This window comes from Glaciecola sp. 1036 (assembly GCF_050306235.1).
Classification (GTDB): domain Bacteria; phylum Pseudomonadota; class Gammaproteobacteria; order Enterobacterales; family Alteromonadaceae; genus Glaciecola.
On sequence record NZ_JBLWFH010000005.1, the window covers coordinates 1 to 115343 of the forward strand.

A 115343-nucleotide genomic window follows, 5' to 3' on the forward strand; every position below is an offset into this window, starting at 1 on the left:
TAAGTTCCAAGGAGGTCGTGGCCTGCGCCACGATGACGATTCTTCGTAGTTAATTTCATTAGGACAGCAATTTGTCTCAATATGCCTCTGGCGCTTTGGGGCATAATGATTACTGATCAAACATGACGTCAAATGACTTGGCTAGTTTTCTTAACTTCTTGTCATTTGTCCAAAGTCGAGTACCCCTGTCCAATACAACGGAAGCAAGCAAAGCAAAATCAATAAACCCGCAACCTTTGCCATAAAGCTTATGTTCTTCAATGAAAGCTAACACTTCATCATGACTTGCAGTTTTTATAGGTTTCAGAAGAGATAAGTCGTACAATGTTTGCTTTCTTGGCTCTGGAGGCGTGCCGCAAGCAATTTCAGCAATTACAAACGGATGACATAAAACGTTGTCAGATTGGAGCAAGCCAATCAGCGTGTTATTTCCCATTTTAAAATGATTTACCCAAACAGAGGTGTCGACCAAAACCAAATTACTTAGTCCTTTCTTCTGGGAACGTCATCTATAGCTGGAGATTTTCCAGCGAGGCTTGCCAAACGTTTTGCTGCTTGCACCCTTACGAAGGTTTGCATAGCTTCCCTTATAATGCTTGCCTTATCGCTTGTGGGATCACAAAACTGAGCTGCTTTTTCAAAAAGCTCATCATCAATGCTTACGGTAGTTCTCATAACATCCTCTTATTATCATATCTGATGCATTAGGGTATCATGTTTGATGCAAAAGCGAGAGGTAAAATTTAAATTGCTAAAAGCTTTTGTCTGTAACAACTTTAATCAGGGGGGCAGCAGATCTGCTAATCAATCACAACGGCCATTGAATCGAATAAACGATAACGGCGGCAACTGGCACCGCCCCATAGCGTCAAGCGCATATTGAGACAAGATACGGACGGTCTGGCTTGCATTTTCATTTGTACCTAAGTGACACTACCGTTCCTTCACCTGCTGACGCGTTATGCATCAATATACCGAAGGGTCTTCGCCGTCCCACAAATTTAAATCTGTCAATATCTCAAAGGTTGCATAAGTAAAGTCATTCACACTCAGTGACACCGAATTACACATTCCAACAACAGACGTTTGGGTGTCTGGTCTTCGGATGTAACTGGTGTCTGTGCCGACCCAACCTCCGTTGTGGAAAAAATAACGACCATCGGTATTTTGCCCATTGGCGTAGTACCATTTTCCTTCGTCACTCTCTGGCACATTCACATTTGGCTTGTTCATTAGCGCCATTAGCGCCTCAGGATCTTTGCCCAACTTAGGAGCATAGAAGTGATTATCCCTTTGTGAGCTGGCATCCAAAGATTAAGTTTGTGACGCCTTGCATCTGGGTGCCCTTTGAATCCTTTTGAATACCAAGATCCAAGCTTTTATAGGATTTTTGATTACCATTTTTTAATTCAACCATTGTAGGTTCACCTCCAAAAGCAGCTCCACCCTTTGGATCAAGAATTACGTAGCGTAGCTCACGCTCTTCAGCTCCGGTGAAAAAAAACTCATATGAACCCATCCACAATTGTTTTCGTTCAGTTGGTTGCATTAACTTGTCATCCGGCAATTGTTCTAAAAGTATTACGTGATAGAAGTAAGCGTGGCAGGTATTGATAAATCGAGTAAAGTAAACTCTTCCTAAAACGCTTATATCAAATTGCCCGTCTAGTTCAGAGTTAGAGGCTAATTCACCCTCCTGCTGGAAGATATCAATAAGCCTTTTGAAATCTGGAGAAAAAAAGCTAACTACGGGAGAGCGGCTACCGTCGTCTTCGTTGAATACCGACGATCTACCTATCATCCCTACAAGCCGGGGTGAACCAAAAGTATTGGAGGTGACAAAACTGCCTTCCCGATTTTCCTCAGGGAATTGACAGTTTGCTTTTCCATAAAACTTATTGTTACCGACAACATCTACTTTGCATGCACTTTGCAGTTGCAATTGGTGATCATCAAAATTATCTTCGTCGGAATAATTACGGACAGTATAAAAATCCATAAATTTATTCAAGTTCTCAGTGGCAATACCTTTATCCATATTAAGTACAGGTACAAGTGGCAAGTCTTTGTCTTTTAAAGCCAATTTGTGACCTTGATGAAAATATAAAAATATAAATGGGTCTTTTAGAGACTGCGCATCATGCAATGGCTCTCCTTTTTTAACCGACTCTACGTAGGGCTTTAGATGTTTAGGAACTAAAACAGCGTTAGCAGCAGCGCTGTAAGCTGTTGCGGTCTTGTTAAAACCTAATTTAGTTTTGAATCCACCTGTATCAGAGCTTACCAAAAACAATTTGTTTGTTTGCTGTTTATCAGATTTCAAAAACAAACATTCTACAGGCGCTAACACCACGTTGGGACTAATCCATATACCTGTACATCGGGTTCGGTGGCTCTTAGTTAATCCTGCTTTAGTATTGAATGCTTCAATAAACACGGCGTTTTTTGTGAAAACATTTTTATTGGAGTAAACGGGTTCCGCTGCGAATAACCCATTGACTAAAGACCCAAAAACAATCAAAACGACGAACAACTTATACATCAATTACTCCCTACCTCGCTTACTCACATAAATGATACCACCAAAAATGCATAAAATTAATTGACGGGAAGCAGTTTGAAAAGACGGCTTTGGTGTTAAATGACCAAAATAGTACTGAGATTATTCACAAAACACCTGTAATATATTTATGCCATCATTTAAATTTTGTTTATAGGTTAATCCACATCATGAGAGTCGTCTTTTTATCCCTTCTCTTTCTTTTGTTTCAACAGATTGCCTTTGCCACTGAAGTGCGAGTTGCGGCTTTTAATGTCAGTATGGAGGCTACTAATTATCAGTCGCAAGAAACTGAGCAATCAATAGAGCCTAGCCAGCAACTTTTACAGCATCTAAAAACGGGTGAGCATCAACAAATTAAGAATATTGCAGAGATCATTCAGCGGGTGCGTCCGGATATAATATTACTGAATGAGTTTGATTATTATGCCGATGTTTCTCCTTCGGCATTGTCATTATTTGTCACCCATTACTTGCAAGTTAGTCAATCAGGGCAGGCCCCTATTGATTATCAGTATCAATACATTGCGCCGGTCAACACAGGTGAGCCGACGCCCTTTGATTTAGATAATGATGGCAAGGCAAGTGGTAATGGGGCTGATGCTTATGGTTACGGACTTTATCCTGGGCACTATGGCATGGCGTTGTTATCTCGTTACCCAATAAAGATGGAGGATATCCGCACTTTTCAATATTTTCGTTGGGTAGATATGCCAGGCGCATTAAAACCAGTGGATCCGTCGTCAGAACAGCCTTGGTATAATGACGAGGAATGGCAAGCAATGCGCTTAAGTTCAAAATCTCATTGGGATATTCCCATCGAGATTGATGGAAAAACTGTGCACGTGTTGGCCATGCATCCTACTCCTCCAGGTTTCGATGGACCAGAAGATCGCAACGGCAAACGCAACCATGATGAAATTCGCTTAATGGCAGATTATCTAACCGCAGATTCTTCTTCCTATATCTATGATGACAAAAAGGCTTTCGGCGGAATAAAAGGGCAACGATTTGTGCTGGTGGGTGATTTTAATGCAGCGGATATAGGCGATAAACATCGCCCCGGCGTTATCGAACAACTCACCGAGCATCCTTTGGTTGATGCTTCGCTTGTACCCACAAGCAAAGGTGGCGCAAATGCCAGTGAAGAAGAATTCAGCAATAGATACACTGCTTATTGGGGCGCGCGTGCCGATTACGTTTTGCCGTCTGCATTTGGATTCAAGGCGAAAGATGCTGGTGTATTTTGGCCAGAACAAAAATCTTCCTTATATCGACTAGTAAAAGATAGGAAAAGTAGCTCTGACCACAGATTAGTATGGATGGATTTAATCTTGAAAGATGATTAAACCTAACTTAGCTCATCAAATATATGCCACGGACCAGTAATTGCCACTGTCCTGGTGGGCGAATATAAATTCACAAACATAACGGAGCCATCAGGTGAAAAACATGCGCCTGCTGGTTCTGTTTGCCATCTTACCCTAGCAAAGTCAAACAGTTGACCCGAAGGCGTGACGAGTTTTAGGTTATTGTGAACTTCATCCAGATATTGATCTTCGCACACAATCAAATGCCCCGAAGGTGTAATGACCAAGTTGTCACCAAAGTTCAGGGATGAAGGCGAATCGCTCTCTACAAATAGTTGTAAGACTCCAGGATTGTCTTGTTCCTTGTCTGTACCTTCATCGGTTGATGGAAGATAGCGCATTATTTGACCGAGTTTTTTATTGCCGCCACTAGTGCAACAAAAATAGAGTTCTGACTTATCAGGATCATCTGAAAAGTAAATACCTTCTCCGCGAGCAAACAGCGCAGCCCCTTGCTCGTGACCTCTTAACCTAAGGTCATCTTCGGGACTTTTTACATTGTCTAAAGTAATCCATTCACAGGTATAATCTGTGTCGGGTTGCATTTGGACTTGTTCCCAGTTGCGGGTATCAAACTTGGCCTTTCCTTTTATTGCTAGTGCTTGTAGAGTTCCGCCTGCATGCAAATTGGTCTTTTCGTTTGGAATAAATCGATAAAGCAAACTATCCCAGCGGTCTTCGGTTAAGTAAACAATGCCTGTTTTGGGATCTATACAAGCAGCTTCATGATTGAATCTCCCCATGTCTACTATAGGCTTGGGTTCTACAAGTCCATTGGCTTGCGATGGTACTTCAAACACATACCCGTGTTCTTTGTTGATTAAATCAGAAGGTGTTGCAACCGACTCTTCACATGTGAGCCAAGCGTTCCAAGGTGTTTTTCCACCAGCACAGTTTCGAATGGTGCCAAGGAGTGACATGTATTCTTTTTCTACTTTCTGGGTTTTTAGATTATAAACAATATTCGATGTGCCACCGGGCAAAGGGCTCGCATCCGAATAATGATCATAGGCTTGAAGATTTGTTACGTCGATTTTTGCGCTTTCTACTTTAATTCCTTTATCGTGTTTTAATTCATGATTTCTAACCAATATTACCCGATCATCATCCAGCTTAAAGCAGCCCATTCCATCTGCACTATCAGGCACTGTAAAGCCATCGCTCATAGAATTACCCAACTGCGAAATGATTTGATAACTAAATCCTTCGGGTAAATCTAACATACCCTTTGGGTCGGGTATCAGATATTCAGCAGTGAATAACTTTGCAACCTTGGTATTAAGCACTTTCTTTTCAGCGCTTGTAAGATGGGTAGCAAGACCTGATAGCGCAATGGCTAACATGCCTTTATTAAAATTTCTTCGGGTGATTGTCATAGGTTTATCGCTAAATGTTGCGTTATAAAAATTTTTCGCCATTAATGACGTTATAAAGCAATAAAGCGACACAATGCAAGGAGGGTAATAAAAACTTAATATTATTACCCAAGTGAATTGATTGAATGAACGTGGACTTTACTCTATGCGACCAAAGCTCAGTCTAATGTCGCAATCTCAAGCTCTAGGTCTTGTTCAAAAGATTTTGTAATGGTTTTTATCTCACTGATGAGGTTGAGTTCAATTTTGGCAAAAATTCCAGGCATCGAAATAAGCTTAATAAACTCACCATTAACGCAAAGTTTTTCGAGTGAATCATTTAGCGTAAACGTCCTTTCATTCGCGTTGTATCCTATGTAGGGACTGTGTAAGGGCTGTATTTTAATAAGAACGTCGGAGTTGGATGAACTGTTGAGAACTATATCACTTGTAGTGGTCAAGTGTTTTTGGCCACGGGTTTATAGTAATTCCAATATCTCTTTTCTGATTCATTTGGCGTCAAACTACCATTGTATGAATGCGGTCTGCTCTCACTGTAATAGCCAATAATATAATCATTGATTTTACGCTTTGCTTCATCGAAGCTTTTGTATCCAACCGTCGGGATCCATTCCGATTTTAAACTCCTAAAAAATCGCTCCATAGGGCTATTATCCCAACAATTTCCTCGACGACTCATACTTTGCGTCAGCCTGTATCGCCATATTAATTGTCGGAATTGACGACTTGTATAGTGACAGCCCTGATCCGAGTGAAACATTACATTCTTAGGCTTTCCTCGACTTTCGTACGCCATAATTAATGCTTGGCATGTTAGATTACTGTCAGGCGAGTGGCTCATTGTACAGCCCACAGGTTTTCGTGAAAACAATAGACATTCTCTCTGAACAATTAACAATAACCTACTATACTTACCCAAAACAAACCAGCAGGAACGCTATTCCAATCAAAAGGACTTACATGCCCACCCCAAAACAAAAATCCATCGCTATATTCAAAGCCATCCTGTTCTGGGTGGTGTTTCTCAAATTTGACGAACTCACTTGGCGCGATTTGGGAATGGTACCTAACCGATATTCTTAGCTCAAATTCGTAGTTTCTCTGCTTATAGGTATTTTGTTTTTATGTGGTTTACTATCTATTAACGCCTATTACCATAATGCCTATTGAAGGAAAAAACGTCCTTACTTCTCTTATCCTGATTTTATTAGTTTTTATCGCGTAAGGCACCACAACTCTTCAACTTCTATTATTGGTGGATGGCGTGTTGCTGGTGGAATATTATTTACGTGTCGTTCGGCCTAAGCAAAACAACTGAAACCAGTCACTTACTTTGTAAATAACAAAAATGGAGTATAATGAAAATTATCATACCGAAAAACGAGCTTTATGAATAATCTATATTATATTGAAGAGTCTGCGTACGATGAATCTACCGACGTTAGCGAACCGCTGGTGGGCGAAAAAAGTAACCTTCAAGATGAAGTGAAAGAAAATTTTAGAGATAACGTATTTTCAGTGCTTCGCAATACATTTCCCAGCCGCGAGCGTGAATCTTTAGTTGAAAAGCAACAGGATCAAAATGCCCATGATATTGTTGCTAAAAATCTACAAGCGTATTTTTCAGAACTTTCTAATACTGAGCAATTCTCAAATAAAACAATCACATTATTTGAAAGCTTGGCCAATATAGAAAACTCTACTGACTACCGTGAATCATTAGAAAAAATAATGACAACACATGACCTCATTAGCAAAAGGCTCGATAACGCTGTTGAAGTAGATTTTAAAGCTTACTTGCCGAAAAAGGCGCCTATTTTATATAAAGACTGGAAGAAAAAGAACAAGGGTAAAACCGCGCTTGATTGCTTGCACGAGCTTTATGGTGATTACTTACAACTAGGAGTTTTGTTTCAAGATGATTTAGGGGGCAAAGAAGGACTAGATCCTAGTTTAAATGCCGCACTGAAAACCTATTGTGCAAAGCATCAGCTCGTCCTTTCGGACATACTTCCTCCGAAAAGTGCTCGAATTGAAAAACTTATAAACAAATTGGATATGAATAAAGCAATATTTATCAATAACTTATATAATAAATCCAGAAAATAACAAATTTAACCTTAAATTAGTTATTTACAAGTATTCAATTTTCCCCTACCGTAAAAGCGTAGCTAGAAATTAGCTGCGAGGTTTGTATTTGTTGCTGTAACAAATTTGACCCGTCTTAACGCAAAGGCTTCTCGAAGCTCACATAACTAACCAGAAACACACTGTTGTTTTAGGGAGATGTTAGATGTTGAAACTTACTTCCATTTTTATGGGTTTATTGGTCTTGATCGTGGGGTTGTTCTTTTATCTCGAAGACTCACCGTCAGAATTGCTACTCACCTTTTCAGCTGAAACTATTGCTGATATTCAAACCAAATCCAGTGAATTTCACAACCAAAGCGTTACTGTGCAAGGCGTCGTAGGAAAGCGCCTCGGTTTTCTTGGAAGTGGGATGTACTACTTAGATGATGGAACCGACAGTATTTTGATAATGACATCAAAAGCATTACCGGCTACCGGCAGCAAAGTCATCGTACAGGGCGTTGTAAACCAGACATTCTCGTTTGGGGACAATCAAGTGGTTGTCATTGTAGAAGCCACAAATTCAGATGATGTAGGGGAAATCTAATGAGACTAATCAATAAGTTTTTGTACAAAGTCGCAGGCATTGATCGCGATACTATCGAAAAATGCCCGACCACAGATAAAATCTATGCCCGCCATTTGGGTGTAGCCTTATGCTTTACCTTCATTTTGGTGTTTCTCATCAGTTTTTACTCTTTTTCTTATGTGGGAAAAGGTGCAATGGAATTTGATGTTGCGACCAACAGCATTGTTAACTCAAATCTATCCAATACTTGGGTGATGTTGGGGGCTTTCTTTATCGCATTTGTGGTTTCAACCGTAATTATTCTGTTCGACAGAACCTTGTTTATGTCGGATTGGTTCACAAAAAAGCCTTACGGTATCAACACCGGATTCTTCGCTTCTCTGTTCAATAAAATCACCATCTTGTTTCGTATTAGTATCCGCATTGCGATTTCCCTAACTGTGGCATATGCCCTCTCGATTTTTCTTGAGCTTAAGGTGTATGAGTCTGAAATTGTGAGAAAAATGTCAGATGAGCATTTAACCGAAAACCAAGCCGCTTACGACTATTTAGCCGGTTATCACAGCGACTTGTTTAATAACTTGGATCAGAAGAAAGAACGGCTACAGCTTTTACAGGACGAATATACCCGCTTAATAAAATCTAAGTCGGGTAACACCTTACCCACTCAACGTATTGAAGATATCAACACAGAAATTAGCCGGTTGACGTCTGAATCAAAAGCAGAATTGGAACAAACTCATGCCAATTATGCGGCTATGTTGGCACCTTTGTACGACGAACAAAAGTCTCTGAAAGCGCGGATGATCGAAGTGAATCAAAATATTCTGGCGGCGAAAAAGCGCAAAGCATCTGAGGCAACAGGTAAAAACCCTGAGGGCTTTAATAATGTGAGTGGTGTAAAGGGCACCGGTGATGGCTACACCTACTGGGATCAAGACATTAAAAGTAATAAAGCGTTTTTAAATGAACTTGGACTGATATTGAACCCCATTGAAAGCAGAATTGAAGAGCTGGAAATAGAGAAAAAAACCATCATCGATGCGGTGCTACACAATACTGCGATGGCTGTAGATTCTCTAGTCGCTCAGAAAAACCAAATCTACCAGGCCTTTCAGAACAAAGACGAAGCTGATGATGAACAATATAAGCGTGTGCTTACGTCTTATGACGAGAACCTTAAGGCATTACAAACTGAAATCAACGCCGAGGAAGTTTTGTTAGATGCCAAATATCAAAAGGAGAAGAATCGCATATTTTCCGAGCCGACTTTCAAACCATTAATTGATGGCCCTCTAAGTCGATTGACAGCTTTGAATCAACTAAAAAATCCTGAGAATGGTGTAGTAACCACAGAAAGCAAGACCATCGACAGGTTCTCTTTGCTTTTAAAGTCCATCGTGGTGTTTTTAGAGATTGCGCCTGTCATTTCTAAACTTATTTTCTCCCCACCCACCGCGTATTCATACAAAACCCAAGGTTTGGTTATACGGGATGTTATGGAAGAAAAGTGGCAGCGGGAGCATTCTGTGAATGTAGCGGATAAAGAGTCTGAACGAGATGTAAAGAAACGCATTATCGAAATTGAGTCAGAAATTGCCATGCTCAAATATAGGCAAAAGTTTAACAATGCCTTTGAGCAAGTTTCAGATGAAGAAATTGCTAAAGCCGTGAATCAATAGTAAGCGCTATTTATAAACTAAGTTTTTTAATGCAATACAACGTGAAAAGAGGAAATCGATATGGGATTTTTTGACAACAAAACTACGACTAAATCTGTTGATACAAAAAGCACAGATAACCTGGCCTCGCCTTACGAAGCCGGCGCAAGCTCAATATCGCATGAAATGATTAAGGAAAAAGAGAGTGTATTGACTTTTATGGCGAAAATTAGACATAGGAACCTGAAAAGTCAGCAAGTCGAAGCGCAGTTACGTGAGTTAACATCGAATGTACTCAAGGCGCAAAACGATCATATAAGACATCAACTTGAGTTGGGCTTAGACAAAAAAAAGAAAGAAGAATATTTAAAGTACCAAGCGGACATAGCGGTTATTGATAAAGAAATTGTTGAACTTTCCCATAGTATGGCAAAGTCATTGGTCGAACTTTCTTTTGATTCTGCTGAAGAGAGCTTTACCTTGGAAAATTCATCTTTCGAACGATTTCAATTAATGTATGATAATGGAAAGATTACTAAACAGCAGTTTGAGCTTCAAAAACAAAAAATAATGTCCTGTACTAACGCCCTGCAAAATAGATTGGAAAGTATGGTGTCGACTATTTTGGACAACGGCATGAAGACCTTTGAACATACCGTACAACTATTTTGTGAAACTAAAATAGATAAGATGTAGGATCATCTTTGTTTTCACAGCTCCAATTTTGAAAAGTACTTGTAATCTAGCAAGTACTTTTTTGTTTTCCACCTAAACGAATTAAATGAATAATTGGCAATCTATAAGATGAAAAGCTCCGAGATTGAAAAGTCATTTGGCTCAACGTTTGACCATTGGTATTTTCCCCTTCAAGCAAGTTTTCCTCAATTTCTCAACGAGTATTTAGATTCCTTTATTGGGACCAACCCTCACTTTGACATGGTACAAAGAGAGGCGTTCGTGGAATCAGTTTTTCATTCATTTTCGTTGAGTATTTCGGAGAAAAAACGAGTGCTTCGTGAATACAGCAATTTGTCCCAATTTCAATTGGATGAATTGTTAAAAGTATTTATTGAAGAGACCAAAAAGTTTCAGCAATTAGAAGTTGAGCACCCGCACGATGTCTCTAAACTAAAACTAAATCGAGGATTGGATTGGATATTCATTTTAGAAAATATTGATTATTCAGTCGCCGTATTAGATTTAGCCTACAAAGCTGATTTAACTTTTGTTGCTACCTATTGTTTACAGAAACTAGAACAACAAGATTTGACCAAAGAATACATACTAGTTTTTGAATCTGTCAAAGACGCTGTTAAGCTTTCTACTTTTCAGTGGAATTATTACCTGCATTGCTTATCAGAGCAAAACGCTTTAGAAACACTTAAATACGTTACCATTCCCGAAGCTAAAAAAACGCCGTTTCTAGATGCGGTACGCGGTTCCTACGTATTGAAAAAATTCAATTTCCGGAAATTTCCAGAGAAGCTATTAACTCCCGTCTTCAACCTAATTAAGAGTAAAGAGACAGATTTAGTTAAAAATCAATTTTTAGATGATTTGAAATTCTATTATTTGTTTAAAACCAGAAACTTAAATAAGTTTTTTATCCGTTCTATAAAACTGTTTTTATCAAGCTATAAAAAAAGTATCTTTGATGTGAAAAGAGATTTCACCTGGTTTCAAAAGAGTTTTATGTATATTTTTCCTATATACGTTCACCTTAGTCCAGGCGACCTGAGGTACATTTTACATTTTTTACATCAAGCATTGGTTAGACAGCTAGACGCAGCGGAACATAAAATGGGAGACGTAGCGTTAAGGTCATTTTACGATGAAAACGCTGACTATATTTTGTCACTGGCGACGACTTTACTGTTAACGCCTAACAATCAACACCAATACTTTGAAATTATCAATAAACACCCAAGACTCAAAGAATCATCCGAAGTGTTCGCCAATATTCTTCTGCAAACAAATCAGATGCTTGATCCAGCATTTTTAGAATATAGCATCGACTATTATATTAACGATAAAAAAGACAATATTCGCAACCAGTATTATTTGTATCAGTCTCTTTTAGTTGTAGATAAACCATCGGCAGCAAGCTATGTGTTAGGCAAAATAAGAACGAACAAATACGCCTATGAATTACCTGAGACTCTAGCAGCACTAAATACCAATACTTTTACTAGCACTGTAGATTACGGGATCTACTCAAAATGCATCGGCAACCTAAAAGCCGAAATTGAGACGTGTAAAAAAAAGACATGCTTGGATTTAAGTTTTCAGGAGTACTTGGCGAAGGCTGAGGAAAATGGTGACGATCACCGAAGTGAATAAATCACTCCGGTGAATTATCAAACTATTTACCCACCATATCTGCACTTTGTGCCAATCTAAACCCTAAGGTTTGCGACACGGTTTTGCGATCAAAGTTATATCTAAAATCGATATGCATTTTATCGGCTTTATCTAAATAATCTCCGCCTCTCACCGCATGCGCTTTGCATCGTTGCGTTTGACAAGCACTGCCATCTTGAGGTAGGTCCGACAAATCACGGGTGGAACAATCTGCCATCATTTCTTCTACATTACCGCGCATATCGTAAATACCAAACCCATTGGGTCGATAGCTAGCAACTTCTTTCAATTGACCAGCGCAGGCTTTGTTATACGCATAAAACTGGTAGTTTGCTTGCTTACATCCGGTTTTTCGATCCCACAAAATGTTAGGCTCGTTGCTATTTGTAGTTTCCCCTTTAAGAATTAATAAATGTGTGTGTAATTTTTAACCAATTATCAGCTGCGGTTTAGTGCTGTCTTCAAGGGACTGAACCTATGCTATTTGCACAAAAGAAGCCTGCACTATATTTCTTAACCGCCTCACTGTTTGGTTTGATTGTTTTATTTGGACCAGTTTCTTACAATGATGAGCATAGGGTGCTGATAGGGTTTATCAGTGAGACTGTAAAGTTAGTCCTTGCCAATTATCTTCCATACATAGTTGTTTTCCTTTGTGTTCTCTCATCTGTTGGTGCTTTGTTCTACCGATTTTTTCCTAAACAGACTTTAGCGTTTAGTGCTCTCTCCAATATTTTCAAAATGAATTATCTTTGGTTGCTGTTGAATTGTGGAGGAACAAGTTTAGCGGTATTGGTTTTATTTCAGATTGGACCGGTCTGGTTATGGGGCGATAATACTGGAGGATTAGTCTTATATGATCTTCTAGTAAGTATTTTGGTTGCCGTTGCTTTGGGTTGCATTGTTTTACCCTTACTCACAGACTTTGGACTTATGGAGTTTGTAGGCGTTCATGCGGATAAATGGTTTAGGCGACTATTTACCTTACCTGGGAGAAGTGCTGTAGATGCATTCGCATCATGGTTTGGAGGTAGCACTATCGGGCTGATTGTAACATCGAATCAAATGAAGGCTGGGTTTTATACACAACGTGAAGCTGTTGTAATTGCTACTAACTTTTCCATTGTTTCCATTACCTTTACCCTAGTCATTTTAGATACACTACATCTTGCCAGCCACTTTTATCTTTTCTTTATAACTATGATTATTTCTGGTGGCGTCTGCGCCTTAACTTTGCCGCGAATTCCTCCGCTTTCTAGAATATCTAATGCTTACCTTAAACAACATCAACAAAAAGATAATAAACCTAGCGGCAGTAGCTTGCATAAAAGAGCATGGATAGCGGCGTTAGAAAGGGCAAGTCATACCCCAGATTCAAAACAATTAATCAATAGAATAATGGCGAACATATTGGAAGTTTGGTTTGGGGTGCTACCAGTCGCAATGTTTATCACCACTTTGGGATTATGTATAACCGAGTACACGCAGATATTTACATGGTTAGCGACACCAATAACCTACTTACTTAATATCTTGCAAATACAGCAAGCAGACGCTGCGGCACCAGCTTTTTTAATAGGCTTTATTGATATGTTTCTACCGGCACTGGTCGGCGCAAATATTGAATCTGAAAGCACCAGATTCATCATTGCAGTGATAGCTGTTGGTCAGTTAATTTTTGCATCTGAAACCGCAATAATGATGCTTAAACTAGGATTGCCTATCAAAATTCTAGAGTTGGTCGTGGTATTTGTACTGCGCACCGTCATAATTCTTCCGATCGCAAAATTAAGTGCGCTTTTCTTTTTATAGTCTTTTCAACGAAGCTTTTTCTAACCAACATTCAGTTCAATCATATCTGAGAATGTTGATTGTTTTTGCAATCTAAATAATGAGGTATATTTTTCAGTTGGCCAATAAACAATAAAGTTACAAGTGATATTGGTCTAGTCAGGCGTGTAGTTTTTATATAATTTCATTAAGTAAGGTGAACTGTCAGAACCTAGTTTGAAGGCTTTTACACTTGCACTTTCTGCGTTCATCGGTATGCTTAAACAACACTACAAAGACTCACCGTTATTTCTTACTTTCAGATGTCATTTCAACAATTTATAGCAGGTTTTTTGGGCGCTGGCGCAATTGAAATTTTGGCGTCAATCTCGGGATTTTTATGTATTTACCTGTTGATCAAACGAAGCATCTGGAGTTGGTTTTTCGGGTTCATTCAGGTCAGCCTCTACACCTATATTTTTTATATAGCTAAGCTGTATTCAGACACGGGTTTGCACATTATTTACATGTTTTTACAAGTGTATGGTTGGTGGAATTGGAAGCATAACAAAAGTGAAGGCAATGACCTCGTTATCGAAAATGGATCTTTGTTCTCGTTTTTAATTTGTTGGGGTGTTGTATTGCTTGCTACTGTTGTACTCGGTTTCACCATGGATGAGTATACGGATGCAAGTTTTGCTTATCCAGATGCATTCACTACAACGGCTTCTCTTGTTGCTCAGTTTTTACTGAGTAAGAGATACTGGTTTAACTGGATTTTCTGGATAATTGTCGATGTTGTTGCAGTTTATATTTATCTTCAAAAAGGCCTATACCCAACAGCAGCCTTGTACTTTACCCTACTTATCATGTGTTTTTTTGGGCTCTATGCTTGGTTAACACAATCCAAAACGCAAAATTTAGAATCTGCAAAAGCATAGGACCCCTTATTCCACATGAAAAATGTTAAACGCGTTGTATTCTTAGGAGCGCCCAGCACGGGTAAAACGACCATTGCTGAACTAGTAGCTGAACGCTATGAAACGGAATTTGTGGCAGAATACGGTCGCGAGTATTGGCTTAAGCATCAGCAAAACCGATTACTTACACAGGAACAGTTGCTGCACATTGCCGAAGAACAAATTCGCCAAGAAGACGACGCTATCAAACGAGCGAACAAGTTTCTTATCGTAGACACTAACGCCTTAACTACTTGGCATTTTGCCATAGATTATTATGGTAGTGCTCATCCTAAACTGGAAAAACTGGCAGATGAGAGCAAAGCGCGATTCGATGTGGTTTTTTTGTGCAAAGACGATATCCCCTTTGAAGACACTTGGGAACGTAGCGGCCAAGTAAAACGCAGGGAGTTTCAAGATTTTATCACCCAGCAATTGAAGCAAAGGGACATCAGGTATACAGAACTATCAGGAAGTTTAGAGAATAGATTCCAACAAGTCGCTCAGGTGCTAAGTGAATTAGCCTGAATAACCCAGTAAACCACCTTATTAATAATTTATTTTATTTTTTCAATTTTAATTGGAATAAATTATTTGTATGATGGAATAGAACACTACCTAATTACTATATCCAGACACTTAGGCAAAAAAAGCAAACTAGGCTTGCAGGGGACAGTCATGTTAAATCGCAGAAACTTCATTCGATCTTTGGTCGCCAGTTTAGTGGTAGCGCCATCTTTGAGCCGAGCGGGCGATAACAAAGCATCTTTGCCCAAGCTTTTACCGAAAAGGCTTTCTACTGGAAGTAAAGTAGCCATAGTGACACCCGCAAGCGCCGTGTTTGATCCTATGGATTTGCAAATTGCCAAAGAATCTTTCGAAGCCATAGGGCTGGAAGTTGTAGTGGGCAAACATGCACTTGACCGATTTGGATATCTAGCTGGCACAGATGAAAATCGTGCCGCGGATGTCAACGCAGCTTTTGCGGATCCATCCGTGGATGGTATCATTGCGTTGCGAGGCGGCTGGGGTTGTAACCGGATCCTTCCGTTGCTCGATTATGCGTCTATAGCGGCTAATCCCAAAATTCTGTTGGGATATAGTGATATTACCTCTTTGTTGAACGCAATCTATGCCAAAACTGGCATGGTGTCTTTCCATGGACCTGTGGGTATTTCGTATTGGTCGGATTTTCAAGTTGAACAATTGAAACAGCAGCTTTTCGATGCTCAAGCCACTGTTATGCGAAATTATCAAAAAGACACAAAACCTGTGGCTATGCGAGAGAATAGAACCCGTACAATTACCGGTGGTAAAGCAAAAGGTATTTTAGTGGGCGGTAATCTTACGGTCATGACCACTATGGTAGGTAGCCCATATATGCCAGATATGCGCGGTAAAATTCTCATGCTAGAAGATGTTGGTGAAAGTATCTATCGAATCGATCGATACTTATCTACGCTTAAATTGGCAGGGATACTCGATCAGCTTGCTGGCATAGTCTTCGGGCATTGCAACGACTGCGGACCGCAAAGAGGCGGTTATGGAAGCTTTACTTTACCAGAAATATTTGAACAGTATTTTGCGCCACTAAAGATTCCCACCTATACAGGTGCTCAATTTGGGCATATTCGTGACAATCATATTTTAGCAGTAGGGGCAGAAGTAGAAATAGATGCGGATGCCGGCACTCTTAAAATGCTTTCACCCTCGGTCAAAAAAAATCATTGAGGGCTAAGTTAAAAAAACTAGCCCTTCCTCGTTTTGCTAAAAATAAGTTAAATCCTGCCGACATCTTAAGTAATCCTTAATCCTTGTGGTGGATTATGGTGATCTGAACAATTTGTATTGTGCTGCACCCTTAGGCGTTTTTGTTGGCGTATAGGGTTTCGAGCACAATATAAAACACCTATTTACGTGTTTGTATTGTTAATTTTTAGCAAAAGTGTCAATAACCCTTTTCAGTTGTTCATAGGGACTTCAATAGAAATTGATTCAAGGCACTTGAACACTCGACGGGTGAATGGATATGAATACAACAGACAAGTTTTACACTTTGGCGAAAGCGTTATTGTGGCTTCTCGGTATATCGCTTAGTTTGAATCTTATGGCCAAGGTCAAAACAGAAGATTGGCAGCAGGTTAAAAGCGAGAATAATATTGTTATTTCTGTGGCCGCCGCTTCTTCGGGATATTCTTGGATTAAAGCTAAAACTAGACTGTCTGGAGAGCCAACAGATTTGGTAAGCTTATTGAATAACACAGCAGTAGCCGAGCAGTGGATAGACAATTGTAAAAAAGTAGAAATCTTGGAGACTTCCTCCCCCAATGAAGTTGTAGTGCGCACTGTTTTCAACGCGCCTTGGCCGGTTAAAGACAGAGAAATGCTGACTCGTTCCATACTTACAATTGATCCTGAGACCGGCAGAATTACAATTAAGATTGAGGACGCTTCATCTTACTTGCCTTCGCCCAGCAAACTAGTGCGAATGCAGCATATTTCTGGAGAATGGCAACTGCAGCCAGTAGAAGACGGACATTATGAAGTGATCTATATTGGTTATGGGGAGCCCGCGGGCAATATGCCTGCGTGGATAGCAAATGAAATGCTGGTTAGTTCAATGATGACCACATTTAAAAATATGCAAAAACAGTTGCAGCCAATATAAAGCTACTTAAGTTTTCTGTTTAACAATGTTAAGAATTAGGGCAAAACATTTGCCCTAATAAACTTGTTGTAGAGACTGGCAGTGTTGAAAATAGCAAACTCAAAACCTGTGTTTTGTTTATTCGATTAACACTCTTTTAGTGGGTCAATATTGTTGAATTGTCCGTCCAATACATCAACATAACTTGTACTGCTGATATCAAACTACCGTAATCTCTAGGTTTAGTCATATAAGTATTACAACCAAGGCTGTAACATTCTTTTACGTCGATATCTGCATCAGAGGTTGAGAACATAATGACCGGAATATGACGGAATCTTGTATCGCTGCGAAGTGAGGTCAACACTTCACGACCACCCATTTTGGGCATGTTAAGATCCAAAATAATAATGGATGGTAGTACTTTTTCATTACTTAGTTGCTCAATGAAATCAGTACCATCCACTGCCAATTTTATTTGCGAATTTGAGAGCTGATTTTCAATCAATGCATCTGTTAATAGCTCGCGATCATCTTCGTCGTCATCAACAATAAAGACGCAACTTAGCTCTCTCAATTTTTTTTGATTAATTTTCAACATTTCCATAATTTACCAAAAACCTCAAAACTCCAGATAGAAAGAATTTTCTACTGGTGACAATTTTCGCGAGTGCGTGTAGTTTGCTTTGAAATTAGCGCTTTTTCAATAAAATCAGATACACTAGTATACAGATTTTTTAGTGGGGAGTTGTATGTAGAAACTACTTCCTTGATTTTCCGAGGCTTCTGCCCATATTGCTCCGTTATGCCTTTCTATTATTTTTTTGCAGATAGCTAACCCCATTCCAGTTCCATCATATTCACTTTTTCCGTGTAATCGCTCAAACAGATTGAATATACGGTCTGAATATTGTTCATCAAAACCAATACCATTGTCTTTGAACACCAGTGTAACATTGGATGTGTCCTGATTCACTTGCAATATTTCGATAATAGGATCGCGGTCTGGTGAAATAAACTTAAGTGAGTTTTGCATTAGATTCTGAAACACGCGAGATATTTGTCCTTGGTCAGCGTAAATCTCTCCTGATACTTTTACTTGGATCTGCGCGTTCTTTTCCTGAATCAACACTGAAATATCATCGATTACTGTTTGAATCAGTTGGTTGGTATCGACCATCGCCATGTCCATTTCATCATTGCTAATACGGGAAAAACTCAGGGTATTTTTAATTAATGTTTGCATCCTGAGTGCTGCACTGCGCATTCTTGAAATGTACGACAGGTTTTTTTCAGAAAACACTTCGCCAGACCGTTGCAAGCGGTCACCAAAGGTTTGAATTTTTCGCAACGGCTCTTGCAAGTCGTGGGACGCTACAAAAGCGAATCTTTCCAATTCCCGGTTAGATGTTTCTGATTTTTCTAACGCAACTTTAAGATTGATTTCTGCTTCTTCTCGTTGTTTGATTTCTTCATTTAACGCGGCTGTTCGTTGTTCAACCAGCTCTTCTAAGAGGCTGTTCATTTTGAACACTTTCTCAGATTCGATGATAATTTTACTTTGAATAATGCTACGCAGCTTTAACGCTATATCGAGCTCGGAATCGCGCCAAGGGGCTGACTTTTTATAAACATTTTGTTTCCATAGCTCAAAGGAACTTCTTGGCATTAATCTGTGGCTGCCATCGTCGGTAAACTCTATTACTTTTTCAGGTTTACCTCCCCAATTCTTGGCTTGAATAATCTCTTCTCTAAACCAGATAATATAGTCACTTTTGTCCGATGTCAGTGCAATGAAGAGTATACCGCTAGCGATTTCAGCGAAGTCGGCAAACTCAGGATTCTCAATTCCTATTTGATGAGTCGCATAATATTCCTCATCTTCATCTAATTGCTCATCGATCCATTGATAAAGGCGTAAGATGAAATCGTCATCAGGCACTAAACCACAACTCATCAATTCTTCGTCAATACACCAAGCAACGCCTGATGCCTCAACTAGCTCCTGCAATACCTGTTTTTCTTGCACTATGCCAACGCTAAAATCATCTTGATTGGATAGGGCGTTTGAAATGGTATCTAAGGCCGCAATGTGTCTGGCGTTTCTTTGTGTTTCCTCTTCGTGGATTCGAACCGATATCAACTGAGACAACATTACACTGGTATATTGGGCTATTTCTCGAATCTCAAAGGCGATAAAGTTTGGCGAATAATGATGGCAAGCAATCAAGCCCCACAATTTCCCCTGAATAATGATGCTAATTGACATGGATGCACTTACACCCATGTTGCGCAAATACTGACAATGGATAGGAGAAACGCTGCGTAATGTACAATTGCCTAAATCAACATGGGGTCTTCTTGGGTACAAAGGAGAGACCTGAGCATCAACATCACAAAGCAAGCGAATAGGGTTTTTTATATAGAGTTCGCGGGCCTGTTTTGGAATATCCGATTCTGGAAAATGTTGCCTAAGAAAGGCGTTTAAATGAGGTTCTTTTGCTTCTGCAATGACCTCACCGTTATATTCATGATCAAATTGATACAGCATGACCCGATCAAAGCCAGAAAAGCGTTTAACTTCTTCCACCACATTTTGAAAAAGCGAATCCAATTTGTGGACACTCATCAAGGATTGCACCGAGTCCTTTAACATGCGCAAAACAGACTCGTAGGCGCGATCACTGACTTGTGATACTGGTTCTAATGCAATTAATATGACTTCACCGTTAAATGTAACAATGGCAGACATTTTTTCACTGCTACCATTATTGTGCCGAATGTCTATCGCGGTAGGATTGAAAGCTTGTAAATCATCTGTATGCCAATGCTGTTCTATGATTCGAAAATATTCAACGTCGACTAAATCTTTAAGGTCTATACCAATACAGTTTTCAAAATTCCCGCCTAATATTTCTGTCACATTTTCACTGACACAAGATAATTGCATGGTTTTAGGATCTACCACTAATAAATATCCGTGGGGTTGAATTGAGCCCGGAATGTGGATGGGTTCCTCGTGACAATTGTCTATGGTGACTTTGAAGCTATCAGGCATGACAAATATCCTTTAATAACATATACATATTAGAAAAGCTGGCCTTTGCACCCTTGATGATTTCTTCGCTAGCACTAGGGGTGAAATGAGCAAATGCCCTTAATTCAGTTTGAAATCTGCGCCATCTAGCTGGGGTGTTTTTTCCATAACTCGCAAAAAACCTAAGCCCTTGGTCTTGTGGAAAGTAGCCATGTACTCGTAATTTAGGAATAATATGCATGCCTCCAAGGGTGGCACCCTCGAACACATAAATAAACCCCATAGCCTCTGCCGGAGTTTGTGGCAATAAGGTAATGCAACTAATATCAAGCGTTGGGGTGGTTTGCCTCACTTCGTAATTATTCTGCACATAGGCTAAATCAGCGTCTAGCCATTTAGTTTTTTCGCTGTTATTGACCATTTGCAGCATGGTAGGAAATTGACTAACCTGGGATTCAACAGCGGCATAGTAGTCGCGTTTTATTTGTAGCATATTGAAATAGTCTGTGAGCTTGAAATGCTTAGAAAATAAAAAAGTGCTCATCAGAGATTCAATTTTATTATGTTCGGCAGAGGTATCTTGACGCAAACGAAGACAAATATCGTCGCTAGGTTCGATTCCATTCTTGTTAGAAGATAACAGTTCTGCCATGACTTTCCTTTGTGTTTTCTTTACCTGAACCTGCTAATGTCCAATTCAAATATGGTAAGGTGTAAGATAAAAATTATTTAGTATTGTAACTATATGATGAGCGAACATTATCTTTAACGATCTGTTATTTGCAATAATTATCCAATTATCCCGCAACAGTAGTTCTCGGGCGGTAATAACAAACATCGATATTGCCACTGCCCTTAAAATGATAAAAGGGATTGGACAATTCTCTTGCATTTTTTAAGCGATTCTGAAATTTTTCACTGCTATCACTGTTTCGTACAAATGTTAGTTGCTGGTCAGCTTTAACCTTGTCTCCCATAACTGCTCTTACTATTTTGGACCGGTTTTCCGGAGTGTCTATTACACCGCCTTGGTCAGGCTTTCCTCGTTTCATTGATTGAAGAGATGACATACCATAAACCACTTGACCGAATACTGACATATTGCGGTCTAGATGCCGGGGCGCATGACCTATGACTGCATAAAAATGGTTGGTGGCTGAATCCTTTCCTTCACTTCTGGCCATGGCAACAGCGCCGGGACAATGCAACAGCCATTCAATGTTTGCAGTATAGTCTCTACCTGCTGGAAAGCCATTAATAAAGCCAGTTTCTTGGGCTAAAAACTCGGGCTTTTGTACCGATATAAAGCTAGAGGTTTCAGCAATAGGCCGGCTAAATTCAGCACTTAATGTAGCGCCGAATTCAGTTGGCTTTTGTTCACTTAGATCACCGCCTTGAGCAACAAAACCATCAATAACTCGATAAAAATCTAAGCCATCATAATAGCCATCATTTATCAAAGCCTTAAAACGTTCTACATGTTTAGGCGCCATGAATTCAGCCAATTCAATGACGACTAAGCCTTCATCGGTAAAAAAATAGGCTAGATTGCTTTGCTCTAAGGTTACGCTTAAACTTGCTTCGGTATTTTGTGCTGCCCCTGTTTTACTAATAACCGTAAAAACTAGCAGGGCTAGGCACAAGGATTTTATAGAGTAAAGCATGATCAATCATCCATATTGAGCTTAATTTATCACTACTTTACTGTATTAATTGCTCAGTTAACAGACTAAATCAGTTTGAGATTTATTAAGTCTTTCTAAGTGACTTCTGCAGGGGAATGTAGCTAATTTAGGTATATTATAATTATGTATTGAGAAACTTGTGATAAGGCTGGAGTTTAGTTGTGAATGACTTAATACAAATTATTATACTTACCCTAATCGCGGGGCTCGCGATGCCCATTGGGGCTTCGGTTGCTGCGATTGAAAATATTCGTCCACGTTGGCTAGAAAAAGAGGTTCGCCACAGCGTTATTGCTTTTGGTGGAGGGGCATTATTAGCCGCAGTAGCATTAGTGCTGGTGCCAGAAGGGATAAAGGAACTATCTTTAATGACTACTGCCATTTGTTTTGCAGCGGGTGGCATAAGTTTTATGTTGTTGGATATGCAACTGGCAAAAAACAATACCTCGTTAAGCCAGTTAGTCGCGATGTTATCGGATTTTATTCCCGAAGCACTCGCCCTTGGCGCTACCTTCGCAGTTTCTAGCAGTGCCGGTATATTGTTAGCGGGGATCATAGCATTACAGAATTTACCCGAGGGCTTTAACGCATTCAGAGAGATAAGAGCATCAACACATTACAGTAAGCTATTAATTGTGGGTGCACTAGCAGCCATGGCCCTATTAGGACCAGTTTCCGGCTTGTTAGGCTATTTTTTCCTTACAGATTTCCCACAAATAAAAGCTGGCATTATGCTTTTTGCGGCTGGTGGGATTTTGTATATCATTTTCCAAGATATAGCACCTCAGGTAAAATTAAAGCAACATTGGGCGCCGCCTCTGGGCGCCCTAGCCGGGTTTTTATTAGGAATTGTTGGTAAAGTGGTAGTAGGTGAGTAAACACAAACGGCTTTTGAGTGTCTAGTTTAATACCTATTGATTTGAAAGTATGCCTATAGCTACTTGGAATAGACTAAAGTTACAAAAGTAGCTTTTTATTCGATTTGTCAGTACATTAGGTAATCCAAAGTAAAACTTTTATCATTGTTATTCTGCAAGTTTTAGGATTGCTGTCTTACTTATTTTTTGACCCATGGGAAAATGTATTGAGCGATTTTGATCCCAAGCAGTTTTTTCATCAAATGCCCGTTAGCTTGTTATGCAAACAGCTGGATAAAGATGAAACCTATGCTAACCCAGCATGTCTGGCGCTTTTTAGTGCATCACAGGCTCCCGATGAGTTTCTGCAAAGCATCGACTTCTTCGATGCTTTAACACATATTCCCCTTGCTGGCGCTTCCCATCCGTTTTATGCCTGCGACAGTGAGAATGTCGTCACCTTGTATGTAAGAGTAAAGAGTAAGACTCGCAACATCAGTTGCACAGTTGAAGGTAAACGATTTTCAAGTCCAAATTCCCAGTGGGTAGTTTTACATGTTTCAAGTGCCCAAGAAAACGATGTTACTGAACTACAACCAGGTAGCTCCCCTCTTGCTAATCACTTAGCCTTTAGCCATTTATTGTCTAGTATTTCTTCTCAGTTGATCAACGTTAGTACAGAAAACCTTGATTACTTGATAGAAAAAAGCCTAGGCGCTTTTGGCGACTTTTGCGGAGTCGATAGATGCTATTTATTCAAATTTTCAAAAGATAAAAGCGCTATGGATAACACCCATGAATGGGTGGCTGCAGGTATAGAGCCTTATAAAGATGAATTGCAAAATGTAAGTCTGGCAGATTTGCCTTATTTTGAAAAAATCATTAAACAAGAGTATGTGTTTAAAGTCGATGATGTTGAGACGCTGCCTGAGGCTGCAATTCTTGAAAAAGAAGAATTCGAACGGGAGGGTATTCAATCGGTATTATGCGTTGCCGTGCATTTAAATGATGATCTTTTTGGATTTGTTGGCTGTGACATCGTGGGTAGCGCTTATACTTGGCGTGAGCATGACATCAGATATTTAAAATTAATCGGTGAAATATTAAGTAATTCTCTAGAAAGCGTGGCAAATCGTTTGTCACTGCAAAAAGTTACCCGAGCGTTAGAAAAGGCCAACAAGAAACTAGCTTATTTGGCTAATTCAGATGGGTTAACCGGTATTGCGAATCGACGACAATTTGATGATAGCCTAGAGAAATCGATTCAGCGAGGTATGAGAGAACGTAAACCTATTAGTCTGCTGATGGTCGATGTTGATCATTTTAAATTATTCAACGATACCTTTGGTCATGCAGTTGGCGACGAGGCCATACAAAGAGTGGCGAAAGCCTTAGATGCATGTTGTAAACGCAGTGATGATTTGGCCGCACGATATGGGGGAGAAGAATTTGCAGTCATACTCCCAGACACAGGCTGTTCGCAGGCAAAATTAGTTGCCGAACAAATCATGCAGGCAGTGGAAGATTTGAATATTAGCTTTGAGAACTCCCCAACCAAGGGTCGGCTAACAGTGAGTATAGGGATCATTAGTGAAACCTGTACTCAATCGCTAAGTAGCAATGCTTTGGTGACTATGGCTGACAAGGCACTTTATAAAGCCAAAGAAAATGGTCGAAACCAAGTAGTTTGCAAATCTTAAGACGCAGTAAACAAAGTTGTTAACGTTTCAAAAATTCATTAAGGGCATCTAGACCTTCTTTATCGCTGGTTATTCCTCGAATAACTCTATCCCGCGTCAGTTGTTCCATAGCAGCATCACTAAGCGTACAAGGGATTAATCCGTGATAGGTGTCAAAACTCGCTTCTTTGCATGCTTTGTATTCGTTAACAAAAAATCCTTTTGATAGAACGAAAAATATCTCGCCCAGTTGTTGAATAGATTGTGTCATGCATTCGGCAACTTCACAGTATTCAGTTTCCGCTTCTAATAAAGCAAGCGCTAACTCAGGACAAGGTGTCTTAGTTTGGTAAAGTACGGCGATAAGTTTTGAACGGAATACGTGATTTAAATCTTCGGCACCTTGCTTTTCGCCCCAGTCTGGCACGATAGAGGATTCAAAGGTTGGATCATTTGGATCATATGATGCAATCCATTGTCGAAGATAAGTAGCTTCATCCATAAATTATAGTCTGTTGATAAGGTTTCAGATCTAGGTTCTGAATAAGGTCAGCATTATTCAATTTTAAATGCGTTTGCAATAACAACGAACAGTTCCCGTCAAGTGCTGATATCTACAATACTATTGTTTTTTGCATCTTAAAAGAAATAAACAAGCAAAACTAATTGGTATTGCAAACAGAGTAGACTAAATAGGAACGGGTTTTGCAAATTCTCGTGAAACTACTCAATTGCACCAAAATATTGACCAAAACGGTACCGATTGTCGGCTATATTCAATTGTTAGCGGCATGATTTTGCCAATATTAACTATATTCGAGATGGGAATTAACAATATGTCCTTACATGCATTAACTACGTCAAATTCAGCGCACGCGTTAGATCACAGTTTCCTTACTGGCGCATTGGCTAAAGGGGCTTTGTTTGAAGCCAACCAGCGCCCCAATGACGCCATTGCAATCTATCAGCAAATTTTGGCGAAGATGCCAACGGTAGAAGAGCCGATTAATCGAATTGCACAAATTTTTATTCGTCATAAAGAATATGCTAACGCAATCAAAGCCTTACAATATCAGTTATCTATATCTCAAGAAAAAGGTAAGGTTTTGTTTACATTGGGTATTGTAAACGAACTTATGGATAATCAGACCGCAGCCTTTGATTATTTGAAGCGTTCAGTCCAAGAAGATCCTAGAGCAGTTGATCCTTACTTTTCCTTATTTACAGTGGCCAAGGTCACCCATAAAGTTGATCAAATTAAAGACTTTATTAAAGCTCAACTAGAGCACCAAGATCATGCTGGTACCAAGCACTACATTTTAGGTAAGTTAGCTGAGGAAGAAAAAGCCTTAGAGCTGGCACATACGCACTTTAGTGAAGCCGAGCAAACAGGTCTCTATGAGCGGCAATTACCTTATTTTTATCGAGATTTTGCTTTTTTAAAACACAAACTAAAAGACTACCCAAGCGCTTTCAATTATCACCGTAAGGCTCAATCACTGTTCGGTAGCAAGCCAGAAGTTAAGCAAGTTGATACCGAAAAATTTAAACGATTTACCCAGAAATCTCTGCAATGGTTTAGTTCAGAACGGGTTAAAGACTGGCAACCTTTAGCGTTAGAAAACGAAAAATCCCCCATATTCGTGGTAGGTTTCCCGCGTTCAGGAACTACTTTAATTGAGCAAATGTTGCATGCTCATCCCAATTTAGTTGTTACAGATGAAGCGCCAGTTTTAAAACGGTCAGTAACCAATTTAAGCAAAATTTTGAATAAAAAAATCGAATATCCGAGCGGCTACAAAAACCTTAAAACAGCAGATATCAAAAAGTGGCGAGAGCATTATTTTAAAGAAATAAAAGCGGGCTTGCAGGAACAAGAAAAGTCACTTCGCATTGTGGATAAACATCCAATGTCACTTCGCCATTTAGGCACAATTAAGCGGTTTTTTCCGGATGCTCCTATCATTGTAATGTTGCGCGATCCTAGAGATGTTTGTTTATCGAATTTCTTTCAAACCTTTAGAACCAACGCGTTTTCTGCGCAATGTTTTGATCTTGAATCTACGTTTAAACTTTACGCCAATACTATGTCGTTGTATTTGCACTTTAAACAACACCTTGGTCTAAATATTTTGGAAATAAAATACGAGGACATGTGTTGCGACACTGAAAATAAAATGCGCGAAGTAGCAGCTCACATTGGTGAAGATTTTAGCGATAACATGCTTAATTATTATGATGATAATTTTAAACGTGTCGTATCTACGCCAAGTTTCGAGGGAGTTGCAAAACCGATTTATCATAGCGCTATGCAAAAGTGGAAAAATTACGAGACCTTTGTAAAACCTTATCAACCAATAGTCGCTAGATTCATTGAAACCTTTGGTTATGAACTTTAACTGAACAAAGATAAACAGCCGCTAGTTTTAAACCTATTTAATTTTGGTAAAGTAATAATTAATACACATAAAATGGAGCCTGTGTTGATATGAAATTATTATTGCTTTGTTTAATCCCACTAGCATTGGTTGCTTGTACAAATTTACCCTCTCCAACGCAAACGGCAGAGGCTGATTATGGCGCCTATCCTGAGGATTATGAGGCAATTGCGAAAGCTTATTTAATGGAAGAATTAAGAGATCCAGATTCGATAGTTATTGAAAGCATTTCGGAACCTCAAAAACAATGGATTGGTGACAAGGTAACAGGCATCGATTATGGGTATTTAGTATGCGCCAAAGTAAATTCTAAAAACCTGTTCGGCAATATGACCGGCTTTCGTTCAGATGCCGTTCTTATTCGCAACGGCGAAGTAGTTGAATATGCAAAAGACGGTAAATTACTTAGTGGTATGAAGCTTTGTGATTAATATGTGGAGCGCGTGGATGGCATATCCACGCTTTTCCAAAGTTATTTCTGCGTAATTAAGTTCCAAATCAATGCAAATGCGCAATGCTTTTGGTGCGACTTTGATCATTAGCTTGTTTAACCGCATCTAACATGGCATCCAGCGTACTACGCTCATATAAACGACCATTACTGATAACAGCTTCAATGTTACGGGTATTTCGAATGTCTTGTAACGGATTAGCGGTCAATAATACTAAATCAGCTTGATATCCTTGTTTAATTTTACCGCTCTTGATTCCCATTATTGTTGCGGGATTTTCGGTTGCGGTTCTTATTATGTCAGCTTGGCTCATACCAGTTTTAAGCATTGATTCGAATTCTTCATGTAGCGAAAAACCAGGAACCATTACTGGTACATTCGCGTCAGTGCCAGCAAGTATAGTAACTTGATGCTTCACTAATGCCTGAAGAACTAATCTATGCGCTTGAGCATAGGCTTTCCAATAACGTTGATTCCCGGCTATTTTATCTTGTGGGTAATTTTCAGGAAGGCGATAAATATTGACGTCTGGTAACCATCCCATTACGCGAATAGAAGGAAATGTAGACTCTGCGATTCCAGGGTTGACATAGGCTAGTTCTACTTCTGAAAGACTTTGATGTAAGGCTATTTTTTGCTTTGCAAAGCTCTCAGATAAAGTCAGAGTTGTTACCACCGAAACATTATTTTCTGCCAGTTCCTTGGCTACTGCGTCACTTCGCTCTTGCACGTAGTCAAGATGCTCTTGTGTATTATCGCGTGTCATCCCACCAAATTCCCAATCGAGTGCTTTTACAATTTCTTCAATGTGGGCGAGGTCTCTTAAATTGGATTTGGCAATATCTTCGAGCTTCATACTGTAAGGAATATGACCTAATAACTTAATATTGTGTTGGCTTGCGACTCTGTTGAATTCAGCAAAATGCTCAGGCGTTAAATGGGTGTATACCTTAACTGCATCAAACCCTTGTTTATCAAGAGCTAACAAATCTTGTTCTATGGATTCTGAGCTACTGACATTGTTCATTTTTGCGGTCCAACGATTGAACAATCCAGCAATGACATTATTTGAATTATGGCGCCTACTTGCGACAAAAATATCTGGACCAGCGCGGCCAGTTAAGACTTCTTGCTTCCATTGCAAATGTTCTTCACTCCCATTGAGCTCTCTTATATGGGTGACGCCGTTGGCAAGATACAACAACAGGTCATTTGGACTTTGCCAGAGATGAACATGAGCATCTACCAGCCCAGGTATTAAAAATTGATCTTTACCGTCGATAATCTTTGCATCTTCAGGAATGTCAAAGTCTGTTCCTATGGCTACGATAACGCCTGAATCAATAAAAACATTTTGATTAGGAATCATGGTTTCGCCACCTTCTGACAGCATGCTTACATTTGATATAACAATTTTTTGTTGTTTTTGCTTAAATCTATCAGGGGATACTTTTTGCGTATGTTCTCCCCAATATTGATTAATTTCATAATTTAATCCAAGGGCAAAACACCCTGTTAAAACCACCAAGATAATCAATGTCCAGAGGATGATTTTTTTTAACATTAAGGTTTTCCTTTTCATCATAAGAATTTACCAATAATGCTAGATACTAAAGGCGTTACCGTCTGGTCGATTATTAAAAAAAGCTGGTCGATTCTTTGTTTTTCGCAGATAAATCGATGCCCAGTTTCTGAAAAGGAAGTTTGGGTTTATTCTAACTACTTTAAAAAATGTTAGTAAAGCGTTCTGTATTGTGATGGTGTCATACCCGTATGTTTTTTAAATGCACGGTTAAAAGGCGGTAAGGAATTAAACCCATGATCCAGCGCCAAAGTCAAAATCGGTAAGTGCTCTTTTTCTGGATCCTTTAATGCCCGTTGAACAGCTTGAATACGAAATGTATTTAGGTAACTACTGAAATTTGTGCATTGAGAATGTTGTTGTATAAAGTTACGTAAGCGACTGTCACTCACTGCCAAGCGTTTAGCTAAAGCATCAATCGTGAGTTTGGAATCCAAATAAGCTTTTTGCTCAGTCATAATTTCCTGTAACTGGTCAAACAGCTGTTGATCTTTTACTGACATTTCCTTGATTTCGGGTACTGGTTCGGCAAACGCAAATGACTGAGGATTAATGTGAAATATCCAAAGTGCCATACAAAGTATTGCTGGCCATAAACTCAGGATGCTCACCGAATCTTGATATTCATGTAGTACTATAGAACCCAGTACAATAGTTAATGTGGCACATAAACAAATCACTAAAGTTACGTACAGACGAGATTGTCGACGCTTTTCCAATAGATCATCGTGGCGACCTAAAACTATGGTCGCTAACATGTGCGCGACCATCAAAAGCGATATTAGATTAACCAGTACAGCCCAAAAATCTGGAAGATCTTGCAGCCAACCTAAGAACACAAAACGTTCGGCCAACATTGCCAAACTAAGGGTTAAATAGGCGGTAATATGCCAATAAGTGATGCGGAAATCTTTTTGAAATAGCGAAAGCAATAGGAGCCATACGCTAGGTAGCATGAGGATATTGCCTAATCGCAGCAAACTGCCTATGTCAGTAGGTAAAGCAATAGGTGCTGGAGCAGTTGCTAAAAAATGAAACACCAGGCTAGTATTGGTAAGTAGGAGTAAGGCTAGCCTACGAGACCAGCTCAGATCTCGTATTGCTAAAATAACAATCAGGACTAATAAACCTATTCCAGTAAAGCGGAAAAAGGCGTCGATAAAAAGCATAAATAATCAAACAACTGCTAAACAATTTACCTAATCTATCACAGCTATTTGAAGAACAAAATTTCGCACCTTTACTCTTCATTTTATTTTAGGAAGGCAACTACCCAATGTACTTAGATTTCAATGATCAGTAATAAAGTGGCCGCGGTTAAGGCTCCCATTATTAGATTGAAGATACGTTGGCGTCTTGGATTGTTTAACAACACTCTCAATTTAGCGCCAGTACCAGCCCAAATAGAAATGGAAGGAAAACCAATTACTGCGAACGCTAGCATTATCATAGCACCTGAGAATGCATACTCTTTGCCTGGCAAACTAAAGGTACTCACACTGCCTAACGCCATCATCCAAGCTTTAGGGTTTACAAATTGAAACAGTGCAGCCTGCCACCATGTGAGAGGATGGCTATTCTCTTGTGCATCGTTTTGAATGGCGGATACTGGTCCGGTGGCAATTTTAAAGGCTAACCATAATAAATAGATGCCACCTGCCACGTTCAAAATAGAATACATCATAGGGTACAAACTAAAGATTACGCCTAAACCCAAAAGTACACTCAACAGCAGCATGGCGACACCAAAAACAATGCCGAACATGTGGGGTAAAGTACGTGCAAAGCCAAATTGAGCGCCAGACGCTAACAACATCATATTATTGGGGCCAGGCGTGACTGACGTAATAAACGCGAAGGTCGCGATACCAAAAAGTAATGATGTTTCCATGCTCTGCTCCAAATGTAATAGAAGAATTGGCGAATCTGTTTAAGGTAGAGAATGATGCCCTGAATATCTGTATTGAAAAATGCACAAATTGAAATAGGTTTAACCATACAGATATGATGAATTGATTACTGTATGGTAGAAATCACCCTTATCTGTATGGTTTATGATATAAAACTGCTGGTATATTATAATTTGTATGGTTTTGGTGAGCATCCAATGAGTAAATATTTACACTTAGCAAGTAGATTACGTGAGCACATCCAGATGGGGTATTACGGACAAAGTGACAAATTACCCTCTGTCCGCCAGTTAGCGGCTGAACATGAAGTGAGTATTTCGACGGTTCAGGAGGCTTATAGGCGTTTAGAGCAAGATGGCCTAGTTGAAGCGAAAGCAAAGTCGGGGTATTTCGTGGCGCAAGGGAAGCAGCCAATAGCCTTACCGAAAGAATCAAAACCTCCTCAACGTCCTATGGATGTTTCCCAATGGGAAGATGTTCTTGCTATGTTAATGGGTCATAGCGGTGAATCAGTCTGTGAATTTCAACACGCTATGCCAGATATGACGTCAAACACCCTAAAACCTCTTATTAAAACCTTGTATGAGCTGAATCGTCATCGACCGCAAGATGGTATGTCGTACGGTCATGTTCAAGGTGAGTTAGGACTAAGAGAGCAACTTTCCCGGTTAACAGCAACTGCCGGATGCCAGCTAGAAGCTGAAGATTTTGTTGTTACTTCCGGTTGTCAGGAGGCCTTGTCAGTCTGTTTAAGGGCAGTGGCTGAAAGTGGTAATGTAATAGCCGTTGAATCGCCCGGATTTTATGGCGCCATGCAAGCGATCAAAGCCGCGAATTTGAAAGCCTTGGAAATTCCCACTGATTCTCGCGATGGCATCAGTATTGAAGCGCTAAAACTCGCTATGGACCAGTGGCCAATCAAAGCCATTTTAGTCACACCCACGGTTAATAATCCTCAAGGATATGTGATGCCGTTGCAGAAGAAACAGGCGCTTTATCAATTAGCGCGGGAATATGACATCGCGATTATCGAAGATGACATATACGGTGATATTGCATTTGAATATCCACGTCCTAAAACCATTAAATCCTTTGATCAGGATGGGCGTGTTTTATTGTGTTCTTCTTTTTCTAAAACGCTCGCGCCAGGTTTTCGGGTTGGATGGATAGCGCCTGGACGTTATCGAGATAAGGTGACCCACATTAAATATGTCAGCAGTTCTATGTGTCCTACCTTGCCACAATTGGCAATCGGCAGTTTTATTCGTCAAGGAGGTTATGATCGTCATTTGCGCGCCATGCGCCAATCTTATCGCAAATCAAGAGATGTCATGCTCAAAGGCATTGAACAACACTTTCCACAAGGCACAAGGGTCAGTTTTCCTGAAGGAGGATTTATACTTTGGGTCGAATTGCCAGATAGTTATGACGCGGCAAAATTGGCCGAACTTGCCAAAAATCAAGGTATTATTCTGGCGCCGGGTCAAATGTTTTCAGCTACTGGAAAATATCGAAATTGTTTGAGGTTCAACTATATAGATAAAGAATTGTCTGTTAGGCGAAAAGCCCTTAACACTTTGCAGCAAATCTTTACAGAGTTAGCTGATAAACAAGCATTGGAAAACTCGATATAGTGGTCAACTTAAAACGGCATAAGGTGACCACTAAGAAGGAAGATTAAAAATCGCGTGCAGCAATACCTTGAATGCCTTGGGCTGCGGGAAGACCAGTTTCAACTTCAATTAAACTTAGTTCTCCAGTTGATGGATCTACTTCGAAGCTTGAAATTTCGCCAGTGCCTGCATCAAGGGTATAAAGGAAACTACCATCGTTTGCTAGAATCATATCTGTAGGAGCGCCACCAGGAGAAACTGTTGCAGCTGTAGCGTCAATTAACGATAATTCACCCGATCTTTCATAGCCATACAAACTTATTGTATCTGAAACAGTGTTACTTACATAAGCGTAGCCATTGTCGGTAACGACAATCCAACATGTAGCTGCTTGACCATTAGCAACAGACTCTACTGTTTGTACAAGAGGATGTCCTACAGGGCTTTCAAATACTGATACTGCACCACTACCTGCTTCAGTAACTAAAATGTTGCCGAATGGCGTAATGTCAAATGAAAAGGGCACTACACCTGTTGTAGGAGTTGAGGTTAATTCGTTCGAGGGAATGCCGTCATTGTCTAACGGAGTAGTAAGTAACTCTTGACCCTGTGCGTTCGCAACGATCAAGCGACGTGATAATGCGTCAACACCTACCTGTCCCGGTGCGAAGACATTGTTAAAAGGTACTTCAGTAGCGTTATTAAGACCAAGCTCTATAGCACTGATTTGGGTTAAATCACCGTTTTTATCAATTTCAAACGTACTAATTACACCAGTACCACCGGCATTTAACACATATAAAAGATCGCCACTTACCGCAACGCTAACAGGAATATTACCGCCTGATTCAACTAAAGCTGTTTGTTTAGGGCGAAGAAGTCTTGAACGAACGGCTCTGGCACCTACTGTACCTGCTTTAAATGCAAAAACAGTGTTGTCACCAGCATTCACGCCAAACAGCATATTATGATCTTCAGAATAAACCAATGAGCCTTGTGAACCTAAAGGATCAACAGGAGCATTGCTGGAAGCACCAATACCGCCTGTTCTTACGGTGGCATATGGCATCTTTGAAATTTCGCCTGATTTATCTCTCCAATAAACCATAACTTTATTCGCGGTATCGTCGTTGGTCATGACATAAACCAGGCCTCCACGATCTTCAGATTCTTTCTTTTTTGCGAAAAAAGGACGAGCTTCAGCTGGAGAAGTTACACTTGCTCCAGCAATAAAAGCAGCTAGAGCAATGCCCAGCGCTAATTTGGATTTTCTTTCAGAAAATTGTTTCATTTGGCGTGTAACCATTTTGTAGATTCCTTGAATTTTGAAAAAATTTGGTTAAGCGCTGCGCAGCGTATTAGTAGAACGGGCTATTTCAGAATTTATTACGAATAAGGTATAATAATTTTTAAAAAAGGTGGAAAACTAGACAAATAGAAGCGCTTAATATTGGGGAAATATTAGGCGCAGATTGGAGAGATTTTAGATCAATATCAGAACTTGTTTTTACGTCTTAAAATTAGTATTCCAGCCAGTAAAAGTAGCAGTATTGGAGGGCTCTGAACTGGTACAGAAGAGCGTTCGCTAATGAACATATCAACCTCAAAATCATATCCATTATTACTGTCTCTCAGCCCCCCTTCGAAACGATCACCAAATATCTGAAAATTAATGATGCGTTCATCAAGAATTTCAGTGCCGATCCCATCTTCTACGAAAAAATCGAGCGAGTTTGATATTGAATCTGAAAGACTAAATAGAGGCAATAGTGGAAAGTCTGAATCATCAGCGCCAGAATAAGTCTGACCTAAAAAGTTAAATGATAACGCGGTTAAGGCTTCGATGTCAGAAAAGAAGCTGCCACTGAATCCTAGAAAAGTGATGCCAGTTAAAGGGACATCGGTATTTTCATAGCTAATGGACCCGAAACCACTTTGCCCAGCAAAGGTCCCTTCAACAACGACAGCTTCAAAATTTAATGTAATGATCTCGGCTTTTGTCTGTACTGAACAAACGACAATGACAGCTGCGAGTATTAAATGATGCAATCTCATAAATACTTCCTAGCGTGATAAGTGTGAATGCTAAGTATAGACACAAAAATCTCTCCTTGCTGAGCTAGTATCAAATACTTTTTATTTATCTATCTTTTTGTTGAGCAAATGTATGAATTGAGCAACCTGTTCTGCAATCTCTTTATGTGTATTATGACCGAATTGGGATGAACGAACATGAATTACTTCTTTTGATTTTGCAACCAATGCTTGATGCAATGACAACCATTGCTGTTTTCCCTGTTTTGTTTCTTCAAAAAACATAGGTTCTTTGCGGATTTGGGTTGAAGTGAAGATAACGACAGGAAGATCTTCTGGTAGCGCGCGGGTATCAATTGAAGATTGGTCAAGTTGACGAACTAAAACGTCATATTGGGCCTTTAGAGGCTCCGGCAAAAATTGTTTAAGCAGTGCATCGTCATCACTGATTCTTTGACTATCGATGGCTTTAAAATGCTGCCGTTGGCTACGCACCGTGGGCTCGAGTAAGACAATGCCATCAACTAAATCTGGTACCTGCTGAGCCGCTTCGGTCACGATAAGACCACCGTAAGAATGTCCTACCAGAATAATCTTGTCATCAGACGTTTGTTTAATCTTGTTAATTAAAAAATTAACGTCTTGTTCAATAGTCGATGGGCCTGTTTCGGAATTTATGATACTTGGGCGAGTGTAGGTAACTATAGTGAATTCAGCATTCGCGGGGAATTGCTCAACTAAGCTTTTCCAAGTCGCCTTATCCTGACCAAAACCAGCTTCGAATATAAGCGTAGTTGCCAATATTGGTTTGCTGAACAGCACAACCAAAAGTAACGCTAAGAATTTAAGTAAAATTTTCATGATGGGCCCCAGTTAACTGATGAAGTACATTCATAATAATTTGGGAAGGGTAAAATGATGGTGAAAGGGGTGCGAAAAAAGTGAAACTGGATAACAATTCTAAAATGAAGTTTAAAACCATTTTCTTTTCTTTATTTCTATTTTTCTCCTTCGATAAGTGATTTTTTATTTAATAATGCATCAACTAAGAACTGCATTAGCAATTTTATTTTTGGTTGCTGGTGTAAATCTGGGTGAGTAAGCACCCAAATATCATATTTTAGCATTGGCGAACTGCCTTCAAGCCTCACTAAATTGGGATTGGTATCTCCCATAAAACAAGCCGCTCGTCCCATTCCTAAGCCTTTATCTATCGCATGGTAGCGAGATATAATGTCGTCAACGGCAATGCCTATCGGGACGTCTGGGAAAGGTGACTCAGCAAGCCATTCTGGCCATACTTCGTTTTCAAGAGGCGCTATCCATCGCCAATTGTTTTGAGGGACAGTATTACAGTACGCTTTATGCGCATAAAAACATAAGCCAAGCTTGCATACCCTTCTTCCAATGAGATGTTCAGGAAGTTTGTATGCACCACGAATCACCACGTCAGCTTCACCTTTATCAATGTTGGCAAATGCAGTAGAACTTTTTATGCGTAAATTTATATCAGGGTACAGTTGAGAAAATTTACCCAGTTCTTCAATGAGTAAAAATTGAGACATGGGTTCGCCTAGTGAGAGGGTAATTGGCCCTGATAGCTGGTCGCTACTAGAGCATTCAAAACGTTCAGACACCAGAATAACATCTTCTACTTTTTTTGCGGTAGCAACTAATTGCTCTCCAAACGGCGTAGCGCGATAGCCGCTAGGGATTTTTTCGAACACCTCGGTTTTGTGCTGCCTTTCGAGTATTGCTAGCCGCCGTGCCACAGTAGTATGGGTAATGCCCAATGAGATAGCAGCGCTGCGCAATGTACCTGTGCGGTGAAGTGCTAATATTAGTGCGTAATCATTCCAATCTTTCATGGAACGATAATGCACCAATATGAATTAAAATAAAACCGTGTTAGCTGAAATTGACCTTGGTAACATAGTACTAAATGAGCACTTACTAAAGGTGGTTATAAATGAAAAAAATAGAATGCTTTATGCTAGGTTATTGTTTTAAAGTGATTATTATGTTTTATGGGCTGTGCTGTGCGTCGCATATTTTAGCACAGGAAAAAAATGATGAACTCTTGGTGCATTATTATCCGGGGGCAGTGATGCAGCTCATCGCTCCGGTCACTGTTCCAGAAAAACGAGCACTGAGAGACCGCTATTTTGAGCAAAATGCAGACACAGCCCGTCAATTTGGTTATCAACAAAACGGTGTGCTTATGGTTGATAAGACATTACTGGGTAAATTTAAACCAAATGTATTCGTCATCAGTCAATGGTCTTCATTGAAAGCGCAGAAAGCATTTCAGTCTCTTGCCCAATTTACGGAAGTGAAATCCCTGAGGCGACAAGCGTGGGAGGCCCTAAGACTCTATGATCATGAATTAGAAGCACCGCTAACATTAAGTTTTAAAAAAGATAAAACTTACACATTGGCTTTCGCTTGGAACAACCCCGAGAAAGCAAATGAATATTTTAGATATACTGATATATTTCCTGCGCTATTGGATAAAGTTAAAGGGCGGATCATATATACAATAAACAATGCTGTATTAAGTGCGCATGATCCGAATGCGGCAGCTCCAAAGCAAATTATGATAGTGGAATGGGATTCAATGGATGACGTTGAGAAGCTGCTAGAGTTACCAGAAATGATAAACCTTGCTCAAAAGCTACACGATACTAATGTGAGTTTCGAACTACACGCAGCTAGTTTGAGGTAATTAACGTAGGCCTATGCAGCTAAATCACTGTGGTGATCAAACTGCATATGCGTCAGGTTTTATTTATTAAACTTGCTTAGGTCCTATCTCCACCTTCCATAAAAGATCAGTTATTTGTGAAACCTTTATTTCGATATCCAAAAACATCTTGATAATGTCGATATTGGTCAGTGTATGTAGGCTTGGCTTGGTGGTAGTGAAGCTTCCTTGTCCCGCTAATGCCATTGGGAGCAATAGCTGGTCCGCTAAATGTTCCTCAACGGTGGCTTGGGAATACAAGAATTTATTTACTCTACCAGCACAGCGTTTGGCGATATTTTCAGCCATAACGCCAATCTCGCCAACAACTTCAAACAGGCTGGCGTGAGTATCATGTATAACCTTTAATTGAAAGCTGTTCCCCGGTCCTGGAGTATCCGCTTCGGTAATTTTTTCATCAGCGTCTATCCAATTTAAAATGGCTTTTGCTTTTGATATTTCACGTTCCGCTATTGATACTGGCAACTTACTCACTAACGAGTGAAGTTGGTACTTACTTTTATTTAAATCGCTGTTGGGTTTGCAATCTAGCAAGCTAATTGGTTTAAACTTTCCAACTGGTTCAATAGTTATTTCCCACTTTCCTCCGCCGGCTGGATAAAACCCTAATGAGGTTTGTTTCACGTCAGTTTTAACGCCCATTAACGCCATCAACGGCAAAAAAGATTCTTCCAAAAAGCATAATGAAGGTGACATGCCATTATGAGTGCCACCTTCAAAGGTCACTTTAGAAATTCCTTTGGTAAGCGCCAATACGCAAAATATGGTTTGGCAAACTAGCACTGTACTTCCCGCGGTTCCAATGCAAAAGTGATAATTTCCTGCTTTTACATTTCCCGGTTTAAACCTTATCCGAGTAGAGCCAAGTTCAGCGCCTTCCACTGTAGCAGAGCTGATTTCTTTTGCCGCCAGCAAAGAGGTTAGATGTTGGCGCAATAATCCAGGTTTTCGCCGCCCAGCTCTTATATTCATGATTTCTAGAGGTTGTTGAGTCACTATAGACAGGCAAAGTGCTGTCCTTAGCACTTGCCCACCTCCTTCGCCCTTAGATCCATCTATGGTTATATACTTCATCTTCTATCCTTTCACACACACGATTTGCTTGAGGGTGTATACCACTTCCACTAAATCTTTCTGTGCTTCCATTACTTTATCTATGTCTTTATATGCGTGAGGAATTTCATCAATTACCGCTGCATCTTTACGACATTCCACACCCTTAGTAGCTTCAATCTGATCCGCTATGGTATAAACCTTTTTCGCTTTGGTTCTGGACATTACGCGTCCAGCACCATGGCTACAGCTGTTGAAGCTATCTGGGTTACCCAGTCCTCGTACAATGTACGAACGCGCGCCCATGCTACCTGGAATTATGCCCATTTCACCTTTTTGGGCACGCACTGCGCCTTTTCTTGTGACAAAGCAATCTTTACCAAAGTGATGTTCACGAGAAATGTAATTGTGATGACAATTTACCGCTAACTCCGCCGTTGAAAACTCAACGGGTAGTTGGCTTTTTAATGCACGAATCGCGTTGAACATCATAATTTCTCGGTTTTTGGCTGCGTAATCCTGGGCCCATTCAACCGCTTCAACATAGTCATCAAAATACTGACTACCCTCTTGCAAATAGGCTAAATCTACGTCTGGCAAATTTATTTGATGCTGTTGCATTTCTTTCTTTGCTAGCTCTATAAAATAGGTACCAATACGATTACCAACGCCTCGACTACCTGAATGCAACATAATCCAAACGGCGTCATTTTCATCTAAGCACAACTCTAAAAAGTGATTGCCAGTGCCCATGGTTCCCAAATGGTTCACATGGTTACTTTTGGCTATTGCTGGATGTTTTGCGCAGATCTTTTCAAATCTTGCTTCAAGCTTTTTCCACTCAGCAGCAACCACTTCAGGTATGTTGTGCCATGCACCTCTATCGTTTCTGCCTCTTTTCCCACCGGTTCTACCGTGAGGTACAGCAGATTCAAATGCATGGCGAATTGCACTTAGATTATCAGGTAACTGACTCGCCTTTAGAGTGGTTTTGGTAGCGACCATACCGCAACCAATATCCACACCAACTGCTGCAGGTATCACCGCGTTCACAGAGGGGATCACGCTACCAATGGTGGCACCCATTCCCATATGTACGTCTGGCATCACTGCAATATGTGAGTGCACCATTGCCATGCTGGCAATATTATCTAATTGCTGACGCGCTTGATCTTCAAAAGGAACCCCATTGGTCCAGGCTTTTATATCTGCTCGCCCCTCACCTTGAATAAGGTTGTAGTTTTTACACATGATTTACTCCAACAAATCCATTTTTTATTAGGATTCAAAAATTTCTAAATGCTGAATCGCTTTATCTATATTTGTTCTTTTATCAATCCTTGTGCCATAAAAATCCATCATGAAAATTTAATCTTAACCTATTGAAATTATTTAAATAATTTTTATTACTAAATTTCTTATACAAGAATCGGGATTGACAAGTATGAAATAAAATATACTAATAGATACTAAATATATCCATATGGATAGTAAGAATTGAAGAGAACCATTGCAGTTAGTTTAATCGGCACACAGTTAGATGTAGGCGCCAAAGTTGATCGCTGGGCCAGATGGAGGCCTAATGTAAGCTTGTGCAGCCAAGATAATCTAGTTATTCATCAGTTACATCTTCTGCACGATAACCATGGTACTAAGTTGGCCAATACTATCAGTGGGGATATCGAATCTGTAAGCCCTGAAACCCAAGTGCAACTGCATAAGGTCAACTTCAAAAACCCTTGGGATTTTGAAGAGGTATACGCCAAGCTATATGACTGGTGTCATCAACAAATGTTTGATACTGAGGCCAATGACTATCTGTTTCATATCACAACAGGTACTCATGTTGTGCAAATATGTAGTTTCTTGTTGGCTGAAAGCGGACACTTTCCTGGCAAGTTAATTCAGACCTCACCTGATAAAAGCAACAAAAATAAATCCGTGGGTACTGTACAAATTATTGATTTGGATTTGTCAAAGTACGATCAATTAGCCACCCGTTTTGATAAAGAACACCTTGAAGGTAAAGAGTTTCTAAAAGGTGGCATCAAAACCAAAAATAAGGCTTTTAACCGTCTTATTTCACAGATAGAAAAAGTGGCCATACGTTCTAAAGAGCCCATTATGTTAACTGGGCCAACAGGTGCAGGTAAGAGTCAATTAGCATCTAGGATTTATCAACTTAAAAAAAGGCGTTTAACTTTAGCGGGTGAGTTTGTTTCCGTTAATTGTGCAACATTGAAAGGTGAAAACGCTATGGCAGCTTTGTTCGGGCACACCAAGGGCGCTTTTACCGGTGCGCAAAAAGAACGAAGTGGTTATCTGTTAACTGCAAATAAAGGTGTGTTGTTTTTGGACGAAATAGGCGAGTTAGGTCTAGAAGAACAAGCCATGTTATTGCACGCAATTGAAAATAAGACCTTCCATCCTGTCGGCAGTGATCGAACTGTATCCAGTGATTTTCAGATAATTGCCGGTACTAATAAAGATCTCAAGCAGGCCGTTTTACAGGGCAAATTCAGAGAAGATTTGTTGGCGCGCATTAACCTTTGGAATTATGCTCTGCCTGGATTAAAAGATCGAAAAGAAGATATTTCAGCCAATATTGATTTTGAGCTAGAACGATTCGAACAAAAATCGGGACAGCGAGTGCGATTTAATAAAGAAGCTAGAAATAAATTTGAAAAATTTGCGGTATCTCAACAGGCCAGTTGGTTAGGCAATTTCCGCGATTTAAGTTCAGCGGTAACTCGTTTAAGTACACTGGCAGATTCATCTAGAATATCTACCCATGATGTAGAGGAAGAAATAACGCGATTACAACAAGCTTGGTTCTCACCTAAGGCTATTCAAGAAAGTCAGTTGGCACAATCCTACTTGTCGGCAGAAATCTTAGAAGACCTAGACAACTTTGAACTTGAACAATTGAACTATGTGCTAGGTGTTTGCCTGCGGCATTCCAGCATGGCGTCTGCAGGGCGAGAACTGTTTAACAAAAGCCGGACTAAAAAATCTAACATAAACGATTCTGCTCGTTTGCAAAAATACCTTAGAAAGTATCAGTTAAATTGGTCTGACCTTTTTTCTTAGAGGTTACTACGCTCTACCTTGTCATGACTTCACTCTTAGTCGCAACTAGTTTACTCTTAGTCGCTATTGCTGCCTCTTAGTCGCTATTGCTGCCTCTTAGTCGTCATTACTGCGGAGGCAGTAATCTGAGAGATTCCCTTTTTCAAGGGAATGACGGGGTGTTTCAAGGGAATGACGGGGTGTTTCAAGGGAATGACGGGGTGTTTCAAGGGAATGACGAGAGTGTTTCCAGGAAACAAAAAGAGCTAACGAGATTTTAAGGTCTCATCAGCCCATTCAAAAGGCTTTGGTCGCAGTCATTTTTCTCTGCTGGTTTCGCATCCATCAGTTTCGCAATAATGCAGTGAACATTAACATTCTCTATGCTTGGCCATTTAGACTGAGGATCTATGCCTTTACCTTTTACTAAAAGTGTTGCATGCATAATTTTGTTTTTCGGATCATATCCATGAGATGCAACATAGGTTGGATCAAATGGAATATGCCGTTGAGAAATTAACCAACCTGGTTCGGGCATAATCACAATGTCCGGTTGTCGAGTCGGATGCGCCAAGTGGGCATTGTCAGGTAAATTTGTTTTGTCGTACACCTGCCAGTGATCACTAAGGTTCTTCAACTGATTAATCAATTTATCGCTATCCACATTTTCGCCTAAAAACAGATAGGAGAAAATTTGGTTACCGCTTTCTTCGCTATAAAGTTGTGGAGAGAAAATATGATTAGGGTCAGATCTTTCCAATTTCATCGCATCGCCGATAACATCATCAATATAAATAATCTGATGCTCTGACAGGTCTGCCATGCCGTGGTCACCAACAATAACAAAGGCAGTATCTTCATACACTTTTCTTTGTTTTAGCCCGTCGATGAGCGCACCGACCAAACTATCAGCTTCTGTGGCAGCTTCTAACGCTTGTTTACTATCAATGCCATGTCCATGTTGCGCACTGTCTAAAATTGAAAAATACAATGAAATGAAAGTAGGAGAAGCCGTTTCTTTATCTATCCAATCCAATACTTGTTCCACTCGCTCCATGTTGGGTTTGTAATGATCATATTTGTACCAGTAAGTTGGAAGTTCATCGTTTACCGAGGCTTCTGATCCGACCCAAAACATAGAAGCAGTCACAAACCCTTGTCGCTCAAGTACATTCCAAATTGGGTCGCCTTGGAAGAAGTTGGGATCACCGCCATCTTTTTGCCTAAACAAACGATCCAATTCTTTATCATAAGTGTTATTCGCGACTACCCCATTGCCTTCTGGATACAAGCCAGTGGCCATAGCATAAAAGTTTGGGAAGGTTTTCGATGGGAACACCGGAATTAAAGATTCTGCTCTAGCTCCCTCATCCGCTAATTGTTTTAAGTGTTTCATATTCCAACGCTCAATAGCGTCATAGGACAAACCGTCGATACCAATCAGAATTACAGTCTGATTTGTATTTGCAGCTTGCAGGTTAAAACTGAGTAAACAAAAAACACAAAAAGAAAATAGCAATCGCTTCAAAATATTCGGCCTTGTTGGGGTTAGCAAATTGGGTTGGAACGTTACCTAGCTCATTAAATTAATCTTAATTTATTAGTTCTTAGCAAGGCAAATTAAAGATCTGTGAAATGGTAGAAATTTGCGCAACATTAGACTTTTGTGGATAAATTAGGCTAAGCTTTTAAACCAAAACTCTCAAAATCATCAAAATAAAATGGACTTTAAATGAAATACCTTTTGATACTTCTGGCCCTTTTGTATCCATGGCAAATAAATGCAGCAGCCACAAAATGGGTGGATTTTACTTTGCATAATGGTCACATATATATACCAGTGACCATAGAAGGTATTGAATCACATGCAATACTTGATTCAGGCGCACAATTACACGGAATAAATAAAGCTTTTGTCGGTAAAAATGAATTGGAATTATCCAAGGGGCCAAAAATAAGAGTTCAAGGGGTGCATGAAGTAATGAAACGCACCTCTTATAACCAGCTTAAAATAGAGCTTTTTGGCACGGAGTTTCTGTTAGATAAGGTGGTTGAGTCTAGTTTAGGACATCATTCTACAGGTCTTTTATTGGGTTCTGGTTTTTTTCAACCATTTATTGTACAACTTGATTATCCCAATAAAAAAATACGTATTCTCACCAGAGATACGGTAGATATGGATAAAGTATCTAATGTGAATTCAACCGCAGATCGGCAAAGAGGTATGCCGATTGCCGAAGTTCTTGTAAATGAAAAACCCTTTTGGTTTTTAGTAGATACCGGTAGCTCGGGTAGTATCTTGATGGAAAGACGTTATGCATCACAAGCTGGTTTGTTAGAAAATATTGAAGGTTCAACATCTTCAAGAGGGGTTAATGGATTTGGTACTCAAGATTTTGCAACAGCTGATGTCGTTGGTTTTGGTCCTTATGATATTAGGGATGTTAAGGTTCGTTTTCCATCAGAAGGTGAGAAAACCTATCTAGAAAGTCAATATAGCTCAACCAAGAGCCGTATTAAAGGTAAAAAGGTTGTAGGGATAATCGGGTATGATTTATTTCAACATTTTATTATTACCTTAGAATATAAAGAGGGTAGAGTGCATATAGCATTACCAAAAAAAGACTAAATTTTAGCGACCAGAAGGGAGGCTTGCCTTTCACTTACATGAGAATCCTTCTTGCGATTTATCAATGAAAGATGGTAAAGAAGTACCTGCTGGTGGTGCTGGAAGTCATTTCGATCCAGATGAAACCGGTTCTCACAGTTTTCCATGGTCGAGTGATGGCCATTTAGGCGACTTACCTGCAATCTATGTCGATGACAATGGAATGGCTACCATGCCAGTTCATGCGCCCCTTTTGACTATAGATGACTTACAAAACAAAGCGCTCATGTTGCATGAGGGCGGCGATAATTATTCAGATGACCCTAAAAAATTAGGCGGAGGCGGCAGTCGAGTCGCTTGTGGGGTAACCACACAATAAGAGGTTCTTACGCCTCGAGAGTGTAATAACGGTAAGTTATTACACTTCTCAAATTCTACCCCAAGATAATACAATTTCTTCAGCATAAAAAAGAAAATAATTGGTTTGTGAAAAACCGAATTTTGTAGTGTGTAGAAATTGTCGTATGCTGTGGGTCTGCGCACATTTTTTTCAATCCACTGAAAATCTTTACTTTCATTCAAGGAATACTATGCAACGTCGATCCGCCACTACGGTGATCTTTATTGGCTTTATGTTATTAGGGGTAGCTTTTATTCTTTGGGGGATTTTGTTGCCAGAACTCGCAGAGAGTTTGGCAATGACGGAAATTATCAGTGGCGCATTTTTCACTCTTATCTCTATTGGCGCTATTGTAGGTGCCTTTATTGGTGGAAAATACATTCATAAATTTGATTTTATGTCCTTGTTTTCCGGATTAACTAGCTTACTTGCAATTTTACTTACCATCTTATCCTTTGTGTATCATTGGGGATTCATGTTGGTTGGCGCCTTTTTAATGGGGTTAGTGTGTTCCAGTTTATTTACCATAGGCCACACCATGATAGCCCGATTGTATGTGACTCGTCGCTCAACCATGATGGGATTAATGGACTTCATGTTCAGTGTGGGGACTTTGGCTGCTCCCTTGTATATTTCAGCGCTTTATTTGTTGGAACAAAACTGGCGCTGGCCGCTTCGTTTACTTTCAATCGCATTAATAATGTTGTCAGCTTACGCATGGTATGTTGCTCATCAAGGTAAAAAGCTTAAGTTGCATGATGACAAACCCAAACCAAAACAAACCCATACTTATTCAAGTGTGATCAAACAGCCTATTTTCTTGTTTTTAGCACTTTCTGCGGTGGGCTATGGTGCTGTGGAGTTCGGCAATGGCAATTGGTTTGTCAGTTATGCCCAAAATGGTCGAGGATTTGATGGTGAAGATGCAAGGCTTATATTTGCATTTTTTACTGGTGGTATGGCAATCAGCCGATTGGGTTTTTCATTTCTTCTACGATGGGTTAGCCCTCATCGGCTAATGATTATTCTTGCTTCAGTTATGGCGTTGGGAACTTTCATTATAAAGCTTTCCTCAGATCCAATCATGATGTCATTTGGGAACCTACTCGTTGGTTTGGGACTTGGCGGCTTGTTTCCACTAATGCTTTCTTGCGCTATGGATGTGGATAGTGACAATGGCCCTCTTATTTCCGGGGTTTGTGTGATTGGCTCTGCTACTGGAGTGCAATTGGCATCTTTTGGCACTGGATTCTGGGCGAACTTTGCACCCCTTACCACAGCGTTTTGGGTGATTCCTATGAGCGGTGTCTGGTTACTTGCTATGGCTTGGGTATATAGTCGCCAGATAAAAACACATATCCAATCGCATACACCTCATGAAGAGATTGAAACATCTATACGTTAACCAAATTTGACATAACTCTGCATTGGGCAAGGTATTTTTAAGTGATAGTATAAAACACCTCGAGTTTTAACAGGGACGATGTAACAGTGAATTTTAATCAAGTAACCTTACCAGTTAAAAACATGCCCGAAGCAATAAAATTTTATCTGACTCTAGGTTTTACTCAGATTGTAGACACTCCTCACTATGCCAGATTTTCTTGTCCTCAAGGGGATGCTACTTTCTCGTTATCCTTGGAAGAGCAGAATTTTACCAATGGCGCAATTCTGTACTTTGAGTATGAAGCACTGGACGAATGGGTGGCTAGGCTTTTACAAAAAGGCGTAGAATTTATACAGCTCCCAACCGAGCAACGCTATTTATGGAAAGAAGCTGTTTTGAAAGATCCTTCGGGTAATAAAATAAAACTGTATTGGGCTGGTGAAAATCGTTTGCATCCGCCGTGGGAAGTCGAAATAAAGGATGATCAATGACTGAGATTGCTAATACACCTAAACCACCCTATTACGCAGTTATTTTTACCTCTGTTCGCACAGATATTGAAGATGGCTATGCTGAAACGGCAAATCGAATGTTGAATCTGGCGGCAGAACAACCTGGATTTTTGGGTTTTGAGTCAGCCAGAGAAGCGGTAGGAATCACAGTTTCATATTGGTCAGATTTACAAGCTATTAAAGGGTGGAAGCAGAACGTTGAACATATAGCCGCTCAAGAAAAGGGCAAGTCTGTATGGTATTCGGCGTTTACCACCAGAATTTGCAAAGTAGAGCGCGAATACTCAATGTAGTTTTCTCTCAAGCGTTTCAATTCACAGAAAGTACAAAAGGATGGTCAAAATGGAATACAAAATTGTATATGGCGAAACCATGCTCGCGTTGGAAAATGAGGTGAAAGACTACATTAAGCTAGGCTGGATACCTCAGGGCGGAGTAGCGATTCATTTGGGTGTGATGTACCAAGTGATGGTTAAGCAATAATAAAACTGGTATAGAGGTATAAATTGAATCAAGAGCAACGTAGTAACATAATTGCAGCTAGTTGGGAAATCCACAGCCTAGTGGAAACTAGTTATCGTCAGAATTGGGCTAAAAAAGGCGATCATGAATGGCTGGAAAAACAGCGTATGCTTCTGGCAGACATGGCGATTCATTTATTGCAAACAGCACTAAAGCCAGATGAGTTAAACCTTGAGAAACTCAAAAACAATATTCATGCTATTTTGACAATTTCAGATCAATTTTTACCACAAGCAGACTTAATAAAAGCCACTGAAAAACTCTACGCTGTTGAATAATTTCAAACTACGAAACGGGAGAGGCTGCCAGCTTCATAGCAGAAGCCGACAATCTCAATGGGGTAAGTGCACAAGCGTTGCTATGCGAGGGCTATTGCGATAGATAGCATCCAAGCGCCTGCGGCAATCATAATTAAGTTCTCTGAAAGTGATACAAATCCAAGGGGGACGTTACTGTCTCCTCCAACACATGCGCATTTCAATTCACGTTTGTCGATGTACACAGCTTTGATAACAGAAATTGCGCCTACGGCACCTATAAATAAAGAGACTGGGCCTACAACAAAACCACTTAATCCGGCTATCATTCCTATGCCTGCAAAGGCTTCTGCAAAGGGATAGACATAAGCATATCTAATGTTTCGCATAGCGATGAGATCGTACGTGATAAAACTATTGGTAAAACTGTATAGATCTTGTAGCTTTTGCACGGCAAGGATTACCATGGCATAGGCGACAAACATCAACGGTAGCTTTAAGGTCAATAAAGGTTGTGCTGTACCTGCTAGATGGGCAACAGCTAAAAGTAAACTAACGGAAAAAATAGCGATTACCGGTGTGTAAGTAGTGCCAGACTGTCCAGCTTGGTCTTTATGGAAGTATTCGCGTAAGTCATCGTAGCCACCGACCCGTTCACCTTCAATAAAGGTTTGCGGCGTGGTTTTAACACCTTGTTCGCGTTTAAATTTTTCTTGTTCTTCTCTAGTTGTTAACAGATGATCTTCGACTTCAAACCCTTCTCGCTCCAACAAATCTTTAGAGCGCAGTCCAAAGGGACAAATATGGTCATCAGTATGCATGCGATACAGTACTGCAGTAGTTGCCATTTTATTCTCCTTTTAGGGTGTAAAATTTTTATGTTAATAAGAATTTTTTTCTCATTTCGAGGGTGATTTACAAGGAAATTCAGCCTTTAAAGCAGATAGAGCATTTTTTGTGCCGAACTTCTTTTCACCTAAAAAATACTAAAGCCTTAAGGTTAACCTAAGGGACTGAGTTAAAAATACTTTCCATGTTTAATCTAGACCGCTACACTTTGAGCATTATTTCCCACCATGTTTAATTTTTACAAAGGCATTAGTTAGATGCGACTACTGTTAGTAGAAGACGATATACCCCTAGCCGAAGGACTCAAACAATCTCTCAAACGAGAAAACTACTCGGTGGACTGGGTCGACAATGGAAAATTTGCCTTAGCGGCTGCGCAAACTGGAGAGCCAGACCTCATCATTTTGGATTTAGGCTTACCTGATATGGATGGATTAGATGTTCTTCGTAGCCTGCAAGCAAAGAAAATTCAAATTCCAGTACTAGTTTTAACAGCCAGAGACGGCATAGAAAATAAAGTGCAAGGGCTTGATCTTGGGGCTCAAGACTATTTGGCGAAACCTTTTGATATCGCAGAATTATTAGCTAGGATCCGAGTGATAGAACGCCGTTTGGGCACGGGACAATCGAATAACATCGAAATTAAAGGTATCAGCTTGGATATCACAGCGCATATGCTCTATTACCAAGGAGAGCCCATCAGCTTGTCCAAAAAAGAGTACATGATAGTGAAATCTTTGATGGAAAATGCAGGTCGAATTATCTCTAAAAATCAATTAGAAACAAAATTGTACGAGTGGGGTGAAGAAGTCAGTAGCAATGCTATAGAAGTGCATGTACATAACATTCGCAAAAAGCTTCCTGTAGATTTAGTTCAGACGGTTCGTGGTGTTGGTTATATTGTGAGAAAATAAGTGTCGATAAAACGTCAGCTTGTTCTGTTAATAATATCCGCGGTAGTACTGGCCAGTTTTTTTGCTGGCTTACACGGATATCGCAATACCAAACAACAGATGGACGCAATTTTTACCAATGAACTAATTACAGTCGCCAATTTTATTCTCAGCACAGCACGTCAGAATGACGGTCTGCCCGCATCTGTAGAGGCTAAATATGCTTTTCAGGTCATCGCAAACAACCGAGTAATTAGCCGCAGTAATAACACCCCTGAAGAGCCTGTTCCTACAAATTTAGCGGGTTTCTCAGAACGTAGTTTTAGTAACCAGCGTTGGTATTTGTATACTTTGGTATCCCATGATTTAACCGTGGTGGTAGGGCAACCGGTAAATTCTAGGGTAAATGCCGCCGAATCCGTGTTAGTTGTGACTTTAACACCCATAGTATTTTCAGTGCCTATTATTGGGTTATTAATTTATTTTATTGTGGCTAAAAGTTTGAATCCGCTGTTGTTGTTATCATCTCAATTAACGAAAAAGGACAGTCGAGATTTAACCCCAGTCGACATAGGCACACCTCCCACAGAGCTAACACCTGTGGTCGAACGCTTGAACAACTTACTAAATAGGTTAGACAATGCCTTTGAGCGGGAAAAGCAATTGACCGCCAATGCAGCACATGAATTGCGCACCCCTGTGAGTGTTCTAACGCTAACCGCTCACAACATTGCAGCGGATTTTGCGGCAGGAAAATTATCCAAAGAAACCTTGCAGCAATTGGCCGCCAATGTTGACCGCATGGCCCATGTTATTGAACAAATGATAGCCTTGTTCCGCTTTACGCCTGAGCAGTTTAATGCAGAGAAAAAAGACACTGATCTAGAAGCGATTCTGCAAGAGGTAATTGCTAAAAATTATGATTCAGTGGAGCGAAATGAACAAAATATCAGTCTTGAATCCGAACATTTGAGCTTAGTGGCAGACAAGTTCGCTTTAATGACGCTGTTTCAAAACTTGATTGGTAATGCGATTAAATACAGCGGACCGAAAGCCACTATTGCCATTAGATTGCAATCTGAACAGCATTTGATAGAAATAGTAGTAGAAGATTCAGGAAAAGGCGTATCAGAAAATGAATATAAAGCCATTTTTGAACGTTTCTATAGAGTCAATCATAATCAAACCAGAGAAAAAGGTTCTGGATTGGGATTAACTATCGCTCATTATATTGTTGAACTTCATGACGGAGAAATTTTTGCGACTAAATCTCAACTGGGCGGCTTAGCCGTGCATGTGCGACTGCCAATGTCAGAACAATCACAGGAAAAAGTATATGGGTAGCATAAAACCTTTTTCCACTATTTATAGTTGTATAACTTTGCTGTTACTTACGGCATCTAGTCTTGCTTTGGCTGAACTGAAAGTCTTCACACTCACCCTCGAAAATCACGTATTTACGCCTCAAGAAATACAAATACCTGCGAATCAAAAAGTGAAGTTGGTGATTGAAAATAAAGATGATTTAGCAGAAGAATTTGATAGTTTCGATCTCAACCGAGAAAGAGTGATCTTTGCCAATAAAAAAGCCAGCATATATATAGGACCCCTTGAACCAGGACGCTACGAGTTTTTCGGTGAATTTAATCCTCATACCGCAAGAGGTTATGTCGTGGTTAAGGAGGAAAATAAAGATGACTAACATAGTGATTGTTTTCCTCAGAGATCTATTGCCAATTTTTATATTAATTTGTTATGCCACTGAAATACCACAGCATTTTGCTTATTCAAAAGGCAAGTGGATTACTATGGTAGTTATCGGCGTGCTGGGATCTGTTGTCATTTGGGGCAATGTAGAAATTTTTGTGGATTGGTTTGAAGGTGCAGGTATGGAAGTCGTCTATACCCTAATGATTATGCTGAGTTATCTTATGTTTGTGTTGGCTTGGCTGGCCTCACCTAAGAATGCAAAAGCCCTACTGTTTACTGGGGTTGCACTCTTTGTTTGCTATAAACTTACCGAATTTTTGATTTTCTTTGAAGTTGTGACTCAACAACAAGTTGGTTTTCTCAACGCTGGATTAGGGGTTATTTTTGGTATCGGCATTTGTAGCAGTTTTGCGGTTCTTTTTAAGTTTGCGTTAAGCCAAATAGGGCAAACTAAATACAGATACTTTATTATTCTGTGTTGGAGTATGTTCTTGGCGGGATTGTTGAGTCAAATATCTCCCTTACTGGCGCAAGTCGATTTTGTGAATACAGGGGTGTCCGTTTTTAATCTTTCAGATTATGTCAGCGACAGTTCTGAATATGGACATTTGCTTAACGCGCTAATCGGCTACGAATCTTCACCAGATGCTACTTATTTAGCCATCTATTCTATTGCGTTTCTGGTCTCTTTATTGGTTTATAAATTTAGGCGGGGACAGCAGCATGCTGTTATTAGTGGAGCCTTAAGTCATGAATAAGTTACTCACTTTGATTTTGCTCTTAATGTCATTTAATGCACTGGCAGATGGCATTGTGGTTGATCGTGTATATCATCCTTATGTTACCGTTAATGAGCGCGAATTCGAGTGGCGATTCATGTCTAGTCAAACCGACGATAAGAACATACTCAACCAGAAACTAGGTTATGGGCACGCTATTTTCGAAAAGGTTGCGGTAGAGTTTTACATTATTGGTGAACGTGACCAAAATGATAACTTTGCAGTCTCAGGATACGAACTAGAGTCTCGTATAATGCTCACGGAACAAGGACAATATTGGGCTGATTGGGGTGCTGTGATTGAACTTGAAAAGGCCAATGCAAATGAAAATTATGAAGCGTCCGTAGGTTTATTGTTTGAAAAAGAATTCACCAAAACCAGCTTAACGTTAAATTTATTTGGTATCTATGAATGGGGTAAAACCATTGAAAGTGAATGGGAAACTGAATTTAGATTAAAGTACCGTTATAGATACATGCCTGAAATACAACCTTCGATAGAACTCTATTCCGGAGAAGACTTTGTTGGTATTGGTCCGGGATTTATGGGGGTTCACCGTATTGAAGGTCAACGTCAGATAAAATGGGAAGCGGGTTTTATCACAGAAGTTGCACACTCTGGTAAAAACCATACCTTCCGCTTTGCCTTTGAATATGAGTTTTAAGGTTTCTTTGTTTATTTTACGTTATCTTAAGTAATCTTAAGGTTCACTTAAGGTTGCCCAGCTAATCTTGGTCTCAATACTCGTTATTGTAGCCAGATTATGCAAAAAACCTTTGTCTTTATTATTTTCCTGTCAATTAACATGGCATTGGCGTCTTTGAGTTTCGCCAATCAAGTAGCGCCGAATTTTACACTTGATGCTCAGACAAAACTTTCCGATTTAAAAGGTCAGGTGGTGTATGTGGATTTTTGGGCAAGTTGGTGTAAGCCTTGTCGAAAATCCTTTCCTTGGATGAATGATATGCACGCTAAATATCCACACCTAAAAGTTATCGCAATAAACCTAGATGAAGAGCGTGAAATGGCAGCAAAGTTTTTAGCACAAACTCCTGCCGATTTTCAGATTGTTTATGATCCTCAGGGCGAAATAGCCCAAGACTATGAACTGGTTGGTATGCCGAGCAGTTATCTGATCGACAAAAAGGGCAATATTAGATTTGCCCACCAAGGTTTTTTCCTCAGTAAACAAGCGCAATATGAACAGGAAATTCAGCTATTAATGTCTGAATTTGCTGATGATGCAAAATAGAAGGATAAGTGTCATGAAAAAAATAAACATTAAGAACAATCTGCAAAAAATCGTCTTTTTGCTTTGTATCGCTCAATTAGGCGGTTGTGCATCTCTAGGTGTAGAACCTTGGGAGCGTCAGTTTTTGGCTAAAGAAGAAATGGCGTTAGATGCTGAAGGTGTAGATTTAGGTTTAGATGACCATATTTATTTTAGTAAAGAAGCTACCAGTGGTGGTAGAGCCTTTGCTGGAGGCGGCTGCGGATGCAACTAATCAAAGATAAAAAAGTCGCAGCGACATTAGCCGCAGCTACTTGTGCCCTGTTAGGCACTCAACCAGCCCAAGCTAACGAACAAAAGGATGATGCTTGGCAATTTGATACAGCTATTTTGTACTATGGAGAAAGTGATCGTGTTCAGCTAGTAGAGGGTGTTTTTAACGCCAAAAAAGACTTTGGAGACGAACATATTTTCTCAGCCAAATTGGTCGTAGATACGCTAACAGGTGCAAGTGCATCAGGTGCAGTTGCTCAGCCTGGCGTGCAAACCTTTACGCGTCCTTCAGGCAATGGTTCATATCAAGTTAATGCAGGAGAAACTCCCTTAGATGATACTTTTAGAGATACCAGAGTTCAGTTAAGTGGTCAGTGGACACAACCAATTTTCGAAAATACTCGGGTAAGTACGGGTTTTAACTTCTCTAACGAGTACGATTATTTATCCATAGGCGCCAATGCTTCGTTAGCGCGAGATTTTAATCGCAAAAATACCACGCTTTCTTTTGGAGTTTCTTATCAGTTTGATAGCATAGATCCGGTAGGGTATGCACCTATTGGTCTAGCGCAAATGCAACTGGCCAGTGAATTTGATAGCGAAGAAGCCTTTAGAACTGCGTTTGATGCGACTCGTGATACAGAAGATAAAGACAAAGATACATTTGATGTATTATTAGGTTTAACACAAGTCATCAACAAGCGCATGCTAATGCAATTCAACTATGGATATTCGGTAGTTGACGGTTATTTAAACGACCCTTACAAGTTGGTGAGTGTGGTAAATGACACAGGTTTAACGCTACGAAATCTGCATGAGAATCGTCCAGACGAGCGAACCAAACACAATGTGTTTTGGCAAACCAAATATGCCTTAGATTCAGGTGTAATTGATGTGTCCTATCGATATTCAACGGACGACTGGGATATTGATTCTCACACTATCGACAGTAGATTTAGATGGAATATTTCTGAGACTTCTTATATTCAACCGCATTTTAGGTATTACACCCAAAGCGCAGCGAAGTTTTATGAGCCTTTCTTGGAAGAAAGTACCCCGTTGCCAATGTTTGCAAGTGCTGACTACCGCTTAGGCGAGATGGATGCCTACACCATAGGGTTAAAATATGGGCAAACACTCAGCAATGGCCATAAATGGGCAGTTCGAGCAGAGTATTATAGTCAACGTCCCACTTCTGATGGTACAGCAGCTATAGGTGTTCTAAACGATCTAGATCTTTACCCGTCTATCGACGCCTTTATTTTGCAATTTAACTACCATTTCTAACACCCCATCAGGCAATTGTGTATGATAGATCTGCATACACAATTGTCATCTAGTTTTCTCATGACGAAATTAACAGCCGAACTCGACTATCAATTAGAAACTAAAGAAGACTTTATCATTGGCAGATTCAATGCCATGGCGAGTCCATGTGAACTCTTGATCGATAGCAAAGATCTTTCTTTAGGCCAAAACTTAATGAGTGTGGCAGTAAACGAAACCCGCCGCATAGAAGCAAAATTTAGTCGCTATAAAAACGATAATCTAATGCATGCTATCAATAACAGCCGCGGTAACCCCGTGTTTATTGATCAGGAAACTTATCAGCTACTTCAATTTGCCGATACCTGTTACCAACTTAGCGAAGGCATGTTTGATATTACCTCCGGTGTTTTGAGAAAAATTTGGAAATTCGATGGCTCTGATAACATACCCACAGCGACTCAGGTACGCCAAATTTTACCCTTTATCGATTGGCAAAAGGTTGTATTTACGCCGACACAGATAATTTTGCCTAAGGGGTTTGAATTAGATTTAGGCGGCATCGGAAAAGAATATGCGGTAAGTCGGGTAAGTAATTTGATGCTCTCAATGGCACCGAATAACTCAGTGCTGGTCAATTTTGGTGGTGACATCCAAGTGAGCCAAGTGCGTAAGGATAAGAAAGCATGGCAGGTAGGTATCGAGAATCCAACAAACGCCAAAGGTCTGGCGGTTGTACAAATCAGAGAAGGCGGCTTAGCAACCTCTGGTGATGCCAATCGTTACCTGTTAAAAGACAACAAACGCTATTCTCATATACTCAACCCTAAAACAGGTTATTCGATAGAGAATGCGCCGAGATCCGTTACTGTTGCAGGGATAGATTGTATTCAATCAGGAATACTAGCTACCCTAGCGTTACTGCAAGGACAGCAAAGCGAAACGTTTTTGGAGGCTCAAGGCGTTACTTTTTGGTGTTACAGATAGCTACGTAATTTCCATTTTAGTTTTCTTTTACTATTAGGCATGGCCTTTGCTAATACAAGATAATTAATTGTGTTGAGTTATCACTATTTACATTGTGATAGCAGCCTATTTGAAAAAGGAAAACCTGAACATGTTAGCCGCTACTCAAAATCCTGTTGCTGAAGCTTTAGCTTTAGGGCAATCATTAGAGCAAAAGAATAAACCTAACGAGGCCATTCAAGTTTATCAAAACCTGTTAGGAAGAGTACCTAACAATGAAGAGGCTATCATTCGGATAACCCAAATATTTTTACGCCACAAAGAATATGCAAACGCGGTCAAAAGCTTAAACTACTATTTAAAAATAACGAAAAACAAAGAGTTAGCTCATTACAATTTGGGGATCGCGTACCAAAAATTACGTAAAAATGAAGAAGCAATTAATGCCTTTATTGCAGCAATTAAAGCAAACGCAGGCTATCCATTGAGTTACGCACCTCTGTATTCTTTACTAGAACGTTTTGGTCGCCTGAGCGAAATGAGAGAGTTAATTGCCAAAGTTCATAAGAAACATGAAAAAGTAGGCGAGATAGCTTGGATGCAAGCTAAACTATTAGTGGCCGAAAAAGCATTTGTTGAAGCTGCTGATATCTTTGCTAAAGCAGAGAAACTAGGCATCTGTAAGGAAATGAAGTCGATATTTTTCTCCGACTATGCTCATTTGCTAGCTAAATGCGGCCGTTATGACGATGCAATGGAAGTGCACAAAAAAGCGCAAAAACTACTGTCACTAACTCCCGATGCCAAAGCTGTAGATGAAACCTTTAGCGAAAATGTGATCAAGTTTTCTTACCAAGGATTTGCCGAAGAAGAGGTAAAACAGTGGCAAACAACTGCCGTTTCCGACAAAAATGATCCCATTTTTGTCATTGGTTTTCCGCGCTCTGGCACAACGCTAATGGAGCAAATTCTATCTGCCCATCCAAATTTGATTGTGACTGATGAATTACAAGTGCTACGTAAACGAGTGGCTAATTTAAATCAGCTGCTGGGAAGAACCATCAACTATCCCAAAGGTTTAAATACCTTATCTAAAAAAGAACTGAATACGATTCGAGAAGCCTATTTTAAAGGCATGTCAGAGGAATTACCTGAATATGACAAGCATTTACGTATTGTCGATAAAGTGCCTATGTCGATTAAATTCTTAGGCTTTATTAAAAGATTGTTTCCTGAGTCACCTATTTTAATGATGATTCGGGATCCAAGGGATGTGTGCTTAAGCTGTTTTTTCCAGCACTTTGCATCGAATGAAAGTACAGTTAACTTTTTTTCTTTAAAGCAAACTTTTGAATATTACGCTAAAACCATGGAACTCTATTTGTTCTTCAAAGAGCGTTTAGGGGCGAATATTATGGAAGTAAAATACGAAACTATGTGTGAAGATTTTGAACCTTACGCGCGTCGTATAATGGAACATGTAGGTGAAAATTGGCAAGATTCGTTATTGGATTTTTATAAGCCTCAGCATAGCCGTTTTATTGCCACACCAAGTTTTGATGCAGTATCACAACCGGTTAATAAGAAAGCTGTGGGAAATTGGCAAAATTACACTAAGCACATTGAACCTCTAGAACCGATTATTGCACCTTATTTAGATAAATTTGGATATGCTCGGATATCTGAATTGAAATAAAATAATAAACATTGGGCGCAAAGATGGCGCCCAATGAACAGTTTCCCTAACTTATTCAATGAAATCATCGGCCAGGATTAACTGTGGTCCATCACCTGGCATATCACCATCGACTGCTAATGCGGTGTAAATTTTTGCAGCTTCGAGCATCAGGACACCGGTTTCGATAGCTTCAGTTTTTGTTCCAGTTGGGGTAACAGTGACCACATAATCGCCGGGAGCGAGTTGCACATATCCAGTATTTGTAAGCATGTCAGTGCTGTATTCTACATTTGTAAAAGTAGGTTCAACACTATCAATTTCGCCATCAGCGGTTACGTATATATCTACACCGCCCGTTGCTTGAGAAGCATGAAAAATTCTAACTTGCGCAGCAGTTGCTAATGGACGAGCGTCATCAACAGCAAAATCCAGATCAGCATTAGTAAGGGTATTATTTGCAATTGCCGTGTAGCGCACGCCAGCAGATACGGCGGCAGTGACATCATTTATAGCAACTATAGAATTATCTGCATCTGCGACCACATCCAAGAGGTATTCACCTTCTTCTACTTCGATATAGGTAGTTACGCCTTTAAATGGTGCTCCATCAAATAACAGAATGTCGTCCCCATTGGCTACATCTACTAGCACATCAACCGCTGGCGCATCTGCGATACCATGGATAGCTCTTACTTCTGCAGGTGTGTTCGCATCAAGTAAAAGGCTGCCCCCTTCTGTAGTTGCAACTAAAAGCGATACTGGTGACATCCCTGCATCAACATTTTTAGTTGCCGCCACTATTAAATCAGCTCCTGCAGCGAGTGAGACAGTGCCAGAATCAAATACAGCAGTTGTTTCGCCTGCAGCAGTAATTCTAATTTGATAATCGCCTTCAGGGACTTCAACTTGCTCGGTATATTCTTTAAACGCTAAGGTGTCTAGGGGCTGTTCCGCTGTCAGATCAGCTCCTGGTGCAGTGACGTAAATATCGACTGTTGGTGCGTTTGGCGCAGCATGTACTACCTGTACTCGAAGATTACCCGCACCAATGTCGGCATCTTGATTTGCAATGATTAATGGCTCTAGACCAGCAACATTATCGACAGCTAAGATAGTATAATCTGTAGCTTCTTCAAGGGTTGCTTGGGCATCGATGACAGTAGAGGTCGTATCGCTTGGCAACAAAGCATCGACTGTAATTTGATAGGTCCCTGGATCAACCGAAAATACACTGGTGGCCCCTTGATAGTCTAGATTTTGTGCAACCTCGATTGGATTTCCGTCGGCATTCACGTTGACCATAGGTGCGTCAGGAGATGCATGTAATATGCGTATGTCTGAGGGGACGGGCGCTGGCATTTCAGGTACTTCAATCGGCACATGATCATCATCAGAATCGTCATCTAAACAAGCTGATAACATAAAGAGAGTACAAAGAATTAAAGTCAGTTTTGTTGTGCTTTTCATCATGGTATTGCTTCCGTGGTTGTTGTTGAGCTTCTACATACTGATGAAATTTTTGCTGAGTTTATTCAAATTGTGCCTAGCAAAATTAAAAAAATGTAACTTTATGCTAACTATTTATTTACATAAAAAATTTAGAAAATAATTAATGGTCTTACCAATTAAATTTTTTTAATTTTCAATCATTTTATTAAATATTGATTGATCGTTGGCACTGGGATACCGTAAATAATTAGCAAATTAGTAGGCGTGTGGTGATATGGATTCAGTAACACAAGTAGTGCTTGGTGGCGCTGTTGGCTATGCCGTTTTGGGTAATAAAGTCGGCCGAAAAGCAGCTATTTATGGCGCTATCTTAGGTACTTTGCCTGATTTGGATGTTTTTCTGGATTATGGCGGACCTGTCGAAAACTTTACTTTCCATCGTAGCTTTAGCCATAGTTTTTTAGTCCAAGCCCTTATTAGTCCATTACTTGCGTGGCTGGCTGTGCGAATTCATCCTTCAAGCAAACAGCATTTTCGCGCTTGGTTGTTGATGATCTTCTTAACCCTTTCAACTCATGCCATTCTTGACAGTTTTACCGTTTATGGGACTCAACTCTTATGGCCATTAACGGATTATCCCTTTGGGATATCGAGCATCTTTATCATAGATCCCTTATATACCCTTTCTCTGTTAATCGCCATGGTAATAATGTGTTTCCCAAAAGTATCACCACAGCGATTAACCAGAGTGAATACTTTGGCGCTCGCAATAAGTAGTTTGTATTTACTTTGGACCCTTGGCGCCAAATGGATGATCGATAATAAAATTGAATCCGCATTGGCAGAGCGTGATATAGGTAATGGAAATTATGTTAGCACACCGGCACCTTTTACTACTTTGCTTTGGCGCGCTGTGTTGGTGAAAGAAGATCAATATTATGAAATATATGCTTCAGTCTTTGATAAACCAGAAGAGGTCACTATCGATTCTTACCAAACCTCGCCAGAGTTATTGAATACTTTACAAGAAGAATGGGTAGTAACTCGATTACAATGGTTTACCAAAGGCTTATATTCAGTCAAAGAACAAGAATCAAATATTGTCATTAGTGACTTACGCATGGGCGTAGAAGGGAGTTACGTTTTTAACTTTAAGGTCGCCGAATTGAGCGAAAACGCAATTTCAGCTGCAAAAGTAGAACAGATAAGTGTTCGACCCGCCGTATCTGAAATGAAGGCGATATGGCAGAGGATCTGGGATCCCAATGTGGACATGACACCGGAAGGACGCAAGAAATACTCTAGCCAATAGCTAAGCAACATTTGATATTTCTACCCAAGCGTATTCTATTGGCTATTAAATATTGGAGATCAGAGTTAACTTCTAGACGCGGCATAAGCCTCATAGTCAGGCACTCGATATTCATATTCATCATGAATTAACGGCGACGATAGCAAATAGTCGGCACTACTAGGGTTACAGGCCACAGGAATATTCCAAACCGCTGCAATTCGTAATAGCGCTTTTACATCTGGATCGTGAGGCATAGACGCTAGTGGATCCCAGAAGAAAATTAACATATCAAGCGTTTGCTCAGCTATTTTAGAACCAATTTGCTGATCACCACCCATAGGACCAGAAAGAAGCGAGTGAATCTCCAGATGGGTAGCTTGATGTATTGTATGAGCAGTTGTACCAGTAGCATAAAGTTCTTGTTTACTTAACGTGCCTTTATGCTTTTCACACCATTGTGCTAATGAGTCCTTCATATGGTCATGAGCAACTAATGCAATGCGCTTTTGTGAGGGGGCTTTCTTTTGTCTATATTCCATAGCTATCCAACAGTTTTCTTATGTTAGTAACGAGATATACAAAAGCGCGAAATCGTAACTAACTATATTAGATAATCCGATATGTCACGCTTAGCAAAGAATGCAGTTTTTGAAAAAAACTGACGGGGGCTAAAATAACACTATTTATATGATAAATGCCATTACCTTAACGCATTTCTACTGTACCTGAATTTGTTTCCGGCCAGTACTTTTTCACCGTGTTACGCAACATCAATGCAGCTAACAATGTTGCACAAGCATAATAGATCCATTGTGTAGATGAATGCTCATGGTTATCAAAGTGAAATGGTGCAGCAAACATTTGAAGGTAGTCGTATAAATAATTTAACCCATAGCCCAAAAAGATGGCAGAACTGATCACTCCGAATAAATAAAGCCACAGGGTTCTAGCGCCCATTTCTTTTCCGATCATTCCCATGGTGGATATGTTAGTCGCAGGGCCGGCAAGTAAAAACACCAACACAGCGCCTGGCGATAAACCCGCGATCAAGAATCCTACAGCAATTGGCGTTGACGCAGTTGCGCAAATGTACATTGGGATTCCAATCACTGCCATTAGTAGCATAGCGACTATACCGTCACCCCATTGAGTTAAAAAATCCACTGGCACGAAGGTTTTAATGACCGCCGCCATGGCCAAACCAATGAGCAACCACAAGGTAATATCAATAAGTAACTTGCCTGATGCGAACTGTAAGACTTCTATAGTTTTAGTGCTCCAGCTAGGCGTTTTGGCAACAGGTTGTTCAGCACTGCAACAACTGGTTTCCTCTACTTTTTCGTTACTACTACAGCAGCTTGTAGTTACTTCCACTTGTTCTGATTTAGAGCCACAACAGCTTTGGGGTTCAGGCTCTTTTTTGCTACTACAACAACTCTTAACTTCGGTGCTTTTGTTGAATTTAGCATCTGAATTGAGCGCTGAAGATTCTTGTCCAAACAACTTTACTAAAACCCCGGTATAGATAGCGCTAAGTATCGCCGCTATTGGTCGAAAAACAGCAAAAATGGGCCCTAGTAATGCATAAGATACACTGACAGAATCCACACCCGTTTCCGGCGTCGCCACTAAAAATGAAACTGTCGAGGATTTACTCGCACCACTTCTTCGTAGGCCAAGAGCTGCGGGTATCACGCCACAAGAGCACAAAGGTAAAGGAGCACCTATCACAGCCGCTTTGCCAATGGCGCTATAACTATTGCTGCCCATGTGTTTCTTTAGAAAATCAATCGGCACTAGTTCATGCATTATACCGGCCACTAGAAGCCCTAAAATTAACCATGGCGCCGACTCAACAAATAAGTCGACAAAGTTAGTGAGCAGGTCAATTAAGGTATTCATATTGATTTCTCCGCATTCAGAATTTGTAAAATAGTGCAGTTTTCCGCTGTTTCAGCGCCACCACAACAGGCGGAATGCATTGTTTTTAACGAAGCTTGAATTTCTTGTAGCTGATCAATTTTTTGCTGAATTTGATCTATTTTATTCGCTGTATACTGCTTTACTTCACCGCAAGAATGTTCATCAGGATGCAGGCGTAGTTCAAGGAGTTCGCTAATTTCATCCAATGAAAACCCAACCGCCTTGGCTCTTTTAATAAACAGCAGCTTTTCCAAATCTGCATTGGAAAATAACCTATATCCCCCTTCTGAGCGGCTACTAGAATTTATCAGGTGTTTACTTTCATAAAACCTAATGGCTTCCACAGTCATATCAGTCAATTTGGCTAACTGACCTATTTTAAATAAGGATTCTTTTTTCATGTTGCTTAGTATAAACCCTAAAGTAGACTATAGAGTCAATACTTTATAATTTTATTTCATTGGTTGGCGGATAACTGTTCTATATTTATCAGGTGTGACGCGCCTGATATCGCTTAAATAGATTTCGTGGTGCTTTCCAGCTAGGTGGCCGCCAGATTGTGCTATGGCGTTATGAACTTTTTGTATTACAGGGCCTTCTTCTGAAAAAGGTCCAAGATGTAAAATTTGCGCGCACTTTCCTTCATTAATGGTTTCAAAGGTTACTTTGTTTAAGGCTTTTGGCGCATCTTTTTTATTGGCAATTGTATTGATAACAGAGGCTACTGTGTCAGCACTGACTGATTCTGGCTGCATAATCATCATGGTCCATTGCCATTCATCTCGGTTGTTATTTTCAAAATCAGAAAAATCGTCAGCCCACCATAAACCTTCTAACGGCGGAACCACATAATCGAAATTCTTATGTTGTTTCATCCAGAATTTAGTTTTGTAAGCTACCGGATATAGGGCATGTAAGGCTAGTTGATATTCCTCGCCTTCTGGTTTACCTTTTCCGGTAACCGTAATGTAATTTAGTGTAGGGATTTCAATAAATTCAACTTGCTTGGCACTGGGCTTATATAGATGCTTAAGCGATTTTTTATAGTCGATTTTTTGCATGTTTTAATCCTTTAAGCACCGAGTAAAGGTTTATGAAACGAGTGGATTTGCAGTAATTTGGGAACCAAGAACCCCCTCCAGCCCAACTCTTCACCTAGGGCTCCTGTAATTGCAGTTCCCAAAACACCTAAAGTTGCACTGGCTCCCACGATAAATAATATGGCTTTTGCTTCGGTCATATTGGGCATTACCGTTATTAATTCGGCTACATATTCACTGTTAGGAAAGTTATTAAATATTAACCAAACTATTAGGTAAACCGGCAATAAATAAACAAGAGGAATCAAATAGCCGACGGCCAAAAATTTTGCACGACCTAAACCAATAGCGAAGGTACTTAAGGGTTCTTTGAATACAAGTTTAGTTAAAATTGCAGCTAACCCTGGACAAATCATGTAAAGGATAATTAGTTCAATTTTACCCAAGTAATGTAAGAGGGAAAAAGCTAAAGCACTAAAAAATAACGTAATAAGCAAAAAAACAAAAACTTGCTTGTGTAGATACCGGCTGTCTTCCATGTCTGACTAATCCTTAGCAATAAAACGCTTTTTGATAATTGAAGACTGGGAAGATAGAGTCACTAAGACTTTTGTAAAAAGTTGTAAAGTAAAACTTTAAGCTTAACTGCCAAAAATGCTTATTTTGGGACAAGCGTATTCAATTTTATATATTTAACAATCCAAGTTCTTTATCAGAAAGCTGTTTGCCTTCTAGGATATAGATGCTTTCTTGTTCCGGCATAACATTGTTTAGTATTAAAAATTCAGTGGATCTTTCGTTGACTGAATCGGCCGGAAAAACGTAAAGATTGAATTTAGAGGAAAGCTTATTCAGTTTGCTTGCCATTGTTTGTTCAGACTGCCCTTTGCCCAAAACCAAGGCTAAATTGAATTTGCTGTCATCCACGTCTGCAATTAAGAAATCTGAATAGCGTTGCCAAGGCAATCGGGTAGGGCTGTTATTCACTATACTTTGAATACGCTGTTCATTCGTTTGCGATAACTTAAGTTGGGTAACCCAAACTTTGCGATCAGCATACCAGTATTGCGGCACAGAGTTTGGTTTGTATTCATCGGTGATTTCTTTATTTACAGCCCATAAATCTTGATTGAACTCGTTATCGCATTTTATTTGTTTGCGCTGCATAACAGAATTGATTACAGCCTCACCCATTGGCTCATCGCAATGAAAGAAATTTTCCACTTGTCGAGCACTGGTGTTGCCTAAAATAGGTGCCCAAAAAACGTAAACGTTATAGTTATCCAAGGTTTCTTTTTCTTTAAAAGCTTTAATGCAGTACGGACATCTTGGATCTTTGAAAGCAATCAAGTCTGGCTTATTTGCATCATAGGGATTTAGCAGAAAAGCGGCATGCTTTTCGGGATCAGGAGAAAGCTTAGGTTCGGCGTATGCTACCTGATTAACAACTGTGACGAGAATCAATACACACAACAACCTAAGCATTTCATTTATCCTTTTGAATTCTTCATATCTGCAAGTGCTTTTTGTAACACTAATTGGTCATATTTTGCCATTAGCGTTCGCATTTCTTGCTTTATCTGGTCTCGTCTAGATGGATCAGATATGTTCCTATCGTATCTGGCCATCAATACATCCATTTCTTCTTGAACTTTAATAATCTCTTCAGAGCGCTGTTCTTCAGTAAGAGAATTGAAAACTTGCTCTTTTTCAGCCACCTTGTCGAGAATATCGTCCCCTTGCGCAATTTTGTCTGCAGTTGAATGAGAGCTTTGTGTAGATTCTATTTCTAATACTTCATTACTTTCAGACTGAGTTGTCCACCAATACGCAAGACCAGCAAAAACCAGAACAATGATTGAAGCTATAATAACTTTCATACTCTTAATCTCCGGTTGTGAAATAGCGATCCCCGAAATAAGGGTTATTGTTAGCATAATCGAAAATACGAGATCTTATGTCAACCCTATATCGAATATTTGCATCTAAGTCGGTTGCTGGCGTAAAGGTCAAAGTCGTACCATTGACTTGGATACTGCCTTCTACCTGAGTACTTCCGTTGAAAACAGCGATGTTAGAGTGTGACGAAATGGGCTCGTTAAACTCAAGTACAATCGTGGTATCTCTAGCTACATCCGTTTCATTTTGCGCAGGAGTAATAGTTAAAAACGCTGGAGCAACAGTATCAGGAACGTCAGAAACTGAAGTTGAGAAACTCATTATTGTGGAATTCAACGAGCTACCCGTATAGTTGCACAATCCAAAGGCTACTAAATTAAAACTACTAGCAGTCGGCAATATTGCCGTTGGTGTTAGCGTAATTACCGTCCCATTTGAACTGAGCACATTATTAGTGTCTATTGTATTTAGTCCATTGCGTAGACTAATGTTATCTACACAATTAGGTGAGATAGGTTCGTCAAAAGTCACGACGAGTCTAGTGTTTACCGGCAAATCAGTTGAACCGTCTGGTACGCTAGTATTAACGACCACTGGTGGTGTATTATCGAACTGGTCACTAGTAGTAAAACGCAAACTTCTACTATTGGACAGTCTATTACCTGCGACATCGTAGAGATAAGGGCTGTAGTTGACGTAGAGGTCATATTGTTTGTTTTCACCCAGTAAAGCGTCTGGTACAAAAGTTATTGTTTGACCATCAGAAGACACCTGTCCTTGGCCAGCTGGATAAGTTCCATTTGTGCGGTTATACAGATATATACTTCCGCCAGCGGAGTAGGTAACTACAGTGGTTGAATCAATTCTATCTGACACTTTAACACTTATAATCGCATTGCGAGGCACGTTAACAGCATTGTGCAAAATGCTGTAATTCACCACGTCATCGCGAGTGAAATCAACGGTATTAGTGGTAGTGAAATCTAGTACTAAATCGTCGTCAATCAGGTTTCCAGCGATATCTACCACATTACTTAATGTTAATTGATAAGCCGTATCTGTTGACAGTAAGTTAACCGGTCTGACTACGATGAATGAGCGCGATTCTCCGAAGCTTACATTTATAGCTGCAGCATTCCCAAACTCATCGATTAGAGTCACATCGTCCAAACTGCTTGGATCCAACGCACCGTCAAACTCTAAACGAAGAACAGTGTTCACTGGAACAATGTCATCCGCATTAATGTTGGCGTCGACTAACACTGGCGATTGGTTATCCTCGTCTGCGCCCAGTGTGAAGGTGGTGTATCGAGTATTGGACAACGTATTACCACTAAAATCTCTCACACTACCTACATAGATTTGATAACGTCCATTGGCTTCAGGCGCTTCTACAGGTTGTATTGAAACAGATTGATAGCTGCTATCAATAGACACAGTGAAGGCTTCGTAATTGCCAGATTGATAATCATAGAGTCTGAAATTAGAACCCACTAAAGTTGTAGGATCAATCTGCTCTGAGAAATAGACCTTAAAGTTATAGTTAGTGGGTATTTGCGACTCATTGTTAAGAATAGACGTCGATACCAAACTAGGTCTAACTAGGTCAGGTCCGGAAGCTGTTGTGAAGCTCACCGATTGAGCGGCCATTGTGTTACTTGCATAGTCAGAAATCTCAGGAAGATTTTCCGTAATACTCGTTTCTGCATCAAAGGCAGTTAGTCGCTCATAGGTCAAATAGGTATCGTTTTCTGAGAGCATTAGGTTAATACGACGATCAGTGCCTGTTTCGGTCGGTAAAGACAGCAGATTTACAGGTTCATCATAGAGTACACCAAATCTCGGATTGACGCCTACCTCGGTGCTGCCATCTACTGGGCTAGCACTTACTATTACTGGTTGTCTTTCGTCAGCTTCAGCTACTTCTCCTGTGGTGAAGTATAAATAGTTATTATAATTTAACGAATCCCCATCTGTATCCAGTAATAAATAACTAATGAACAAATAGTACCTAGTATCAGCTAGCAATAAGTCATCAGGAACCACACTAAGAATGTTGTTGGTATCGTTCAACATTGCGGTAACACTTAATTGTTGACCAGTATCTTGGTTATATAGCTGCACAGTTGATGTAGAGATTGAGTTGGAATCCATGGGTTCATTAAATTGAACCATCAACTCTACGTTTGTCGGAATATTGCCAGCGTTATTGAAGGGTGCATTTGCTGTAATATAGGGTCTGGTTCCATCTAAATCGCTTTCTTCTGGTGCTGTTCGGAAATAACCGTTGTAGTAGTTAACAGCATTTCCTTGAACATCAGTAGCATCGCTCTCTAAAATAACGCCGATTCTAGCGTTTTGGGCAAACGGCGTATCTTTAATAAACTTGATGGTTTGGTTATCAGCCAGCACTTCTATGACGCCCTGATCATCAATCAGCATGCCGTCTTCGGTGACCCGTAACGCTGATTCAAGAGAAGCAGGATCCATAGGTTCACTTAGATACAATAGCACTTCATTCACGTCCACCCAATTTGAAGAACCATTGGTAGGTAATTGTCTTACCACTGAAGGACGACTGTTATCAGTGTAATTGGTACCTGTGACATAGGTGCTAATAAATGGGGTAATTGGATTACCTGCGAGGTCTGTAACCTCATCAGTAATAACTACACTCACTAGGCTACCCGCTGGTTTACCCACACTAAGAGTTACTTGTTCACCAGAAGCTGAGCGTGAAACAGAAGGTCGATATACTTCGCCATTTATGTATAGCGCGATGTTGTTATTGTTCAGCGTGCTAGCATTCATCGGCTCACTAAACGTAAGTACCACATTGCTATCCGGGTTAACATCAACTGTATCGGTCGCCGGAGAAATCGCAGTAACCGCAGGCGCTACATTATCAACCAAAGATTCTGTATTGAAATAGTAGTTACCACTGCTTCTTACGTTTCCTGCAAAATCAAATACTTGTGAATAGATATAAACGCGATATCTAGTGTCACCACGTAATGGGTCCGTTGGTGTAAAGGTGATTCTATTACCTTCAACAGTGATATTACCCTCAACAATATAGTTTGCATCGTAATCATATAGCTGGAAGCTACTGTCATTGGCAATATTTTCGTCGAACTCTAATATGATTGCCTGATTAACACTTACATCAGTGGCGTTCGATTCAGGAATTCGAGTCTGTAATGTTGGAGCAATTGTGTCTGCAACTTCAGCACTAGTGATGAAATTCAATGTTGTTGGAGATATTAGGTTTCCGCTGTAATCACACAAACCCTCAACATTCAACTGATAAGCTGTATTCGCCATTAATTCTTGACTAGCAATTACATTTAACCAGCGGTTACCACTTTCAATTGATACTGAAATGGGTACCTCACCGCTACCATCAGTTAGGGTGACATCTCCCACACATAAGCTACTAACCCTTTCGTCCAGTAATACCCGTATTCTAGCATTTACTGGAATATTTAATGATCCTTCCGGAATATTGCTATCAGTAACTGTTGGCGCTGTGTTATCCGAGGAATCACCGGTAGTAAAATAAATACTTCTATTTGGGGTCAGACGATTTCCAGCATAATCTTGAAGGTATGGACTATAGCCTGCATACAAATAATATCTACGTAGCGGCTCAAGTTCTGCATCGGGCGTGAAGGTTACACTCATAGCATCTTCGGACAAGGTACGAGAGCCTGAAATTCTTCTGCCTGTGACTGAATCGTACAAATAGAAAGTATCTTCAAAAATACTGGTTGAATCTATAGGCTCACCGTAGCTGAAGGTAATTTCAGGGTTTAATGCCACATCAGAGCTATTAGTAGGCATGTTTGTGCCTAAGAATGCTCCCTCTCGAATATCTACCTGATCTTTGGTCGTGAAATTAATTTCTATTGGACTATCAATTTCATTATTGGATAGATCTTTAATGCCATCAACGGTAAGCGTGATATCAGTCAATTCAGGTAATAAGGTCTTAGGTGTTACAACTAGAACAGTGTTACCTCTTTCATATCGAGTATTAAATGGAATTGCTTGTCCACCCATATCAACCAAGGAAATTGTTGGTTGTTCGTTGGTATCAATAGTTTCATCAAATACCAATTTAATTCGCGTGTTTGTAGGTAGACCAATTTGACCATCTTCTACCGACTGGTCTAACAATACTGGTGCAGTCACATCTGCGTTAAAACCTGTAGTAAACGACTGATACACACCACTTACAGAATTTCCGCTTAAATCGTATAAGTCGTAGAAGTAAGTATCGTATTGAACGCCGACCTCTAATGGTTCTTGCGGTATCATATTGACGGTTTTGCCGTCAGTATCTAGTTCAAGTTGCATGGCTAAGTAAGTACCAGTGCTTCTTTCGTATAGATAAGAATTCGACGTCATAGCTCTTGTAGGGTCTATGCTCTCATCATAGCTTGCTGATATCTTCGTATTAACAGGGATATCAATAGCATTCACCGGAATGTTTCGAGTAATAAACTGCGGACGTAAAATATCCGAACCATTACCTGTATTGAAAGTAGTTTGAGTATCTACACTTGCGTTACCAGCATCATCTACAAAAGACGGCGCTTCTTCGGTTATGGCTGAATTTGCCGCCAAACTGCCTAATCTCGTGTAAGTAACCAGGGTGTTATTGTCACTAAATTGAATGTTGATGCGTCGGTCTGTCCCACTTTCAAACGGAAGACTGAGTGGGTTAACTCCTTCATCATAGCGCACTGCATATTGAGCATTGGTACCCACATTTTCAGCTCCCATAAACGGACTCTGACTAATTACCTGTGGAGGTCTCTCATCTATGACAGCGTCACTTGAGGTGTTGAAGTAATTATTATAATAGTAAACTAAGCTATCACCGTCAGTATCGAAGATTTGAGCGCCATTTATTTCAAGATAGTAGGTGCTGCTTACTTCAAGAGACTCAGCTGGTGTAATTCTTAGCTGACGTGATTGCTCGTCATAAGCGAAATTCAATGGTATCGCATCACCTATCTCTGCGTTACCGATTTCTGCGCTTGCAACATCGATTGGACAGTCGTCATCTATACAAGGTTCGTCTATACCACCGTCATCCTGAGAACTTAATACTAATCGTATAGTTTGATCAGTGAAGGTTGTATCATCCATTGGTTCATTGAACTGTAGTATCAACAGCGGGTTCAATGGAAGATTTGATTGATTATAATTTGGGTAGTAACTTTGTAGTTGAGGTCGCACACCTACTAAATCAGACTCAGACGGCGCTGTGTTGAAATAACCACTGTAGAAGTTTGCAGGGTTACCCTCAAGGTCGGTTGCGTTAGTTTCTAAGAATATATTGATTCGAGCATTTTCACTGAAAGGCGTATCTTTAACGAATCTAACTGTCTGGTTATCTTCTAATACTTCAACTTGCCCTAAATCATCTATCAAAATACCATTTTCAGAGACGCGAACTGCTGCTTCTAATGACGCCGCATCCATAGGCTCGTTCAAGTATAAGAGAACCTCATTAATATCGCGCCAGTTGTTAGATCCATTTGCAGGTAATTGGCGAGATACCGAAGGACGGCTATTATCGCTATTACTACTACCTGTAGTAAAGGAGCTAATGAAAGGTGCTATCGGATTACCAGATAGGTCAGTTACGTCATCGGTAATCACTACGCTTACTAGGCTAGAGGCTGGTTTGGTCATGCTTAAGGTAACTTGTTCGCCTGTTGCCGAAGCTGATACAGAAGGCTTCTGTACAACACCATCAATATAGAAGGCAATATTATTATTGTTGATAGTACTGGTATTCATTGGTTCGCTGAATGTTAGTACAACGGTCGATGTGGGGCTTACGTCGATAGCATCTTCTACAGGAGATATTGCAACTACTGATGGGGCCATTCCATCAGCTAAAGCTTCTGTGTAGAAATAATAGTTGCCACTACTTCTTACATTCCCAGCAAAGTCATAAACTTGAGAATAAATGTAAACTCGGTATCTAGTGTTTCCGCGTAATGGAGAATCAGGTGTAAAGGTAATCGAATTGCCGTCTACCGTAATCTCACCTTCAACTAGTAAGTTTGCATCATAGTCATACAACTGGAATGTGCTGTCATTCGCTAGAGGTTCATTAAATTCTAAACGCACACTTTGGTTAACACTTACATCAGTTTCGTTAGTGGCAGGTGAACGTGTCTGCAGTGTAGGTGCGACATTATCTACAAGGTCGCTTCCTGTTGTGAAACTAATAAAGGTCGGCGCAATTTCATTGCCACTGTAATCACATAAGCCTTCAATATTAAGTTGATAATCAGTATTGGCGGCTAAGGTTTCGTTAGCAGTAACAGTGACCCAGCGATTGCCGTTGTCTACCGATATTGAAACTGGGACGTTATTAGTGCCGTCTGTAAGAGTAATCTCAGCTAAGCATAGGCTACTGACGCGCTCATCTAGGAGGATTCGAAGTCGTGCATTTACAGGTATGTCTGAAGCACCAGATGAAATACTAGTTGTAGTAACTTCAGGTGCAATATCATCGGAAGCATCGCCTGTGTAGAAATTAATACTGCGATTGGCACGTAGGATGTTACCTGCTATGTCTTGAAAATAAGGGCTGTAACCTGCGTACATGTAATAACGTCTAGATGGTAGTAACTCTTCATTGGCTGTGAAAATAGCCTGAGTGCCATCTTCAGATAATGTGATTGCGCCTGGAACTCGTTTTCCATTACCCGAATCGTACAGATAGTAGGTATCAGGTGTTAAAGTCGTTGGATCAATAGCTTCACTGTAGCTGAAAACAATCTCTGGATTTAGTGATACACCAGATGAGTTAGAAGGGATATTGCTGCCTAAATACTCACCTGTTTGTGTATCTGACTCGGTGCCAGAAGTAAAGCCCACTACAACTTGGCTGGTATTTAAGTTGCCACCTAAATCCTGAATTTCATTAATGACTAATTGATAACTGGTGCTCGCATTTAACACAGACGTAGGTGTTAACGTAACCAAAGTTCTGTCTGTGGAGAGAGTTCTAGTAGTCTGAATTTCATTGAAATTCGTATCTGTTAGTTTGACGCCTTTAATTGTTAGTGGATTGATGGGTTCGTTAAATCTAACGTTGAATCTAGCATTTAGAGGAACCTCTGATTGCCCCTCTTCTACAGACATACTCGTAATTTCTGGGCCCATGAAATCGTCGTCAAAGCCAATTCTAAAACTAGCATTGGTGCTGTACATTTGATTACCGAAAAAGTCTCGGATGTTAGTAGTTAGTACCAACAAGTAGTTACCACCAACAGTTAAGGGAGCGTTAGGAACGAAAATGATGCCGTCGTTTGATTCATTCATCGACAGAACACCTTCAACATTACCACCAGTTGTGTAGTCGTAGACATATGCAGAGGTAGCTGTAACTGTTGCTGGATCTACTGGTTCAGACAAGAGTGCACTAATTACTGTATTAGTAGGTACGTCTTGTGCTCCGTTTACTGGATTAGAGTAGAGCAGTGAAGGTCTAACGGTATCCACAAAATTACCAGTAGTATAGGCAAACACATAATCGTCCATCATGTTGCCGGCTTCGTCTCGCGCGCCAGCTACAATGACTTGATAAGTAGTAAAGTCACCTAATAAATCATTTGGTACAAAAGTAACCTGAGTGTTTGCTTGGGACAGTGTAACTGAACCCGCAATTACAGGTGCTCCGTCTACTAATTCAGATACAGTAACTGTTGTATTTGAAATAGATTTAGCATCTAACGCCTCGTTGAATACAATAACGATTGGATTTGCTTCGGGAATATCCACAGCATCAATTTCTGGATCCGTGCTTGAAACCACGGGTTTAATTGTGTCTGGGTTAGTTGGGCTAGTGCCATTATCAACTTCGTCGCCATCTTCAATGCCATCGCCATCTGAATCTGTAGATAAAGGATTAGAACCGATTTGAACTTCATAGCCATCAGTCAATCTATCGCCATCAGTATCAGGGTTATTCAGATCCGTAAGGTAGGTATTGGCTTCTTCGTCGTCACCTAAGCCATCACCGTCAGTGTCGGGTTGGATTTCAATATTGATGGTTTCACTTGTGGTTTCGTTGCCACCTAAGTCAACCGCTATTGCATCAATATTTAGGCCTGAGTCGCTAAACGGGACAGTTAAAACCATTGAGTAAGGAGCTGAAGTATCAACAAAGACCACTGAACCATCGATTCTAAATTGAACTTGATCAACGGCTACGTCGTCTTGAGCGTCAGCGACTATAGTCAATCGTTCACCTTCTACAACTACTTCACCTTGTCCAGGGCTTGAAATGCTAACCGTAGGCGCAACACCGTTGTTATCATTGATATCACGGTATTGTGCGATAAAGAGTTTGGTATCGCCACTTACGCCATAATCGCGGCTTACAACATAACGTTCCTCCGTTATGTAAGCATAGCTTGCATCGAGCGCTATCCCTGTTCCTGCATAATCGCCCAAGCTAGATAAATCTATGGTGCCTTGGAATATAGGATCAAGTGGGTCAAAAATATTAACAAAAGCGACTACATTCGGGAACAACTGCTCTGCATAGAAGGCAAAGTTGCGAGTTAGTGCTACATCACGAGGTACTATGCTTCTGTCACCGCCAACTATAGTAGGTGACATAGGTTGTCTAACGTCCACAACGCGATAACCTTGGGAGTAAGCTGCAACATGCGCAAAGCCATTGTCTATTACCACGTCTTGGACAGTACCAATATTTAGACTAGCAAGACTAATTGGGCTAGAAACATCACTAATATCTACGGTGACCAAGGCTGAACCAGCGACTGCAACTAGTAAGTCTTGCTCAATAGCAACACCGCGTACGGTTCCGTTTAATCCCAGTGTAGAACGTGAAATCAGTTGTTCTGAGTTAGAAATATCAAAAATTTCTATGCCTTGGTTACCATCTGCGACTACTAAGACATCTAGCATAATCGCCAAGTCTTGAGCGACGCCAGCGGTGTCGGCGACACTAATCAATTGTGGGTTTGTAACATCAGAGACATCTACTACAACAACGCCATTTTCACCATCAGCAATATAAGCTGTATTGCCGACAACTTTAATGTCTATGGCGACACCAGCTGTATCTAGGGTTGAAACTATAGATGGAGATGTTCTGTCTGCAACATCTACAATGGTTAAGCCTTCGGCTCCAGACGCAACAAAGGCGTAGTCGCCACTAATATCAACATTATTCGCATATCCAGGAATCGCTATAGCTGATTGCGCGCTGGCTTCGAATTGACGGACAGAAACATTAATGTCTACAGACTTACCAGAGTTGGAGACGGTAACAACTGCGTTGCCAGCTTGGCCACCAAATATCTCTCCAGGCACAGAACCAAAACTAGCTACAGTGAGATCAGATGATGTGTAGGAAGTATTAGCGTTGCTGGTAAGATCTAAAACCGTTCCATCTATCAGTAAGCCTGAGATGGTTACTTGAGTACTGACTTCGGTATCTATGCCGTTAAAGGTCATTACCACATTTTCAGGAGTGGATGTTAAACCCACTAAAGCAGCTTCAAAGTTGGTGTCTGAAGCATCTGTTGGATCACTGCCAACGATGATTTCGATGCCGTCACTTAGTCCGTCATTATCGGTATCTGCGGATAATGGATTGGTTTCAAAGCCATCTTCTCCAGCGTTTACTTCTTCGCCGTCTAAAATACCGTCTCCATCAGTATCAGAGAGGAAAAAGTCTGTGCCTAAATTGAACTCTTCAACGGTTGATAGGCCATCACCATCCAGATCTTCAAATGCATCCACAGGGTCATTCGGATCTAACCCGTAAGCTGTTTCTATATCGTCGGGAATGCCATCGTTATCGGCATCGCCTAAACTGAAAATGTTTATCGGTAGTACCTTAGAAACACCATCTTTGCGAATGGTAACAAGGGCAAAGCCAAGACTTCTTGACGTGATCAAACCATCTGATGATACGGTGACAATAGCGTTATTTGAAGACGTGTAGTTGGTGCCTTGACTTGCTAAAGTAACATCTTGAACTGAGTCATCGCTGTAAGTGGCCGTAACCGTCAATTGAGACGTTTCATCAATGGCAAATAAGTTGAGAGGCTCTGCAATACCATTAAGTGATAGAGACACAGGGGTTGGTGGTTGTTCGTCTATATAAAACTCACCAACATTTACACTTTGATTTTCTCTTACAGTAAAGTATTCAGTTTGACCTGAGACAACACCATCGTCTCTTGCACAGGTCGCTCGTGCTCTAATTGCACCCATGTTGGACGGCACATTGGGTAGCGCGAAACTTCCATCTTCTTCGGCAAAGACTGTACGGTTCAACACATTGATGACACAAGTATCATCCAATTCTAATACGTCAGCCGCAAATAATGATACGGGTGAAAATAACAAGCCGACGGTTATGCACTTAAATAGACAGTTATTCATGATGTCTTACCTTATGCTATTGTCCTGCCACATATTGTTTAACATGCTAGTATCTAACATCGCCAACTCGTTCAATCTGTGGATTTATATATATTAATGTCTTAATAACTTTTTGCATGGGAACATCCAAGTAATGCGGTACTTGATGGGATGTGCCCTGCTTATCAATCAAAAAAAACTCTTGCATCATTGTATCTTGTGCTCGACGCACAGTTCTTATCTTAACTATTTGATTAACAGGTAATTCATAATCCTGATAATCAGTAAAAAACACTTTAATACGTTTTTCATTTATGCAAATTTTAAGCTTTCGCTTTTTGGTCAAACTTGGAATTACAGCAATCAAAATTATCAATAAACTCATTCCAGCCGTGGCCGCGTATATGTATGTGTAATAACCTTCAAATGCGCCCTTGACCAAATAATCAGTAAAAAACCAAATTGAGACCGGAAACATCAAACTAATAAAAAGCATTTTCACACCTTTATTAATCGAGTCATTCGAGAACTCAAAAAGCTCTTTTTCCATGCTTAATTGGTAACCTTCTGCTTATAAAGCTGTGCTATTGGTGAAGTTGTTAATACCTCTCCAACAGCAGTGCCGTATTGGCTCCAATCAAGCAGGGTTTTATTGCCCTGTTTAACAAATGGCAAAGCAATCAAATATTCATTTTGTCCTTCTAGTTTCACAACTACAAACTCGTGCTCAGAATTTTTGATCCGACTAACTTCAACTAACCTAGTAGCGTCAGCAATAAGAGAAGCAAAGACCCATGAGGTCATCATTTCACGCTTGCCATTTGCTAATGTAACTGCTGGTATAGCTGAATTAATGTTCATATTGACTGAACACTGCTCTACAAACATTTCAGCTTCTTCTTGGGTAATGGGGCCACGAGTTTCGTCCGTAGAACGACCTTTGAAAGTAGTGGCTAACAACTTATCGCATGAAGAAGGTGTATCTAGGCCTGCTGGAGTTCCCCAATTAAGCGCGCTTATGTTAGATAAAGGTTTTTTATAAACAGGATCGCTAAACCCTATCGACAAAGGATTATTTGCGTTTAGCTGCAAACTAGGATTCACATTGACGACTGAACCCGGCGGTTGTTCACAGGTTTTTGCTTTACTGGCTCTTACACGAATTTGTTGGAAAAACCTAGATACTAAATCTTCAGGAATTTGGGGTCTTTCCATTATATTGCTAATTTGGCACAAATTTGTGCAAAGCACAGTTTCTAACAATTTGGCTTGTCCGGAAACATGATCATAATTAGCGTAAAACATGATGTAATTACCAAAGGCAAGCATTTGTTCAGGTTCAAACCCTTTTATTCCGCTATATGAAGAAAAGAGGTCGGGCATTTCCTTTAACTGCTGCTTAATGTGCACATCACTACTATCAAGCTTGGTTACTGCTCTAAAAATGTCTTTTTCAGGATCGCTTGCTGCTTTAATGTAATTGGTTAGTGCGTTTTTCGCATTGGCGGTTTTAGATTCAGCAGCGAGTGGTAAAGCCCCCACTACCGAACCATTATCTGTGTAAGGTACACACATCTGCTGAGCATAAGAAGTGCTTGAATATACAAGCACCCCAAAGACAAGTGAAAAACTCAATTTTTGAAACTTCATTTTAGGGTTTCCCTTGCTCATCTTGTTAACACCCTCCTATGGTTAAACCGTCGAAGACTTTGAAAGGAGGTGAAGCTGCAGAGTAAGATATTTTCTTAAATAATATTTCCATTGACGCTTGCACGTTAAATGTAATATCAATTGGATCCAATTTGGCGCCTATACAGGTATTGCCACATTCAGGTGATGACGCATAGTTAGCACCTATAAACCCTTTCACGTTCAAGGTACCACCGCCTTTAAGTTGCACTGCGACAATGGCAGGGTTGTCATTTCCGTCACAATCAGGGTTGTTACATGCTAATAAAGCAACAGTACCATCGATTTGCGGACCAAATTTACCATCAATATTGGCATTTAGAGTAAAGTTGCCACAGTCAGGTTCTAAGCATTCCACATCGGTGAAAGATACTTGGCCTTGTGCTTTGCCGGTTATATTTGCCCCAGCCAAAGTAGCAAAGATCTCTGCTTTCAAGGTAAATCCAAGAACCGTTTTTTGCGGCATTTCAAAAATACCACCAAACCAAGGTGGTGTAACTTTCACATCGAATTGCACACCTGCGCCACCAATGAACTTTTTATAGGGCTTAGGATCTGCTGATTCTGGCGTACATTCTTTACAGCATTGCTCACCAGTTTCTAATTGAATTTCTACGAAGGGTTGGAAATCCGCTTTAAACCATGGTGTGCTTGGGAAGTTATTCTGGAAGTCTGCAATAGCTTTCACTACGAAATCGGGGCCAGTACTCTCCACAACAACTTTTTGTGTACTGGCGTTACATTGATTACCACAAGTGCCGTCTTTACAGGTATAACAAGATTGTGCGTCTGTGCCATCACCGCAAGATATGCCGTCTTCATCGTTAACAATATTACCTTCACTACAGGTTTTACATTCTTGCCCTTCTTTGGCTTTTACTGCTGCTGATTCATCTTGAGGATTAAAGCCGCCACCACAAAGAAGCTCTTTACAGTCATCTGGTTGTTGCTCATTTAATGGCTGATCTTCGTCAATAACAGGTGCACCATTTTCACAAGTGCCGCATTCATCTGGTGGCGCATCGCCATCATTAGGTTGACTGCCTGAACACAGTTCAGTTTGACAGTTACCTGGCACCTGATTTTCAGCAGGGCGGGTAGGAACAAACTCACATCCGCCTGGGCATCCATCAGTTTTGTTGTAGCAATAGCCGCAATCGTTGCCGCCTTCACAGCAACCACTACCACCAGGTTGACTACCACAGTGCCAACCGGCTTTTACCACACCCACTCCAATGTTTGATTTAACCACAGAGCCGTCTTCACTAACGGTACCTAAACCGATAGCGACAAACTCTTCTAAATCATGGTCGTAAGAATACATTTCAACTTGGGCACCCGGCTGATGAGCATCTACGTTTGGTAAGCTTAATCGAGCCGGTGGATCGAACTTAGTGCCCGTAGGCTGAATGGTTACGATAAATTGAGGTTGCATCCCATTCGGCGGCGCCATAGGAACTTTCGAAGCATTTACTGGTGTGACAGATACATAACCTTCTCTTGAACCATCAGGGAAAGTGACAGAGTCTTTTTTCATTTCCAAAGCAAAGCCAGGATAAGATTCTAACTCTAAGGTAACATCACTTAAGCCAGCATAAACCGCATTTTCAGTGTTTAACTTAACCATATAAATCGGACTACTCATTGGGTTTTCTACACCCGCTACCGTTACAAGGTTAAAAGATAAAGTAGGATATTCGCCGTCGGTGACTATGGTTGAGCCATCGACCAGCAGATGTACAGGACCAACAGGGGCTTGCTCAATTAAGAATTTACCATTTGCATCTGTAGTAGCCTGACGGTTAGTACCCTCAACTGACACTGTAGCGTTTTCAAGAGGATTATCTTGGTTATCCAATACTATGCCACTGATACTAGTCAATGCTGCTTCTTGAGGTTGAAAACCTGTAGCAGCAAAGCCCGCGGTAAGTAAATTTGCATTTGTATTGGATGTTATTGTTGCTGTCACTCTTTGAGCGTCAAGGCCTGCAAGATAACCTAACACCCATTCCGCCGAAGCACGACCATCTGAATCCGTTAGTGTAGTAAAGGTAGATTGACCGTTGCCGAATTTACCCCCGCCTTTTACTATCTTAAATTCTACTTGAACGTTTTCAACTACGTTAGCACCAGCATCAGTGGCAACTACTACCAAAGGTTCAGCTAGTGGTTGACCTACACCGCCGCGTTGGTTGTTACCTGAGTTCACACTTAGTTTATTTGCCGGTTTTCCTAAAGCCGTTGCGGTAAATACCACTTCACTATTCAAACCAACCACAGAGGCTCTTACTTTTTGATTTTGTAAACCAACACGCTGGCCTATGGCAAATTGCGTAGATGCAACACCATCATCATCAGTGTGAGCAACTATTGCGCGACCTTCAAAATCTGAGTTAACACCAACTTTGCCAGACCCTTGAACAACGCGGAAAATAACTGGTTTATTGGCGATTGGCTGGTCGGTAGCTGTTACCACTTTTACCGTAAGAGGTTGAGGTAAAAGTTCTTCTATAATCGCAGATTGGCTTTGGCCGGATACCAAGACTACTTTATCAGTGGAGGGTGGCACATAATTTAAATTAAAGGTTAATTCGCTTAAATTACCCACTTGATCTGAACTTGCGACTCTGACTTGGTTAACACCTTCAGCTAGTTCGATAGTAGCAGCATAACTACGATTGCTAACAGTTGCTGCTTCATCATTTACGGTGACTGTTACTTGGCTGTTTTCAACAGTGCCACGAACGATGTCATTGACCAATCCAGTTATAGTGACATTAGGTGTACTGACTCTTTGCCCGTCTGTGTGAGAGTCTAGTGTTAATGTTGGTGGCGTTAAGTCTAAAGAAACAGAAATGCTATCAGTCACCTGAGTAGTACCTTCAACTGCTCTAGCAACTATTGTGTTGTGTCCTTCTTCTAGGTCAACTGCAGCTGAAAATAAGCCAGCGTTATCTAAGCTAATAGGTACACCATTCAGAGTTAGTGTGACTGGGTTTAAATAAGGGTTGCCGTTTGCATCAGTCACTGAACCTGTAACATTAACTGGGGACACACCTAAAGTTGAAAGTGAATCCGGTGTGAGAATTTTAACAGAGAAACTGGGTGGAATAATAAGATCCTCACCATCACAATCTTCATCTACACCGTTATTAGGGATTTCTGTAGCGCCAGGATAAACCGTTGCGTCATTGTCATTACAGTCGCCTGCTTCTAAAGTGACACCATCACCGTCATTATCAGTGCCAACAGGCTCTTCGACTTCTTCAAAAGTGAAGTCATACACAAAATTATCAAAGTTAAGCTGACCACGTCTATTTTGGCGTATTTTTAAATACTGATTGGCGACTGCAATTTCGCCAGGGGTCAGATTTTTAATTGTAAGATTACCCTCAAGCACAGTGGTCATTGGGTCAGCGTTGGTAATATTGACTTTTACGTTTTGTTTAGAAGTGTCTAGATTTACCACGTGAACTTCGTATTCGATTTCGAAATCGGTTCGGCTGACCCTAGTAGCACTAATTTGCCGGAGCTCTTGGAGTTGAACTTCGGCATTTGCTTGGGTGGGTATAAGAGTGAATAAAGATAAGAATAGAACTGCTACTAGAGAGTTAACAATATTTCGCATGTTGTTATCCTAGGCCGACCCTTATTTAGGTTCAGCATAAAAAGGCTTGTTGAGATGTAATACTAGTTTTAAACAAGCCCAAGTTTTGCAAATTCACAGTAACACTATCGGCGAAGGATAACCTGTGGACCCATCAATGTTTTACGTCCATTTAATTTACAAATTAGATGGACTTATTTTATCGCTTAAAACGACGAGAAGAAGCTAAAAACGCAGCCGATAAAAGCATCAAAAACAGTGCTGACGGACTAGCTACACTATTTGTTGGTGTTACGTTAGTGCCTAATATGGAGTCGACTAAATCATAATTGTAATCGAAAATATCCAAGTACAGCTGCGGGGCGTTTGTGGCAGATAAAGAAGAATCAAAAACCGAGAATGTTAGGCCACTAAAACTTGTAGTAGAGCTAAACCCAGCAATTGATGAGTAATCTTCATAAATACTGACTGTCACTGGGAAGATTGTTCCTCCAAGATTCAATGTGTCAAAAAGTTCAAAGAACCAAAGAGAATCTGAAGTGCCATATTCAGTTAAACTGGAAGATGTGTTGGTCATATTGATTTGGTGTGAAAAGGGCAACCAAATTTCAAAGAACCATTCATTATTATCGCCATCAGAGGCTTCGCCAATAATTTCCATATTGTAGTCTATAACACCTGCGCTACTTCCTTGTTCAACTGTGTATTCTAAAATGACAGCATTAGATGAAAAAGATGCGACAAGCAAACAAACCGTTAGTACAACTGTTGCAGCTAAAGTTGAGATACGAAACATAACTAGAAATCCATTCAATTTATAAAGCAAGTGTAGATGCAAAACAAATAACATGCCAGTTAAGATGGAAATACATAACGTATTGAAAAATATATATTATTTGATATTCATACAATTGATAGGTTTATTTTATGTAAAAAAAGCTGACAATACGGATTTTCTTCGAAAAAGGATCAATAATCGTAAAAACAATAGCTTAGCAATAATGTGAAAAAAATGTAAACGATATCAATTAGACTTAAATATGATAATTTTATTGACAGTTGTCAAGTTTGTATAAATTTGTCATTCTCTGTTCCCTTGTGGATACAGATTAATGCGACATGGAATGAACAGCTTATCTTTTCACTTAAAAGCTTTAATATGGTGCATGGCAACGCCGTTCATGTTGCAAGTGCATACTAGCTATGCTCAAGTAGTTTCTCCAGAATTTGTACCGCCAAATTTACACCAATCGAAGATTGAAAACCTTACCTTAGAATCTATTAGTGCCAGATATGGTATTTTTGCTAGGCATAAGTATTCATCGAGTAAAATTAGTTCGATCAAAGAAACTATAAGTGCGAGCGCTTGTGTACTTGATGTCAACAACGATGGGTTTCAAGATCTCTTAACCCTAAGCGGTGGCGGATTCCAAAGGGAATTCGGTCGTCCAGCATGGTGGGCAAAACCTAGCACTTATACATTGCATCTTAATGTGCAAGGCCGATACTTTAAATCAGTAGCCATTGAAAACACGAGTTTGGCCAATCAAGAAGGTATTAACTGTCATGCGGCTGATCTAAATGATGATGGTTTTCAGGATATAGTCATTACCCACCTTTCTGGTCACCAAATCCTTTTAAATAACACAATCCTTGATACACAAAGCAACTCGCCTTTTGTTGATGACCAGTTTATTGCTACAGGAGAAAAAAGTTTTCCCATTCACGCCTTAGTCGCCGATTTTAATGATGACGGTTTTCTTGATATCTACAGTAGTCATTTTATTAATTACACAAAGGGCCAAAAGACAGAACAATCTGAACAAGGTTTTTCTATTCAAAATCAAGTCAATTTTAAAGCGGCTTTATTTGATTCCCAACCCAATAAAATGTTCTTCCAAGACCCTAAGCAACCTTTGAATTTCCAACTTGCAGATGATCCCGTGTTTACCAGTGGTGTTGGACGTAGTTTATCCAGCTATTTCGTCGATCTAAATTTTGATGGCAAGCGAGATATCATTGTAACCAATGCCTTCGATTCTAGGAGTAGGGTTTTTTTAGCGGCAAGAAATAGCTACTCAGAAGCCTTAGGTGATTATCGTTTATTTTTTGCTGATAACACACCTTTGATGATTTTTTCTAAACCCTATGTTTCAGATAAAAGGGCTAATATGCAGGCTTATTTAGGTAGAAAATCCGGAACTGCTAGCCAACTCAATTTTTTTAATACTGAAACTAAGCTATGGGAGACTGTCGCCAGTGAAGTAACGGATAGACGACTATCAATTCAAACCAATGAATGGGGAGGTGCAGCTGCAGATTTGGATGGAAATGGACTCTCGGACTACTTCATTGGCGCTGGGGGAATAATGCCAATGTCAGATAGTGGTCATTTTGTTATTGGGCAAGCGAATCGAATTTTACTGCAAACTGAATTAAATGTATTCGTTGAAAAATCTACAGAACAGTCAGCCTTTCTCCCTCAATCTTCTAGAGGAGCAGGATTTATTGATGTTGATAATGATGGGAGTTTAGAGCTAATAACAGCGAATAATAACGGCCCATTTTTACTGCAAAAAACCAGTTTTCCAGCCCCTGAGTTTTGGATTGGATTGCAGTTGCCTCGATCTGCTAAATTCGACCAAGCATTAGTAACTTTGGTCGCTGGAGAAAATCAGCTTAAGCAACAAAATGGCTTCGCAAAAAATGGCTTTTTGCAAAGTGATGGTCGATTATTATTTGTGTTGCCAAAAACTAGCGCTTGGATCTTACAAATTACATTGTCTAGTGGTGAATCTTTGGATTTTACCCTCACAGATCTTAATCAGTATTACTTGGTTACCCAAGAAGGTAATTTAGAGCAGATAGCAAAAACTCAACCTATGTCGGTCAATTATGGACCTCTAAAGGATTTACAAGAGATTCAAGGTTTACCTCAAGATAAACAACTGGCTTGGTTAGATATGCAAAACCCCAGTGCAGAAGTTTTTATACCTCTGCTTGATCAAGTGTGGAAATTTTTAAGTCCTGAAACTAAAACAGCGTTGTTTGATCGATATACCATAAATCCTTATTGGCTAAATCTGTACATAATAGAAAAGAGCTTACAGTATGACAGTGACATCTTGTCACAAAGCTTGATCCAATATTTGCAATCTATTGAACCTGAATATGCAGAACGTTGGGTTCTTCCATTTATTGAGGGTTTACAGGGAGAAGCTTTGTGCAGGAGCATGGACGCCTTCAAAGCTATTTTTCATGAAGAAGAAGCTATGGTTTTGAGTAAGCAGCTGTTAGTGGCACCTTTGATAAAACAATTCAGAAGAGCGAATAATGCGGACAAACTTTGTATTCTTAACGCATTAGGTGAAGCGGAAAATCGGCGTATAACAGTTCAACTTTTAAGTAGTTTAGCCCAGGAAAGTTCGAAGGAAGTAAAGGCTGCGATTATAAATACCCTTGGAAATATTAGAGATTCCAGAGCTAAACCAATCTTAGATGATATTCTTGAAACATCCATGGAATCGGCGTTAATTGCGGAAAGTTTGATTGCACTTAAACGAATGCAATCTTTGGATTTAGCATCAGCTTTGCAATCTATTACTATTCGTTTAGACAAAAAGAAGAGGATTTCTGTGGTCAGCTACATAGTGACCAAAAACGATTACGCGGTATTTCTTGCCGAAGATCGCCGTCAATTAAGAGAGTTTTTTAATCAGGCAACGCCATTTGAGCTGGAGGGGACTAGCGTAGTTGAATTGTTAATGGCGAACTTAGTTCAAACAGCTAATTCAGATTTGATATCAAATTATTTATCCAGTGAAGACACAAAGGTAAGAGTACTGGCTGCCTATATGTTGCAAAGCCAACTAAAAAATGGAAAAAATTCTTCTAGATACAGCCAAATAATAGCGCAAGAACTTACTCCCGAATCCTTGTCATTGATTGACAAAACAGGTTTAAAAAGCGGCTTTAATTTAACACCTCCTCAAGTAAACTTATTGCTTAACCGCTGGCTCGACAACTATGATGACTCTCAATTCGCTAGTTTATTCAAGCGTCTGACTCATCTAGAAATTTCGACATTTTTATTGGCTAATTCAGAGCAAGGCATAAAAATATTGAAAAGCCTTAATGGTGGTCAATTGCATTGGCCAAGCATAGTCAATGGACTGGATAAAATGCAGTCAGAACAAAAACAAGCATTATTGAGCCTATGGTATCAAGACTGTCCAAGTCTTTGTCAGTCAGCTTCGGACTCCACTACTTCTATCTCGCAAAAAATACGTTTAATATTGAACCAGCTATATTCTTCCGTGGATGAGCCCAATGAAAGCCAGATTCTATTGCTTGAGAGGGCTGCAGAAAACGATTGGCAGGTGGTGATAGGAATTCTTGATCAGAAGTTATCTAAATTAACAGAAGGCCAAGTTTTACGTGTGATAAGGAAGCTTCCTTGGTCTCAGTTGAATGATCATAAACCGTTTTTAGAAAAAATTAGAGCGATCATTCGAACTGTAAATGGCAGAGCTAGCAATTATGAAAGTGCGACATTTGACCAAAAGTGGTTTATGTTTGAACAGCAATTGTGGGCCGAATACATAAGCGCAGAGGAATGAGTTTTATGGACAACAATCATGTTTGCCGTTAAAAACCTTTTACAATCCGAACAAAGATTGTCGAAGTGGATGAATGCCACCATGTTGGCCTCATTCATTACGGGGTTAGTTGCTTGGATTATAGATCTGCATAATGTTTATACCCAAATAAACTCTCTTGTCCATATTCTGATTGGCACCTTCTTTTTTGTACTAGCAACGCCCTACTTTTATGTCCATTTTAGACGCACTTTAGCCTTTCGGCGAGCTGGGCTTATTTTCAGTGGATTATGCTTGTTGGCTCTATGGTTGGTCTTAATTTATACCGGTTTTTACATCGCTATTTTTGGACTCAGCGAATCTACTGGATACGTTTTACAGGTTCACTTGGTCAGTGTCTTAAGTTTTGTTGCAGTACTTATTCTGCATATTTTGGTACATGTGGTCTTTTTTCCTAAAAATCGCCAAAAAAGTACTTCAGGACAATTTCCTAGTTACACCAAGGGGAGTAAGTCTCTGTTATTGAAAGTAAATATTGCCGTTCAAGCTAGCATGTTGCTGGTGGTTTTGGGATTCGCAATAGCAACACCTGAAAAAACACCCACACAAGCAATTATCCAACCTTATCAGTATAATTATGGCGAGCATAAATTTCGCCCCGCACAAACTGAAACCCATGATGATCAGTTTGTTCGTTATGAAGATATTGCCAAGTCGCAAAAATGTGTGAACTGCCATACCGAATTAGGTGAACAGTGGATGTCATCTATCCATAGGATGGCGGCAGCCGATCCCGCTTATGTGACTAACATAGATTTATTGACCAAAAATAAAGGTATGTCAGCAGCGCGTTATTGTGAAGGTTGTCATGCTCCAATTGCATTGCTTACTGGCCAGTTGACCGAAGGTGGGTTCCATGGCGGTACTATCAATACTCAGGCCCATGCCGAAGGTATTTCCTGCATGAGTTGTCACGGTATTCAATCTTTGAGTCACGAGAAAGGCAATGGTAGCTATGTATTTGCCCCTAGTACTGATTATCTGTTTGCTGAAACATCAAATGCAATGTTGGAATGGATAAATGAACGTTTAATTAAAGTAAATCCAGCCCAACATCGTAAAGAAATGGCAAATCCATTGATACAAGATCCAAAAATGTGTGCATCCTGCCACTCACAGTTTATGGATAAGGAAATGAATAGTTGGGGTTGGCTTAAAATGCAGGATGAATATTCTGCCTGGGTAGATAGTCCTTATGCTCAACATCATGATAGAGAATTCGCAAATGCTGATTATACTCGATGTCAGGATTGTCATATGCCCCTTGTTGATGCCAAAGATCCTTCCGCCAATACAGATGGCAAAGCCAGAAGTCACAGATTTATTGGCGCCAATACCTTTGTGCCTGTTATGCGAAACGATAAAACCCAGTTTGAACTAACCAAGAAATTTTTACAGACTAATAAAATTCGATTGGATATTGACGAACCAAATCGACAAGATGCTTATCATTCAGAATTTCACTTGGATGAGTCCTTAAGAGATTTAACCGAAGCACCATTTTTCTTTTACTTAGGAGAAACGGCTAAGCTAGATGTGGTAGTAACAAATGTTGGGGTCGGTCACGATTTTCCTGGTGGGACAATTGATATCAACCAAGTCTGGTTAGAGTTTAAAGTAGTGGATGCTCACGGAGAGGTGGTATATCACAGTGGTGATATCGATGAGCAAGGTTTTGTGGATCAAGATGCTTATTTTTACCGCTCAAAACCAGTCGACAGGTTTGGCAATCATGTGTGGAAACATGATTTGTTTAATATGGTGGGGCGCTCATTCAAACGCACTATTCCAGCCGGTAAGTCAGATATTGTTAATTATAGTTTTGATGTCCCAATGTGGGTAGAACCACCGCTCACAGCAACTGTTAGGTTGCGATATCGCAAACTAAATAATCAGTATGCGACTTGGGCCCTCAAAGAACAGTATTTTGCATTACCAATAGTGGATATGGCTTGGGAATCTTTAGATATTCCAATTGAGTTAGTGCCCAAAGTAATAGATCACAATGCTTCTAACAAAGGAGATACTGGAAACGTATCCCCTTAGAAGCGTCTTATAGCGGTAAAATCAAACTGACAATGGACTTGATCTGTAAATCGTCAAGTTCGCTTTCGTCTCGCACCGGTATAATTTTGTTTTTATCCGTCCTTACTATCAATGGAATATATTTTCCAGCATTGGTGTTTTGATAATCTTTAAAACTATATTCTTCGGTGAGTTTAGTACTCTTGATCTCTGCTCCTTCACGCATTAAAGAGGCTAACTCCGAATATGTATGACCACTGAATAACCCTAGACTCTGGCGATATTTTTGATTCGGCTGGTGGGCTTGCATGCCACTATTTTCACCATATGACAGACCGGTGACTTTATTGTTTCCTAGTTCATGTTGAAAATGATGAGTGACCAAAGAATTAGCATATCGATAGGGAGACACTATCAATACCTGACCAATACCGGTTAAATCCATGGTGCGCTGAGCATGTTCAGAACTTGGATTACCATAATAGGTGTTGATACCGTCCATGCGCGCGATAGAAATAGATTCCCAGTTAGTATCAGCGACCAAAACCTTTACTTCCGATTTTGTCAGTTCCTTGGCCAGAGCTCTAGCAAACTCATTCGCACCAAAGAGTAAGAAACCTTTAGCAGTAGGGGCTTGAACACCTAACCAGGCAGCAATAGGTTTCGCGCTAATACTTTGCAATAACACGGTCGAGATAATAATGAAAAAAACCAAGGATACGATTAACTCAGCATTTTCATAACCTTGTTGCTGTAATTTTAATGCAAATAATGCGCTTACAGCCGCTGCTACAATTCCCCTTGGCGCTATCCAATTGATCAGTACTTTTTCTTTCCAGTGAATATCGGTTCCTTGAGTAGCTATCATCACCGCTAGTGGACGAGCCACTAGAAACATGATTGCTAAAATGATGCCCGCGCCAGTTGCCAAGTCAGCAACTTGAGATAAATCGACTCTGGCCGCAAGTATAATGAATAAGCCAGAAATCAATAATACACTCAATGTTTCTTTAAATTCTAAGATACCTTCAACGTCTACATTTTTACTATTGGCTAACCAAATCCCCATGATAGTCACAGTGATTAAGCCTGATTCGTGGGCCACAATATTTGATAACTGAAAAGCACCTAAAACCGTTGAAAAGACTAGGGTATTCACTAAGTACTCGGGTACTAAATGACGTTTCAACACCCATCCGAGGATAAAGCCACAAAGGACACCAACAACGGAACCCGCGACTACAGTTTTACCAAAGGTAAACAGGGTAAATAAAAACGCATTTTGAGAAGCCAAGATAAATTCAAATACCAGTACTGCTAGTATCGCACCTATAGGATCGATAATGATGCCTTCCCATCGCAGTACTTGTGAAATGTTGTGGCTGGGTCGCACTGATCGTAACAACGGCATTATCACCGTTGGCCCAGTGACTGTTACTATGGCACTAAAAAGAAAGGCCATCTGCCAAGATAAATCTAAAATATAATGAGCGGCAGGGGCTACCACTATCCAGGAGATAAAAACGCCTATAGTACATAAGCTTGTTACCACCTTGCCATGAGCTCCAAGCTCTTTAAAATTAAGTGTTAATGCGCCTTCAAACAAAATAATGGCAACTGCCAAGGACACAAAAGGAAACAATAAATCGCCAAACAAGGCATCACTGTCGAGTATACCTGTCACCGGGCCCACCAGAATCCCAATTAATAACAAGGGTAGAATTGCAGGAAGACGAACTTTAGTCGCGATGAGCTGGCAGGTAATGGATAAAACACCGATCATTACCAATTGAAACGAGGGATCTTGTAGCATCAGCTTCCTTATTATTTATTCTGCCTATCGCAACTTTGTTTATATGGCGCGATTGGAGGGAGTGATCACTTTTATTCTGTACAAGCAAACTCACTCTACCCTAATTTGCTGGATTTGATAAAAAATTTTTACCTGTTAGGCTAAATTTTAATGACGGAAGCAAAATTTCGTGAAACTATCTATGCCAACTCAATAAAAAGGTCACTATTGTGAAAATCGGAATCCTTTCTCGAAACAAAAATCTGTATTCAACCAAACGCTTAGTCGAGGCGGGTGAAGCCAGAGGTCACGAAGTAGATGTGATAGATACCCTACATTGCTACATGGATATTACCAGCTCGCGACCAGCGGTAAGGTTTAAAGGTGTTCAACTGCCAGAATATGATGCCATTATTCCTCGTATTGGCGCTAGCATAACTTTTTATGGCACGGCAGTTGTTCGTCAATTTGAAATGATGGGTTCATTCAGTGTGAATGAATCTGTCGCTATTAGTCGTTCCAGAGATAAATTACGCTCGATGCAACTATTATCAAGAAAAGGTATTGGCTTGCCGAGAACTGGATTTGCCCACAGCCCTGACAATGTTAAAGATCTTATTAAAAATGTCGGCGGAGCCCCGGTTGTCATCAAACTACTTGAAGGTACTCAAGGTATCGGTGTAGTGCTAGCTGAAACAAACAAAGCGGCAGAAAGTATCATTGAAGCCTTCATGGGAATCAAAGCTAACATTTTAGTACAAGAATTTATAAAAGAAGCTGGTGGTTCAGATATACGTTGTTTTGTTATCGGTGGTAAGGTGGTTGCCGCGATGAAACGACAAGGCGCAGAAGGTGAATTCCGTAGTAATTTGCACCGCGGTGGTACAGCTGTGTTAACTAAAATTTCCGCCAAAGAAAGAGCCACAGCCATTGCTGCAGCTAAAGCTATGGGGTTAAACGTGTGCGGAGTTGATTTACTTAGAGCAAGCAGTGGACCTGTAGTTATGGAAGTGAATTCTTCCCCAGGACTAGAAGGGATAGAAGCTGCGACTTCGAAAGACGTTGCTTCTATGATCTATCAATTTATTGAAAAAAATGCCAAACCTTATCGTACCAAAACAAAAGGAAGAGGATAACGGGTGAGTAAACATTCGGAAGTATTAAAGATCGGGCAACACAAGATTTTGCCAGGTCAGCGTGTAAAGCTGCAATTACCGGTTGCGAAGCTTTATACAAATACAGAAATGTCTATTCCTGTAGAAGTGATTCGCGCCAAGAAACCTGGCCCTGTGGTATTTTTAAGTGCGGCTATTCATGGCGATGAGCTAAATGGTATAGAGACAATTCGTCGATTGTTAGCGATGAAAACTTATCGCTTGGCAGCGGGGACTATTATTGCTGTGCCCATAGTAAACGTGTACGGCATGTTAAACCAAAGCAGATATATGCCCGATAGACGCGATCTTAATCGTTGTTTTCCAGGCTCTCCGAAAGGCTCGTTGGCAGGAAGATTAGCGCACTTATTTTTAAATGAAATCGTCAAAAAATGCGATTATGGCATCGATTTTCATACGGGCGCTATTCACCGTAGTAATTTGCCCCAAATTCGCGCAAATTTAAGTGATGAAGAAACCAATGAATTAGCTAAGTCCTTTGGTGTTCCAGTATTGTTAAATGCAGATTTACGTGACGGTTCTTTGCGCGAAAGTGCTTTAGAGATGGGAGTTAAAATTCTACTCTATGAAGCAGGACAGGCACTGCGCTTTGACGAATTATCGATTCGCTTAGGCATTCGGGGAATTTTAAATGTATTGAGTCATCTGGAAATGGTGAAATTACGTAAGAAGCGCCGAACACACCCCAAAACTGAACCCTTTACAGCTAATAAGTCAACATGGATTAGAGCGACTTGCAGTGGAACAGTAAGAGACATGAAACATCTAGGGGATCACGTTAAAAAAGGGCAGGTACTTGCTGAAATTTGCAGTCCAACGGGTGATTTTGTTGAAAAACTCAAAGTGCCCTTTGGTGGTGTTATTATTGGTAAGCAAAATATTCCTTTGGTGCAAGAAGGTGATGCAATGTATCACATCGCTATGTTTGAAGAGCCTGGTGAAGTTGCTGAACACATAGAGTTAATGCAAGACAAAATTAATCTAGATGCAGAAGTGGATGAAATCAAAACGATTTGATTGAGTTTGGAGAATTAAATGTCAGAAAAAAATCTAGCTTTGGATGATGCATTGATCATAGGTGCAATCGAAACTATCGATTTGCCCGATTTAGGGTTAGCGGCTATTACTACGCGTATTGACACTGGCGCTCAGACCTCGGCCTTACATGTGGATCACATCCAATTAAAAGATCGTGGCGGCATTATCGAATTTGAATTTCATCCAGATTTCCACGAAGTAAAGAAAACCATTAAATGCAGCGCTCAGCTTCACGACACCCGTTGGGTGAAAAGCTCTAATGGGGAAAGAGAACGACGGTACGTGATCAAAACTACCGCCACTCTAGGAGTAAAAACTTGGGAGATTGAGCTAACATTAACCAATCGCTCGGGGATGAATCATCTAATGTTGCTTGGTAGAGAGGCTATGCAAGACGGCTTTTTAGTGCATCCTGGCGAGAGCTTCTTAGCATCATAGACCTACTAGTTTTATCTTATTGTTATTTAATTTTACTGGTTAAACCAAGTTGTTAATTAAATTAAATACTATAGGGATTTGGTTGTTTATTTATAATTTAATTAAAAGGTTATTATATGCCTAACTTAGAAGCCCTGGCTTCCTTCGAAGATTTTAGAGCAGCGGCAAAACGTGCGCTTCCCAGAATATTATTTGATTACATAGACGGTGGTTCATACTCTGAGACCACTTTGAAGCGCAACGTGAATGCGTTTCAAGATTTGACTCTTGATCAGCGAGTCATGTTGGACATGTCGAACATTTCTAGCGAGATTGAATTATTTGGCGAAAAACTTGCCGCCCCTATCATTTTAGCCCCCGTTGGTTTTTCTGGTATGTATGCGAAACGTGGCGAAGTGCAAGCAGCAAAAGCAGCCTATTCTCATAACCTTCCATTTTGTTTATCAACTGTTGGCATTTGCTCAATTGATGAAGTGACTCAAGATGCTGGGAAAGCACCTTGGTTTCAGCTGTATATGATTAAAGACAGAGCTTGCATAGCAGATTTGCTAGCAAAAGCGCAGGACAATGGTAGCAAAGTGTTAGTGCTAACGGCTGATTTGCAAACGCCTGGTGCCCGCTATCGAGATGTACGTTCGGGCATGATGCGTAAACTAAGTGTAGTTGAGTATATGAAACGCGGCTTAGAAGGCGTGATGAAAGCGCATTGGAGCTATAACGTCATGCTCAAGGGACGTCCACATACGTTTGGCAATTTACAGGGCGTATTACCAGAAAATGCCAGTTTTGATGAAGCTTGGAAATGGATAAGCCAGAATTTTGATCCTTCGGTAAATTGGGATGATTTGGCCTTCATTCGAGAACATTGGAAGGGGCCTATTGTGTTAAAGGGTATTATGACTGCCGAAGATGCAAAATTAGCAGTAGAGCATGAGTTAGATGGCATAGTGGTTTCAAATCATGGGGGACGGCAGTTAGATGGTGCGCCAACAAGTGTTAGCGTGTTACCTGAAATTGTAGAAGTAGTAGATAAAAAACTAAAGGTGTTATTAGACTCTGGCGTTCGCACAGGATTGGACGTACTTAAAGCTCGCCAATTAGGCGCGGACGCGTGTTTAATAGGAAGACCCTGGGCGTTTGCATTAGCAGCTGGTGGTCAACAAGGCGTAGATAGATTGCTGACATTGATGAAAGCAGAATTGAGAACGGCACAAGTACTTAGTGGGATTTCAAGTTGTTAGCTTGATCTGGAGCATATTATTCTAGTTGATATATTGTGCAAGATAAGCAGATAAATTGTACAATAGTATAAATTTTCGATTAATCATTTATTTGGGGTCAACTTCTGAATGAAAATACGCTGGATCCTCGGATGTTTTTGCGCAGTAGTCTCAGTATTAACAAGTGCTAGTGACAAGGCTAAGCAAGAAGTTGTGATGTATACTGAATCTCAGTATCGTCCGTACAGCTATATTGAAGATGGTCAGTTAAAAGGCATTTATATTGACCTCATTGCGCGAATGAACCAAGAATTGCCAGAGTATAAAATCACAACCTACGCAATGCCATGGTTCGAAGCCCTCAACAACGTTAAGAAAGCCAAAGGCGATGCAATCTTAGGGACATATTTTTTAGGCAAATCCCGACCCCAGATTTATCCCTATAGCATGCCAATTTATAAAGAAGAAATCATTCTGGTTTGCAGTGACAAAACCATCCCTAAAGGTGATTATAATTTTCCCCAAGATTTTCAAGGCAAAGTCATTGCTAACGTAAAAGGTTACGAAGCTTGGCGTCGTGATGCGGTTAAAAATATCAGCTATGAATCCTACTTCCGCTTTTTCTAAGTGCCCAGTACTGATATAGCCTTAGCTATGGTAGTGAAGGATAATATTGATTGTGCCTTGTTTGAGAGTCTGGCTTTTCAAAGTTCTTTTCAACATTTAAAGCAAGTGGGAAAATACGTGCTTGATGCTGATTTAACCCCTGTAGTAGTGCATACCATGAGTGTTGAAGATGTATATGTTGGTTTTTCATGGCGCGCCTTTCATGATCCAGAAAAAGTTTATCTAAATGATTTTAAACGTAAGTTTGACAACCTTTTACATGACCTTCAAAAAAGTGGTGAATTGCAAAAGATAGTAAATCAGTATGTCGAGTAAAACCTATTGAAATACGCCGCCGCTTCTAAAAAAATTATTTAAAAAAAAGCCCGTTCATAACGGGCTTTTTACTAAAACATGATTAGAAATATCCTTTACATTCTATATCGAACACCTACAGCAAAGGTGCGGCTCACAAGAGCGCTGCCAAAATTGTGGGTGTTAGGATACTGATAATAGGACTGATATATCTCATCGGTGATATTAGTTGCATCAAATGTAAACATCAGATTTTCAGTTGCTTCATAGCTCAACTGAAAGTTCAAACTCTCTTCAGGGCGTCGATATACAGGTCGTGGGTTTGCAAAAAGCGCAGCTTCATAATTATTGATAAAATCATCTCGCCACACATATGAAAGACGCATATCAAAATTGTCTTTTTCATATATACCAACAATACTGTAAGAATTATCAGATACGCCAAACATGCTTCTTTCAAGTTCTGCCGACAAGAATATATCACCGTTAGCATCTACATCATATTCGCGAATAATTTGGTTAGAATCTAGCAATGTATAACTGGCCTGAACACCAATGCCATCTAAAATATCCGGCAGGCCATCAGGGAAATAAACTGCACCGAATTCCCACCCTTGTAACTTACCGTCGGAAGTATTTCCAGGTTGAGTTAATACATACTGAGTCGGTTGCTCATCTTCTGGACCTTGCAGAGTTGCAAGGCGGCGCTGGTCAAAAACAAAACCTTCTATGTCCCGTTGGAACCAAGCTGCATAAACTGAACTCTCAGGGGCAAAATACCATTCAAGGGATAGGTCAATATTCACTGATTCTACAGGCCCTAAATCGGGATTCCCTTGACCTGCAGTTTTGAGATCTAGACCGGTTAGATTCGAGCCATAGTTAATTGTCGGATTTAATGCTGCGAAATCTGGTCGGCGTACAGTTTCAGTGTATGCGATACGCGCCAATAAATCCTCGCTTAAGTGATATCTGACAACTAAACTTGGGAGCACAGAAGTACTTGAGCCTTCTCCTTCTGTACCATCAAAGAACATTTCTCTGTCAGCACTTTCTATCCGAACCCCCACTTGCCCATCTATTTTCTTGCCAGCAAGTGTGGTATTGAAGTCTGCCTCGAAATAAGCTTCCGTAGATACTTCTTCAATATCAAAATTTAAGGTTGGTGTTTGATCGGTAACATCGTCGTAGCCGTGTAACGCTCTGATTTCTTGCCGATTATTGGCAATGTACTCGGCATCTATTCCAGCCCAAGAAGAAGGAAAATATGCGTTTCCATCCATGAAATTTGTGTTTAAAAATACAAAATCAGCAGCGAAATCCGAAAGTGGAGCTCCAATATTTCCGCCCGGACCTAAATAATCATAGTCTTGAGCAGTTCTTTTGTCATATCGAAAGCCATACGCAATTTTTTCGAAAATTCCAAATTCTACATATTGCTCTGCGTCTATGGTAAAAGTCAGCGCATCCCCTTCACCTAGATAGTTATTATCGTATAAGCTGTTGGTTAGCCAATTCGACGGATTTGTTATATCTGATTCATCGATTCCTGCTGTTGCAGGATTGTCTAGAATTTCCAATGAAGGCAGTCCATCTCCTGCATTGAAATCAAAATTTAGAATACCTTGTAATGAAGCCGGTGTGCCTCGCATTGCGAAAAACCAATTAGAATATTCGCTAGTTTGATATACGACTTCAGATTCGACACGTAAATTATCGGTAAAATCCCATCTACCCCCTAAAGCATACAGATAACCATCCGTTTTACCTGTAAAAAAGTCTGAGCTTGAGAAATTATTTCCAATATTTTGAGAATCAAGGGCTGACCCCGCTTTTACAATATTCGTCCCTTCAAACAAATATAAGGGGGTATCAGGAGGCAATAAATAACCATATTCTACGTTTTTAAACAGCATTGTAGTTTTATTATCTGTTCTAAAACCGTTATAAAACGCTTCAAACAGATATTCCGACCAATCATTTGGCGCCCATTGAAAAGACACACTTGTTGCAGGTCTTTTTCGGTCACCATACGTGTCTATTCCAAATATTGCGTCTCTAGATAGGTAGTACTCAGCGTTTTCACCATTGATATCTAGGGTAGCGCCTGCATCAAAAGACAAACCCTCTTCTAAACCCGCGGTCCAGAAATCCCCTGGAACACGTCTTAACATTCGATATGTTTCGGGTGGATTTTTTGTAAAATAGGGTAACATTGCACCTGCTGTTAAGGATTGGTCTCTAAACCTAGTTCTAGCATAAGCGACGTTCAATAGGGCGCCGAATTCACCAAGGTCTGTGTCCCATCTCGTGCTCACTAGGAAGCTGACATTGGGATCAATATCGCCTTGTTGTTCTTGCTCGATTCCGCGGGCAGCAAACACCATTGTAGTATCGTCAAAATTAAAGGGGCGCTGAGTGGAAACGTCTATTTGGCCCGCCAATCCACTACCAAGTTGTGATGCTGAACGCGTTTTATACACACTGGCACTTTCAAGTAAAGCTGCAGGGATATCAGCTAAGGCAATAGACCTGCCTACCGAGGTAAAAATGTTTCTTCCGTTTACTGTAGTTGTAACATCAGTTAAACCACGAATACTGACTGTACTGACTTCACCGCCCGTTCTATCGGTTACTTGGACGCCAGAAACCCGTTGCAAGGCCTCTACGACATTGTTATCAGGAAACTTACCTATGTCCTCAGCAACAATTGCATCAACTATTTGAATATTCTGGCGTTTAATATTAATTGCTTTGTTTAAACTAGCACGAATGCCTGTGACCTCAATAACTTCAACATTATCGTCGTTTTCTGAGATTGAAGTGTCAGTCTCTTCCTGAGCTTGCAGTAGGCTACTGCTCAAGGCAATTATTACTGCAGTTGCTAGTTGCTTCTTCTTAAACATTCGGTAAACCTCCATTACTGGGAACAATTTTAGCTTCAGCCAGTAACCGTTGTGTGTTGTGTTAACTATTCAATTTGTAAGATTGTTATTTTTCATAACTGAACGATGAAATATCGCTAAATATTATTGTATGATTTAATCGGTGTCAACAGCCTGTGTTAAAACTATTAACAATTATTTACATTTGTCTCGATTGTAGCGGTGAAAATAATAAAACGTAATGGCATAATGAATTAAATAATTATAAAAAACAGATAGATATAAAATTTTAATCGAATTAACATTACAATAGTGTTAACAACAGATTTACATAGTATATACTCGATGTTATATTAAATTAGTCATACAATATTACTTTGATGAGGTTTAACCATGAGATGGAACAAAGTGTTGTTATCCGCAGGAGTAGCTGCTGTGTTATTTGGCTGCGGAGACGGAACACAACAAGAAGTTGGAGGTGCGGTTCAAGCGCCTGAAAATACGCCACCGGTAATTGTACCCGATCCCACTTTCCCAACCGATGTCACTTTTACGGAAGTTGGCGTACACGACCCTTCAGTGATTCGCTTGGACGACGGCACTTTCTATATATTTGGCTCTCATATGGCCTTCGCCAGTTCCACTGATCTTTTTAACTGGACACAATTAAACCCTAGTGCAGCAAGTAACGAAGAAGCTGCTGCAAACACGCCTTTATTTAATACTTATGAAACACAAGCTGCTGAAGGTATTTCTTGGGTGGGTGGCCATATTGGGTCTTGGGCGTCCGATGTTATCCAACTCGCTGATGGTAAATACTATTTCTATTATAATCATTGCGCTTTGCCCTCAACAGGGAATTGTGTCTCTCGTTCTTATTTGGGCGTTGCTGTATCTGATGATATAGAAGGGCCTTATGAAAATCTGGGATTGATATTAACAACTGGACACGAAGGTGCTGAGAATCCCGGAATTAACGGAGAAGACTACGATGGTAATGTGCATCCTAATGCAATAGATCCTGATGTCTTTTTCGATAAAGAAGGGCGTTTATGGATGGTATATGGTTCATATTCTGGCGGTATATGGATTATGGAGCTTGACCCTGATACGGGTATGGCATTACCGGAACAAGGTTATGGCACTAAGCTTATGGGCGGCTTCTACAGCGCTATAGAAGGGCCATTCATGTTGTATAGTCCTGAGACGGATTATTACTACTTATTTACTTCTTTTGGTGGGTTTGCTGCCGCAGATGGTTATAACATGAGAATTTCGCGTTCTCGAAATCCTGACGGGCCTTTTTTAGATAGCCAAGGTCAAGATATGATCGGAGCTTCCGGTGCTTGGTCAGCCATAGAACCTTATGGTAACAAAATAATGGGCGGGTTCATGTATGACGTAAACCCTGGGGAGTCGGGTTCAGATAATGGATATATGGCACCTGGGCACAATTCTGCCTATTATGACGAATCTACCGGTCAATATTTCAATATTTTTCATACTCGTTTCCCCAATAGTGGAGAGATTCACAACGTGCGAGTTCATGAAATGTTTATGAATCAAGATGATTGGTTGGTAGTCGCGCCACATCGCTACGTGCCAATTGAGGGTGAGAACATAGTCGATGAAGCTGATTTGTTCGGCACATTTAAATTAATAAACCACGGCAGTGATATTAATCGTGAAGCTGCACTTTCAGGTTATATTACACTTGAAGATTACAACGAGATTTCAGGGGAGTATACGGGGTTATGGTATTACGAAGCAGATAACATTGTACGTTTATACATCGATGGATTGGGTGATTTTAGAGGCGTAGCTTCTTGGCAATATAATGAAAATGCGCAAGCTTTTGTGCCCACCTTTAGTGCCATCGATGAGGAAGGTGTAGCTATTTGGGGCAGTAAATTACTGATTGACGACGATACAGTAGCGCTAACAAATACATTAGATGCTATGACATTTCCTGAAATGACGACTTTTAATTTGTCACTCCCAGCCATAGGGGCTAACGGTGCTGAAATTACTTGGACTAGTAGCCATCCCGATTACCTAGAAGTGACTGGGGTACCAGAGCAACCCAATGCGAGTTATTTGGGGGTAGTAACGCGACCTAACGTGGGCAGTGGTGATGCTGAAGTATCAATTACCGCCACGGCAACACTTAACGGTGTTTCACAATCCAGAACCTATACAATAGGTATTCCTGCAAGAGTAGCCTACAACAGAGTTGCCCATTATAGCTTCGAAGGCGAATTAAACGATGAGCTATCAAACTATGCTGCAGCAACTCAAACAGGTGATAGACCAGATAATACTGGTACAGTTTCCTATGCGGTTGGTCAAAATGGTCAAGCTGTGATGTTAGATGGCACTAACGGCGTAAGATTACCCGATGGCATCATAAATTCTTATGATTACACCGTTTCTATGTGGTTAAATGCAGATGCTTTAAACACCTTTACCACAGCATTTTTTGGAGACGCAGGTGCTGACGGTTGGATGAGCTTGGTACCGCAAAGTTGGGACGGCAACATAATGCTTTGGAGTAATTCAGCTTTAAAAGGTTCGAATCCGTGGTTTGATGGCATAACGGGTGTTCCAATGATGTTAGATACATGGACTCACGTAGCATTTTCGGTTAATAAAGGGGTTGTTAAGATCTACATCGATGGTGTTCAGACAACTGAAACCGGCGGTTTGCCTGATATGTTTACGGGTAAAGAGGCAGTATTTACCCTTGGCGTGAACCCGTTCGATATTCCGTTTATCGGCATGATCGATGAGCTAAAATTCTATGATACTGCATTAACCGAAGGCGAAATTCGAAATCTAGATGTTACGCCATTAACCGATCAAGAGTTACTTGCTTCTGCTGCCGATATTTTGGATTTAGGCGACCTCTCAGCGGTAGTGTCTAACTTGCCAATGTCTCCGTCTGGTCCTTACGCTTCGGCTATTGAGTGGACATCATCAAACCCAGCAGTAGTTAGTACTAAAGGCGTTGTGACACGCCCTGCAAACGGCGAAAATGACGCTTTGGTAACCTTAACTGCCAATATTTCATTGAATGGTTCAACGACTACTAAGACCTTTGAAGCAACAGTTAGAGCCTTAGGCTTACCAGACCCAGTGGTTCATTATAGTTTCGATAATGATGACTTAACTGAAACCTCAGGTATGTATGATGCTGGTGTAGTCACTGGCGCCAATTTAGGTGCGGCGACCGAAGAATCTGCGTTTAGTGAGGGTGTAGTGGGCCGAGCATTAGATATGTCGGGCAATTATGGCATTCAATTACCCGATAACCTGATTGGCGATAACACCTATGCTATATCGGTTTGGTTTAATGCCAATGCACTTACCAGCTACACACCTGTATTCTTCGGTTATGAAAATGGAGATAGTTGGATCAGCATGATCCCTGGCGGTCACCAGGCTTCTCCTAACGCTATGGTTTGGTCAGGTACGGCTTGGTATGACGCCTTCACCGACCAGCAACTGGAAACAGGGACTTGGTATCATATGGTAATGGTAAACAACCAAGGGGCTATGACGATTTACTTAAATGGACAAATAGCGTTTGAAGGCGCTGGCTTCCCTGATGTGTTTAGTCCAGCACCATTAACTTCCTTTACCTTAGGGGCAAACTTCTGGGATGCTGCATTTAACGGCATGATCGATGAAGTTTATGTTTTCGATGACACATTAAATCAAACGGATGTGACGCAGATTTATGAGTCTCAACGTCCTGAATAAGGTTAATTTAAGTTAAATTATGCCGGCATCTAAAAGGTGCCGGTTTTTTCATTTTTACCCATTTTTAAATTAAGTATTAGCATAGGAAACATTATGCGAGTAAGAAGTTTATTTCCAATTTTAGCAACAGTAATTGCGACAGCGTCTTGGGCTAATAATCCTATTATAACGGACGTATTCACCGCAGACCCAGCAGCGCTTGTGCATGAAGATAGGGTTTATTTGTATACAGGACATGATGAAGCACCTAATAATAATGTATTTTTTGAAATGCATGATTGGCTGGCGTTCAGTTCTACTGACATGGTGAACTGGACAGCTCATGGCCCTATAATGAAAGCGATTGATTTTAAATGGGCAAAAGGTGATGCGTGGGCGTCACATATGGTAGAAAAAGACGGTAAATTTTATTTTTATACTACCGTTAGGCACAAAGATGATAAACCCGGCTTTGCCATTGGTGTGGCCACTTCAGATTCACCAACAGGGCCATTCAAAGATGCCATAGGCAAAGCCTTAGTCACCGATGACATGACTAAACAGACGCCCAATGACTGGGATGATATAGATCCAGCAATCTTCATTGAAGAAAATGGCGACACCTACATGTTCTTTGGTAACTTGATGCCCAAATTCGTCAAGTTGAAAGATAATATGCTTGAACTAGATGGTGAAATCAAAACACTTGATTTACCAAGATTTACCGAAGCGGCTTGGGTGCATAAAAAGGGGGATAATTATTATCTTAGCTATGCTTGTGAATTCCCAGAAAAAATTTGTTATGCAATGAGTAAAAGTATTCATGGCCCTTGGGAATTCAAAGGTATTTTGAATGAAATAGCGGGCAATACTGAAACTAATCACCAATCCATAATCGAGTTTAAAGGACAAGATTATTTTATTTACCATACCGGAGCAATACCACCGAAAGAAGGTCAAGAAAGCGGCGGAAGATTTCGACGTTCGGTGGCTATTGACCATCTTTATTATAACGATGACGGGACTTTGAAACGAGTCATTATGACCACGGAAGGTATCCAAAAACCAGTGGAGTAGCTCAGGAATGGGCGTCAACTTTTACTGTTTTGACGCCCCTAAATGATTTACTGTAAGGCTTCTTCTTTTTTCACCATTGCAAATAACTTATCTTTTAACTGCACACGTAATAATTTCTGCTGTTCCAAATATTCATCCGAAGATGGATGGTCACCAGATTCAATATTGTATATCTCGTTATCTATTTCTGTGTATTCATCTAGCGTGCGCGCAAAATGTGCATCGTTCATTTTTAAATGACGAATAGTGTGATGATGTTCTGGAAATTCTTTTAGTAAACCATGTTTTTCAAGTGACATGCGTTTTTCCTTTATGTGTTAATTGTTGAAATCTTTAGTAACAGTATGGCACTACCAGTTAGCTTGTTTTTGATCTTGATCAGAATACTATATTGATACTAAATTTTTGTGCGTATGAACGCATAAATGTTTAATAATTAATTAGTAGGTGGGTGAACTAGATGCCAGAAGCGTTTAAAGAAAAATTTTCGATCTCCTTGATTCGAACAATTGCGGATGGCATTGCTGCGCAAGCCAAAGGGTTTAACGCAGCGGCTTTTGTAGGTACAGCTTCAGAAAATCTTTCGAATTTAGAACTCAAGCAACGTTCTACTCAAATTACGCTAGCATTGGACCAACATTTACAAGGCGATTTTAGCGAGCTTTGTGATCATCTGGTAGCTACGCTTACCCCTATGCAATCTCATGATGACTTAATGCCCGATCAAGCACAGAGTATTGATGGTTGGGCGATTATGCCTATGGCAGATTTTATCACTTTACGTGGATTACGTCAGCCAAGTATAGATAAAGCCTTGTGGGCTCTGCAGCAAATGACCAAGCGGTTTACAGCAGAATTTGCCATTCGCCCTTTCTTACTTGAAAGGACATCCGAAACGCTAGAAAAGTTACAACAGTGGGTTGTAGATCCAAGTCATCATGTCAGAAGACTCGTCAGCGAAGGGACTCGTCCACGGTTGCCTTGGGGCATTCAGTTAACTGACTTTGTACGAGAACCCGGTCCAGTATTAAGTCTGCTTTCCCAGTTAAAGGACGATAACTCAGAATATGTGCGTAGGTCAGTTGCCAATAACCTTAATGATATAGGTAAAGATCACCCCGAACGTTTGATTGAAACCGCTAGGCTTTGGAATAAGAAGACTACCCCTTTTCGTCAGAAATTAGTCCGCCATGCTTGCCGAACGCTGTTAAAAAAAGGCAATCCAGAGGTACTTGATATTTTTGGATATGCCCCACCTCAGTTGAAAAATGTCAGTATTACACTGTCTAAAAAGAAAGTCTGTCAGGGCGATGACTTACTAATTACGTTAAAAGCAGATTCGAGAATTGATCAAGAACAATCATTGATGATCGATTATCGGGTATACCATAAAAAAGCCAATGGACAGCTATCGCCCAAGGTGTTCAAGTGGAAAATTTTGAATTTGGCAGCGAATGGGAAGTTATCAGCCAGCAAAAAGCATAGCTTTAAACCTGTTACTACAAGAAAATACTATGCTGGTGAACATAAAATAGCAGTGTTAATAAATGGCGTTGAATATTCGGCCAATACTTTTTATCTTGAGGAGTAAAATGTGATGACTAGAAGACGCTTGATTGACAACGAATTAGGCAGAATTGATGGCTGCTTTCCGGGAAGCCAATTTCCTAAACACCAAAAAATGTGTACTAGTCCCTTTGTTTTTTATCGAGGTTCATCCCAACTCTTTTATGCTGATTTAGCCTCGGGGCATTTATCTTTGCCTAGTGTACAAAATATTCCGTTAACCACAATTATGGGCGACTGTCATACCTCAAATTTTGGCTTTTTCACTGAAGAAGGCTCCCATGCAGAACGCATCGTGTTTTCCATCAATGATTTTGATGATGCTTGTATAGGGCATGGCGTATGGGACCTCATCAGGTTACTTGTTAGTTTGCCGTTAGTAGCCGACCATTGTGATGGCGTGGTTAAAGGTATTTATAGTTCTGAAAAAGACTATTCAAACAAGCTTGTTGTGAACGAACAAAATGTGCTTAACGCCATGGAAACATTACTCGATAGTTATTTATTAGTACTGCAACAAGGATTGGCTCGAAAATCCAATGAAGAGAATTTTTTGGATTTAACCTTTGAAGACTTTGCAACGCCTTCACCTTTGCAAAAACGTTATCAAAAAGCCGCTAGATTAATTTTAGGTGGTGATAAGTTTTTACAAAAAAGTGCGCTGGCTAAAGCGGTTGATTTGACCCAGTTTCCCCTTACTTTTCGAGATAGACCGACAAAATTTAAAGGCCTTACAAAAGATAAAGAGACCAGCTTACGACATGCATTAGCTCCTTATTTTTTCCAAGACATTTTAGACATAGTGGCGAGAGTTGGCTCAGGTACTGGTTCTGTCAATATGGATAGATACTATGCACTTATTGGACCTAAAAACATACACCACATGTCTCAGATTGGACTCTGTCATGTAGTAGAGGTAAAGCAACAAAGGGTGGCGGCACCTATTTATTACTTTCCTGATATTCACCATCAAAATCAACTAAATCCTGCACACTTAACGGTTAAATGTCAGAGACGGATTCAGCGTCGAACGGATTATGTATTAGATGAAGCATTTTTTGATCAGGAACACTGGTTGGTGCGTTCAAGACATCACGCAAAAGTTGGAATTGACCCAGAACATATTGGTATTGGTGAAGTGAATCGACACCAAGGTGGATTAGCTTTTTACGCCAGTGCCTGCGCTCAAGAGCTGGCCAGAGCCCATTGTCGAGGCGATAGGTTTTCCCTAGATTATGAAAAATCTATGGCAAAATATATTGAAGATCACAAAGTCGCCTTGCTTGATAGTGCCCAATCTTATGCTCAACAAGTGATAAAAGATTGGCAATATCTATGCGAAAGAGAGGGCTGTAGTTAATCAGCCCTCAAATGCTTAGTGCAAATTAAACATCTTGCCAAACCAGTCGGTACGCATCACTCTAGCTTCACCTCTACCATTCGATTCAGATGCTGCTTGTAAGTCACCATCGCGCACGATAATTACATGAAGATCGCCAAATCGACTTTGTCGGGTGGTATAACCCATAGCTTCTAGCTCAGCTAAAACGTCTTTTGCAAAGCCACTATGATAGCGAATTTCGTTTTTGGGCAATAATTGATGATGGAATCGTGGCGAATCTACCACTTTTTGGACGGGTAAATTAAATTCTAATGCATTTAAAATACTTTGATAAACAGACGTCAGTATTGTTGTACCACCTGGAGAGCCAGTAACCATTTTTATTTTATTGCCTTCCAATACTATTGTTGGCGTCATTGAACTTAACATTCTCTTATGTGGCTGTATTTCGTTGGCCACACCACCAATAGCACCAAAGAAGTTTGGAACACCGGGTTTGGCACTAAAATCGTCCATTTCGTCATTCAATAGGAAACCTGCACCATCGACAACCATGCCGCTACCAAAGCCTAAATTAATGGTAGTTGTGTTAGACACAGCATTACCAAATTTATCGACAATTGAAAAATGCGTTGTATCTTCACTTTCTGGTAATCCTGGCTTAACCTCTTCGGTAACCGATATGGAATCTAATGAAACTTCTTCGGCCCGCTGAGCTAAATAGTCATCAGTTAATAATGCAGCACTTGGCACGGTGTAAAAATCAGGATCGCCCAAATACTCACCTCTATCGGCAAATACGCGTTTACCAATCTCAGACAACACGTGGGTATAAAGTAAATCGTTATGCTTGAACTCAATACCTTTGTCTTTAACTAAGTCATACATTTGTAACCACTGATTAATCGCTATGCCACCAGAAGAGGGGGGTGCGGCGCTGACTAGGGTATATCCACGCCAAGTTGACTTAATAGGTTCACGCCATTTTGCTTCGTAGCCGGCTAGATCTGCTTCGGTAATTAATCCATCATGTTCAAGCATAAACTGGCTAATTAAACGGGCAGTTTCTCCTTTGTAGAAACCATCGCGGCCAGCGTTTTGAATGCGTTTAAGTGTTTCAGCTAAAGCAGGCTGTTTAAATACTTTGTTCGCTTGGGCATGAGCAAAATATTTGGCAAAATTGACCTCAATGTTGTTTTGCTTTAAACGGCTTATGTAGCCAATGATATGCGCCTCAAGTTTATCAGGTACCACAAAGCCTTCTTCTGCAAGCTTGATGGCTGGAGCGACTAGATCTTCCCAAGGCAGAGAGCCATATTTTTCGTGCGCCGCCCACATACCAGCGACAGTGCCTGGAACACCAGAAGCTAAGGCACCAAAAATCGATTTATAAGGGTCAACTTCACCATTTTCGTTGATGTACATATCGGTAAATGCTGCTGCTGGCGCCTGTTCACGATAATCTAAGAAATCGCTCTTTCCTTCATAGTGCACTACCATAAATCCGCCGCCACCAATGTTGCCAGCTTCTGGAAAAGTAACTGCAAGACTAAATTGTGCAGCAATGGCTGCATCTATGGCATTTCCGCCTTTATCTAATATCTGTTCGGCTACATCTGCTGCAAACTTATCCGGCATAGCAACTGCCTGTTGTTGCTTTTTAATCGGGTTTTTAAGTGGCGATTGAGGGTGATGAGAACATCCAACTACAAATAGAATGAGAAACAGTGCGATAAAAGATTGTAATGACATGCTGTGCAACTTATAAATATTTTGGCATTACAGTAGCAGTGGGCGCTTAAAGGTTCAACATTTACAGACCATTTGCCCATATAAATCTTGTGCTATAACCAGCCTTTTTGTTTGGCAATTCGATAAGCATCTATGCGATTAGTTGCGTTTAGTTTCGCAATAGCATCGGATAAGTAGTTGCGGACGGTGCCTTCAGATAAAAACAGTTTTTGTGAAATCTCCTGTGTTTTTACGCCCTGACCGGCTAATTCGAGCGCTCGCCCTTCTTTGGTAGATAATGGATTTTTGTCTTCAAGTGCCATCATGGCAAGTTCAGGATCGACCACTTTTTTACCAGAAATTACTTTTTTTATACTGGCAATTAGATAGTCGCTATTTGCTTCTTTTAAAATGAAACCAGAAACGCCGAGTTTTAGGGAGCGGCTAATATACCCTGGTTTTGCAAAAGTGGTCATTATAATCACCTTGGTGTCATAGCTTGATAGCACTTGCTCAGCTAATGCAATGCCTGATACATGGGGCATTTCAATATCGGTTAAGATAATATCGGGGCAGGTATTTTGTTCTAACCAGTCAATGGCTTCTTGCCCATTTGAACATTTCCCAATCACTGTCAGATCATCTTCCAAAGATAATAGGGTAGCTATTGCATCTCTCACCAGCACCTGATCTTCAACCACCAAAATCTTCGTCATGCTTTAACCTCCAGATTATTTTTTGTATCTAGTTGCAAACATAAGTACATCCCGTTGTTTACCTCGATAGATAGTTCACCGCCCAACAATTGCGCCCGTTCTTGCATGCCTTTAATGCCATTGCCAGCTATGAAGTCATCTAATTTTCCGTTGTCTTTGATTCCAAGTCGCAAGCCTTGATTTTCGCGATTCAATTGAACCCAAACTTGATCTCCGTCGCTATGACGCAAGATATTAGTTACCGCTTCTTTTAAAAAAAGTGCTAGGTTAGTTTCTTCATATGGGGTTAATTGAGAAATTATCTCAGACGCTATATCAACGGTAGTGCTAAAGCCTTTCTCCTTTAATAATTGAACAGCTTTATCGATTTCATTTTCTAAACTGAGGCGTTTCATATCAGAAACCGCTTGTCGAATTTCGCTTAATAAACTTTGAGAAAGTTGCACTAAATCTTTGAGTTCCGCTTTAACATCGTCGTATCTTTGCTTTTCCAGCATTTTATTGGCCACTTGTGCTTTTAACGATATACCACTCAGCGCATGCCCAGCCAAATCATGTAAATCTCGACCTATTCGCTCCCTTTCGGCTACTGTACTTAAGCGCGCCATTGCCTCTTGAGTTTGAGCGTCTTTTTGTCTGTGAATAGTTTCATTGCGTTCCATAAAGCCGAAACCGAACATCACTAGTACATTAATTGCCGCTACACCTACGAAATAAACCTGCGTTTGAAGGTTGGAGAAGTACAGCATCACTAACCAAGCAAGAATTGCTAAATTTATCGGTATAGCAATAGATGGCTTGTAGTAATAACCGCTAATAAAACTCGCAAAGGCAAATAAAAAAGCACCGCCTAAATTGAACCAACTGGCAATACAAATAAGACAAAATAATGGTACTAGACCGTATTTTAGCTTGTTAAAACTTAGATGAATGCAAATCAAATAACCAACAATAAAACCTGAATAAAATACCAAAGCGAGAATAATGTCATTGACCTCCACCTTTGGCATAAAAAACAGGGGTACAAAATAAAACAGAGAAAATATCAGCGATGAATAGGACCACTTTTTCTTTACTCCTTTACCCAAAAGAGGGGGGTGAAAGTTAGTTGTCATTGTCATCGCTTGCTAATACTCCCAAGTTTTTAAGCTAGAAATGGATTAATTTGTCTGCTCTAGCATATTGTTTTGATGCTGATTACTGGCATTGTGCTCGCGTCTTACTTTGCGATAACGCCTTTCTAGGGCAACTAAACTAACAATATAAATTAAAACAATTACCAGAGAAATAGCTTCATATCTGTGCTCAGGAAATAAGAACCATGCGCCCAAAACCAATAGAGTTCTCGCTACAGTATGGAAATAACCAACCCAATGTTGAATTGCCCAAGATAACGGCATCCACATCAGCCCCGTTAAAATACCTACACTCAATGGAATGGTTGTGTGATCTATAGTCCCTACAGGGATAGCAATAGCAAATACCATAAGTGACATAATCATGCCGACATAAAAAAGACCGTCAAAGGATGTTTTAGCATTCCCTTTGTCAAAGAAACGTTCTCCAGTAATGTAGGACAAAGCGGCGCCTATATAAAAAATCGACCCTGTGCCTATATACAAGATCCAAACTTTCAAGAAATCACTGATAAAGGGAGATACTAATCCAATACCCGCCCAAACCAAAGTACCGGCGATAGGCATTGCGATAAAGCGTTTTTGTTTAAATATCTCTCTTTGTTGTTCCAAGGTTAATGTTTGCATATCTGAATGTCCAAGCTAATCAAGTGAGCTAAATTGTCCAGTTTTTCGATTTAAAAATGTATTCACAAAGATCAGTTTTTTCATATGACAAATGTCATGAATTATCTGCTTGGCTGGTGGTACCTCATTTTGTAAATTTTTCGATAGTGCATGTAGATTTCACAAGGATAAGGTATTTAATTCTTAATGATTATTAAATTAAGCCAATTAAATCAATTGGTTAATCATTGGCATGTTAGTTGTTTAATAAAAAGTACCAAACATTAAGGAGAACCAGCATGGATTTGATCAGAATTATTTTCGCCATCTTACTACCCCCTCTTGGCGTGTTCCTTCAAGTGGGATTAACCGGTCAATTTTGGCTAAATATTCTACTGACGATTTTGGGATATATCCCTGGAATCATTCACGCGATTTACATCATTGGTAAACGCTAAGTTCATGCTACCCATCCAGTAATTGATTTTAAATTGTTTTCTATAAAAGGAGAGAACCATGAGTGCTGCAACTGAAAAAAATGCAACTACAAACCCTAAAATTAAGCCAAAGGTAACGCAAAATGAGCATCCAGTATCTGACTCAGTACGCGAAACCTTACACAAGTCTGTTGATGCATTAGCTGAGAAAGCTGCCTACGCTGAAACTTCTATGCGCAATGGTGCCGCTCGCGGAAGCGAATCTATTGTCGAAGGGAAGGAACGTGCAACTAAGGCATGGAAAGAATCAGCTATTAAACGCTACGCAACAGAAAATCCAGTAGCAACCGCGGGTATCGCATTTGCTCTAGGTGCTATGGCAGCTTCGCTGATTCGTCGTAAATAATTTGTCCACGTCAAGGTATTAGAAATGACCAGCGACGAGCGTAAAAAAGTAACGCAGCAAACGGCCGCAGACGCGGCCTTTGCTTCTGCTGATGAAAACCCAGAAAATTCTCGTTCTAAAGTAGATCCGTCTTCCGCAAACGTAAACAGCGCAGATACCTTGGGCTTAATCGACGTGATAGACAGCATTGTGGAAGTGTTTGACGCAAAACTCAATCAGTTGGATAAATTCCGCGGATTAGTGGCTCGTGAGAGTCGACTGGCGTTTAATTCATTCATTGCGACCTTGAGCTTGTTAATGGGCGCATTGATAGCAGGCATTATGGGATGGTTTTTAATTAACGCGTTGGCAGTTTCGTTAATTGCCTTATACATTTCCCATCCGTGGGCAATCTCTATTGTTTTACTTATAAACGTCACCTTGTGCTACTGGTTTGTGCGCAAAGCAAAACAGTATTTTGCGTTGTGTAAAATGCGAGAGTCTCGCCGACTCTTATCTGGCCAATCTGCTAGTGAAACTCAATAATCAAATTTGGAGGTGTAGCCATGTTTTCGAAAGTCAAACAACAGAAAAAAGCAGTCCATCAAGATTCACTGGAATACGCCAAATCAGCAGTCGCGTATAAAGCTAAGCTAGCGGATGCAAAACAAAAAACCAAAGACTATATTGTTTCGCCGCGAGGACTTCTACTTGCGTTTGGTTTAGGTGCAGCCAAGCAGCTTACTTCACCAGATTCTCGCAAAAAAGCACGGCACAGGCTTGTGCGGCGTTTAATCTTTCCCATTTTGCCCTTTTAATTTAATCTGTCTCGGCTTCAAGTCCTTCTTCGCTGCTGATTTCAGGGGTTAGCGTTGCAATGTAACCATCGGTATATTGCAAATGGCGTTTTGCCGCAGCATTTAAATCTTCCGCGCTGATGTTATCCACTAATGTTTCATATTCGTTAATGGGCAATACTGGCGAGCGCGGATTAAATCTACTCGCTAAATAATTGAACCAAAAACCATTGTCTTTTAGATATCGTTCTCGGGTTGCTTGAGCGTAAGATTTATAGTTTTCAACATGTTCCTGTGGGAAGCCGCCTTCACGATAATTGGCGAAAATCGTTTGCACCTCACCAATTAATTCATCGACTCTTTCAGGATCACAAGTAAAGCTCACCGACAGCGAAAATTCCTCGTAGGGCCAGAGTTCAAAATTTCCGTAAACATTTACCGAATAAACGCCAGAAAGTTCTTCCCGAAGGCGGTTGCGAAGAGTTTGGCGCAAGCTATAGATTAAGCCATGAAAAGCAAGGTTATTTTTTTGCGACCATTCGGCTTGTTCCCATTGTTGCATGATCACAGTGGCTTTTGGTTCAGCGCCTTTTTTCACGTTAACTTTGGCAACGCCCTTGTGGTCATAATCAGGCAATGCTTTTAGAGGGTCCAAAATATCAGAAGCTGGGAGACTGGCGATATAGGTTTTCACCAACTCTTCTAACGTCTCTAAGTTTAGATCGCCGACTATAATAAAATTAAAGTCTGCAGCATTTTCAAATGCTCTTTTACGGGTATTAAAGGTGGTATTAAAATCCTGCTGTTCGAGTTTTTCCAAGTCAAGTTCAACAAATCTGGGATTTTCTGAAGTAATAGCTTCTCGAATCTTTTTATAGAAATAGGCAGTGGGATTGTTCAAGCGTTTTTCAATGTCAGGGCGATACAATTCGCGGATCCAATTAAATCGCTCTTCGTCTGGTCTGGGAGCTACAAAATTGGCATGAAAAACTTGTAAAAAATCGTCCAATTGCTCGTTATCTGTAAAACCACTTATGCTTTCAGAATAACTGTCTAGTTTAGTCGTGATTCTAAATCGCTTATCTTGCATGTACTGATTAAATTGTTCGGCATCTAATTGCCCAAGCCCTAGCGAGCCTATACTGGTCATCATGCCAAAGCTTTTTAAATATTCTTCGTCAGTTATCATTGAGTAACCGCCTTTACTCACTGCTTGGATCAGTATTTGATTGTCTTTGAAATCCGTTTTTTTAACATACACTGTAGCGCCGTTGGATAGTTGCCATTCATGCACTTCAAGGGTTTCGTCAAAATCGGTTGCTACGATTTCTCCCGGGGTTGGTGGCGCAGGCAAAGGAGAATCAGGAATTTCTTCGAATTCAACATCCGCTATTTGTTCTTGTTTTGTATTATTCCAAAGTAAGGCTAGTTGTTGCTCAGAAGGAATACTGGCAGCAGATTCATCTGGTGCAGTTATCATCACGACAGCATCATTTTTGTTGGTTCTTTCAACAAAAGATTCAGTAATATCCTCATAATCTATGTCCTGAAGAATATTATTGACGATGCCAAAATATTGGGTTTGACTGGCAATGCCTGTGCCCTTTAAAAAGTGATTTATATATTGTTGGGCGAAGGCCCTGCTATCCGTAGTTTTTTCTTTTTTAATGGCGTTAACCATATCATTGATTAACAATTGTTTTTGCCTTTGCGCTTCTTGTTCACTAAACCCATGTTGGTGAATGCGGCGTATTTCATTCAAAATGGCTTGGTAAGCGGCATCTATTTGTCCATCTTTTGGTGTGAATCGGACCGAATAAACATATTGTTGGCCCATCGGGTATTGGCCCACATTGAAGGTAGTAAAAGAATTTTCCTGTTGCCAAATAAGCTTACTCAAACGCTCTGATACAATGCTAGAGGCCAAGGTATCGATAATTTCTTGGCGAAAACTACCGATGTCTGTTATGTGCTGTCGATCGACTCGGAAATTTATATTTACATGAGGACTAGTGAGTTCTTCATCGGTGAAAATAATAAATTCAGGGGCAGCATATTGAGTGAATATTTGCGGTTTCTTAGTAACCTCTGTATCAGGATTTTGGATTGCAGAAAATTCCTGTTTAATCAAGGTTTCTATTTCTTCCGGTACTATGTCGCCCACTACAACCACGGCCATACTATCAGGACGGTACCAGGTATCATAAAATCGAATGAGGTCTTCATGGGTACCATTTTCGATGATATCGGCAAGTCCAATGGGGAGCCTGTTGGGATAGTCTGTGCCAGCAAAATTAACCGGAATACTGGCATTTTGGATGCGCTCTCCAACCCCTTTTCTGGAGCGCCATTCCTCTAGAACTACGCCTCTTTCCTGATCGATATCTAAGGCATCGAAGGATATTTTATGCGCCCAATTTTCAAGGATCTTCATGCCAGTTCGAATATTTTCAGGATTTTCTGTGGGTATAGACAGCTGATAAACCGTTTCATCAAAACTAGTGTAGGCATTCAAATGTGCACCAAATTGCATGCCTATGGATTCAACAAACTCTATGATTTGTTGCTTTTCAAAATCCTCAGTACCGTTAAATGCCATGTGTTCTGCGAAATGGGCAAAACCTCTTTGTGCTTCCTCTTCTTGAATTGACCCAGCCTTAATTACGAGTCTTAGCTCGACATAATCTTCTGGTCTATCATTTTTATGAACATAATAGGCTAATCCATTGTCCAAAGTTCCTCTAACTACCTCATCTCGCTCCGGTAATAGCCAGTCTGGGTCAAGGTATAAGACTTCCGAATTGCCCTGATTAGCTGTTGAAGTGCAAGATTGAAGTACCAAAACTGAAAGTGATAACAAGATAATAGAAAACGTTTTTGACATTAGACCAGCTCGTTTGAATATGATTAAAAATGACAGATGATGATTAAAAGAGTAAAATCTTGAGTTTAATGATCAATCATAACTATATTGTCAAGAAAACGATATAAAATCAGGCCTGATCTAGTCAGCCCCCCACACCGTATCCCGATAGTAGCAACAAAGGGCACTTATTTACATGAATCGAGCGTTATTATTTTCAACTTTACTGCTGGTTAGTCAAATCACTTTAGCACAGATGTCTCCACGAGCATCAAAAGTGCTAGTAGAGCCTTTAAGCTTTGAAAGTGCTTTATTGGAAATAGAGGCTGTTGGTACAGCTGAAGCTGTCCGCTCTGTGACTTTGTATCCAGCAGTTGCCGATCGTGTTACTAAAATAAACTTTGTACCAGGTCAGCAGGTCGGCGAAGGTGACATCCTGCTTGAGTTAGACAATAGACGTCAACGTATCGCTATTGAACGGGCGAAAATTGAACTACAAGATGCCAAGCGCAATTTTAATCGGATTAAAGAAAGTTTAGATAGAGGAGCGGTTACTCAAAGCCAGTTAGATGACACCGAAACCTTGGTGAAATTAGCAGAAATTGCGTTAGAGCAAGCGCAGACAGAACTTGATGACCGTATTTTAAGAGCTCCTTTTGCTGGAATTGTCGGTTTTACCGAGATTGAAGTAGGAGATCGCATCAACATTCAAACTCCCGTCACCACCCTAGATGACAGAAGTGCTTTGTATGTGAATTTTGCTGCGCCAGAAGCATCTATAGTGGAATTAAATAACGACCCTGAAGTTGTGTTGCAACCATGGTCAAATAGAAACGAAAGCATCATTGCTAATATTGCCCAATTAGATTCTCGAATATCCGAAGAAGATAGAACGCTGCGCGTTAGGGCTATTTTTGAAAACACAGAAGACGCTTTTAGACCGGGTATGAGTTTCCGGGTGAAACTTAGCGCTGAAGGTGAGCGTTTTGTGTCAGTACCAGAAGCAGCGCTCGCATGGGGAACAAACGGTGCTTACGTATGGTTGGCGGTTGATGGTCAAGCGCAAAAAGTATCGGTGCAAGTTCAACAAAGGTTGCGAGGACGCATTCTAGTTTCAGGTGAACTATTACAAGGCCAAATGCTTATTGCTGAAGGCATTCAACGTTTGAGAGAAGGACAGGAGGTCGATGCGGAAGTCATCGCGAAAGCTGCGCCACTATCGCGTGCGCGCCTGAATGAGGCCACAAGCGGATGATGGAAACCAATGACAAGGGTAATGATCTACCTTCCTTAAGTATTCGCCGTCCGGTCCTTATTGTTGTTCTAAATCTACTGATTATTATTGCTGGTATATCCGCTATTATGGGTGTTGAGGTTCGGGAACTCCCCGACGTTGATAGACCTGTAGTGTCAGTCAGAGCTAATTATCCTGGCGGCTCTCCTGAAACCGTTGATTCAGAAGTTACAAGCAGACTTGAAGGCGCTGTCGCTAGGGTCAGCGGTGTTAAAAGTATTCGGGCAAATAGTGAAGAAGGCAATTCCAGAGTTCGAGTTGAATTTAGACCTGGGGTTAATATTGAAGATGCTGCCAATGAAACTCGAGAAGCGGTAAGTCGAGTACAGCGAGAATTACCAGCAGATGTTGAACAATTATCCATCGTAAAAGCTGACGACGATGCTCAAGGAGTTGTTGACCTCGCAGTATCAAGCCCGTTTTTGGATCTAGAAACCTTAACTGAGCGCTTAGAAACTGACCTTGCCCCTTTATTTTTGAGTATTCCTGGCGTCGCTGATGTCCAATTAGATGGTGCTAGACAACGCATTTTGCGCGTGACGGTGGATCCACTTAGGTTAACAAGCTTTAATTTGTCCATGACCGAAGTTGCTCAGGCCCTTGAATTAGCCCCCTTTGATGTCCCTGCTGGAAGTCTTCGCTCCAGCGATCAACAGCTTATCGTTAGGGCTGACGCTTCCTCAACTCAAGCTTCAGAGATTGCAAACATAGTGATCAGAGGCGACACCAAAATAGGCGATGTTGCCACAGTATATTTTGGACCCGATGACCCTGGCAGTTACGTGCGTTTAAATGGAACGCCGGTGATCGGTGTGAGTATTATTCGACAAGCGAAATCTAACACCATTGAAATCTCCGATGCAGTATTGGCAATGGTAGATGAAATAGATGATCGGTTCAGTGATCTAGAGATTTCCGTGACCAATGACGATGCTCAATTCATTCGTAGTTCAGTTACCGAAGTACTGGTTTCTCTAGGGTTGACTGTAGTGCTGGTGGTATTAACCTTGTGGCTGTTTATCGGCTCAGGAAGAGCGACTATAGTGCCGGCCTTTTCAATACCAGTGTCTTTGATCGGTGCTTTGGCAATTATTTGGGCGCTCGGATTTTCCATTAATATATTAACCTTACTCGCATTGGTATTAGCCACAGGCTTAATTGTTGATGATGCCATTGTTGTCACCGAAAATATTCAACGTCGACGTTCAATGGGACTGGGCGCGAGAGCTGCAGCTGTCATTGGTACTAGAGAAGTATTTTTCGCAGTTGTGGCGACTACAGCGGTCTTGGTTGCTGTG

Annotated in this window: 96 protein-coding genes and 2 pseudogenes (1 of these 98 running past the window's edge); 54 read left to right on the forward strand and 44 right to left on the reverse strand. The window is 40.4% G+C overall.

Going from position 1 to position 115343, the window contains the following annotated elements:
* Positions 1 to 109 precede the first annotated feature (109 nt).
* From ACNKW3_RS08670 to ACNKW3_RS08685, 4 genes are all read right to left on the reverse strand, one after another.
* A complete protein-coding gene (locus ACNKW3_RS08670; RefSeq protein WP_427398899.1) occupies positions 110 to 478 on the reverse strand; it encodes a type II toxin-antitoxin system VapC family toxin in 369 nt (122 codons plus the stop codon).
* A gap of 5 nt (positions 479 to 483) precedes the next feature.
* On the reverse strand, positions 484 to 675 hold the full coding sequence (locus ACNKW3_RS08675) for a type II toxin-antitoxin system VapB family antitoxin (protein WP_427398900.1): 192 nt from the start codon (positions 673 to 675) through the stop codon (positions 484 to 486).
* A gap of 291 nt (positions 676 to 966) precedes the next feature.
* Positions 967 to 1233, reverse strand: a complete 267-nt coding sequence (locus ACNKW3_RS08680; protein ID WP_427398901.1) for a hypothetical protein — start codon at positions 1231 to 1233, stop codon at positions 967 to 969.
* Positions 1234 to 1285: 52 nt separating this feature from the next.
* On the reverse strand, positions 1286 to 2542 hold the full coding sequence (locus ACNKW3_RS08685; protein WP_427398902.1) for a hypothetical protein: 1257 nt from the start codon (positions 2540 to 2542) through the stop codon (positions 1286 to 1288).
* A gap of 188 nt (positions 2543 to 2730) precedes the next feature.
* Here ACNKW3_RS08685 and ACNKW3_RS08690 point away from each other — a divergent pair, with 188 nt between their 5' ends.
* A complete protein-coding gene (locus tag ACNKW3_RS08690; protein ID WP_427398903.1) occupies positions 2731 to 3909 on the forward strand; it encodes an endonuclease/exonuclease/phosphatase family protein in 1179 nt (392 codons plus the stop codon).
* A 2-nt stretch (positions 3910 to 3911) separates the two neighbouring features.
* On the opposite strand, the gene ACNKW3_RS08695 is transcribed toward ACNKW3_RS08690, so the two are convergent.
* Both ACNKW3_RS08695 and ACNKW3_RS08700 read right to left on the reverse strand, forming a co-directional pair.
* Positions 3912 to 5306, reverse strand: a complete 1395-nt coding sequence (locus tag ACNKW3_RS08695; RefSeq protein WP_427398904.1) for an alkaline phosphatase PhoX — start codon at positions 5304 to 5306, stop codon at positions 3912 to 3914.
* Positions 5307 to 5742: 436 nt separating this feature from the next.
* Positions 5743 to 6177: pseudogene (locus tag ACNKW3_RS08700) on the reverse strand (DDE-type integrase/transposase/recombinase); the annotation flags it as partial.
* Between the two features lie 584 nt (positions 6178 to 6761).
* On the opposite strand from ACNKW3_RS08700, the gene ACNKW3_RS08705 reads away from it, so the two are divergent.
* The 5 genes from ACNKW3_RS08705 to ACNKW3_RS08725 all read left to right on the forward strand — a co-directional run bounded on the left by ACNKW3_RS08705 (position 6762) and on the right by ACNKW3_RS08725 (position 11966).
* Positions 6762 to 7415, forward strand: coding sequence for a hypothetical protein (locus ACNKW3_RS08705; protein ID WP_427398905.1), 654 nt, complete (start codon positions 6762 to 6764; stop codon positions 7413 to 7415).
* A gap of 184 nt (positions 7416 to 7599) precedes the next feature.
* Entirely contained in the window at positions 7600 to 7983 is a 384-nt protein-coding gene (locus ACNKW3_RS08710) for a hypothetical protein (RefSeq protein ID WP_427398906.1), read from the forward strand.
* Positions 7983 to 9647, forward strand: a complete 1665-nt coding sequence (locus tag ACNKW3_RS08715) for a DUF4407 domain-containing protein (RefSeq protein WP_427398907.1) — start codon at positions 7983 to 7985, stop codon at positions 9645 to 9647. Before ACNKW3_RS08710 ends, ACNKW3_RS08715 begins: the two co-directional genes overlap by 1 nt.
* A 60-nt stretch (positions 9648 to 9707) precedes the next feature.
* Positions 9708 to 10322 (forward strand): hypothetical protein, encoded by a 615-nt coding sequence (locus tag ACNKW3_RS08720; RefSeq protein ID WP_427398908.1) that lies wholly within the window; start codon positions 9708 to 9710, stop codon positions 10320 to 10322.
* Between the two features lie 108 nt (positions 10323 to 10430).
* Entirely contained in the window at positions 10431 to 11966 is a 1536-nt protein-coding gene (locus ACNKW3_RS08725; RefSeq protein ID WP_427398909.1) for a hypothetical protein, read from the forward strand.
* A 22-nt stretch (positions 11967 to 11988) separates the two neighbouring features.
* On the opposite strand, the gene ACNKW3_RS08730 is transcribed toward ACNKW3_RS08725, so the two are convergent.
* On the reverse strand, positions 11989 to 12393 hold the full coding sequence (locus ACNKW3_RS08730; RefSeq protein WP_427399154.1) for a formylglycine-generating enzyme family protein: 405 nt from the start codon (positions 12391 to 12393) through the stop codon (positions 11989 to 11991).
* A gap of 71 nt (positions 12394 to 12464) precedes the next feature.
* Here ACNKW3_RS08730 and ACNKW3_RS08735 point away from each other — a divergent pair, with 71 nt between their 5' ends.
* From ACNKW3_RS08735 to ACNKW3_RS08755, 5 genes are all read left to right on the forward strand, one after another.
* The gene (locus ACNKW3_RS08735; protein WP_427398910.1) at positions 12465 to 13799 is read left to right on the forward strand and encodes a YjiH family protein; all 1335 of its coding nucleotides are present in this window, start codon (positions 12465 to 12467) and stop codon (positions 13797 to 13799) included.
* A 281-nt stretch (positions 13800 to 14080) separates the two neighbouring features.
* Positions 14081 to 14698 carry a nicotinamide riboside transporter PnuC gene (gene pnuC / locus ACNKW3_RS08740; protein WP_427398911.1) on the forward strand — a complete coding sequence of 206 codons (618 nt, stop codon included), beginning with the start codon at positions 14081 to 14083 and terminating at the stop codon, positions 14696 to 14698.
* A gap of 15 nt (positions 14699 to 14713) precedes the next feature.
* Positions 14714 to 15244, forward strand: coding sequence for an AAA family ATPase (locus ACNKW3_RS08745; protein WP_427398912.1), 531 nt, complete (start codon positions 14714 to 14716; stop codon positions 15242 to 15244).
* A 150-nt stretch (positions 15245 to 15394) separates the two neighbouring features.
* Positions 15395 to 16447 (forward strand): S66 peptidase family protein, encoded by a 1053-nt coding sequence (locus tag ACNKW3_RS08750; protein ID WP_427398913.1) that lies wholly within the window; start codon positions 15395 to 15397, stop codon positions 16445 to 16447.
* A gap of 298 nt (positions 16448 to 16745) precedes the next feature.
* Positions 16746 to 17384, forward strand: a complete 639-nt coding sequence (locus ACNKW3_RS08755; RefSeq protein WP_427398914.1) for an START domain-containing protein — start codon at positions 16746 to 16748, stop codon at positions 17382 to 17384.
* Positions 17385 to 17520: 136 nt separating this feature from the next.
* Here the strand turns inward: ACNKW3_RS08755 and ACNKW3_RS08760 are convergent, their stop codons facing one another.
* From ACNKW3_RS08760 to ACNKW3_RS08775, 4 genes are all read right to left on the reverse strand, one after another.
* Entirely contained in the window at positions 17521 to 17970 is a 450-nt protein-coding gene (locus ACNKW3_RS08760; RefSeq protein WP_427398915.1) for a response regulator, read from the reverse strand.
* Between the two features lie 114 nt (positions 17971 to 18084).
* Positions 18085 to 20421 (reverse strand): ATP-binding protein, encoded by a 2337-nt coding sequence (locus ACNKW3_RS08765; protein WP_427398916.1) that lies wholly within the window; start codon positions 20419 to 20421, stop codon positions 18085 to 18087.
* Positions 20414 to 21052, reverse strand: coding sequence for a biliverdin-producing heme oxygenase (locus ACNKW3_RS08770; RefSeq protein ID WP_427398917.1), 639 nt, complete (start codon positions 21050 to 21052; stop codon positions 20414 to 20416). The genes ACNKW3_RS08765 and ACNKW3_RS08770 overlap by 8 nt, the downstream gene beginning before the upstream one ends.
* A gap of 145 nt (positions 21053 to 21197) precedes the next feature.
* The gene (locus tag ACNKW3_RS08775; RefSeq protein ID WP_427398918.1) at positions 21198 to 22064 is read right to left on the reverse strand and encodes a peptidylprolyl isomerase; all 867 of its coding nucleotides are present in this window, start codon (positions 22062 to 22064) and stop codon (positions 21198 to 21200) included.
* 182 nt (positions 22065 to 22246) lie between these two features.
* On the opposite strand from ACNKW3_RS08775, the gene ACNKW3_RS08780 reads away from it, so the two are divergent.
* Both ACNKW3_RS08780 and ACNKW3_RS08785 read left to right on the forward strand, forming a co-directional pair.
* Positions 22247 to 22963, forward strand: a complete 717-nt coding sequence (locus ACNKW3_RS08780) for a ZIP family metal transporter (RefSeq protein ID WP_427398919.1) — start codon at positions 22247 to 22249, stop codon at positions 22961 to 22963.
* A gap of 206 nt (positions 22964 to 23169) precedes the next feature.
* A complete protein-coding gene (locus ACNKW3_RS08785) occupies positions 23170 to 24642 on the forward strand; it encodes a diguanylate cyclase (RefSeq protein WP_427398920.1) in 1473 nt (490 codons plus the stop codon).
* Positions 24643 to 24661: 19 nt separating this feature from the next.
* Here ACNKW3_RS08785 and ACNKW3_RS08790 read toward each other — a convergent pair whose 3' ends face one another.
* On the reverse strand, positions 24662 to 25123 hold the full coding sequence (locus tag ACNKW3_RS08790; protein WP_427398921.1) for a hypothetical protein: 462 nt from the start codon (positions 25121 to 25123) through the stop codon (positions 24662 to 24664).
* A gap of 334 nt (positions 25124 to 25457) precedes the next feature.
* Here ACNKW3_RS08790 and ACNKW3_RS08795 point away from each other — a divergent pair, with 334 nt between their 5' ends.
* Together ACNKW3_RS08795 and ACNKW3_RS08800 are read left to right on the forward strand one after the other, a co-directional pair.
* On the forward strand, positions 25458 to 27020 hold the full coding sequence (locus tag ACNKW3_RS08795; protein WP_427398922.1) for a tetratricopeptide repeat-containing sulfotransferase family protein: 1563 nt from the start codon (positions 25458 to 25460) through the stop codon (positions 27018 to 27020).
* A gap of 89 nt (positions 27021 to 27109) precedes the next feature.
* The gene (locus ACNKW3_RS08800; RefSeq protein ID WP_427398923.1) at positions 27110 to 27490 is read left to right on the forward strand and encodes a hypothetical protein; all 381 of its coding nucleotides are present in this window, start codon (positions 27110 to 27112) and stop codon (positions 27488 to 27490) included.
* Positions 27491 to 27557: 67 nt separating this feature from the next.
* On the opposite strand, the gene ACNKW3_RS08805 is transcribed toward ACNKW3_RS08800, so the two are convergent.
* The 3 genes from ACNKW3_RS08805 to ACNKW3_RS08815 all read right to left on the reverse strand — a co-directional run bounded on the left by ACNKW3_RS08805 (position 27558) and on the right by ACNKW3_RS08815 (position 30984).
* Positions 27558 to 29075 carry an amidohydrolase family protein gene (locus tag ACNKW3_RS08805; protein WP_427398924.1) on the reverse strand — a complete coding sequence of 506 codons (1518 nt, stop codon included), beginning with the start codon at positions 29073 to 29075 and terminating at the stop codon, positions 27558 to 27560.
* A 170-nt stretch (positions 29076 to 29245) separates the two neighbouring features.
* Positions 29246 to 30262, reverse strand: a complete 1017-nt coding sequence (locus ACNKW3_RS08810) for a helix-turn-helix transcriptional regulator (RefSeq protein WP_427398925.1) — start codon at positions 30260 to 30262, stop codon at positions 29246 to 29248.
* Positions 30263 to 30375: 113 nt separating this feature from the next.
* The gene (locus ACNKW3_RS08815) at positions 30376 to 30984 is read right to left on the reverse strand and encodes a LysE family translocator (RefSeq protein WP_427398926.1); all 609 of its coding nucleotides are present in this window, start codon (positions 30982 to 30984) and stop codon (positions 30376 to 30378) included.
* A 216-nt stretch (positions 30985 to 31200) separates the two neighbouring features.
* On the opposite strand from ACNKW3_RS08815, the gene ACNKW3_RS08820 reads away from it, so the two are divergent.
* A complete protein-coding gene (locus tag ACNKW3_RS08820) occupies positions 31201 to 32637 on the forward strand; it encodes a PLP-dependent aminotransferase family protein (protein WP_427398927.1) in 1437 nt (478 codons plus the stop codon).
* Between the two features lie 43 nt (positions 32638 to 32680).
* On the opposite strand, the gene ACNKW3_RS08825 is transcribed toward ACNKW3_RS08820, so the two are convergent.
* From ACNKW3_RS08825 to ACNKW3_RS08840, 4 genes are all read right to left on the reverse strand, one after another.
* On the reverse strand, positions 32681 to 33922 hold the full coding sequence (locus ACNKW3_RS08825; protein ID WP_427398928.1) for a lactonase family protein: 1242 nt from the start codon (positions 33920 to 33922) through the stop codon (positions 32681 to 32683).
* Between the two features lie 188 nt (positions 33923 to 34110).
* Complete coding sequence (locus ACNKW3_RS08830; RefSeq protein WP_427398929.1) at positions 34111 to 34671, reverse strand: hypothetical protein; 561 nt, start codon at positions 34669 to 34671, stop codon at positions 34111 to 34113.
* Between the two features lie 81 nt (positions 34672 to 34752).
* The gene (locus ACNKW3_RS08835) at positions 34753 to 35511 is read right to left on the reverse strand and encodes an alpha/beta fold hydrolase (protein WP_427398930.1); all 759 of its coding nucleotides are present in this window, start codon (positions 35509 to 35511) and stop codon (positions 34753 to 34755) included.
* A gap of 137 nt (positions 35512 to 35648) precedes the next feature.
* Entirely contained in the window at positions 35649 to 36518 is an 870-nt protein-coding gene (locus ACNKW3_RS08840) for a LysR family transcriptional regulator (protein WP_427398931.1), read from the reverse strand.
* 101 nt (positions 36519 to 36619) lie between these two features.
* On the opposite strand from ACNKW3_RS08840, the gene ACNKW3_RS08845 reads away from it, so the two are divergent.
* A complete protein-coding gene (locus tag ACNKW3_RS08845; protein WP_427398932.1) occupies positions 36620 to 37375 on the forward strand; it encodes a hypothetical protein in 756 nt (251 codons plus the stop codon).
* A 66-nt stretch (positions 37376 to 37441) separates the two neighbouring features.
* Here the strand turns inward: ACNKW3_RS08845 and rtcA are convergent, their stop codons facing one another.
* Together rtcA and ACNKW3_RS08855 are read right to left on the reverse strand one after the other, a co-directional pair.
* On the reverse strand, positions 37442 to 38488 hold the full coding sequence (rtcA, locus tag ACNKW3_RS08850) for an RNA 3'-terminal phosphate cyclase (RefSeq protein ID WP_427398933.1): 1047 nt from the start codon (positions 38486 to 38488) through the stop codon (positions 37442 to 37444).
* Between the two features lie 3 nt (positions 38489 to 38491).
* Entirely contained in the window at positions 38492 to 39718 is a 1227-nt protein-coding gene (locus tag ACNKW3_RS08855) for an RtcB family protein (protein WP_427398934.1), read from the reverse strand.
* A gap of 246 nt (positions 39719 to 39964) precedes the next feature.
* On the opposite strand from ACNKW3_RS08855, the gene rtcR reads away from it, so the two are divergent.
* Positions 39965 to 41557, forward strand: coding sequence for an RNA repair transcriptional activator RtcR (gene rtcR / locus ACNKW3_RS08860; RefSeq protein WP_427398935.1), 1593 nt, complete (start codon positions 39965 to 39967; stop codon positions 41555 to 41557).
* 256 nt (positions 41558 to 41813) lie between these two features.
* Here rtcR and ACNKW3_RS08865 read toward each other — a convergent pair whose 3' ends face one another.
* Positions 41814 to 43064 (reverse strand): alkaline phosphatase family protein, encoded by a 1251-nt coding sequence (locus tag ACNKW3_RS08865; protein WP_427398936.1) that lies wholly within the window; start codon positions 43062 to 43064, stop codon positions 41814 to 41816.
* 204 nt (positions 43065 to 43268) lie between these two features.
* Between ACNKW3_RS08865 and ACNKW3_RS08870 the strand changes: the two genes are divergently transcribed.
* The 7 genes and pseudogenes from ACNKW3_RS08870 (at position 43269) to ACNKW3_RS08900 (ending at position 47243) form a co-directional block, all read left to right on the forward strand.
* Positions 43269 to 44165 carry an aspartyl protease family protein gene (locus ACNKW3_RS08870; RefSeq protein WP_427398937.1) on the forward strand — a complete coding sequence of 299 codons (897 nt, stop codon included), beginning with the start codon at positions 43269 to 43271 and terminating at the stop codon, positions 44163 to 44165.
* 16 nt (positions 44166 to 44181) lie between these two features.
* A pseudogene (locus ACNKW3_RS08875) lies at positions 44182 to 44523 on the forward strand (superoxide dismutase family protein); the annotation flags it as partial.
* Between the two features lie 211 nt (positions 44524 to 44734).
* On the forward strand, positions 44735 to 45949 hold the full coding sequence (locus ACNKW3_RS08880; protein ID WP_427398938.1) for an MFS transporter: 1215 nt from the start codon (positions 44735 to 44737) through the stop codon (positions 45947 to 45949).
* Positions 45950 to 46035: 86 nt separating this feature from the next.
* A complete protein-coding gene (locus ACNKW3_RS08885) occupies positions 46036 to 46422 on the forward strand; it encodes a VOC family protein (protein WP_427398939.1) in 387 nt (128 codons plus the stop codon).
* The gene (locus tag ACNKW3_RS08890) at positions 46419 to 46736 is read left to right on the forward strand and encodes an antibiotic biosynthesis monooxygenase family protein (RefSeq protein WP_427398940.1); all 318 of its coding nucleotides are present in this window, start codon (positions 46419 to 46421) and stop codon (positions 46734 to 46736) included. Before ACNKW3_RS08885 ends, ACNKW3_RS08890 begins: the two co-directional genes overlap by 4 nt.
* Before the next feature lie 49 nt (positions 46737 to 46785).
* Positions 46786 to 46926, forward strand: a complete 141-nt coding sequence (locus tag ACNKW3_RS08895) for a hypothetical protein (RefSeq protein ID WP_427398941.1) — start codon at positions 46786 to 46788, stop codon at positions 46924 to 46926.
* A gap of 23 nt (positions 46927 to 46949) precedes the next feature.
* Positions 46950 to 47243, forward strand: a complete 294-nt coding sequence (locus ACNKW3_RS08900) for a hypothetical protein (RefSeq protein WP_427398942.1) — start codon at positions 46950 to 46952, stop codon at positions 47241 to 47243.
* A gap of 80 nt (positions 47244 to 47323) precedes the next feature.
* Here ACNKW3_RS08900 and ACNKW3_RS08905 read toward each other — a convergent pair whose 3' ends face one another.
* Complete coding sequence (locus ACNKW3_RS08905; protein WP_427398943.1) at positions 47324 to 48070, reverse strand: MauE/DoxX family redox-associated membrane protein; 747 nt, start codon at positions 48068 to 48070, stop codon at positions 47324 to 47326.
* A 258-nt stretch (positions 48071 to 48328) separates the two neighbouring features.
* On the opposite strand from ACNKW3_RS08905, the gene ACNKW3_RS08910 reads away from it, so the two are divergent.
* The 10 genes from ACNKW3_RS08910 (at position 48329) to ACNKW3_RS08955 (ending at position 56885) form a co-directional block, all read left to right on the forward strand.
* Complete coding sequence (locus tag ACNKW3_RS08910; protein WP_427398944.1) at positions 48329 to 48985, forward strand: response regulator; 657 nt, start codon at positions 48329 to 48331, stop codon at positions 48983 to 48985.
* Positions 48986 to 50308, forward strand: a complete 1323-nt coding sequence (locus ACNKW3_RS08915; RefSeq protein WP_427398945.1) for a sensor histidine kinase — start codon at positions 48986 to 48988, stop codon at positions 50306 to 50308. It abuts the gene before it with no gap.
* Positions 50301 to 50666, forward strand: a complete 366-nt coding sequence (locus tag ACNKW3_RS08920) for a cupredoxin domain-containing protein (RefSeq protein ID WP_427398946.1) — start codon at positions 50301 to 50303, stop codon at positions 50664 to 50666. The genes ACNKW3_RS08915 and ACNKW3_RS08920 overlap by 8 nt, the downstream gene beginning before the upstream one ends.
* A complete protein-coding gene (locus tag ACNKW3_RS08925; RefSeq protein ID WP_427398947.1) occupies positions 50659 to 51432 on the forward strand; it encodes a hypothetical protein in 774 nt (257 codons plus the stop codon). Before ACNKW3_RS08920 ends, ACNKW3_RS08925 begins: the two co-directional genes overlap by 8 nt.
* Positions 51425 to 52117, forward strand: a complete 693-nt coding sequence (locus ACNKW3_RS08930; RefSeq protein ID WP_427398948.1) for a hypothetical protein — start codon at positions 51425 to 51427, stop codon at positions 52115 to 52117. The genes ACNKW3_RS08925 and ACNKW3_RS08930 overlap by 8 nt, the downstream gene beginning before the upstream one ends.
* A 99-nt stretch (positions 52118 to 52216) precedes the next feature.
* The gene (locus ACNKW3_RS08935) at positions 52217 to 52705 is read left to right on the forward strand and encodes a TlpA family protein disulfide reductase (RefSeq protein WP_427398949.1); all 489 of its coding nucleotides are present in this window, start codon (positions 52217 to 52219) and stop codon (positions 52703 to 52705) included.
* 13 nt (positions 52706 to 52718) lie between these two features.
* On the forward strand, positions 52719 to 52958 hold the full coding sequence (locus ACNKW3_RS08940; RefSeq protein WP_427398950.1) for a DUF4266 domain-containing protein: 240 nt from the start codon (positions 52719 to 52721) through the stop codon (positions 52956 to 52958).
* Complete coding sequence (locus ACNKW3_RS08945) at positions 52949 to 54244, forward strand: DUF3570 domain-containing protein (RefSeq protein WP_427398951.1); 1296 nt, start codon at positions 52949 to 52951, stop codon at positions 54242 to 54244. Before ACNKW3_RS08940 ends, ACNKW3_RS08945 begins: the two co-directional genes overlap by 10 nt.
* A gap of 21 nt (positions 54245 to 54265) precedes the next feature.
* Entirely contained in the window at positions 54266 to 55210 is a 945-nt protein-coding gene (locus tag ACNKW3_RS08950; RefSeq protein WP_427398952.1) for an FAD:protein FMN transferase, read from the forward strand.
* A gap of 130 nt (positions 55211 to 55340) precedes the next feature.
* Entirely contained in the window at positions 55341 to 56885 is a 1545-nt protein-coding gene (locus ACNKW3_RS08955; protein WP_427398953.1) for a tetratricopeptide repeat-containing sulfotransferase family protein, read from the forward strand.
* 51 nt (positions 56886 to 56936) lie between these two features.
* On the opposite strand, the gene ACNKW3_RS08960 is transcribed toward ACNKW3_RS08955, so the two are convergent.
* Positions 56937 to 58337 carry a DUF4397 domain-containing protein gene (locus ACNKW3_RS08960; protein WP_427398954.1) on the reverse strand — a complete coding sequence of 467 codons (1401 nt, stop codon included), beginning with the start codon at positions 58335 to 58337 and terminating at the stop codon, positions 56937 to 56939.
* Positions 58338 to 58590: 253 nt separating this feature from the next.
* Here ACNKW3_RS08960 and ACNKW3_RS08965 point away from each other — a divergent pair, with 253 nt between their 5' ends.
* Positions 58591 to 59628 (forward strand): metal-dependent hydrolase, encoded by a 1038-nt coding sequence (locus ACNKW3_RS08965; protein ID WP_427398955.1) that lies wholly within the window; start codon positions 58591 to 58593, stop codon positions 59626 to 59628.
* Positions 59629 to 59693: 65 nt separating this feature from the next.
* On the opposite strand, the gene ACNKW3_RS08970 is transcribed toward ACNKW3_RS08965, so the two are convergent.
* The 12 genes from ACNKW3_RS08970 to ACNKW3_RS09025 all read right to left on the reverse strand — a co-directional run bounded on the left by ACNKW3_RS08970 (position 59694) and on the right by ACNKW3_RS09025 (position 80998).
* A complete protein-coding gene (locus tag ACNKW3_RS08970) occupies positions 59694 to 60149 on the reverse strand; it encodes a methylglyoxal synthase (protein ID WP_427398956.1) in 456 nt (151 codons plus the stop codon).
* 166 nt (positions 60150 to 60315) lie between these two features.
* Entirely contained in the window at positions 60316 to 61512 is a 1197-nt protein-coding gene (locus ACNKW3_RS08975; RefSeq protein ID WP_427398957.1) for an SO_0444 family Cu/Zn efflux transporter, read from the reverse strand.
* Complete coding sequence (gene zntR, locus ACNKW3_RS08980) at positions 61509 to 61934, reverse strand: Zn(2+)-responsive transcriptional regulator (protein ID WP_427398958.1); 426 nt, start codon at positions 61932 to 61934, stop codon at positions 61509 to 61511. Before zntR ends, ACNKW3_RS08975 begins: the two co-directional genes overlap by 4 nt.
* Before the next feature lie 51 nt (positions 61935 to 61985).
* Positions 61986 to 62594 (reverse strand): GyrI-like domain-containing protein, encoded by a 609-nt coding sequence (locus ACNKW3_RS08985; RefSeq protein ID WP_427398959.1) that lies wholly within the window; start codon positions 62592 to 62594, stop codon positions 61986 to 61988.
* An 11-nt stretch (positions 62595 to 62605) separates the two neighbouring features.
* Positions 62606 to 63112: a hypothetical protein gene (locus tag ACNKW3_RS08990; protein ID WP_427398960.1), complete on the reverse strand. Its 507-nt coding sequence runs from the start codon at positions 63110 to 63112 to the stop codon at positions 62606 to 62608.
* A 145-nt stretch (positions 63113 to 63257) separates the two neighbouring features.
* Entirely contained in the window at positions 63258 to 64058 is an 801-nt protein-coding gene (locus ACNKW3_RS08995; RefSeq protein WP_427398961.1) for a thioredoxin fold domain-containing protein, read from the reverse strand.
* Positions 64059 to 64063: 5 nt separating this feature from the next.
* Positions 64064 to 64453, reverse strand: coding sequence for a hypothetical protein (locus ACNKW3_RS09000; protein ID WP_427398962.1), 390 nt, complete (start codon positions 64451 to 64453; stop codon positions 64064 to 64066).
* Positions 64454 to 64457: 4 nt separating this feature from the next.
* Entirely contained in the window at positions 64458 to 74927 is a 10470-nt protein-coding gene (locus ACNKW3_RS09005; protein WP_427398963.1) for an Ig-like domain-containing protein, read from the reverse strand.
* Between the two features lie 46 nt (positions 74928 to 74973).
* Positions 74974 to 75456, reverse strand: a complete 483-nt coding sequence (locus ACNKW3_RS09010; RefSeq protein ID WP_427398964.1) for a hypothetical protein — start codon at positions 75454 to 75456, stop codon at positions 74974 to 74976.
* Positions 75457 to 75458: 2 nt separating this feature from the next.
* On the reverse strand, positions 75459 to 76556 hold the full coding sequence (locus tag ACNKW3_RS09015; protein WP_427398965.1) for a hypothetical protein: 1098 nt from the start codon (positions 76554 to 76556) through the stop codon (positions 75459 to 75461).
* Positions 76557 to 76581: 25 nt separating this feature from the next.
* Positions 76582 to 80223, reverse strand: coding sequence for a carboxypeptidase regulatory-like domain-containing protein (locus ACNKW3_RS09020; protein WP_427398966.1), 3642 nt, complete (start codon positions 80221 to 80223; stop codon positions 76582 to 76584).
* 178 nt (positions 80224 to 80401) lie between these two features.
* Positions 80402 to 80998, reverse strand: a complete 597-nt coding sequence (locus ACNKW3_RS09025; RefSeq protein WP_427398967.1) for a hypothetical protein — start codon at positions 80996 to 80998, stop codon at positions 80402 to 80404.
* Positions 80999 to 81326: 328 nt separating this feature from the next.
* On the opposite strand from ACNKW3_RS09025, the gene ACNKW3_RS09030 reads away from it, so the two are divergent.
* Together ACNKW3_RS09030 and ACNKW3_RS09035 are read left to right on the forward strand one after the other, a co-directional pair.
* The gene (locus ACNKW3_RS09030; RefSeq protein WP_427398968.1) at positions 81327 to 84821 is read left to right on the forward strand and encodes a HEAT repeat domain-containing protein; all 3495 of its coding nucleotides are present in this window, start codon (positions 81327 to 81329) and stop codon (positions 84819 to 84821) included.
* Positions 84822 to 84839: 18 nt separating this feature from the next.
* Positions 84840 to 86906 (forward strand): multiheme c-type cytochrome, encoded by a 2067-nt coding sequence (locus ACNKW3_RS09035; protein ID WP_427398969.1) that lies wholly within the window; start codon positions 84840 to 84842, stop codon positions 86904 to 86906.
* 7 nt (positions 86907 to 86913) lie between these two features.
* Here ACNKW3_RS09035 and ACNKW3_RS09040 read toward each other — a convergent pair whose 3' ends face one another.
* Positions 86914 to 88698, reverse strand: a complete 1785-nt coding sequence (locus ACNKW3_RS09040; protein ID WP_427398970.1) for a cation:proton antiporter — start codon at positions 88696 to 88698, stop codon at positions 86914 to 86916.
* Positions 88699 to 88907: 209 nt separating this feature from the next.
* Here ACNKW3_RS09040 and rimK point away from each other — a divergent pair, with 209 nt between their 5' ends.
* From rimK to ACNKW3_RS09070, 6 genes are all read left to right on the forward strand, one after another.
* On the forward strand, positions 88908 to 89813 hold the full coding sequence (gene rimK, locus ACNKW3_RS09045) for a 30S ribosomal protein S6--L-glutamate ligase (protein WP_427398971.1): 906 nt from the start codon (positions 88908 to 88910) through the stop codon (positions 89811 to 89813).
* Positions 89814 to 89816: 3 nt separating this feature from the next.
* Entirely contained in the window at positions 89817 to 90869 is a 1053-nt protein-coding gene (locus tag ACNKW3_RS09050; RefSeq protein WP_427398972.1) for a succinylglutamate desuccinylase/aspartoacylase family protein, read from the forward strand.
* Between the two features lie 18 nt (positions 90870 to 90887).
* Positions 90888 to 91328, forward strand: a complete 441-nt coding sequence (locus tag ACNKW3_RS09055; RefSeq protein ID WP_427398973.1) for an ATP-dependent zinc protease family protein — start codon at positions 90888 to 90890, stop codon at positions 91326 to 91328.
* A gap of 116 nt (positions 91329 to 91444) precedes the next feature.
* Positions 91445 to 92569 carry an L-lactate dehydrogenase gene (locus tag ACNKW3_RS09060; RefSeq protein ID WP_427398974.1) on the forward strand — a complete coding sequence of 375 codons (1125 nt, stop codon included), beginning with the start codon at positions 91445 to 91447 and terminating at the stop codon, positions 92567 to 92569.
* A gap of 108 nt (positions 92570 to 92677) precedes the next feature.
* A complete protein-coding gene (locus ACNKW3_RS09065; RefSeq protein WP_427398975.1) occupies positions 92678 to 93175 on the forward strand; it encodes a substrate-binding periplasmic protein in 498 nt (165 codons plus the stop codon).
* A gap of 33 nt (positions 93176 to 93208) precedes the next feature.
* Positions 93209 to 93490 carry a hypothetical protein gene (locus ACNKW3_RS09070; protein WP_427398976.1) on the forward strand — a complete coding sequence of 94 codons (282 nt, stop codon included), beginning with the start codon at positions 93209 to 93211 and terminating at the stop codon, positions 93488 to 93490.
* A gap of 95 nt (positions 93491 to 93585) precedes the next feature.
* Here ACNKW3_RS09070 and ACNKW3_RS09075 read toward each other — a convergent pair whose 3' ends face one another.
* Positions 93586 to 96375 carry a TonB-dependent receptor gene (locus ACNKW3_RS09075; RefSeq protein WP_427398977.1) on the reverse strand — a complete coding sequence of 930 codons (2790 nt, stop codon included), beginning with the start codon at positions 96373 to 96375 and terminating at the stop codon, positions 93586 to 93588.
* Positions 96376 to 96747: 372 nt separating this feature from the next.
* Here ACNKW3_RS09075 and ACNKW3_RS09080 point away from each other — a divergent pair, with 372 nt between their 5' ends.
* Positions 96748 to 100116, forward strand: coding sequence for a LamG-like jellyroll fold domain-containing protein (locus tag ACNKW3_RS09080; RefSeq protein ID WP_427398978.1), 3369 nt, complete (start codon positions 96748 to 96750; stop codon positions 100114 to 100116).
* Between the two features lie 93 nt (positions 100117 to 100209).
* The gene (locus tag ACNKW3_RS09085; protein ID WP_427398979.1) at positions 100210 to 101172 is read left to right on the forward strand and encodes a glycoside hydrolase family 43 protein; all 963 of its coding nucleotides are present in this window, start codon (positions 100210 to 100212) and stop codon (positions 101170 to 101172) included.
* A 47-nt stretch (positions 101173 to 101219) separates the two neighbouring features.
* On the opposite strand, the gene ACNKW3_RS09090 is transcribed toward ACNKW3_RS09085, so the two are convergent.
* Complete coding sequence (locus ACNKW3_RS09090) at positions 101220 to 101471, reverse strand: YdcH family protein (protein ID WP_427398980.1); 252 nt, start codon at positions 101469 to 101471, stop codon at positions 101220 to 101222.
* 161 nt (positions 101472 to 101632) lie between these two features.
* Between ACNKW3_RS09090 and ACNKW3_RS09095 the strand changes: the two genes are divergently transcribed.
* Both ACNKW3_RS09095 and ACNKW3_RS09100 read left to right on the forward strand, forming a co-directional pair.
* On the forward strand, positions 101633 to 102763 hold the full coding sequence (locus ACNKW3_RS09095; protein ID WP_427398981.1) for a DNA alkylation repair protein: 1131 nt from the start codon (positions 101633 to 101635) through the stop codon (positions 102761 to 102763).
* A gap of 6 nt (positions 102764 to 102769) precedes the next feature.
* Positions 102770 to 104098 (forward strand): DUF2252 family protein, encoded by a 1329-nt coding sequence (locus ACNKW3_RS09100; RefSeq protein WP_427399155.1) that lies wholly within the window; start codon positions 102770 to 102772, stop codon positions 104096 to 104098.
* A gap of 15 nt (positions 104099 to 104113) precedes the next feature.
* On the opposite strand, the gene ggt is transcribed toward ACNKW3_RS09100, so the two are convergent.
* The 4 genes from ggt to ACNKW3_RS09120 all read right to left on the reverse strand — a co-directional run bounded on the left by ggt (position 104114) and on the right by ACNKW3_RS09120 (position 108290).
* Positions 104114 to 105832 (reverse strand): gamma-glutamyltransferase, encoded by a 1719-nt coding sequence (gene ggt, locus ACNKW3_RS09105; protein ID WP_427398982.1) that lies wholly within the window; start codon positions 105830 to 105832, stop codon positions 104114 to 104116.
* A 92-nt stretch (positions 105833 to 105924) separates the two neighbouring features.
* Positions 105925 to 106527, reverse strand: coding sequence for a response regulator transcription factor (locus tag ACNKW3_RS09110; protein WP_427398983.1), 603 nt, complete (start codon positions 106525 to 106527; stop codon positions 105925 to 105927).
* Positions 106524 to 107642, reverse strand: a complete 1119-nt coding sequence (locus ACNKW3_RS09115; RefSeq protein ID WP_427398984.1) for a sensor histidine kinase — start codon at positions 107640 to 107642, stop codon at positions 106524 to 106526. The genes ACNKW3_RS09110 and ACNKW3_RS09115 overlap by 4 nt, the downstream gene beginning before the upstream one ends.
* 45 nt (positions 107643 to 107687) lie before the next feature.
* The gene (locus ACNKW3_RS09120) at positions 107688 to 108290 is read right to left on the reverse strand and encodes a DUF7010 family protein (RefSeq protein ID WP_427398985.1); all 603 of its coding nucleotides are present in this window, start codon (positions 108288 to 108290) and stop codon (positions 107688 to 107690) included.
* Between the two features lie 278 nt (positions 108291 to 108568).
* Between ACNKW3_RS09120 and ACNKW3_RS09125 the strand changes: the two genes are divergently transcribed.
* Genes ACNKW3_RS09125 through ACNKW3_RS09140 form a run of 4 tightly spaced genes read left to right on the forward strand, consistent with a single transcriptional unit; the run spans position 108569 to position 109909 of the window.
* Positions 108569 to 108727 carry a YqaE/Pmp3 family membrane protein gene (locus ACNKW3_RS09125; RefSeq protein ID WP_427398986.1) on the forward strand — a complete coding sequence of 53 codons (159 nt, stop codon included), beginning with the start codon at positions 108569 to 108571 and terminating at the stop codon, positions 108725 to 108727.
* Between the two features lie 58 nt (positions 108728 to 108785).
* Positions 108786 to 109112, forward strand: coding sequence for a DUF883 domain-containing protein (locus ACNKW3_RS09130; protein WP_427398987.1), 327 nt, complete (start codon positions 108786 to 108788; stop codon positions 109110 to 109112).
* A gap of 24 nt (positions 109113 to 109136) precedes the next feature.
* Entirely contained in the window at positions 109137 to 109637 is a 501-nt protein-coding gene (locus tag ACNKW3_RS09135) for a hypothetical protein (RefSeq protein WP_427398988.1), read from the forward strand.
* Positions 109638 to 109657: 20 nt separating this feature from the next.
* Positions 109658 to 109909 carry a hypothetical protein gene (locus ACNKW3_RS09140; protein WP_427398989.1) on the forward strand — a complete coding sequence of 84 codons (252 nt, stop codon included), beginning with the start codon at positions 109658 to 109660 and terminating at the stop codon, positions 109907 to 109909.
* A gap of 1 nt (position 109910) precedes the next feature.
* Here the strand turns inward: ACNKW3_RS09140 and ACNKW3_RS09145 are convergent, their stop codons facing one another.
* Positions 109911 to 112772, reverse strand: coding sequence for a M16 family metallopeptidase (locus ACNKW3_RS09145; RefSeq protein WP_427398990.1), 2862 nt, complete (start codon positions 112770 to 112772; stop codon positions 109911 to 109913).
* 175 nt (positions 112773 to 112947) lie between these two features.
* Here ACNKW3_RS09145 and ACNKW3_RS09150 point away from each other — a divergent pair, with 175 nt between their 5' ends.
* Entirely contained in the window at positions 112948 to 114006 is a 1059-nt protein-coding gene (locus ACNKW3_RS09150; protein ID WP_427398991.1) for an efflux RND transporter periplasmic adaptor subunit, read from the forward strand.
* On the forward strand, positions 114006 to 115343 hold the beginning of the coding sequence (locus ACNKW3_RS09155) for an efflux RND transporter permease subunit (protein ID WP_427399156.1). 1776 nt of this gene lie beyond the right edge of the window; the window shows 1338 of its 3114 coding nt (coding positions 1-1338); the start codon lies at positions 114006 to 114008; its stop codon lies beyond the right edge, outside the window. Before ACNKW3_RS09150 ends, ACNKW3_RS09155 begins: the two co-directional genes overlap by 1 nt.

Coding starts and splice junctions, on each gene's coding strand:
- ACNKW3_RS08675 (WP_427398900.1), bottom strand. CDS start 675: ATGAGAACTACCGTAAGCATTGATGATGAGCTTTTTGAAAAAGCAGCT.
- ACNKW3_RS08680 (WP_427398901.1), bottom strand. CDS start 1,233: ATGAACAAGCCAAATGTGAATGTGCCAGAGAGTGACGAAGGAAAATGG.
- ACNKW3_RS08685 (WP_427398902.1), bottom strand. CDS start 2,542: ATGTATAAGTTGTTCGTCGTTTTGATTGTTTTTGGGTCTTTAGTCAAT.
- ACNKW3_RS08690 (WP_427398903.1), top strand. CDS start 2,731: ATGAGAGTCGTCTTTTTATCCCTTCTCTTTCTTTTGTTTCAACAGATT.
- ACNKW3_RS08695 (WP_427398904.1), bottom strand. CDS start 5,306: ATGACAATCACCCGAAGAAATTTTAATAAAGGCATGTTAGCCATTGCG.
- ACNKW3_RS08710 (WP_427398906.1), top strand. CDS start 7,600: ATGTTGAAACTTACTTCCATTTTTATGGGTTTATTGGTCTTGATCGTG.
- ACNKW3_RS08715 (WP_427398907.1), top strand. CDS start 7,983: ATGAGACTAATCAATAAGTTTTTGTACAAAGTCGCAGGCATTGATCGC.
- ACNKW3_RS08720 (WP_427398908.1), top strand. CDS start 9,708: ATGGGATTTTTTGACAACAAAACTACGACTAAATCTGTTGATACAAAA.
- ACNKW3_RS08725 (WP_427398909.1), top strand. CDS start 10,431: ATGAAAAGCTCCGAGATTGAAAAGTCATTTGGCTCAACGTTTGACCAT.
- ACNKW3_RS08735 (WP_427398910.1), top strand. CDS start 12,465: ATGCTATTTGCACAAAAGAAGCCTGCACTATATTTCTTAACCGCCTCA.
- pnuC (WP_427398911.1), top strand. CDS start 14,081: ATGTCATTTCAACAATTTATAGCAGGTTTTTTGGGCGCTGGCGCAATT.
- ACNKW3_RS08745 (WP_427398912.1), top strand. CDS start 14,714: ATGAAAAATGTTAAACGCGTTGTATTCTTAGGAGCGCCCAGCACGGGT.
- ACNKW3_RS08750 (WP_427398913.1), top strand. CDS start 15,395: ATGTTAAATCGCAGAAACTTCATTCGATCTTTGGTCGCCAGTTTAGTG.
- ACNKW3_RS08755 (WP_427398914.1), top strand. CDS start 16,746: ATGAATACAACAGACAAGTTTTACACTTTGGCGAAAGCGTTATTGTGG.
- ACNKW3_RS08760 (WP_427398915.1), bottom strand. CDS start 17,970: ATGGAAATGTTGAAAATTAATCAAAAAAAATTGAGAGAGCTAAGTTGC.
- ACNKW3_RS08765 (WP_427398916.1), bottom strand. CDS start 20,421: ATGCCTGATAGCTTCAAAGTCACCATAGACAATTGTCACGAGGAACCC.
- ACNKW3_RS08770 (WP_427398917.1), bottom strand. CDS start 21,052: ATGGCAGAACTGTTATCTTCTAACAAGAATGGAATCGAACCTAGCGAC.
- ACNKW3_RS08775 (WP_427398918.1), bottom strand. CDS start 22,064: ATGCTTTACTCTATAAAATCCTTGTGCCTAGCCCTGCTAGTTTTTACG.
- ACNKW3_RS08790 (WP_427398921.1), bottom strand. CDS start 25,123: ATGGATGAAGCTACTTATCTTCGACAATGGATTGCATCATATGATCCA.
- ACNKW3_RS08795 (WP_427398922.1), top strand. CDS start 25,458: ATGTCCTTACATGCATTAACTACGTCAAATTCAGCGCACGCGTTAGAT.
- ACNKW3_RS08800 (WP_427398923.1), top strand. CDS start 27,110: ATGAAATTATTATTGCTTTGTTTAATCCCACTAGCATTGGTTGCTTGT.
- ACNKW3_RS08805 (WP_427398924.1), bottom strand. CDS start 29,075: ATGTTAAAAAAAATCATCCTCTGGACATTGATTATCTTGGTGGTTTTA.
- ACNKW3_RS08810 (WP_427398925.1), bottom strand. CDS start 30,262: ATGCTTTTTATCGACGCCTTTTTCCGCTTTACTGGAATAGGTTTATTA.
- ACNKW3_RS08815 (WP_427398926.1), bottom strand. CDS start 30,984: ATGGAAACATCATTACTTTTTGGTATCGCGACCTTCGCGTTTATTACG.
- ACNKW3_RS08820 (WP_427398927.1), top strand. CDS start 31,201: ATGAGTAAATATTTACACTTAGCAAGTAGATTACGTGAGCACATCCAG.
- ACNKW3_RS08825 (WP_427398928.1), bottom strand. CDS start 33,922: ATGGTTACACGCCAAATGAAACAATTTTCTGAAAGAAAATCCAAATTA.
- ACNKW3_RS08830 (WP_427398929.1), bottom strand. CDS start 34,671: ATGAGATTGCATCATTTAATACTCGCAGCTGTCATTGTCGTTTGTTCA.
- ACNKW3_RS08835 (WP_427398930.1), bottom strand. CDS start 35,511: ATGAAAATTTTACTTAAATTCTTAGCGTTACTTTTGGTTGTGCTGTTC.
- ACNKW3_RS08840 (WP_427398931.1), bottom strand. CDS start 36,518: ATGAAAGATTGGAATGATTACGCACTAATATTAGCACTTCACCGCACA.
- ACNKW3_RS08845 (WP_427398932.1), top strand. CDS start 36,620: ATGAAAAAAATAGAATGCTTTATGCTAGGTTATTGTTTTAAAGTGATT.
- rtcA (WP_427398933.1), bottom strand. CDS start 38,488: ATGAAGTATATAACCATAGATGGATCTAAGGGCGAAGGAGGTGGGCAA.
- ACNKW3_RS08855 (WP_427398934.1), bottom strand. CDS start 39,718: ATGTGTAAAAACTACAACCTTATTCAAGGTGAGGGGCGAGCAGATATA.
- ACNKW3_RS08870 (WP_427398937.1), top strand. CDS start 43,269: ATGAAATACCTTTTGATACTTCTGGCCCTTTTGTATCCATGGCAAATA.
- ACNKW3_RS08880 (WP_427398938.1), top strand. CDS start 44,735: ATGCAACGTCGATCCGCCACTACGGTGATCTTTATTGGCTTTATGTTA.
- ACNKW3_RS08890 (WP_427398940.1), top strand. CDS start 46,419: ATGACTGAGATTGCTAATACACCTAAACCACCCTATTACGCAGTTATT.
- ACNKW3_RS08895 (WP_427398941.1), top strand. CDS start 46,786: ATGGAATACAAAATTGTATATGGCGAAACCATGCTCGCGTTGGAAAAT.
- ACNKW3_RS08905 (WP_427398943.1), bottom strand. CDS start 48,070: ATGGCAACTACTGCAGTACTGTATCGCATGCATACTGATGACCATATT.
- ACNKW3_RS08910 (WP_427398944.1), top strand. CDS start 48,329: ATGCGACTACTGTTAGTAGAAGACGATATACCCCTAGCCGAAGGACTC.
- ACNKW3_RS08920 (WP_427398946.1), top strand. CDS start 50,301: ATGGGTAGCATAAAACCTTTTTCCACTATTTATAGTTGTATAACTTTG.
- ACNKW3_RS08925 (WP_427398947.1), top strand. CDS start 50,659: ATGACTAACATAGTGATTGTTTTCCTCAGAGATCTATTGCCAATTTTT.
- ACNKW3_RS08930 (WP_427398948.1), top strand. CDS start 51,425: ATGAATAAGTTACTCACTTTGATTTTGCTCTTAATGTCATTTAATGCA.
- ACNKW3_RS08935 (WP_427398949.1), top strand. CDS start 52,217: ATGCAAAAAACCTTTGTCTTTATTATTTTCCTGTCAATTAACATGGCA.
- ACNKW3_RS08940 (WP_427398950.1), top strand. CDS start 52,719: ATGAAAAAAATAAACATTAAGAACAATCTGCAAAAAATCGTCTTTTTG.
- ACNKW3_RS08945 (WP_427398951.1), top strand. CDS start 52,949: ATGCAACTAATCAAAGATAAAAAAGTCGCAGCGACATTAGCCGCAGCT.
- ACNKW3_RS08950 (WP_427398952.1), top strand. CDS start 54,266: ATGATAGATCTGCATACACAATTGTCATCTAGTTTTCTCATGACGAAA.
- ACNKW3_RS08955 (WP_427398953.1), top strand. CDS start 55,341: ATGTTAGCCGCTACTCAAAATCCTGTTGCTGAAGCTTTAGCTTTAGGG.
- ACNKW3_RS08960 (WP_427398954.1), bottom strand. CDS start 58,337: ATGATGAAAAGCACAACAAAACTGACTTTAATTCTTTGTACTCTCTTT.
- ACNKW3_RS08965 (WP_427398955.1), top strand. CDS start 58,591: ATGGATTCAGTAACACAAGTAGTGCTTGGTGGCGCTGTTGGCTATGCC.
- ACNKW3_RS08970 (WP_427398956.1), bottom strand. CDS start 60,149: ATGGAATATAGACAAAAGAAAGCCCCCTCACAAAAGCGCATTGCATTA.
- ACNKW3_RS08975 (WP_427398957.1), bottom strand. CDS start 61,512: ATGAATACCTTAATTGACCTGCTCACTAACTTTGTCGACTTATTTGTT.
- zntR (WP_427398958.1), bottom strand. CDS start 61,934: ATGAAAAAAGAATCCTTATTTAAAATAGGTCAGTTAGCCAAATTGACT.
- ACNKW3_RS08985 (WP_427398959.1), bottom strand. CDS start 62,594: ATGCAAAAAATCGACTATAAAAAATCGCTTAAGCATCTATATAAGCCC.
- ACNKW3_RS08990 (WP_427398960.1), bottom strand. CDS start 63,112: ATGGAAGACAGCCGGTATCTACACAAGCAAGTTTTTGTTTTTTTGCTT.
- ACNKW3_RS08995 (WP_427398961.1), bottom strand. CDS start 64,058: ATGCTTAGGTTGTTGTGTGTATTGATTCTCGTCACAGTTGTTAATCAG.
- ACNKW3_RS09000 (WP_427398962.1), bottom strand. CDS start 64,453: ATGAAAGTTATTATAGCTTCAATCATTGTTCTGGTTTTTGCTGGTCTT.
- ACNKW3_RS09005 (WP_427398963.1), bottom strand. CDS start 74,927: ATGAATAACTGTCTATTTAAGTGCATAACCGTCGGCTTGTTATTTTCA.
- ACNKW3_RS09010 (WP_427398964.1), bottom strand. CDS start 75,456: ATGGAAAAAGAGCTTTTTGAGTTCTCGAATGACTCGATTAATAAAGGT.
- ACNKW3_RS09015 (WP_427398965.1), bottom strand. CDS start 76,556: ATGAAGTTTCAAAAATTGAGTTTTTCACTTGTCTTTGGGGTGCTTGTA.
- ACNKW3_RS09020 (WP_427398966.1), bottom strand. CDS start 80,223: ATGCGAAATATTGTTAACTCTCTAGTAGCAGTTCTATTCTTATCTTTA.
- ACNKW3_RS09025 (WP_427398967.1), bottom strand. CDS start 80,998: ATGTTTCGTATCTCAACTTTAGCTGCAACAGTTGTACTAACGGTTTGT.
- ACNKW3_RS09030 (WP_427398968.1), top strand. CDS start 81,327: ATGAACAGCTTATCTTTTCACTTAAAAGCTTTAATATGGTGCATGGCA.
- ACNKW3_RS09035 (WP_427398969.1), top strand. CDS start 84,840: ATGTTTGCCGTTAAAAACCTTTTACAATCCGAACAAAGATTGTCGAAG.
- ACNKW3_RS09040 (WP_427398970.1), bottom strand. CDS start 88,698: ATGCTACAAGATCCCTCGTTTCAATTGGTAATGATCGGTGTTTTATCC.
- ACNKW3_RS09055 (WP_427398973.1), top strand. CDS start 90,888: ATGTCAGAAAAAAATCTAGCTTTGGATGATGCATTGATCATAGGTGCA.
- ACNKW3_RS09060 (WP_427398974.1), top strand. CDS start 91,445: ATGCCTAACTTAGAAGCCCTGGCTTCCTTCGAAGATTTTAGAGCAGCG.
- ACNKW3_RS09065 (WP_427398975.1), top strand. CDS start 92,678: ATGAAAATACGCTGGATCCTCGGATGTTTTTGCGCAGTAGTCTCAGTA.
- ACNKW3_RS09075 (WP_427398977.1), bottom strand. CDS start 96,375: ATGTTTAAGAAGAAGCAACTAGCAACTGCAGTAATAATTGCCTTGAGC.
- ACNKW3_RS09080 (WP_427398978.1), top strand. CDS start 96,748: ATGAGATGGAACAAAGTGTTGTTATCCGCAGGAGTAGCTGCTGTGTTA.
- ACNKW3_RS09085 (WP_427398979.1), top strand. CDS start 100,210: ATGCGAGTAAGAAGTTTATTTCCAATTTTAGCAACAGTAATTGCGACA.
- ACNKW3_RS09090 (WP_427398980.1), bottom strand. CDS start 101,471: ATGTCACTTGAAAAACATGGTTTACTAAAAGAATTTCCAGAACATCAT.
- ACNKW3_RS09095 (WP_427398981.1), top strand. CDS start 101,633: ATGCCAGAAGCGTTTAAAGAAAAATTTTCGATCTCCTTGATTCGAACA.
- ACNKW3_RS09100 (WP_427399155.1), top strand. CDS start 102,770: ATGACTAGAAGACGCTTGATTGACAACGAATTAGGCAGAATTGATGGC.
- ggt (WP_427398982.1), bottom strand. CDS start 105,832: ATGTCATTACAATCTTTTATCGCACTGTTTCTCATTCTATTTGTAGTT.
- ACNKW3_RS09110 (WP_427398983.1), bottom strand. CDS start 106,527: ATGACGAAGATTTTGGTGGTTGAAGATCAGGTGCTGGTGAGAGATGCA.
- ACNKW3_RS09115 (WP_427398984.1), bottom strand. CDS start 107,642: ATGACAACTAACTTTCACCCCCCTCTTTTGGGTAAAGGAGTAAAGAAA.
- ACNKW3_RS09120 (WP_427398985.1), bottom strand. CDS start 108,290: ATGCAAACATTAACCTTGGAACAACAAAGAGAGATATTTAAACAAAAA.
- ACNKW3_RS09125 (WP_427398986.1), top strand. CDS start 108,569: ATGGATTTGATCAGAATTATTTTCGCCATCTTACTACCCCCTCTTGGC.
- ACNKW3_RS09130 (WP_427398987.1), top strand. CDS start 108,786: ATGAGTGCTGCAACTGAAAAAAATGCAACTACAAACCCTAAAATTAAG.
- ACNKW3_RS09135 (WP_427398988.1), top strand. CDS start 109,137: ATGACCAGCGACGAGCGTAAAAAAGTAACGCAGCAAACGGCCGCAGAC.
- ACNKW3_RS09140 (WP_427398989.1), top strand. CDS start 109,658: ATGTTTTCGAAAGTCAAACAACAGAAAAAAGCAGTCCATCAAGATTCA.
- ACNKW3_RS09145 (WP_427398990.1), bottom strand. CDS start 112,772: ATGTCAAAAACGTTTTCTATTATCTTGTTATCACTTTCAGTTTTGGTA.
- ACNKW3_RS09150 (WP_427398991.1), top strand. CDS start 112,948: ATGAATCGAGCGTTATTATTTTCAACTTTACTGCTGGTTAGTCAAATC.